A 113533-nucleotide genomic window follows, 5' to 3' on the forward strand; every position below is an offset into this window, starting at 1 on the left:
CCAGCCCCAACCCGCCCGACCGCTTCAGTGTTGTTGGATGGCGGTAGCCAGTTCTGTGCGCACGGCCGCGAACACGGCCGCAGGATCTGGGGCACGCGATATCGGGCGGCCGATGACCACGTGCGTCGCGCCAGCCCCGATGGCCTGCGAGGGCGTCGCAGCCCGCGCGTGGTCATTCTTTTCATCGCCTGGGAGCTGCGTGCCTGGCGTCACGATCAGGGCATCGGGCGGCAGGATCTCGCGAAGCAGCCTCACCTCCAATGGCGACGAAACAACGCCATGGCAACCGGCCGCGGCTGCCAGACGGCCCAGCCGCGCGACCTGCTCTGGAACCGTCGAGGTGACGCCCACCTCTTCCAGGTCCTGGTCGCTCATGCTGGTGATGACCGTGAGCGCAAGCACCTTCAATTGAGGGAATTGGCTCGCGGCCTCGACGGCCGAGCGAAGCACGGCGGAACCGCCTGAGGCGTGCACCGTCACCATCGACGCACCCAGATGTCCGGCTGCGGTGACCGCGCCCGCCACCGAGCTGGGAATTTCCAGCAGCTTGAGATCCAGGAAAACGCTCTTCCCTGCCTCTGCGAGCTCGCGGACGACCGAAGGTCCTGCCGCTGTCAGCAGCTGCAGGCCGACCTTGTAGTGCGTGGTCGCTGCGCCCAGTTGCTTCACGAGGTCCGCCGCCAATGCGGCGGCTGGGAAGTCGAGCGACACGATGATGCGGCTGTCCGTACTCATTGATTTGTCCTCCATGCCGACGCCCCGCGCTCGGAGGAAACTCAGGCTTCCGAACGCTCCACGACCACCTCGCTGATCTGCACCATGGGTTGAATGTCCGTGTAATTGGCGATGTCGCCCCGGATCTCCTCCTGGTGCTGGGCAGAGGCTGCCCGGTAAGCGTCAACGGAAGTGCAGACGAAGTCGCACTTGGCGATGTACGCAGGGTCGGTGCCCACACCACGCCCCGAGATGCCCTTGTCCACCATGTAGTACAGGCACGCTGCGCCGAGCAGTCGTTTCATCATGGGCATGTGCCTCTCGCGGTAGTACGCGTGATCGAACCGCGCGCCTGCGGCGTAGGGGTACATGACACTGACCTTGATCATCGAGATTTCTCCTGGGGTTGCACGCTGGTTGATCGCCTCAAGCGGGGAATCGCGCGCCCGACGCTTCCAAGGGCAGGCGCAGGCCGTTCGTGAGGTAGCTGACGGTGCGATAGAAGCCGGCCAGCATCAGCAGTTCGATGATGGCTTCTTCGCTGAAGTACGTTCGCAACGCGTCCCACAGGCCATCGTCGATGTCGGCGTGCGCGTGCAAGGAGTCGCACAGGCGCAGAAGCACCTGGTCCTCGGCCGACCAGCAGGCGTCGTTCGCCGAAGCCGTGACACTCGCCTGAACCTGCTCTGGCGTCAGGCCAGCGAGCTTTGAGAAGACCGTGACGTGGATGCCCCATTCGTATTCGGATTTGCACAATGCCGTCGTGCGGTGAATCACGATCTCGCGCTGTCGGATGCTCAGGTGGCCTTTGTCCAGCAACCCGCCGGCAAAGAACTTCTGAAACAGACGCGGGTCGCGTGCCAAGGTCGTGAACAGCCGCAAGGGAGGCTGTCCCTTCATCACCCCGTCGAGTGACCTGGAAATGTCTTCACCGAATGGTGGCGTTGCTGGCTCGATGCGTGCGGGCATGCAGACTCCTGATTCAAGGGCCACGCCATCGTAGGTCCGTTGCTGTATAAAGTAAAGCATGACGACACCTCGCATCGGCCACCCAGTTCGCGGTTCCACCACTGGCCGCCCCCTCATGGTCGCGCTGGACCTGCTGGGCCGGCGCACGGCGCTGCGCGTGCTCTGGGAACTTCGGGAGGGCTCGCTGACCTTCAGGGCCCTGCAGGAAGCGTGCGAGACGAACACCCGATTGCTCAACACGCGGCTCACCGAACTGAGGGAAGTCGATCTGGTCGAACATGCCGAAGGTGGCTATCGACTGACGGACGAAGGGCGGCGGCTTTCGAAGGCGCTGAAGCCGTTGTCAGCCTGGGCGGACCAGTGGGGGCGCGGAAAGCGATGAGAAGCGGGGCATCCGCGGCGAATGGCTCCGCCTATGATCAGAAACGTTTTTGTGGAGAAGCCCGTGACCGGCATGTTCGCGCTGCCCAGCCTGTCTCGCAGGTCGTGCGGGACACATCGCGTCAGTGCCTTGGAAAACCTATGAGAAAAATCTTTCCTCTCTGCGCCCTCGTGTTGCTGTCCGCCCTCTCGGGTCAGGCCCTCGCAGGTGCCAATACGGCGCGACTGAACTGCACGGGCAGTCACGCGGGGCAGGCACTCACCTTGGTGGGTGATGTTCCCGCCTCCATCGTGGAGGTCGATCTGAAGCTCTCCTACGGCGGGCAAACCATGCGCCTGGTTTCACCCCAGGCGGAAACCTCCGAGTCCACGGATTTCCGCCATGGCGTCTTCAGGCTGGAAGCTGCGCTGTCCGGTTCGAACAAGCTCCAGCTTCAAGCCAAGCCCAAGAGCATCAAGTACAAAGGCAGCATGGGTGCCGGCAAACTCAACGCCAGCTTTGGCGCCATCCTCAAGAATGCGCCTGAGCCCTTTCAATCCGCGCTGAAAGGGGCCGAGCTCACTTGCATCTATGCATACGAAGTTTGAGCGTGGGCCCACAAATCGTTCAAGCAGGCAAACAGCCGCCGCGCGTTCAACCGCGAGCGCCTCGGCGAACTGCGATGCCTGCGATGGAATGGCCCCCATCTGCGGCCACGACCCGAGGCTGAACCCTTGTTTCTCGCTCGCCCGATGAAGCGGCTGCGTCTCTTTGCCGCCCTGCTGTGGCTCGGCATCGCCCTCGGTCCGGCCCGCGCAGCGCCACCGACCTACCAGGCGCTGTACGCCAACCCGGAACGCGCGTTGCCGATGCAGCCGACCTGGCAACTGCAGCCAGTGGATGCACAGGCGCCACCGTGGGAAGACATCTTCACCTTCACCATCGGCATCGCCCCCAACCTGATCGAACGGGCGCGTTGGCTGAGCCTGAATCCGGGCAAGCACAGCGAGCGCGCCCCCGCGTTGTTCGACGCCCTCGACGGGCGCGTGCTTTTCCTTTCACCGACGGCGCGCAGCTTCTGCGACGGACGCTGGCAGGTCGTGCGGCAGGAATACATCTCCGTCAATCCCGCACTGCAGCCGCTGCACCGGGTGTGGCTGGTGGAGCGAAAGCCCGGCGGCGGGCTGCGCACCACCACGGCCAACGGGCGCATCGATGCGCAAGGCCAGTGGGCCGTTCCGCCCGTGAGTTGCGATGGCAAGGACACGATCTCCGCCGACTCCCCCGCCGCCCTCTCGTACCTGATGCCCGATGGATCCAGGCCCGTGCCCTCCGAGCTGCAGGTGGACACGGTGTTCGCACAGCCCGGCTTGCGCGATGCACGGGGACAGTGGCGCCCCCCCGCCCCGCCGCGGGACATCACCACTGCACGGTGGATGGACTACAAGCGGCAGATGGTGACGCCTGGCTCCACCGGCTCGGGCCTGATCGACGCGCGCGGACGCATGGTGATTCCGTTCATCTTCGGCGAGCGGCCCGATGCCACAGCCCAGCGGCGCATCCAGCTGTGCACCGCCACCGGGCTGGATCTGCAGCGCAACGCCGGCACGCCGCAGGTGTGTCGCTGGCAACGACTGCATGGCAGCAGCAATGCCGGCGCCGCGCTGCGGCCGGTCAAGGACGCGGCCACCGGCCGATGGGGCTACCAGAACGCGCAGGGCCAATGGGCGATCGCGCCGCAGTTCGAATCGGCGCGCCGGTTCCGTCATGGCTACGCCGTCGTCTCGGGTGCGTTCCCAGAGGACTGGCGGCCGCCCGGGTGGCAGGACGAACGGCCGATCATCCGGCAGTTCCACCGCGTGGGCCGCCATTGGGTGGTCGACGCCCTGGTGCGCAACGCATCCACGGGCGGCGCGTGGGAATTACGCTATGGCCTGATGAACGATGCAGGGCAATGGCTTGCCGCCGTGCCGCAGCCCGCGCTGCACGTCACCGTGCTGGTTCCGCCCGGTGGCCGCAGCGGCCACTATGCCGAGATGCTGGCCAGCCACTTGCCCACCCTGCTGGGACGCAGCGTGCAGGTCGATCACGTGCCGACAGCCACCGAGGCCGACTATCGCCGGCTGATGACGGAGGGCGGCAACGAGAAGGTCCTGCTCGCGGCGTTGCGGCTGCCGCGCGGAGGCATCGAGGGCGTGCACCAGGCCGCTCCGATCGATGCGCTGATGCATTCCCTTCGCCCCGTCACGCTGCTGGCATCGGAGCCTCTGGTGCTGGCCATCGACAGCACGAAGGCCGACACGCTGGGCATCCGCAGCACGGACGACCTGCTGGCCTACGCACGGGCCCATCCGGGCAGCCTGCGCATCGGCACGGGCGACGACGGCTGGACGGGCCACCTCGCCTTCGGCCAGTTCCGCGCAGCGAGCGGCGTCGACGTGCAGCGTGTGGTCTTCAAGGGCATGTACCCCGACTCGGACGTCATTACCAAGGAGCATGCGGTGGACCTGCTGTTCGCGCCCGTGAACGGCGTGGCGGTCGCCGTGCGGCGCGGCCAGTTGCGTGTGCTGGGCACCACCGCCGACCCGGCGCACCCGCAAAGCTTCGAGGGCGTGCCGTGGCCGACGCTGGGCTCGAGCGCGCCCTTGAGCGGCTACACGACCTACGACCACTTCAGCCTCTGGGCACCCGCGAATTCGGAGGCCGCGTCCAATCGCACCTTGCAGGAGGCCGTGGCCCAAGTGCTTGCCACGCCCGAGGTGCGCAAGCAGCTGCAGGACCTTCGCGTGGTCGGCGGCGGCGGTTCGCCAGAAAGCCTGCTGGCGCTGGAAGACGAAGAGCGCGAACGCTGGATGCGTGCGCTTTCATCACCGGCGCGTTGAGGGCGTTGAGGGCGCTGTCCCGCACCATCACTCGAACCGTATCTCGGCCACGGTCGGCGCATTCGGCTCCCTGGTCCTGGCATTCGCAATGGCACCGTCTTTCTCGTTCCTGAACCAGTAGCGGCACCCGGTTCGAGAAATCATCGTCACGCACATCGAGCCGTCGGCGTTGAGAACCCATTTGCCCGACGCCTTGCCGGGCCCGCTCTGGTTGACGAAGTCGACGCGGCCATCCGTATAGAACTGCCAGCGCGAGACCATGCCGGTCGACAGATTGCTCGAGACGATGGGTTTGCCGATCAAGGTGCTCTCGACCTCGGCTTTGCTCAGGAACACGCGGCCATGGATGGGTGCGGGCTCCTCGGAGATGGCCGGCACGACGGCGATGCACAGCAGCGCGCGGATGGCGTAACGGGTGAACATGACATGCCCCTCTGACGTCGCGCAGTCGGCATGCGTTCAGCCGAGCGCGTGCGTCCAAGCGCCTGGTTGGCCTGTCGGTAACGCCCGAGGGCGTTACATGGCATTAACTAAAAAGCGCTACTTTTCTGCGCGCCAGATCCAGCCGGCGTACGCGAACGAGGCCTGCTTCTTCCTGCGCGCCACGGCCACGCCGGGAGGCGGTGGCCCGAGGTCGAGACGAGGAAGGCGGCGTTCTTTTTCTGCGACAACACGGCTTGTGCTCCGATGGCCCCTCGGCAAGGTGGCCGAAGGGCGTTGTGGGTGGCCTACGCAAACTCCGTGGCAACGGCGCCGGCGACGGCGGAAGAGCACTGTGAAGGCAACTGTGCAGTGGCTTGTATGGCACTGTGTCGTGCGTACGGTGCCTGTAAACGGCCTGTCGATTTCGCGGGCCCGTTTCGCCTGCCTGCTGTCGCGGATCACAGGTGCTGCCTGCGTGCGAAGCGCGCCGGCCCCTGCACCGTCCAGCCACCGCCGGCCGGATCGAGGTCGCGAAGGCATTGCGTGAGCCCGTTGTCCAGATCGAGGGTGACGCCGATCCGCCAATGCCCGGTGGCGCCGCGCTCCACCTGCAGCACGGCGAAGCCGTTGCCGGTGCCCACGGCCGCCGTGACCATCGTGGCGCCGAAGGCACCCGGCACGGCGCCGAGCTCGACCTGGCCGTCGAGCCAGAACGCGTCGGGCCGCGCATTGACGAAGGTCCAGGGTGCATACAGGCCCGAGGACACGACCGAGATCACCTCCACCGGCCCGCCCGCCGCCTGCAGCCAGAGGCTCGACACGCTCGACATGTGGCGGTCGCCCGACAGCACCACCACGTGGCGCGCGGTGGTGTCGCGCAGCAGTTCGAGCAGCGCGCGCTGCGAGGCCGGGTAGCCGCTCCAGTCGTCCATCCCCAGGCGTTGCGCCGGGTCGCCGAAGACCGCCGCGCGCGGCATCGGGAACAGCGCCACCGGCGACACGATGAACTTGGGCAGTTCGGCGGGCGCAGCCTCGAGCCACTTCTTCAGGTCGCCCATGTCGGCCCCGGCACGGATCGCCGCCTGGTCCAGTGGCGTGGCTTGCGCGTCCCTGCGCAGCGCCCGCCGCTGCCGCGTGCTGCGCGTGTCGAGCATGTAGAACGGAAAACCGGCCGGCGCGATGCGGTAGTCGAAGGGACGCGGGTCGCGCTGCGGGCCGATGCCCCGCACCAGCTTGTGCTGCTGCGCGACGTAGCCGTCGAGCGCGGCGCGCACGGCCGGCGTTCCACAGGGGTCGGGGCCCGGCTCCCAGTCGTCCATCACCTCATGGTCGTCGAGCAGCGGACAGGTCGGCAGCGAGGCCATCACCTGGCGCAGCGCCTCCAGCCTGAAGGTGAGCGCATAGGCCTGGCCGACGTCGTCGCCGCCGGCCGGCACGAAGAGCCCTGCGGTCTGGTCGACATACACCTGGTCGCCGGCCAGCACCAGCAGCTGCGGCTTGTGCGGCGGCGCGAGCACCTCGAGCCGCTGCGCGAGCCGCCGGTACGACGCCTGCGCGGGCACTCGGTCGACCAGGCCCGGCACGTACTGGCAACTGGCGAGCACGAAGCACAGCGAGGCCTGCGCGGGCTCGCCCTCGCGCTGCACGGCGCCCATCCATGCGGGGTCGAGGCGCACCACGGCGCGCTCGCGCTGCGCGTCGGTGGCGGCGTCCAGTGTCTTCATCACCTGGTTGCGGATGGGCTCGATAGGTTCGTCCTGCGGCTGCGCGAACAGCCCGGCCGACAGCCTCCGGCCCAGCACCTCGAGGGGGCCGCGCGCCATGGGCAGGTCGTCGTGCGCTGTCAGCACCGCGAAGCCCTGGTAGTCGGCAAGCCGATCGTCGAACAGGTCGATCTCCACCGCCTCCTGCAGGAGCTTGTCGCGCGTGGTCTCCAGGCCCACCATCCATGCGAAGTCGAAGCGCCAGCGCCCGTCGCGGCGCCACGCGGGCACGAAGACCACGGCGCGCGCCGACACATGCGCGGGCGGCGGACGCAGCGCCAGCCGGCAATGCAGCCGGCCCGCGTTGTCCGCCGACCGGCTCGCAAGGCCGAGCCACGGGCCGGTCCACGGCAGGCTGGCCCGCCAGTCGGGCGGCACCGGATGGCCGCGGCCGGGCTTGTGGTCGAAGGCTTCGAGGAAGCGCACGATGTGCGGGAACACGTCGATGCAGGCCTTCTCGCCGATCAGCGTGTCCTGGTGCCCGTAGTCGCCGAGCACCAGCAGCTGGTGCGGGGTACCTTCGCCGAGGAACAGGTCGCTCCCGGAAGGCTTCGAAGCGTCCGACGGCTCCGGCAGCTGCGGAGGTTCCCGCGGCAGGCCTTCGTCCTTGCCGAACACGCGCTTGAGCAGCCAGAAGCTCTCGTAGGAGCCGCGCCAGTCGAACACTGCGTTGCGCTGCCCGTGCAGCATGAACACCGGAAAGCCGAAGCGCTGGCCGACCTGCTCGAAGCCGACCGAGTGGCCCTGTCCGCCGGCATCGGTCAGCACCTCTTCGCGGGCGTAGTTGCCGACCTGGGCGAGGCCGCGCACCTTCACGAAGCCGTAGATCGAATCGAGCGCATCGAGCGTGTCCTTGCCGATGTTGTGCAGCCGCATGGTCTGGCCGAAGATGGCGTCGGCCCGGTGCCGCACGGCCGCGAAGCCCGGCGCCTCGCGCAGACGCTGCGCCTCCCCGTCGTCGTCGGGGTAGGGAAAGGTCGCCAGCAGGCCGTCGACAAGCAGGCGCTTCATGCGCGTGAGCGTGGGTCGCGTGTCGAACTCGTCGATGCCGATGAACTGCTGCAGGTAGCCCGCCACATAGCCCCGGAAGCGGTTGAAGGCCGTGGCGCGCAGCAGCGGCCCCACCTGCGACAGCACCACCGCGCCGATGGAGGCATGCAGCCCCGGCAGGCGCAGCACCGCCACGCTGAACATGGCGGCGCCGATGCAATGGGCCACCACGTCGATCTGGATGGGCGCCGCTTCGTCGGGCGTTGCATGCGCCGCCTGCACGGTGCGCAGGGCGTCCGGAATGTCGGTCTCGGCCACCTCGTCGAACGACCAATAGCGCCGAGGCCGGTTCGGAAAGCCGATGCTGGTGCGCAGGTCGAGCACCCAGACCTCGCGCCCGGCCGCGAGCAGGCTGTACACCAGGTTGCCGGGAATGCTCTTGTGCGCGAAGGTGGAACCGCTCGCGCCGTAGCCGTGGACCAACATCACGGGCCGCGTGCCCGCGCGGCGCACCGGCGGGTGGTAACGCGACAACAGCCGCGGCGGCGCGCTGCCCGGGCCCGCTGCGGTGACGAGCTCGACCGGCTCGGGCCGCACGCCGTACACCTCGCCGGGCAGGCGCTCCCAGTCGTGCTGCGGCGAGTCGGGCGGCGGCACGAAGTTCAGCAGATGAACCTGCAGCACGATGCGCAGCACCCACAGCGCCAGCTCGGCCAGGTCGGCCAGCTGGTTGGGCATGTCCTGCTGGTGCTCGATGCGCAGCAGGGGTTGCAACGTCTCGACGAAGTACGAAGGGTCCAGCACCAGCCGGCCCAGCGACTTCGGCGCATCGGGGCCGAGCTGATGCAGGTCGCCCTCGCTCAGCTGCCGCCACGGGTTGCCGCCTTCGACGAACGCGATGCGCTTGGTGAGCCGCAGCCGGTCGCCCTCCTTCAGTGGCGCGCCGTGCGCGATGCGCGCCACCGTCCAGTCGTATTCGATGAGGCGCACCTGCCCCAGGTGCGAGCACAGCGCCAGCAGGTCGGCCATGGCGGGGCCTTCAAAAACGGCATCGTCCTCATCGATGGCGCCGCCGGCCGATGCGGCGCGCGCGTCCAGCAGGCTTTGCACCAGCGCCAGCAGCTTCTTGCGTGCCAACCCGTGGCTGCGCAGGATGCGTTCGATGCTGTCGCTCTTCTCGCGCACGAGCATCGATGCGGTGCCGGTGCAATGCGCGACGGGCGCGCGGTCGCCCTTGCCGAAGCGCAGGGTCACCACCGGCTGGGACAGCACGCGCGGCGTCACGCGCAGGGACGGCACGTCGAACGGCTCGAATTCCACTTCGGCGCTCAACGCGAAGGCCTGGCCGTCGATGTGCACGCGGCCCGTCATGCGCTCGCGCAGCGAGACGCGCGTGGGCGCGGGCGCATGGGGACGGGTCAGGTCGCGGCGCAACGGGCGCTGCGACGGCGGCGGCTGCGGCGAACCGGCCAGCGCCAAGCCCCAGTCCTCGGCCAGCACGGGCACCGCGCGCTCGGCCAGCGCGGCGATGGTGAGCGAGGGGTTGATGCCGAGCGACACCGGCACGATCGAGCCATCAAGCACCGCCAGGCCCGGCAGCAGCGACGGCACAGCAGAAGCACCCGCAGCGCCGTCGTAGACGCGGCCCCAGCTGTCGACCACGCCGCGCTCGCACCCGTCGGCCATGCGGCAACCGCCCAGCGGGTGCACGGTCAGCACCGAGCCCACGCCCTCCAGCTGGCCGACCAGGTCGGCGAGGCTGCCGAACGGCGGTATCGGTTTCCACAGCGGGTTGGCCAGCACGCGCCCGCCGAGTCCGCCCGCGCCATCGTGGGCCGCATGCAGTGCGCGCATCTGCGCCTCGAACACGGGCAGTGCGGCCACCTTCGGCCACGCCACACGCACCTGCGCGTCGGCCAGCACGGCGCCCTCGCCGCCATGACCGACGAAGCCGATCTGGCCGGCCGCCCCGTCGTCGCCCATCATTCCGTAGACCGGCGTGCGGCGCAGCATGTCGTCGTCCACGGCCAGCGGATCGCCCCCTTCGTCCGGCGCGTGCAGGTCGAGGTCCATGTGCGCGAGCGCCTGCAGCGCGTCGGTGGTGGTCACCACTTCGGCCAGCAGGCGGCGCAGCGGCGCGGGAATGGCGAACTCCTCGATCACCAGCGGGCGCTCGCCCGGCGTCGCGCAGGTGCGCAGCAACCCGGTGATGGTCGGCCCGATGCTGCGCTGTGCCGGCGCCTCGCCTTCGGGCGCGCTGGACAGCGCTTCGTCGTTCTGCGCCGCCGCCACCGCGATCATGTCGCCGTTGGCCGAGAAGCCGCGGCCCACCGCCAGCGAGACGGGCAGGCCTGCGCCCCTGGAACGCAGCAGCAGCTCGGTGGAGCCCAGCGTGCCGGCGGCCACCACCACCCGCCGCGCGCGCACCACGTAGGGCCGGGCGTTGTCGGTGCGCGCCTTGCGCCGGTCGGTGAAGAAGAACTCGACGGCATAGCCGCCGCCTCCCGGCAGGGCCGCGATGCGGTGCGCGGTGCCGCCGGTGAACAGGCGCGCGCCCCGTGCATGGGCCAGCGCCAGGTAGTTGGTGTCCAGCGATTTCTTGGCGCGGTGGTTGCAGCCGCTCACGCAGTCGCCGCAGCGCAGGCAGCGGTGCATCGCCACCTGGGCCGGCGTGCGCGTGCCGTCGGCGAAGGCGATGGCGACATGGGCCTTGCCGCTCGCCGCATGCAGCCGCGCGCCGGCCTTCAGCAGGGAGTCGAGCTTCGACACGCTCTCGGGGATCTGCTCCAGCGCCAGCATGGCCTCTGCCTTGCCGTAGCCCTGCGCGAGCGCGGCAAGGTCCAGGCCCACGGGCCAGGCGCCGCCCTCAAAGGCATCGGGCGTGGCGCGCTCCATCACCGCCGCATTGATGAGCGACCCACCGCCCAGCCCGTTGCCGAGCAGCGCGTTCACTTCGCCGCCCAGGCGCAGATCGAACAGCCCCGAGGCGTTGCCGCGCGCGGGCCGGCCGTCCTGCATGCTGAAGCGCACGTGCCCCGGCAGCTCGGCGAAGGTGGCCGGAAATTCGCCCGGCAGGTATTCGCTGCCGCGCTCCAGCACGTAGACCTTGATCGGCACGGCGCCCGGTGCGATGCCGGGCGCCGCGTCCAGCGACAGCGCGCCCGCCAGCCGTGCCGCCGCCACCGCGCCGCCGTAGCCGCTGCCGATGACCAGCACATCGCAGTGCAGCGCGTCGGGCGGCGCCGCGGCGATCTCGCGCACCAGCACCTCGGCGCCCTGCGAGAGCAGGCGGTCGCCGGGGACATCGTCATCGTCGCGGCCACCGTCGTTCATGTTCGGCTCCTCGCGGAAGGGATCGCGGATTCAGGAATGCTCGATGGCCGCGGCCAGCGCGCGGCCGAGCGTCTGGTCGTCGACAGGTTTGCGCAGCAGCGGCAGCGCCTGCCGCCGCGCCGCCTCGACCACCGCCGGGTCGGTGTCGGCCGTGACCATGACGATGGGCAGCGCCGGCTGTGCGCCGCGCTGCGCGCGCAGGCGCCCGGCGGCATCGAAACCCGAGACGCCGCCGCCGAGCCGGCAGTCGAGCACCACCGCATCGGGCGCGTCGACCTGCGCCAGCGCCTCGTCGAGCGTGGCGGCGGACAGCACGCGGCAGCCCATCGCGCCCAGCGCGTTGAGGTAGGCGCCGCGCACCATCGGGTCGTCCTCCAGCACCAGCACGCAGCGCCCGGCCAGGCTCCACGGCGCGTCGGCGCCGTCACCCTCGCAGCCGTCGGCACCGACAGGCGCGGCGCGCGGCAGCCGCAGGCGAAAGCAGGCGCCCGCGCCGAGGCGGGACTCGAGCTCGACCGGCACGCCCAGCAGCTCGGCCATCCGCCGCACGATGCCCAGGCCCAGGCCATGCCCCGCGGCAGGCGCGGTGCCGGAGCCCGTTGCCTGGAGTTGCACCAGGTCCTCGAACACGAGCCGGTGGTTCTCGGGGGCGATGCCGGGGCCGCTGTCCTGCACGGTCAGCTCGACCCCGGCATCCGATGCATCCAATGGGTCCTGCGTGCGGACCCGCACCTCGACCTGCCCGCCCGCGGGCGAGAACTTGATCGCGTTGTCCACGAGGTTGGCCAGCATGCGGCGCAGCAGGTCGGGGTCGGTGCGCACCGCCAGGCCGGGCGGACAGTCGGTGTGCAGACCGACCCGGCGCGCCGCCGCCGCGGCGCCGAAGCTGGCCATCACGGCGGTCAGCAGCCGGTCGATCTGCACGCGCTGCGGCTGGGCCACCACCACGCCGGCATCGAGTTTCGAGACGTCGAGCAACGCATCGAGCATGGCGCGCAGCTGCTCCAGGCTGCTGTCGACCACCTCGACGATCGCGCGCGCATCGGGCGCCATCGCCACGTGGCGCAGCGCCCCCACGTTGAGCGCCATCGCCTGCAGCGGCTGGCGCAGGTCGTGGCTGGCGCCGGCCAGGAAGCGGCTCTTGTCGTTGTTGGCGCGCACCGCCTGGTCGCGCGCGATGGCCAGCTGCGCGCGCTCGAACTCCAGCGAGGTGGCCAGCGCCTGGTTCTCGGCGCGGATGCCGAACGACTCCTCGAAGGTCTGCAGGTTGCGCCGGGCAAAACGCGTCTGCACGCCGAAGAACATCAGCACCAGCGCGGCCACGCCCCCGCCGAGCCAGCCGCCGGCCACCAGCCACATGGCGGCCGTGGGCACGAAGAGCAGCCCTGCGTAGGCCAGGAAGGCGGGCATCACGGTCGCGCTGGTCGACACGGCGCCCGCGCCCCAGGACACCAGGATCATCGTGAGGACCGCGTCCAGCGTCGGGTCGAGCCGGGCCATGAACAGCGCCGCGGAGCCGTTGCAGGCGCCGATCAGCACGTTCCAGTGCACGGTGGCGCGCAGCCGCGCGGCGATGGGGCGGGCGCGGTCGGCGGCCATGCGCGCGAGCGCGGCGGCGCGCCACTCGCGGCTGGCGATCACCGCCGCGAACCAGCCGAGCACCCAGGGCGTCGGCACGTCGCGCCAGACGATGGCCGCGACGACGACGGCGGTGAGCAGGATCTGCCAGCGCAACCCCACGGCCTGCTCGGCGACGACCTGCAGGCGCCGTTCGTCCAGATCGTCCAGCGCGGCCGGCATGCTCACGCAGCCTCGAGCGCCCATGCCGCCTGCGCGTCGAAGACGCGGCACATGGCATCGGTGCGGTTGCGCGCGCCGAGCGCCCGGTAGACCATCGACAGGTGCACCTTCACGGTGCCCTCGGCAATCAGCAGCTGGCGCGCGATCAGCTTGACCGGCATGCCCCGCATCGCCAGCGCCAGCACCTCGCGCTGGCGCGGCGACAGCTCGACGCGCAGGAAGCCCGCGAGGTCTTCGCGCGACAGCTCGTCGGGGTCGCGCGCGCGGGTCACGTCGTCGGCCAGCACGAACTCGGCCGGCAGGTAGATCTTGTGGCGCAGCACCACGCGCAGGGCGGCCTCCATGTCCTCGAGCCGGTACGACTTGGGAATGAAGCCGGCCGCGCCGGCCTCGATGACCTCGCGCACGCGCTGCGGCGAACTTTCCGCCGACTGCATGCACACGGGCGTGGCCTCGAAATGCGCCTTCACGGCCTTGAGCGCCGCCAACCCGGACAGCTGGGGCAGGTGGTAGTCGAGCAGCAGCAGATCGATGCCGGTGGGGTCACGCTGGCAGGCCTGCTCGGCGTCCCGCACTGCGTCGAAATGGAAGGGACGGCCGGGTTCGATCTCGGCGGCCATGCGCTCCAGCAGCAGGCGCGTGCCGTTCCAGACGATCTCGTGGTCATCGACCAGCAGAACCTTCATACAGGCCTCTCGTCTACGGTGACCCTCCCCGTCCTGAATGCAGATTAGCGCAAAGCCCCCCAAGAAGCGAGCGTGCGCACCTACACCAAAGGCCTAGTCGGACGGCCACGTCGGGGACTAGGCGCTGCGCGCAATGGTTGCGGCGGGCGCCGCGCGGAAAACTGGCTGCATCGATCGCCACTTCGCATCCGATGCACCGAGGTCCGCCATGAACACCCCCCCATCTCTTGCCGCGCTGCGTGCCGCATGGGAGCCCCTTGCGTGCCGCTTGTGCATCCTGGCGCTGCAGCATGTGGCGCTCGCCCGCTGGCTGTGCGCCGCAGCCATGCTCGCCGTCTCGCTGCTCGCTGGCTGCGCTGCATTGCCCAACGAGGTACCCCGTGTCGCGTCGCACGCGCGCACCGACCTCGGGGACAGCCCCCTGGCACGCATCGCCGCCGCGTCGCTGCCGGCTGCGGACAGCGCGATGTCCGCGATGTCCGATGCATCCGGCGTGCGCCTGCTACCGGGCGGCGACCAGGCCTTCGACGCACGCATCGCACTCGCGCAGGCCGCACAACACACCGTCGACGCGCAGTACTACGTGGTGGCCCCAGACAGCGCGGGGCGGCAGTTCCTGCGCGAGCTGCGCGACGCAGCGCAGCGCGGCGTGCGCGTGCGCCTGCTGGTCGACGACCTGTACGCGGGCGGAGACGACGAGATGCTGGCCGGGCTGGCCGCGCACGCCAACGTCGAGGTGCGCGTCTTCAACCCGCTGCCGGTGCGCAGCGGTGGCCTGCGCACGCGCGTGCTGCTGTCGCTGCACGAGATCGGTCGCGTGAACCGGCGCATGCACAACAAGCTCTTCATTGCCGACAACAGCTTCGCCATCACCGGCGGACGCAACATCGCCGACGAGTACTTCGGACGCAGCAAGCCGGCGAACTTCATCGACATGGACGCACTGGTGGCCGGGCCGGCGGTGCGCGCGCTGTCGGCGAGCTTCGACGCCTTCTGGAACGGACCGTTGTCGTACCCCTTCGAGGCCATTGCGGCCAGCGGCTCCCCGGCACCGGCTCCTGCGCGCGAACGCTTCGCTGCGCTGGTGCGCGACCTCGGGCGCGTCATGCCGCCTGCCGACGAACCCGATGCACTGGGACGTGGCCCCGTCGGCGCGCAGCTGGCGCAGGGGCGCGTCGCGCTGGTGCCTGCGCAGGTGCGCGTGGTCGCGGACGCGGCGGTGCCAGGCCGCTTCGCTGCTGATGCCGGCGGCAACGTCGAAGAAGCCGCAGCGCCCCAAGGCCGCGAGGGCGCGGTCATGGCCGCGAACCTCGACCTCTTCCGGACCGCGCGCTCGGAGGTGCTCGTCGTCTCGCCCTACTTCGTGCCCATGCCCCGCATGATCGGGGCGCTGAGCCATGCGAGCCGCGAGGGCGCGCGCGTGTCGCTGATGACCAATTCGCTCGCCACCACCGACGAACCGCTCGTGCACTACGGCTACGCGCGCTACCGCAGCGCCCTCTTGCAGATGGGCGCCATCCTGTATGAGCTGATGCCGGCCAGCGAAGCGCATCCCGCCTGGAGCGACACCGAAAGCGGCCGCGGCTCGCTCGGGCGCCTGCACGCCAAGCTGGCGGTGGTCGACCGGCGATGGTTCTACGTGGGGTCGATGAACATGGACCGGCGCTCGGCGCACTGCAACACCGAACTGGGCCTGATCGTCGACAGCCCCGCGCTTGCAGGCGAGCTGGCGGACCTGATCCAGCGCGTGCGCATGCCCGCGAGCTTCACCGTGAGCGAGGTACCTCTGCGAGGCGGCTTGCAATGGAGCTTCCTGCGCGACGGACGTCGCTGGGTGCTTCACCGGGAGCCCGAATCGAACTGGGCCCAACGACTGCGCTGGTCCGTGCTGTCGCTGGTGGTGGACGAAGATTTTCTGTAACCCGGCTTACGCAAACTGCCACATGACGCTCTTCGAAAGAGCGGCGCTTTCGTGCAAGAAATAGATCACTGCACGCGTGGCCCGGGACTACCATTCCATCGTTCACGTGCGGTTCGGCACGAGACTGCCGCGGACTGTTTGCTCACTCGTGCCGCAAGGAGAGTCGCGATGGCAAGTCCGATGAACGTCAACAAGCTTCAGACGAAATCCCATGACGAACCGGATGAGGTTCGGGAGCCCGAGAAGACCCGGGTCGAAGTGGTCCGCCTCGAGGGCTACACGCTCGGACGCTTCAAGTTCGAGCCCGGATGGCGCTGGTCGAAGTGCATCAAGCCGGTCGTGGGCACGGACAGTTGCCAGGTGGCTCACGTCGGGTACGCGGTCTCCGGCCGGATCACCGTGCAAATGAACGACGGCTCGCAGACCATCATCGAGGAAGGCATGTCGTACACCATTCCGCCGGGTCACGACGCATGGGTCGAAGGCAACACTCCGTTCGTCGGCCTGGAGATGATGAGCGCAGAGGAATACGCAAAGTCCAAAAGCTGACCCGAGGTGAGAGGCCTTGGGAAGGGACTTCTTCGGGATGGTCGAACGGGGCGTGACACTCGCGACCGTCCGGCTCACGCGCCCGGGTCTACGGATTGCGTGGGCGGCGAGCCGGGCGCCGAGGACGTTTCAGCCCTTTCGCATGGTGATCGCATGAAAAGGGCAAGTCACTGCGCAATCGCTGCAGCCCGTGCACCGATCCGCGTCTTGAAGCGTCGACAACTTCTTCCATTGCTCGACTTCGAGACTGAGAAGGTGAAGGTCGCACGCGGCGACGCACCAGCCGCAGCCCGTGCAACGCGCGGCGTCGACAACGGGCAGCCAACCGGGTCGGTGCGGGCGGCGAGGCTGATGTACGTCCATCTATGGTTTCAACGAGCCGTATCGGCCCGGAAGGTAGCATGCTGCTGGCTCCAGTCGGCCAACAGCGGACCTTCGCCAACGCCCTCCACTAACGCCGCGGCCCCCCAACTACAGTGAGCTTGATTCTGATCTTGCGCGTCAAAGATGTACTTTCTTTCTGTCTTCCAAGACAAACGCGAAATTGTTGCGAGGCGCCCGTTTGCGGACTTTGCCGATGCGGTTGCTGCTTGTGGCGACTACTACGAACCGAGGACGTTGGGAGCGGTGCTTGAATTCAATGTTCAGGTGACCGGCAAAATATTTCGCCGTGCTACCGCTCAACTCGCGCGGCCCGAGGATGTTCCTTTTGAGTACGCCGACTCGCCCCTTGCGTGGAGAGCAGCGAAGCAATCGAACGCCTTCAGATTCGACCATTCCTATCACTTTCTTGTTGAAGGTGAAGCTGGCATTGAGCAGACCGAGCAGTGGCAGCGTGACGATGAGGCGGATGCCGAGTAGCAGCAGGTGACGCCCGCATCTGGCAAGCGGCTGCAACCAGCTTCAGTCGGCCAAGACCGGACGCTCGCTGGTGGCGCTCAATTCGCCCGATAGCAGACTTAGCGGGATCTAGTGTCGTGGACGAGTACGGCGAAAGAACAGATAAGGAGAGACATGTTCCTTAGAGCATTCATGGCGGCTTGCGGTGCGCTGTTGTTAGTTGCGTGCTCCAGTCCCAACGGCGGGAGACAAAGCTGCGAGTTGAGTGCACCACCAAGCAACGCTCAAGTCCAAGAAACTCATGGCACAACCCTCCTGATATATCCAAGCACGGTTCCGCCTCAGTACTCTGGATGTAGGAGCGTTTGGTTTTCTAATGGTCAGCTATTCGCTCGCGTTCGAGTGGAAGATGGGGACGTGAGGTCCGTCTATATCCAAGCGCCTGAAAAAACTCCGGTTGTGTGCGAGTTCGAGATATCGGGGCAACTGAAACTCGGAGACGCCCGCAGGTGCCTTCCTCAGGAAAGATGGCTGTTGAACTGAAATGTCTACGACGCGGGGCGGTGTCATGTCCGTGAGATGACGTGTTTCAACGTACGCCTCGGCATGACCGGCTACAGTCGGCCACAACCGGACTTTCAATTCCGCAGTCCATTTCTTGAAGCTAAGGCGAGTGCACATGGCGCATTCGAGAATTGCTCTCTTCGCATTCACAAGAGGTTAACCAATGAACCGGAGTATTTGCAGCGCAGTGACAGTGCTCGTCTTGGCATTGCATACCAACGTCTTTGCGCAAGCGTCGGTGAAAGTTGTCGAGGCGGCTCGACTCCAAGCGGCTCCTGTCCCAGTGGTGGTAGACCTCACGGAGCAAATCTCTTGGGTCAGAAAGGCTGAGTCCTGGATGCAGCGAGACGTTGAGCAAGGATTGCTCCCAGGCAAGTACGGCTTGCAGCTGAGGGACGCGGATGGCGTCTACCACCTTGGACCAGAACTAGCTGTGTATGTGGTGGAGCGAAACTCGGTCGCAGTGTTTCGTGGCGGCGTGTTTATTCCTATCTCCCAGGCGGCCTCACCGCGCCTATTTGCGGTGGAGGAGGGCAATCCTCGAAGGGGGAAAACTCTGGCTGAGGCGATGAGCTCACAGCCTCCAGGGGGAACTATCCTCCCTCTCGGGCTTGCCTTGATAGAAGCTTGGGCGGTAGCGTCAAACCGAGGAAATTTGGTGCTACTTCAGGAAATACAGGACGATGTTGTCGCGGCAAAGGTACGGGCCATCTTCAACCCCTAGAAAATGTCTGGTAAATGCTCCAGCGGCCGCATCTTGTTGGGCAACCACTAGCAAGAATCGGCCAAGAGCGGTCGGTGGTTATGACGAGCCTCTCACTCTCCAAGGGTTGCTTCGCCGGAAGCAAGCTTTACCTTGCAAGACAGGTCAGAAAATTATGAGCAGCCAGCCGGATTTCTATGAGAGCACCAAGGAGATGGTTCAGCTGAGACTGGGGCGTGTGCTAACCCCAGAAGAGGGACGCTCAATCGTGTCTTTTTCGATGCTGACTGAGCATCAGCTGAGAGAAATCAGGACGATAGGCGAAGCCTCCACTGTGGATGCAGCCGATTTTGTACTCTTCCTTTGCACGCCGGAGCTTCGGCAGGACGCGTTTGGATTTGCAAAAATTTTTCTCGAGAGTCGAGTAGACGTCCAATCCGTCATACGCCATTTTGAAGAGCGACGCGCTCGGAGAACACAGAGGGCTTAGGCTGTGTCACAAAAAATCCACTTCACCGAACGTCTGGTTTGTGGGTTTGCGTACTTCTGCTATGGGCCCACAAGAGACACTCCAGCATCTCCAAAGCAGGCACTCATCAGCGCGGTTCAAGCCCGCTAATTGACAGCGTCATGAGTCGATCGCATCAAGACTTGATTGCTGCGCCTCGACTGCTCAGAGACTCGCGTCTGTGAGTGTGTTCGCTTCACGATGACGTGCGATCTCACGGACATCGGCCCACCATTTTGACCATCGCTGCGCCACCTTGTCCGCAGTGAAGCGCTCCGCGGACGTCAAAGCGCCGAAGCGAAGGTCATAGGCTTTCTCGGGGTCCTCCAGCAGCGCGACGATCGCATCGGCCATCGCGTCGACGTGCCCGGGGGGAATCAGGATGCCGGCATTCCTGCCTTCCAGCAAATCCTTCGGGCCGTACTTCACGGAAAAGGCGACCAACGGACGTGCGTGGGCCAGGCATTCCAACCCGAACAGCGAGAACCCCTCCTCGTTGGACGCCATCACGCCGAGACTCGACTCCTTGAAGAGGGTTGCAACATCATTGGCATAGCCGTGGATGTGGATGCTCCCCGCCAGACCCGAAGCGTCGACGCGGGCCTGGAGCGTCGCTTGCAACGGGCCCACGCCGTGGGTGTGCAACTGTGCGTCCGGAACCCTTTTGAGGACGCGCTCGAACACCTGAAAAAGCAGTTCATGCTGCTTCTCCGGCGTGTAGCGCGCCAGATAGATCACCCGCTTCTCCTGCAAGGAAGCAGATTCCACGATCTCGGGCACACCAGGCAACGCGTGCGGAATCACGTTCAGCTTCGTCGCCGGCATACCGGACTCGAGCAAGTCCCGATGTTGCTCCTCCGTGGCAACGATCAGGCTGTCGCAGGAGTCCGCATCTTCGAACAGATGCCGATAGCTGGTTTTCAGTTGCCCATTGGGAAGCCGATGGGTGCTGTGCAAGAAGGCACTGACAGTGTGGTGAAACCGGCGGCTCGCCGTACTTTGCCGGAGCTTGCGATACATCTTGTTCTTGTCCACGAGGAAGTGCCAGGTGACGTCTTCCTCCAGATTGGCGGCCATCATCGCGCAGACAAAATCGCTCTCGGTCGCGTGGGTGACCGCAGTGCCCTGCGCATCGCGCAACTCGATGGCCTGAAGATCCGCGCCGCTTCGGCCCGACTTGAACGTCTTTCGCATCAAGATCTGACCGTTCGCCAGCCCGAACTCTTCACACCCGACCTGTGTCGGATCCCAGGCTGCGGGGTGGCTGATCTTTCGCAGCGAAGGCTTGGCAGCGCTGGCAGAAGATGAACTGCCTGGTGAACGTGATGGCCGTGATGAAGCGAGCGGGGTCAGCAAGCCCTGAGAGCTCATGTCCACCAGCCATTCGTAGACATTGAGCACCTTCGTTTCCGAAGGCAGCATCCCCTTGTCCTTCAAGCTCGCTTCGTTCTCACGCAGGCGAGGAGAGAAATTGCTGGTCAGTATCCACGGCGTGATGCCGAGCTGGCCGTGGAAGAGATGGGCGCGGCGGATGCCTGCGACCTCAATGCCGTTGCCGATCTGACGCAAGTTTTCCTGCAGGAACAACACGCGCTCTGTCGGGGAGGACTTCTGACTTCCTGCAGCCCCCTCTGCAGGGGGCGTCGATGTCTTGAGTGTGGGCCGGACCTGCTGGAACAGATCGCCCCCTTGAGTTTTTCCTTGCTTGCCTGTGGATGCAGTTGGAGCGACCGAAATATCGACATATTTCATCTCTGCAGCGCTTTCTTCTTCGTTGGCAAGGCGCTGAAGATAGCTGACCAGAACCTGACTTACAACAGAATTAGGAATCGGCCATGGCTTTGGGTAATGACAAAGTACTGAATTTGAAGCCGGCCGATCTGGCATTTCCACGCAGAGTTCTGCTGCCAGTGCGCCCATGAACGGCTGCGACTGCATGCCGCATTCAACTTTGAAAACGCAAGCGGATGCTGGCTGGCGAGTGGAGCGACACGCGTCCAGCCGAACTTGATGACGCCCGACTCGCAGGGAATCTCGACGATGTTGAAGTCAGCGTCGATGGCCATCTTCAAGCGCTCCGCACCGCGCCCTCTCACTCGCCTGAAACAACTCCCCCGCCTTGCGCGCCAATTCCGCCGCAAGCCAAAGCAGGTTGTCCAGTTGCCGGGGGCCTTCGCCGCTGCACCAGTCGATGTCTTCCCCGTGGCAGACCCACAGCAGGGCTTCGAGTTGGGCGAGTGTGTTTTCGAGGAGGTTCGCCGGGTCTTCGTGAGTGATTCCGGCGGGAGGTACCGGCGTGCGAGGCCGGGCTATAGTCTTGGTAGCCATTTTTGTGCGTTCCTTCCAAGGTGATTGCACGTCTTTGGTTAGACGGTCGGGGTGCTCGTAACACCCCGGCCGTCGCCTTTTGATACCTCGCATTTGCATCGCTGCTTTCGCACCGACAACCTGCCGCGAGGCAAGCAGCCTTTCAACATTTCAACGGCTGTGTATGTAGCGCCTTCCGAGTCCCCTTGTTGGGGTTTTGAGTGACAGGGGCAGCTACTTTAGAGAAGAGCGCAGCGCAGTGGCGCTTTCGTGCGGCACGAAGTCCCGACGAGCGCCAACAAATGCAGCTTCCGCAATGCGCCGCACGCGGGCCTTACGAGCGCCGTGCCAATCCGCAGCAGCGCTGAACACGCTCACGTCGATGGGGTGCCTTGCGCAGCGAAATCAAGGAGGAGGCCGCAGGCCGGGGGACATTCGCGGAGCAAGGTGCCCCATCGGCGGGAGCGTCGCCCCGAATGACGCTCAGGGCATCCCTCGCGCCAACAGATGGTCCACCAACCGACGCTGCGGAAAACTCAACGCCTCCTGCCGCGTACACAGGTACATCCGTCGTGACGCCCACGCATCGGTGAGGTTGATGAAGCGCAGCTTCATCTCCTTGCGGTAGGTCACCGCCGCCCCCTCGGGCAGGATGCCCACGCCCATTCCCGCTTCGATCATCCGGCACACGGCCTCGAAGCTCTTCACGCGCACACGCAGGCGCAGCACCTTGCGCGCGCTCATCGCGGCGTCTTCCATGGTGCGGGAGATGGCCGAGTCGTCTTCGAGCCCCACGAAATCGAAGTCGAGCAGTTCTTCGAACGACACCTCGCGCCCGCGCCACGGATGCTTCTGGCGCACGATGGCCACGAGCCGGTCGGTGCGGTACGGAATGAAGTGCAGCGCCGGGTCGACCGCCTCGCTGGTGATCACGCCCACGTCGGCCTGGCGGTCGCGAATCGCCTGCACGATGTACACGCTGCGGTGCTCTTCCACGCTCACGCGGATCTCGGGGTAGCGCAGCCGAAAGCTCGCCACGTCGTCGGGCAGGAACTGGCCCATCGCCGACGCGTTGGCATGCAGCCGCACGCGGCCGGTGGCGCCCTGCGCGTAGTCCGACAGGTCGGCGCGCATGCGGTCCACGTCGCGCAGGATCTGGCGCGCATGCATGGCCAGCGACTCGCCCGCGCCCGTGGGCGTCACGCCCTTCGAGGTGCGGTTGAGCAGCCCCACGCCGAGCTGGCTCTCGAGGATGGCCAGGCGCCGGCTCGCGGCCGACAGCACCATGTGGCTCTCGGCGGCCGCCTTGGACAGGCTGCCGTGCTCAATGGCGCGCAGGAACAGCGCCAGCGAATCCAGGTCGGGTCTCATCGGGTCCTCGGTCGATCGGGCGGACATTGTCGGGCCTGCGCGGTTGCGAACGCATGGCCGAAGGCCTTTCGGCGAATCGACGGCGGCGGCGATGGTTCTTCCGGAATGCGGGTTTCCCCGTCGAAACGAAGAAGCACTTTCGGGCCGGGGTGCGAAAGAATCGTCGCTGTCTCGGCGGCAACCCCGGCGAGGCGTTTCGCGGGCCGGCCCTCTACCGGGGCCACGCCCGCATTCCACGAGTCCTACCCGGAGTCTTTTCTCTCATGGCAACCCACGAACTCGCCAGCGTTGCGCTGGACGACAAATACACGGCCACCGAAGGCCGGATCTACCTGAGCGGCATCCAGGCGCTGGTGCGCCTCATGCTCGTGCAGAAATGGCGCGACCAGCAGGCCGGCCTGAACACCGCGGGCTTTGTCTCGGGCTACCGCGGCTCGCCGCTCGGCGGTCTGGACGAAGCGCTGTGGAAAGCCCAGCCGCAGCTCGAAGCCAACGCCGTCAAGTTCTTGCCCGGCGTGAACGAGGAGCTGGCCGCCACCGCCGTGTGGGGCACGCAGCAGGTGCACCTGACCGGCGAGAGCGCGGTCGATGGCGTGTTCGCCATGTGGTACGGCAAGGCGCCCGGCGTGGACCGCTGCGGCGACGTGTTCAAGCACATGAGCCACGCGGGCACCTCGCCCAAGGGCGGCATCCTGCTGGTGGCGGGCGACGACCACGGCGCGTCGTCGTCCACCCTGCCCAACCAGAGCGACCACCTGTTCGCCGCCTCGATGATCCCCATGCTCTACCCGCAGAGCGTGGAGGAGTACATCGAGCTGGGCCTGCACGGCTTTGCGATGTCGCGCTTTGCCGGTCTGCCGGTGGGCTTCAAGGCGCTGGCGGACACGGTGGAATCGTCGGGCTCCATTGCCGCCGGCGCACTCGACGTGCACACGCGCCTGCCGAAGGACTTCGTGTTCCCGCCCGGCGGCGTGCATGCGCGGCTGTCGACCGACACGCTCGGCGTGCAGGCGCGCAAGCAGGAGGCGCTGATGCAGGACTACAAGATCTACGCCGCCATCGCCTACGCGCGCGAGAACCGCCTGAACCGCGTGACCATCGATTCGCCGCAGGCGCGGCTGGGCATCGTGGCCTCGGGCAAGTCGTACCGCGACGTGCTCGAAGCGCTCGAAGAACTCGGCATCGACGCCGACGAGGCCGCGCGCATCGGCATCCGGCTGTTCAAGGTGTCGATGCCCTGGCCGCTGGAGCCCGACTCGATCCGCGAGTTTGCCGACGGGCTCGAAGAAATCCTGGTGGTCGAAGAGAAGCGCCAGATCGTCGAGTACCAACTCAAGGAGCACCTGTACAACTGGCGCGAGAACGTGCGCCCACGCGTGATCGGCAAGTTCGACGAACAGGGCGAATGGGGCGCGCACCCGCGCGGCCAGTGGCTGCTGCCGGCCACGGCCGACTTCTCGGTGGCGCAGATCGCGCGCGTCATCGCCGGGCGCGTGGCGCGCTTTCACACCAGCGACCGCATCCGCATGCGGCTGGCGATCCTCGACGCGAAGGACGTGGTGCTCGGCAAGGCCGTGGCCACGCCCTCGCGACCGGCCTGGTACTGCGCGGGCTGCCCGCACAACACCTCGACCAAGGTGCCCGAAGGCAGCCTGGCGCTCGCGGGCATCGGCTGTCACGTGATGGCCACCGCCATCTACCCCGAGCACAACCGCACCACCACGCACATGGGCGGCGAAGGCGCGCCGTGGCTCGGGCAGGCGTGGTTCTCCAAGCGCAAGCACGTGTTCGCGAACCTCGGCGACGGCACCTACTACCACTCGGGTTCGCTGGCGATTCGCGCGGCCGTGGCGGCGGGCGTGAACATCACCTACAAGATCCTCTACAACGACGCGGTCGCGATGACGGGCGGGCAGCCGGTCGACGGGCCGATCACCGTGCCGCGCATCGCGCACCAGGTGGCGGCCGAAGGCGTGAAGCGCATTGCGCTGGTGGCCGAAGACCCGACGCGCTGGGCCGATCGCAGCCTGCTGCCGCCGGACCGCGACGGCTTGTTTTCGCTGAGCGTGCACCACCGCGACGACATGGACGCGGTGCAGCGCGAGCTGCGCGGCTTCGAGGGCGTGTCGGTGCTGATCTACGACCAGGTGTGCGCGGCCGAGAAGCGCCGCCGCCGCAAGAAGGGCGAGTTCCCGCCCGCCGCGCGGCGCGTGTTCATCAACGACGCGGTGTGCGAAGGCTGCGGCGACTGCGGCGAGCAGTCGAACTGCACCGCCCTGCTACCGAAGCAAACCGACCTGGGACTGAAGCGCAGCGTGGACCAGAGCGCGTGCAACGCCGACGAGTCGTGCATCAAGGGCTTCTGCCCGAGCTTCGTGACGGTCGAGGGCGTGAAGCCGCGCAAGCACGCCCCCGTGGCCGTGAAGGCCGCCGAGGAACCCGCCCTGCCCGCACCGGCGCCGCTCGCGCTCGAAGGCATGCACAACATCCTCATCACCGGCATCGGCGGCACGGGCGTGATCACCATCGGCGCGCTGATCGGCATGGCGGCGCACCTCGAGGGCAAGGGCGTGAGCGTGCTCGACATGACGGGCATGTCACAGAAGAACGGCTCGGTCACGTCGCACGTGCGCATCGCGCGCGACGCGGCGCAGCTGAAGGCGCAGCGCATTCCCACCGGCGAGGCCGACCTGATCCTGGGCTGCGACATGCTCACGGCCGGCGCGCCCGACGCCATCGCGCGCATGCGGCCGGGCCGCACCTACGCGCTGGTCAACACCTTCGAACAACCGACGGGGCACTTCGCGCAGCAGCCCGACTGGGAGTTTCCAGCGACGCAGGTGCGTGCGCTCATCGAGGAATCGGTGGAAGGCCGCGCCGACTTCATCGACGCCACGCAGCTGGCCACGCGCCTCATGGGCGACGCCATTGCCGCCAACCTGTTCCTGCTGGGCTTCGCGTTCCAGAAGGGGTTCGTGCCGCTGTCGGCGCAGGCACTCGACAAGGCCATCGAGATCAACGGCGTGGCCGTGAAGGCCAACCAGGCCGCGTTCCGCTGGGGCCGCAAGGCGGCGCTCGACCTCGCAGCCGTCACGCGCCAGGCTGCGCCGGCGCAGGTGGTGTCGCTGCAAAAGCCCCAGAGCTTCGAGGCGCTGGTGGCCGACCGCACCGCGTTCCTCACGGCGTACCAGAACGCCGCCTACGCACGCAGCTACGCGGACCTCGTCGAACGCGTGCGCGACGCCGAACAGCGCACGCGCGGCAGCACGGTGCTCGCCAAGGCCGTGGCCTCGGGCCTCTTCAAGCTCATGGTCTACAAGGACGAGTACGAGGTGGCCCGGCTGTATGCCGACCCGCGCTTCATGGAGAAGCTCGGCGAGCAGTTCGAAGGCAAGCCGGTGCTGCGCTTTCACCTGGCACCGCCGGTGCTGGGCCGGCGCGATGCCGAAGGCCGCGCGGTCAAGACCAGCTTCGGCCCGTGGATGCTCGGCGCCTTCCGCGTGCTCGCCAAGCTGCGTGGCCTGCGCGGCACGGCGCTCGATCCGTTCGGCCGCACCGCCGAGCGCCGCATGGAGCGCCAGCTCGTCGCCGACTACCGCGCGATGGTCGAAGACCTGCTCGCGCGCTTCGAGCGCATCGACTTCGACACCGCCCTGTCGCTGGCGCGCCTGCCGGAGCAGATCCGCGGCTTCGGGCACGTGAAGGAAGAAAGCATCGTGTCGGCACGCGTGCGGTGGGAAATGCTGCGCGGGCAGCTCGACAGCGCAGCACCTGCGCGGGCGGTTCGACCGGAGCCTGTGGCCGCTTAGTCGATGGAGCGGCCGGCGCGGCCCGCTACAGCAGGCCTCTGGCAGAGGCCTTCAGCGTGGCGGCCGCGCGGGTCGAGCAACCGAGCTTGCGAAACACACGTTCGACGTGCGTGCGCACCGTGCTCGCGCTGATGTTCAACGTGCGCGCGACCTGCTTCGTGTTGTCGCCCTGGCTGATGCAGCGCAGGACGTCCAGCTCGCGCTGGGACAGCGAAGCATCGTCCTGCGCAGGCACCACGGGCTTCGCAGGCGTGCCCGAGAGCGTGCAGGCAAGCAGTGCGCCGACGACCTCCGCGTCGAAGCGACCGGCCTCGGCGTCCGCCTGCATGCGATCGCGCGCCTGCGCGTCGGTCAGTTCGGGTCGCCACGGGCGGCGGGTGCGGTGCGACACCCACTGCTCGGCCGCCGCGACGACCTGCCCTTCGAGCGGCATCGACGCGCCGGAGCGGCCACGGAAGTAGCCGGAGCCATCGCGCCGCTCGAAGGCGAACGAGGCGATCTCTGCTTCTGCCGCGAGACCGTCGATCTGCCCCGCTGCGCGGGACGTCCAGTACGGCACGAGCCGCAGGCGCTCCATCGACGCGGCCGGCAGCGGCTCGGGCGCATTCCAGATGGCGTTGGGCACCGCGGCCCGCCCGATGCCGTGGATCAGGCCGGCCCGGTGGATGCGATGGCACATCGCTTCGCTCATGCCCAGCTGGGCGCCGCAATCGCGCGCCAGGCGGGCCACGCGCCGCGAGTAGCCCGTCATCCACGGCAGCTTGAGGTCGCTCACGTCGCCGACGAGTTCCAGCCCGACGCGCCGGCGCATCGACACCGGCGGATCGGCGGCGTCGGTCCACGGCGCGGGCGACGCATCCAGCCGCGTCATCCACGCCACAGCGTGCGGTGCGCAGGCGTCGACCAGGAAGCCGGGGTAGAGGCTGTCGGCGCGCCCCCGCGCGAGCGTGAGGGCTTCGTCGAGCCCGTAGAGGCGGCTGAAGATTTCGAGATCGCTCGCCAGGGCCACGACGTAGGTGGCCAGCGGCACGCCCTCGCCCTGCAGCAGGCCGGGGACGCCGCTGCCGTCGTAGGCCTCGAAGACGGCGCGCAGCGCGGCTTCGGCCTCGGGCCCCAGGCCGAGCATGTTCGCGATGTCGCCGGCAATCTCGCAATGGATCTGGGCCATTGCCACGACGGCCCCGGGAATGGACGCCTGGTGGGGCTGGCGCAGGCGCGGTTGCGCGGAGGCCAGAAGGGCTCGCCGGCCCAGCACGTCGTCTTCCAGGAAGTCCGCGAACTCCTGCGCGTTCGCCGTGCAGCCCGACCAGCGCAGCAGCGCCACGTGTTGCGCGACCTCGGCCTGCGCCGCGTTGCAGCCGGCCTGTGTCGCGATCATGCCGGCCAGCCAGGCGGTGCGCAGCGAATGGTCGATGGACTGACCCATGCTCAGGTCGCCGATGAAGGCGAGCGCGCGGGCCGCGTCGAAAGCGGTGAGGGTGGTGTCTTCGGGCATGGGATCGCGGGGGCGAGCGCACAGCATCGCACAGCCGCCGGTTCGGCGCGTGTCGGTCATTCGACCGATACCGTGGTCCGGGGGAACGCAGAAGAATCGTTGCACCCGCCTCGTGCGAGGCGCGCCCCCTCCTCTTACCCACACCCTTTCATGCCCGACATCATCCACCCCCCTCTGCAGCCGGCCGCCTGGCTGCGCAAGCTCTACCTCATCCGCGCGGCCTTTTCCTTCGTGTGGGTCGCGCTGGCCTTCAGCGTCGCCAGGCAGTCGCCGGTGCTGACGGCGATCCTGCTGGTCGTCTATCCGGCGTGGGACGCGCTGGCGAACCTGGTGGACGCCCGGATGACGGGCGGCCCCCGGGCCAACCCGAGCCAGATGCTGAACACCTGGATCAGCGCGCTGGTCACCGCGGCCGTGGTGGCCTCGCTGGTGCTCGGGCTCCAGATCGGCCTGGCCATCTTCGGCGTCTGGGCCATCGTGTCGGGCCTGCTGCAGCTGGCGACGGCCGTTCGCCGTCGAAAGAGCCATCGGGGGCAGTGGGTGATGATGCTGAGCGGCGCGCAGTCCGCGCTGGCCGGCGGCCTCTTCGTCGCACGGCAAGGCACCGACGCCCCGGTCCTGCAGACGCTCGCAGGCTATGCGACGGTGGGCGCCGTGTACTTCCTGATCTCCGGACTCGTGATCCTGCTTCGCAAGCCGCAGGAGCGGCCCGTGAACCCGCTCACCGCCGCGCCTACAGCATCTTCCACTTCTGGCGGTCGATGACGCGGCGGCGCGTGTCCATGTTCAGCTGCGACAGCTCGATCTTCACCTGGTCCTTCGTGATGTCGACCAGCCCCCAGTTGCGCTGCAGCGCACCGACGGTGACGGCCGTGCGCAGCGCGGCGCCGGAGGACGTGGCTTCGAACAGGCTCCAGGGGCCCGCCGGCCACGGCACGGCGAAGCGGTTCTCGTGCACGTCGCCGCTGAGGATGAGGATGCGGCGCTTCTCCGCGAGCTTGAGGATCGCGGCGTGCTCGGCCGCGCAATCCATCCAGGTCTCGCCGTGGCGGGCTTCGAAGGTGAGGCCGCTGGCGATCAGGTGCACGGTCTTCTCGTCCGAGTCTTCGATGGCCTTCTTCAGTTTCTTCATCTGCGCGCTGCCGAGCACCGCCGTCGCGCCGCCCTTGGTCTTGTAGCTGCGGCCGTCGGTGAGGTGCAGCATCACCGGACCATCCGCATCGCCGACATTGCTCAGCATGAGGGGCCGGTAGCCGGGTTCGGCAACGCCCGAGGCCCAGGGATCGCCGGCCTTGGGAAAGGTCTTCGGATCGTGTGAATCCAGCGCCTTGCGGTATTCCTGGAACGCCGCGCGGGTCGGGTCCAGCAAATGCCGGTAAGACGGCTGTCCCTCGATCTGCGCACCGCAAGCGCCGTTCCACAGAAAGTCGTGGTCGTCCCAGATCGGATGGATCTGCAGGTCGGTCTTGCGCACCAGCTTGGCGAACTCCTTCTGGTTCAGCTGGTCGCGCAGCCGGCCGAAGGCGTGGATCGCGAAGTCGTTGGCGCCCATGGCCTTGATGGCGCCCATGCTGGAGCCGTCCGCGTCGTAGTAGGCCGAGTCGCCCAGCAGCACCAGGTGCGTGGCGCCGGACGCGCCCACCTGGGTCCAGACAGGTTGTTCCTTGAAGGTCTGGGCGCTGAAGCAGGAAGTAAAGGCGATCTTCATCGGGAGGCTCCTCGTTGTGGGTGCGCGGATGCTAGGAGCCGCCCCGAAACGTCGCCTCCCCCATCCATGGGAGGCACATGCCGCGGGCCGCAAGGGCTCAGCGCCCCTCGTCTTCCCAGTCGACCCACTCCACCGGATGGGTCTTGAGGTACCCGCTGACGGCGGCACCGACGGTCGGAAAGAACGCGGCTTCGCCCAGCCGCGCGAAGAGCCCGAAGCGCTTCAGCTTGTCCTTGACGGGGTCCTTCATCTCGGCAAAGCACAGCTGGATGCCGGCGTCGCGCAAGCTGTCGACCAGCTCGGCCAGCATGTCGGCGGAAGTCACGTCCACGCTGGTGACGGGCTCCGCCGCGACGACCAGCCAGCGCACCGGCGCGGGCGACGACGCGATGGCGTCGCCCACCCGGTCGCGGAACAGCTCGGCATTGGCGAAGAACAGCGGCGCATCCCAGCGAAACAAAACCAGGCCCGGAATGAGGCGCGCATCGGGATAGCGCGTGATGTCGTGGTAGCCCTTGACGCCGTCGGCGCGGCCCAGCACCGCGGAATAGGGGCGCCAGGCATCCCACAGGAATTCGATGACCGCGATCACGATGGCCAGGCCGATGCCTTCGACGGCGCCCAGCACGACCACGCCGACCGTGCAGGCGATCGACAGCCAGAACTCCCAGCGCTGGATGCGGTAGATCCGCCGCAGGTCGGCAATCTCGATCAGGCCGATGGCCGATGCGATCACGACCGCGGCCAGTGCGCTGGTGGGCAGGTTCTTCAGCAGGTCCGGCGCCGCCACCAGCAACAGGGCAACGGCCAGCGCGCCGACGACGCCGGTCAGCTGGGTCCTGGCGCCCGCGGCCTCGGCCACCGGGGTGCGCGACGAACTGCTGCTGACGGCAAAGCCCTGGAAAAATCCGGCCGCCAGGTTGGCGGCGCCCAGCGCCACCATCTCCTGGTTCGGGTCGACGTGCGTGCGGGTGCGCGCCGCATAGACACGGGAGAGCACGCTGGTGTCGGCGAACGAGACGAGCGCGACGGCGCAGCCGCCGATCAGCACGGGGCCGATGTCGGCGGCCGTGACCCACGGAATGCCGAACGCCGGCAGGCCTTGCGGGAGGGCGCCGAGCACCGGCACCCCCTCGCGTGTCGCCAGCCCCAGCACGCCGACGGCCACGGTCGCGCCCACTACGGCGATCAGGATGCCCGGCACACGCCGGCGGCCCTTGAGCAGCAGGATGACCGCCAGGGTGCCCGCGCCGACCATGAGCGTGGTCGCGTGGGTCTTGCCCTCCATCACCGACACGGCGATGGCCTTCAGGGTCGCCAGCGGCGCGTCGCCCTCGACCGAAAAACCCAGGAGCCTGGGCAGCTGGCTGATCAGCACGGTCAACGCGATGCCGTTCATGTAGCCGTAGCGGATCGGCTTGGAAAGCAGCTCGGTGACGAAGCCCAGGCGCGCAACGCCCGCGAGGATGCACACCGCGCCCGACACGATCGCCATCAGGCCCGCCAGGGCGATGGCGCGCTGCGGGTCGCCGCCCGACAGCGGAAGGACGACGGCCAGGATGAGGGCCGCCAGCGAGGAGTCCGGGCCCAGCACCAGGATCCGGCTGGGGCCGAACACGGCGTACGCGAGCAACGCCACGATGGTCGCGTAGAGGCCGTGGATGCCGGGGACGCCCGACGCCTGCGCGTAGGCGATGCCGACGGGCACCAGCATCGTGGTCAGCACCAGCCCGGCCACGATGTCGTGCCGCAGCCAGGCCAGTTCGTACCCGCGCAGCGTGCGCAGTCCCGGCAGCCAGCGGCGCCACCCGGCCGCATCGGCGGCCTTCGCCCGCGGCGCACTGCGGCCGGGTTCGGAAAGAGGAGGTGGAGGTTCCAGGTCGTTCATGCGCCGCGGGCCACAGGGTGGACGGACAGTGCAGAGGCGCGCCGGGAAAGGCAAGGGGGAAGACACGGGTGCCGGCATGGGCCGCGCGACCCTCCCCGCCCCTGCGCCCCGGGTGCCTGCGAAACACGCGCTTGACCGGCTGCGCCCGCGCCCGAAATTCGCTAGGCTGTGGTGGCGCGCGATGCCATCGAGCGCGGAGACAACGCGATGAGCCAAGGCACATCTCTTCGTCTGCATGTACCGGAGCCCACCGGGCGGCCGGGGCACGAGACCGATTTCTCCTACCTGCATCTGTCGCGTGCCGGCGAGGTGCGAAAACCGCCGGTCGACGCATCGCCGGCCGACACCAGCGACCTGGCCTACACGCTGGTGCGCGTGCTCGACGACGACGGCCGCGCCGTCGGCCCGTGGGCGCCGCCGGCCGACCCCGAACTGCTGCGCCGCGGCCTGCGCGCGATGATGAAGACACGCGCCTTCGACGCCCGCATGCTGATCGCGCAGCGGCAGAAGAAGATCTCCTTCTACATGCAGTGCCTGGGCGAGGAGGCCATCGCCACCGGCCACGCGCTGGTGCTGCAGCAGGGCGACATGTGCTTTCCCACCTACCGCCAGCAGGGCCTGCTGCTGGCGCGCGACGACGTGACGCTGCTCGAGCTGACCTGCGAGCTGATGTCCAACGAGCGCGACCCGCTCAAGGGGCGGCAGCTGCCGGTGTGCTATTCGATGAAGCGGGCCGGCTTCTTCTCGATCTCGGGCAACCTGGCCACGCAGTTCATCCAGGCGGTGGGCTGGGGCATGGCCTCGGCGATCAAGGGCGACACGCGCATCGCCTCGGGCTGGATCGGCGACGGCGCCACCGCCGAGTCCGACTTCCACACGGCGCTGACCTTCGCGCACGTCTACCGCGCGCCGGTGATCCTCAACGTGGTCAACAACCAGTGGGCGATCTCGACCTTCCAGGCCATCGCCGGCGGCGAGGCCACCACCTTCGCGGCGCGCGGCGTGGGCTGCGGCATCGCCTCGCTGCGCGTCGACGGCAACGACTTCCTGGCGGTGCTGGCGGCCTCGCGCTGGGCGGCCGAGCGCGCCCGCAGCAACCTGGGGCCGACGCTGATCGAGTGGGTCACCTACCGCGCCGGCGCGCATTCGACCTCGGACGACCCGTCGCGCTACCGGCCGGCCGACGACTGGGCGCATTTCCCGCTGGGCGATCCGGTCGCGCGCCTGGCGCAGCACCTGACGGCCATCGGCGCCTGGTCGCAGCAGGAGCACGCGCAGACGCAGGCCGACATGCAGGCGCAGGTGAACACCGCGGTGAAGGAGGCCGAGCGCTTCGGTTCCATGGCCGACGGCCATGTCGCGGGCGACGCCGCCCTGTTCGAGGACGTCTACAAGGACATGCCCGAGCACCTGAAGCGCCAGCGCGAACAGCTGGCGTCCGAGGGGTGACGGCCATGGCCTCGATGACCATGATCCAGGCCCTGCGCTCCGCCATGGACGTGATGCTGGAGCGCGACGACAACGTGATCGTCTACGGCCAGGACGTGGGCTACTTCGGCGGCGTGTTCCGCTGCACCGAAGGCCTGCAGGCCAAGTACGGCCGCTCGCGCGTGTTCGATGCGCCGATCAACGAGGGCGGCATCGTCGGCTCGGCCATCGGCATGGGCGCGTACGGCCTGCGTCCGGTGGTGGAGGTGCAGTTCGCCGACTACGTCTATCCGGCCTACGACCAGATCGTGTCCGAGGCGGCGCGCCTGCGCTACCGCTCGGCGGGCGACTTCACCGCGCCGATCACCATCCGCATGCCCTGCGGCGGCGGCATCTACGGCGGCCAGACGCACAGCCAGAGCCCGGAGGCGCTGTTCACGCACGTGTGCGGGCTGCGCACGGTGATGCCCTCCAATCCGCGCGATGCCAAGGGCCTCCTGATCGCCTCGATCGAGAACGACGACCCGGTCATCTTCCTGGAGCCCAAGCGGCTGTACAACGGCCCCTTCGACGGCCACCACGACCGGCCGCTGGTGCCCTGGTCGGCGCATCCGCTGGGCGAGGTGCCCGAGGGCTACTACACGGTGCCGCTGGAGTCGGCGACGGTGTTCCGCCCCGGCGCCGACCTGACGGTGATCAGCTACGGCACCATGGTCTTCGTCTGCGAAGCGGCCGCGCGCGAGACCGGCATCGACGCCGAGATCATCGACCTGCGCAGCCTGTGGCCGCTGGACCTGCAGACGCTGGTCGCCTCGGTGAAGAAGACCGGCCGCTGCGTGATCGTGCACGAGGCCACGCGCACCAGCGGCTTCGGCGCCGAGCTGACGGCGCTGGTGCAGGAGCATTGCTTCCACCACCTGGAAGCGCCGATCGGGCGCGTGGCCGGCTGGGACACGCCCTACCCGCATGCGCAGGAGTGGGCCTACTTCCCGGGCCCCGCGCGCGTCGGTGCGGCCTTGCGCCGCGCCATGGAGAACTGAATGGGCACGCTCACGATCAAGGTGCCGGACCTGGGCGAAGGCATTGCCGAGGTGGAGCTGGTGGCGTGGCGCGTACAGCCCGGCGACACGGTGGCCGAAGACCAGGTGCTGGCCGACGTGATGACCGACAAGGCCACCGTCGAGATTCCCTCGCCGGTCGCGGGCCGGGTGCTCGCGCTCGGCGGCGAGGTGGGGCAGCAGATCGCGGTGGGCGCGGAGTTGATCCGGATCGATGTGGCCGGCGGCGGTGAGGCACGGGAGGAGGCGCCGGTCGTATCGGCGGCGGCGCCTGCACCGGCACCAGTCGAACGCGCACGCCCCTCGGGCGGCAAGCCGCTCGCCGCGCCCGCGGTGCGCCATCGGGCGGCGGTCCTCGGCATCGATCTGCGGCAGGTGCCGGGCAGCAGCGCGGACGGCCGCATCCTGCACGAGGACCTCGACGCCTGGCTGCTGCGCCGGCCCGGTCCGCCGGCGCCGGATGTCGCGCGCTACGCCGAACGCCACGACGAGGAGGCCGTGCCCGTGACCGGCGTGCGCCGCCGCATCGCGCAGCGCATGCAGGACGCGATGCGCCGCATTCCGCACTTCACCTACGTCGAGGAGGTCGACGTGACCGAGCTGGAGCTGCTGCGCGCCCGCATCAACGAACGCTGGGGCGGCGAGCGGGCGCACCTGACGCTGCTGCCGCTGCTGGTGCGCGCGGTGGTGCTGGCCGTGCCGCGCTTCCCGCAGATCAACGCCCGCTTCGACGACGAGGCGGGCGTGCTCACGCGCCACGGCGCGGTGCACGTCGGCATCGCCACCCAGACGGCGGCCGGCCTCATGGTGCCGGTGCTGCGCCATGCGGAAGCGCGCGACCTCTGGTCGAGCGCGACCGAGATCGCCCGCCTGGCCGATGCCGCGCGCGCCGGCCGGGCCACGCGCGACGAGCTGAGCGGCTCGACCCTCACCGTCACCAGCCTGGGCGCACTGGGCGGCATTGCTTCCACGCCGATCATCAACGCGCCCGAGGTGGCGATCGTCGGCGTCAACCGCATCGTGCAGCGCCCGGTGATGCTGGGCGGCGCGGTGGTCGCGCGCCGCATGATGAACCTGTCCTCCTCCTTCGACCACCGCGTGGTCGACGGCCAGCTGGCGGCCGAATTCGTGCAGGCCGTGCGGGCTTCGCTCGAGTGCCCGGCGCTGCTTTTCATCGAGTAGCCGCCCCGCACAAGCCTCACCGCCCCGGCGCGCGGCGGGGGTACCCCGTCGACCGGAACGCCCCGGGAATACCCTCTGAACCCCCTGCAATCTTCTTGCCTACAGTTCTTGTATGCAAGAAAAAGCGATCCTTGCATGCAAAACCTCGACACGACAACGACAGGAGATTTCCATGCCTCGCTTTGCCAAATCGCTCTTCGGACAGGTGGTCATCGCACTGGTGATCGGCGTGCTCGTCGGCCTCTTTGCGCCCGAGTTCGCCGCCAAGCTCAAGCCGCTGGGTGACGGCTTCATCAAGCTGATCAAGATGATCATTCCCGTGCTGGTGTTCTGCGTGGTGGTGCATGGCATCGCCGGCGCGGGCGACCTCAAGCGCGTGGGCCGGGTCGGCGTGAAGGCGCTGATCTACTTCGAGGTGCTGACCACCATCGCGCTGGCGATGGGCCTGGTGCTGGCCTTCGTGTTCGAGCCGGGCGTGGGCATGAACGTCGACCCCAAGGCGCTGGACGCCAGCGCCATGAGCGCCTACGCCTCCAACGCCGACAAGCTCACCAGCGGCGGCACGGTCGAGTTCCTGATGAAGCTCATTCCCACCACGGTGGTGGCCGCCTTCGCCACCGGCGACGTGCTGCAGGTGCTGCTGTTCGCGGTGCTGTTCGGCTGCGCGCTGTCGCTGCTGGGCGATCGCGGCGCGCCGGTGGCGGCGGTGGTGGACGCGCTCTCGCTGGTGCTGTTCAAGATCATGGGGATCATCATCAAGCTGGCGCCGCTGGGCGTGCTGGGTGCCATTGCCTTCACGGTGGGCAAGTACGGCATCGGCTCGCTCAAGCAGCTGGGCATGCTGGTCGCCCTCTTCTACGGCGCGGTGCTGGTCTTCGTGTTCGTGGTGCTGGGGCTGGTGATGCGCATGTCGGGCTTCAGCCTCTGGAAGCTGCTGCGCTACCTGCGCGAAGAGCTGGCCATCGTGTTCGCCACCACCTCGTCGGACAGCGTGCTGCCGCAGATCATGGCCAAGCTGCGCCGCATGGGCATCCGCGATTCGACGGTGGGCCTGGTGATTCCCACGGGCTACTCGTTCAACCTCGACGCGTTCTCGATCTACATCACGCTGGCGGCGGTGTTCATTGCGCAGGCCACCAACACGCCGATCTCGATGGCCGACCTGCTGACCATCCTGGCGATCGCGCTGGTCACCTCCAAGGGCGCGCACGGCGTGCCGGGCTCGGCGATCGTGGTGCTGGCCGCCACGCTGCATGCGATTCCGGCGATTCCCGCCATCGGCCTGGTGCTGGTGCTGTCGGTCGACTGGTTCATGGGCATCGCCCGCGCGCTGGGCAACCTGATCGGCAACTGCGTGGCCACCGTCGCGATCGCCGCGTGGGAAGGCGACATCGACCGCGAACGTGCCCATGCCGTGCTCGACGGCACCTATTCGCCCGACGACGAGCCGCTGGCCGAGGCGCCCGTGGTAAACACCGGCACCGCCGCTTCCACCGCCCACTGAAAAAATGCCCGCCGACGTCAGCCCCACCGCCATCGCCGAACGCGTCGTCGAGGCCATCCTCGCGCAGAAGCTCGCGCCCGGCGACCGGCTCGGCGAGCAGGCGCTGGCCGAGAACTTCTCGGTCAGCCGCACCATGGTGCGCGAGGCGCTGATGCAGCTGCAGGCGCGCGGTTTCGTCGAGGTGCAGTCGCGCCGCGGCTGGTACGTGGTGGAGCCCTCGGCCGAGGAAGCGCGCGACGCTTTTTCGGCACGCCGCATCGTCGAGGCCGGCATCCTGGCCGCCAGCGAAGGCCGGCCGCTGGGCCAGGTGATCCGCAAGCTGCGCGACCACATCGCCGACGAGCAGCGCGCCATCGAAGGCGCCGACGCCGCCACGCGCGCCTTCCTGCTGGCGGACTTCCATGTCTGCCTGGCCGAGCAGATGGGCCACCAGCTGCTGGTCGACGTGCTGCGCGACCTCACGGCCCGCACCACGCTGGCGGCCACGCTCTACCAGTCGAAGCACGAGGCCGGACAGTCGTGCGCGGAGCACGGCGCCATCGTCGCGGCGCTCGAGGCAGGCAACATCGAGCAGGCGCGCCAGCTCATGCTCGACCACATCGGCAATGTCGAACGGGCGCTGGAGGTCGACGCCACCGCCGAGCCCGATGCGCCGAGCCGGCTGCGCGCCACGCTGGCGCCGGTGGCGCTGCCGCGTGCGGCCAGGCGTTGAAGCTGTGCCGTGTCGTGCATTTGTGCCGCCGCCAGCTATCAATTGAATAGCTGACACCCGCCGCCGGCCCTGCGCCTGCGGCGTTTTTCCTTGGCAACCCTGCTGCGCCGCACAAGGGCGCGCCGGCTGACACGGCGGCGGGTTCCGGCTCGGCTACAGTCCGAGACACTTATGAACTCTCCCCAACTCCAGCGCGGCGTCTTCCTCGCCCTGCTTGCCGCCGTCACCGTCGCCTTTCTGTGGGTGCTGATGCCGTTCTTCGGCGCGGTGCTCTGGGGGGTGGCGCTGGCGATTCTGTTCACGCCGCTGTTCAAGTGGCTGCTCAAGAAGATGCCGGGCCGGCGCAACGTGGCCGCGATGTCCACGCTGGCGATCTGCCTGTTCATCGTGATCCTGCCGCTGGCGATGGTGGGCGTGTCGCTGGTGCAGGAGATCGCGCTGATCACGCAGAGCATCCGCTCGGGCCAGATCAACTTCGCGGCCTACTTCCAGCAGATCCTGGACGCCACGCCGCAGTGGCTGCTGAACATCGTGGAGCGTTTCAACCTGGGCGACATGGCGGCCTGGCAGGCGCGCGTCTCGGCCATCGCGGGCCAGGCCAGCCAGCTCATCGCCAGCCAGGCGCTGGCCATCGGGCAGAACACCTTCGACTTCGTGGTGAGCTTCTTCGTGATGCTGTACCTGCTGTACTTCCTGGTGCGCGACGGCACGTCGCTCTCGAAGACCATGCGCGACGCGCTGCCGCTGGCCAAGCCGCACACGCACTACCTGCTGAACAAGTTCACCACCGTGATCCGCGCCACCGTGAAGGGCAACGTGGCCGTGGCCATCGCGCAGGGCACCATCGGCGGGCTGGCCTTCTGGTTCCTGGGCGTGCAGGGCGCGCTGCTGTGGGCGGTGCTGATGGCCTTCCTGTCGCTGCTGCCGGCCGTGGGCGCGGCGCTGATCTGGGGCCCCGTGGCTATCTACTACCTGGCCACCGGGCACTTCTGGCAGGGCGGCGTGCTGATCTTCATCGGCGTGTTCGTCATCGGCCTGGTCGACAACATCCTGCGCCCCGTGCTGGTGGGCAAGGACACGCAGATGCCCGACTACATCGTGCTGATGTCGACCATCGGCGGCATGGCGATCTTCGGCATCAACGGCTTCGTGATCGGGCCGGTGATCGCGGCGCTGTTCATGGCGGCCTGGAGCCTCTTTGCCGACTCGGGCCATGTGGGCACGGGGCACGCGACCGAAGAAGCCGCAGAAGCCCCGAAGAACGGGCAGGACAAGGCCTGACACGGCGCCGGGCCTCCGGCGTTCGCTCCTTCTGCGTGCATTTCGCGCGCGCATTCACGCATTCCGTCGCATGACGCTGGGCACCGCCCGGCGACTGCGGGATCGTCGGGCCCTCCACCCATCACGAGGCCTGCCATGCACCTTCCCGCTTTCCTCTCCCGCCCCGCCGCGCGCGGCCTGATCGCCGCTGCCGCGCTCGCCCCGCTCGGCGCCCTCGCCGCCGACCTGAACCTGCGCATCGCCGATGGCCCGGCCGCCGGCGCCACGCTCTACGTCGCGCTGTACAACGACGCCGCCAGCTACGCCGAGAGCAAGGCCCTCGCCTCGCAGACCGCGCCTCTGCGCGAAGGCAAGGCCCGCTTCGTCTTCACCGACCTGGCACCGGGCCGCTACGCGCTGCGCGTGTTCGCCGACGAGAACGGCAACGGCAAGCTGGACACCAACCTGGTGGGCATGCCGATCGAACGCTACGGCTTCTCGAACGACGCCAAGGGCAACCGCGGCGCGCCCGACTTCGAGGCCGCGGCGCTGCGCATCGACGCCGACGCGCAGGCCGTCATCCACCTGCGCTGAGGAGACACGGCCATGGAACGACGCGAACTCCTGCGCCTGCTGGCCACGGCCGGCGCCCTGCCCCTGCTCGCCCCGCTGGCGCGTGCCGCCGGCACCACCGACGACTGGCAAGCCCAGTTCGAGGCCGCCGACGCGCCCTGGAAGATCGGCTTCGCCACGCCGCCTGGCGACCTGCCCCTGACCCGCGCCACCGTGCGCGGGCGCTTTCCCGACGCCGTCGCCGGCACGCTGTTTCGCATCGGCCCGGCCGGCCACGACCTGGGCGGTGAGCGCTACCACCACTGGTTCGACGGCGACGGCATGGTGCATCGCTTCGTCATCGAAGGCGCCGACGTGCGCCACCAGGGCCGCTACGTCGCCACGCCCAAGCGCGTGGCCGAGGTGAAGGCCGGCCGCCACCTCACCGAAGCCTTCGGCACCATGCCGCCGGGCGTGGAGCCGCCCACCTCGGCCGACGCCATCAACGTCGCCAACACCAGCGTGCTACCGATGCAGGGCGAGGTGCTGGCGCTGTGGGAAGGCGGCTCGGCCACGCGCATCGATGCACGCACCCTCGACACGTTGGGCGTGAAGACCTGGCGCGCCGACCTCGCGGGCATGCCCTTCTCGGCCCACCCCAAGGTCGACCCGGACGGCACCGTGTGGAACTTCGGCGTGAGTTCCGGCCAGAGCCTGCTCGCGCTGTACGAGATCGCGCCCGGCGGCGCGCTGCGCCGCGCGGCCGTGGTGCCGGTGCCCGAGCTGCCGATGGTCCACGACTTCGCCGTGACCGCGCGGCACCTGGTGTTCCTGATGCCGCCGCTGGTGTACGACAGCAAGCGCAAGGAGGCCGGCGCGAGCTTTCTCGACGCCCATGTCTGGCGGCCCGAACTCGGCATGCGCGCGCTGGTGGTCGACAAGCAGAACTGGGAGAAGCGCCAGCTGCTGGAGCTGCCGGCCGGCTTCCTGTTCCACGTCGGCAATGCGTGGGAGGAAGACACGCCGCGCGGTGCGCGCATCCACATCGACTACGTGCGCACGCAGAACGCCGAGTCGGTGTTCACCAGCAACCGCGAGGTGATGCGCGCGCGCCGCGTGCGGCGCAACGAGCCGCGCCTGACCGTTGCCACGCTCGACCTGGGAACGGGCAAGGCCACGCAGCGGGAACTGCCGCTGGAAGCCGAGTTCCCCCGCATCGACCCGCGCCGCGTCGGCCTGCGCCATCGCCAGGTGGTGCACGCCACGCAGACGCGCGCCGACGTGCCCGGCTTCGGCGCCGTCGCGCGCACCGACATCGAGAGCGGACGCAGCCAGCGCTTCAGCTACGGCGCGCAGGCCATCGTGGAAGAGCACGTCTTCGTGCCCGACGGCGCCAAGGCCGGCTGGGTGCTGGGCACGGCGCTGGACTTCGGCCGGCAGCGCACGGTGCTGTCGTGCTTCGCCGCCGACCACCTGGCCGCCGGGCCGGTGGCGCAGGCGACGCTGCCTTACGCGCTGCCGCTGGGGTTGCACGGCGCCTTCGTGAAGGCCTGAGCGCTGCGGCCACGCGCACGCGGGGCCAGCAGCGGTCTCCTGCTCAGGCGGCCTTCGCGATCGGGATCGTCAGGCCCCGGTGCACCTCCGCCTCACCGTGCCTGGCGAGCAGCTGCATCAGGTGCTTGCGGATCAGCATGCCCGGCCGGTCGGACTCCATCGAGTACTCCACGCCGCGCCGGCGCGTGTCGACCAGCGCATCGGGGTCGGTCGATTCGAGGATGTCCTTGTCCTCGCGCGTGATCTCCTCGTCGAAGTCGATCAGCATCTGCGCCGCGCAGTCGGCCTCGGTGTCGTTGCGGAACAGCCACTGGCACAGCTGCATGCGCCCGTCGTCGATGGGCGTGAAGCAGTTGATGATGATGTGGCGGATGCCGCTCGGGTACTCGATGTCGAGGCGGCGCGCGAACGGCAGGAAGTAGGCGTTGCGCATGTGGCGCGTGGTGATCGCATCGGTCACGCCGCTGATGGCGTGGAACTTCACCGGGTTGGTCGCTTCGATCACCGTCTCGGCGTAGAAGCCCGCTTCGTTTTCCACCAACTCGTACTTGCTCGGCTTCGGGCTTGCGGCCACGCCGAAGGTGGCGCGGTGCACGAAGCTGAAGTGCGAGTTGTCGAACGAATTTTCGAGCGCGCGCATCGGGCTGGTCTGCCACTCTTCGTAGAACTGGAAGATGGTGCGGTAGCCCGGGTCGTCGAACTCGGGAATGGCCGGGATGTCGGCAATGGGTTCTTCCAGCGCCACCCAGGCGTAGCCGTAGCGCGCGGTGCAGGGGTAGGCCGTGGTCTTGTACTCGGGCGAAATCTTGCGGTCGGGCTCGTACTGCGGGATGCGCACCACCTGGCCGCTGCGGTCGTAGGTCCAGCCGTGGTAGCCGCACTGGATCGCGCCCTGCCCGCAGGCCTTGCCTTCGCCGTCCACGCACCAGCCCTTCGAAAGCTTCGCGGTGCGGTGGCAGCAGCGGTCGCGCAGGGCAGCCGGCTGACCGTCGGCGTCGAGAAACAGAACGATGTCTTCGCCCAGCAGCCGGAAGGGCTTGGGGCCGTGGGCCAGTTCGGTGAGCGGCATGACGGCATGCCAGAACTTGCGGAAGACGGGTTGTCGGGTGACGAGCATGGGCGAACTCCTTCGTTGTTGCGTGGGGGAACGAACGTGAAAGAGCAATTTCCTGCTTCGTCGGCATGCCTGATGAAAGGCATGCGCGAGGCTGAACGCTTCTACTCTGCGCCGATCGACTTGCAATTAGCGCGCCCGGATTGTGGCGCGCCCTTGTCGCGCGTCCAACCCCCACGCTGCCATGCCCGAGCGCCGCACCCTGGCATGCCTCATGCAAGACAGCGAGCAAGAGTAGAAGCGTTCAGCAGCGCACGCACCATCCCCGTGCGCCCGCCCGGAAATTGCTCTTGAGGCGCCTCCCGCCCGCGGTGGGAGGCATCCGTCAAGACCACCGACTCCGAGGCCCCACCATGCAACGCCGATCCTTTCTTGCCGCCGCTGCCGCCACCCTCGCCGCCCCTGCCGTGTTCGCGCAGGGCGGCAAGCTCACACCGCTCAAGTTCACGCTCGACTTCCGCATCAACGGCCAGACCGCGCCCTTCTTCCTGGCGCAGGCCAGGGGCTACTACCGCGACGAGGGGCTGGACGTGACGATCGACACCGGCGCCGGCTCGGTCGCGTCGATCACGCGCATCGCCAGCGGCGTCTACCAGCTGGGCCTGGGCGACATCAGCTCGCTGGTCGAGTTCAACGCACAGAACCCGGGCACGCCGGTGGTGCAGGCCGTGTACCAGTACTACAACCGTGCACCGTTCGTGATCATCGGGCGCAAGGACCGCGGCGTGACGACCGACTTCAAGAGCCTCACCGGCAAGAAGGTGGCGGCCGCCGCCGTCGAGTCCACGCGCCGCGCCTGGCCGATGGTGGCGCGCAAACAGGGCATGCGCGGCGACGCCTTCCAGTGGCAGACCACCGACTTCAGCGCGCGCGACAACGTGATGGTGCGCGGCGACGTCGATGCCGCCACCTACTTCCACGACTCGGCCGTCTCGCTCTTCGCGCGCATGAAGGCCGACGAGCTCTCGGTGCTCAAGTACGCGGACGCGGGCGTCAACCTGTACGGCAACGCGATCCTGGCGAGCAGCAACCTCATCGCGCAGAACCCGAAGGTGGTGGCGGCTTTCTTGCGCGCGACCAACCGCGCCATCGTCGAGACCTTTGCCAACCCCGTGCCGAGCATCGCGGCCATGCGCCAGCGCGAACCGATCCTGGACGAGAAGGTCGAACTCGAACGCTGGGGCCTCACGGCGCAGTACGTGGGCGCGGCGGACACGCGCGGCCACGGGCTGGGCGACATCCGCAAGCTCACGCTCGAACAACAGGTCGACGAGGTGGCCGACACCTTCGGCCTGAAGACGCGGCCCTCGGCCGATGCCCTCTTCAACAGCTCGATGCTGCCTGCGCGCAGCGAGCGCCTTCTTCCCGCACCCAAGGCATGACCCCTCCTGAAAACCCCACTCCTTCCCTCCCCGAAGAAACCACGCTCGACGAGCGCGACGGCCGCTACCTGCGCAAGGCCATCGTGTGGTCGCACGCCGCGCGCCGACGCGGCAACCGGCCCTTCGGCTCGGTCATCGTCTCGGCCGCCGGCGAAGTGCTGGCCGAGGCCGCGAACAGCAACGCAGAAACCGGTGACTGCACCGCGCACGCCGAGGTGAACGCACTGCGCGCACTGGCCGGCCGTGGCCTCACGCGCGAGGAGCTGGCGGGCGCCACGCTCTATGCCTCAGGCGAACCGTGCGTGATGTGCGCGGGCGCGATCTTCTGGTCGAACATCGGCCGCGTGGTGTTCGGCATCGACGCGCAGCGGCTGCGTGTGTTCCGCGGCGAGCGGCAGGACCAGCGCGACGCGGAACTGTCGTGCCGCGACGTGTTCCGCGCTTCGCCGCATGCCATCGAGTGCATCGGGCCGGCGCTCATCGATGAAGCTGCGGCGGCCCACGACGGCGCCTGGAAGACCTGAGCCGGCGCACTAGACTCCTCGCATGCCCTGGCACGCCCGTCTCCACCTCGCCTACCAAAAAGAAGCCGACCGCAGCGTCGCCCGTTTCCGCCACGACGGCCCGCTGCGCATCCTGCAGAGCCTCTACCCCGAGGGCGATGCGGTGTGCCACAACGTGCTGGTGCATCCGCCGGGCGGCCTCGTGGGCGGCGACACGCTCGACATCGACATCGAAGCCGCCGATGGCAGCCACGGCCTGATCACCACGCCCGGCGCCTCGCGCTTCTACCGCTCCGAAGGCGAGACCGCGCTGCAACGCACGCGCATCCGCCTCGCACAGGGCGCGCGGCTCGAATGGCTGCCGCTCGAAGCCATCTGCTACAGCGGCTGCCAGGCGGAGAACCGGCTCACCCTCGAGGTCGCACCGGGCGCCGAGATGATCGGCTGGGACGTGTGCGCACTCGGCCTGCCGAACGCCCACCAGCCCTTCGAACGCGGCACCTACTTGCAGCACATCGAAGCGCCCGGCGTGTGGCTGGAGCGCGGGCGCATCGATGCGAGCGACCACCGCCTGCTGCAAAGCCCGCTGGGCCTGGGCGGCCACCGCTGCCTCGCTTCGCTGTTCGTCGTGGCGGGCTCGCCGATGGCCAAGGCACGGCGCGAGGCCCTGCTGGCGCAGGCGCGCACGCTGCTTGAGGCACACGAACTGCACGAGAGCGCGGGCGCGACCAGCCCGCATGCGGAGGTGGTGGTGCTGCGCGTGCTCGCGCCGGTGGTCGAACCTGCGATGCAGCTGCTGCGGCAGGTCTGGCAGGCGTGGCGCGGCGAGCTGTGGCAACTGCCGGCGGCCACGCCGCGCATCTGGGCGACCTGAGGAGCAGGCGGCAATCGCCGCTACTTTCGTGTTGTCAGGCGGTAGGTGCCGTTGAACGGGTATGGGGACGAACTGCCCTGCCCCACCGCCTGCACGTCGACCGTCAGCGTGTGGCCCGAGAAAACAAGCGCGCCCGTGAGGCGCGGCCTGCGCTCCTTCTCGTAGTGCTCCCGCAGTCGGAGGTCGACAGGGTGCGTGGAAGGCGCCTTCTTCTCGGCCGCCTTGTCGAATTCGCTCACCTCGTACACCGAGGCGTCGGCTGCGTCGACGCGCCCCTCGATCGACGGCACCCGGATGCGGGATTCGAGTTCGTAGCTGCGGTGGAAGATCAGTGACACAGGGTCATGCACCATCAAGCCCCGGGTGGCGTAGAGCGTGACCTCGTAGCCGTCGGCGGTCCGGGTGACGGTCGCGTCGGGCTTGTTTCCCGTTGCCGTGCACCCGGCGAGCGCGAGCGCCAGCACGAACGCGAACAGGAGCCAGGACACGGTGCGCTTGCATCGGTTCGCAGAAGAAGGAGTGGGCATGCAACGGCGCGCTCGTGAAGGAGCGCCGAGTATGGCCGCACCGCACCCGCCATCAACCGCAGGCGATCTTTCCGGACGGCGCGCTGCGCAGCCTGTTGAGAAACGCCAGCTGCACCCTGGCCGTTTCGCTGCCCTGCCCGGCGGCGCGCAGCATCCACGTGCGCGCCTCGCAGCGGTCGGCCTTCACGGCCGATCCGTACAGCGTGGGCCCCGTCAGCAGCACCATGCCCAGCATCTCCTGCGCCTCGGGATGGCCTTCGGTGGCGGCCTGGCGCAGCTGCTCGAGCATCGTGCGGTAGTCGCGTGCGGCCTGCGCTTCGAGGGCGAGCTGGTAGCGCTGCTCGGTCTGCAGGTCGGTGTTCACATCGAAGGGCTTCGCCGCGGCGATGGCGGCAACGAGGCACAGCGCGCCTGACAGGACAATGCGCCAGCGCAGCGACCAACTGGCGATCTGGTTGAGTTCGGATGACATCGGTTTTTCTCCACGAATTGCGTGGCACCGATGGTCCCGCGAAGGCGCGCGCAGGAGAAACTGGAATTCACGCAGGACGCCTCAGGCGGCGCCTGAGCCCTGCGCGAAATTCGTTCAGAACATCGCCAGCACGGCGGCGTTCACCGCATAGCCGCCGGCCGCCAGGAACACGAACAGCAGCGCCCCCAGCTTGAGCGGTTGCGCCCCCGCCTTGCGCAGGCTCGCGGCGCTGGTGCGCAGGCCCATCGCGGCCATGGCGGTGGCCAGCAGCAGCGTGTCGAACTGCACGAGCGCGGCGACGAGTGCACGGGGTAGCACGTCGAGCGAATGCACGGCGCTCACAGCGATGAACAGCACCGCGAACCATGGCACGCGCACCTGGCGCCAGCACGCGCCCGGGCTCGCCGCGCCCGGCGTCGACGCCGCCACGCGGAACGACAGGCCCATGAGGAACGGCGCCAGCATCATCACGCGCAGCATCTTCTCGACCACGGCCGCGTTCGCCGCGCCCGGGCTGACGGCCTCGCCGACCGCAACCACCTGCGCCACCTCGTGGATGGTGGAGCCCGCGAAGAGGCCGAAGGCATGCTCCGTGAGCCCGAGGTACGGATAGAGCAGCGGGTACGCCACCATCGACAGCGTGCCGAACACGACCACCGTGGCAACGGCGATCGACACCTTGTGCTCTTCGCCGCGCACCACGGGCTGCGTGGCCATCACGGCGGCGGCGCCGCAGATGGCGCTGCCTGCGCCGATGAGCGCGGCGGTCTCGCGGTCGAGCCCCAGCCAGCGCGTGCCGATGCGCACGGCGAGGCCGAAGGTCAGCGCCACCATCGCCATCGCGATCAGCACGCCGGGCCAGCCGACGGCGCCGATGTCGCTCAGCGAGATGCGAAAGCCGTAGAGCACGATGCCCGCGCGCAGCAAGGCGCTGCGCGCGAAGTCCACGCCGGCGCCGGTGCGCTGCGACACCGCGGGGAACACCGTGTTGCCCGCCACCATGCCCAGCGCGATGGCCAGCGTGAGCGCGCTCAGGCCCAGGTGCACCATCGGCGGCCATTCAGCCAGCAGCGCGGCGGCGGCCGCCAGCAGTGCGGACAGCAACACGCCGGGGCCGCAGCGGCGAACGAAGGAGAAACCGGGCAAGGAGGCGGCAAGGGAGGACATGGACCCGAGCTTAGGAATCGACACCTCATGAGTCAAAGACATAAACTTCACCGATGCATGAAGTTAAGTTATGAGCCTGAACCTGCACCTGGTGCGCCTGTTCGTCGCCGTGGCCGAGGCGGGCAGCTTCTCGCGCGCGGCCGAGGGCCTGTGGATCAGCCAGCCGGCGGTGTCCAAGGGCATCCGCGAACTGGAGCACCAGCTCGACCTGACGCTCATCGAGCGCGGCGCGGGCAAGGGCTTTCGGCTCACCGAGGCGGGCGCGTCGCTGCTCACGCATGCGCGCGGCATCTTCGCGATGGAGCGCGCGGCGCTGGACGACGTGCGTGCGCGCGTCGGCGTGCAGCGCGGCAGCCTCACGCTGGGCGCCAGCACGACGGTGGCGAGCTACTGGCTGCCGCCGCAGATCGCGGCCTTCTGCGCCGCCTACCCGGCGGTGGTGCCGCGCGTCACGGTCGGCAACACGCAGTGGGTGTGCGAGCAACTGCTCGAATGCCGCATCGACCTTGCGCTGGTCGAGGGCCGCGTGGACGAGGAGCGCGTCGAGGTGCGCGAGTGGACCACCGACCCGCTCGCCATCGTCGCGCCGCCCGATGCCGCCCTGCCCCGGCGCGGCGTGACGGCCGCGCTGCTGGGCCGGCAGCACTGGATCCTGCGCGAGCCGGGCTCGGGCACGCGCCAGGCCACCGAGGCGCTGTGCGCGGCGCACGGCATCGACGCGCCGCCGTGGATGGAAATGGCGAGCAACGAAGCCATTGCGCGCACCGTGGCCAGCGGGGTCGGCATCTCGATACTGCCGCGCGTGGTGGTGGCCGACATGCTCGCGCTGGGCACGCTGCGCGAGCTGAAGCTGCCGGGCGCGGTGCTGTCGCGGCCGCTGTACCGGCTGGCGCTGAAGAACCGGCCGCTCTCGCCGGCGGCGCTGCGGATGGCGCAGATCCTCGACGCCTCGTGACATGAAAAAAGGGCGCACCGTGTGCGCCCTTTCTCGTTGTTGTCAGCCGGCTGCGGCTAGCAGCAGCGGCCCTTGCCCGCGCCGTAGCGCGCCTCGAGCCGCTCGCGGAAGAATTCCTCGTAGCTCATCGGCGCCCGGTCGGGGTGGGTGGCCGCCATGTGCGTCAGGTAGACGTCGTAGTCGGGCAGCCCGACCATGAGCCGCAGCGACTGCTTGATCGAGCGGGCGATGTAGCGCCCGGCTTCCGGCATGGCGAGGCCCATGGCGTGCTTCCGCTCGGTCAGTGGGCGGCGGACGAGGCCGCGCCCATCGCCTCGAACGGCGTCTCCTGCGTGGTCGGCCGGTTGGCGGCGCGGGCTGCCAGGCAGGCCTTGATGCTGTAGACCAGCACGCTCAGCACCACGAAGATGAACAGCGCGCACAGCGCCGCGTCGAGCCGGTCGTTGAAGACGATGCGCGACATGGCTTCGGGCGTCTTGGCCGGCGCGATCAGCACGCCGTTGGCCAGGCCGTCGGCGTACTTGGCCGCGTGCGACAGGAAGCCGATCTTCGGATCGCTCGAGAAGATCTTCTGCCAGCCCGCCGTCAGCGTGCAGGCCAGCAGCCACACGGCCGGCGCCGCCGCCACCCAGGCGTAGCGCTCGCGCTTCATGCGGAACAGCACGACCACGCCCAGCATCAGCGCCACCGCGGCCAGCATCTGGTTGGAGATGCCGAACAGCGGCCACAGCGTGTTGATGCCGCCCAGCGGATCGACCACGCCCTGGTACAGGAAGTAGCCCCAGGCCGCCACGCACAGCGCGGTGGCGATCAGGTTGGCCGGCAGCGAGTCGGTGCGCTTGAGCGCGGGCACGAAGCTGCCCAGCAGGTCCTGCAGCATGAAGCGGCCGGCGCGCGTGCCGGCGTCCACCGCCGTGAGGATGAAGAGCGCCTCGAACAGGATCGCGAAGTGGTACCAGAAGGCCATCATGGCCTGCCCGCCGATTACCTGGTGAAGGATGTGGGCCATGCCCACGGCCAGCGTCGGCGCGCCGCCGGTGCGCCCGAGGATGGTGGTCTCGCCCACGTCCTTGGCCGTCTGCAGCAGCATCTCGGGCGTGACGACGAAGCCCCAGCCCGAAATGGTGGCGGCGGCCTGTTGCACCGTGGTGCCGACCAGCGCGCCCGGGCTGTTCATCGCGAAGTAGATGCCCGGCTCGATGCACGAGGCCGCCACCAGCGCCATCACGGCGACGAACGATTCGGCCAGCATGCCGCCGTAGCCGATGAAGCGCGCGTGGCGCTCGTTGTCGAGCATCTTGGGCGTGGTGCCCGAAGAGATCAGCGCGTGGAAGCCCGAGACGGCGCCGCAGGCGATGGTGATGAACAGGAACGGGAACAGGCTGCCCGACCACACCGGGCCGTTGCCTTGCGCGAACTGCGTGATCGCGGGCATCTGCAGCGTGGGCATCACGACCACGATGCCAATCGCCAGCGCGATGATGGTGCCGATCTTCAGGAAGGTCGACAGGTAGTCGCGCGGCGCCAGCAGCAGCCACACCGGCAGGCTGGCGGCGACGAAGCCGTAGCCCACGAGCATCCAGGTGAGCGCCTTGCCGTCGAAGGTGAAGGCCGGGCCCCACACCGGGTGCTGGCTGACCCACTGTCCGCCGAAGATGGCCGCCATGAGCAGCACGAAGCCGATCACCGACACCTCGCCGATGCGGCCCGGGCGGATGTAGCGCAGGTACACGCCCATGAACAGCGCCACCGGAATCGTCGCGGCCACCGTGAAGCTGCCCCACGGCGATTCGGCCAGCGCCTTCACCACGATCAGGGCCAACACCGCCAGGATGATGATCATGATCATGAAGGTGCCGAACAGCGCGATCATGCCGGGCACCACGCCCATCTCCTGCTTGACCAGGTCGCCCAGCGAGCGGCCGTCGCGGCGCGTGGAGATGAACAGGATGATGAAGTCCTGCACCGCCCCCGCGAACACCACACCCGCCAGCACCCACAGCAAACCGGGCAGGTAGCCCATCTGCGCGGCGAGCACCGGCCCCACCAGCGGGCCGGCGCCCGCAATGGCCGCAAAGTGGTGGCCGAACAGCACGTTCTTGTCGGTCGGCACGTAGTCCAGGCCGTCGTTGTGGCGGTGCGCGGGCGTCTTGCGGTTGGCGTCCAGCCCCAGCACCTTGTCGGCGATGAACAGGCTGTAGTAGCGGTAGGCGATCAGGTAGGTGCAGAGCGCGGCGGTCACGACCCACAGGGCGTTGATGCTCTCTCCCCGGCTCAGGGCGACGGTGCCCAGCGCAAAAGCGCCGAGCACGGCCACGGCCAGCCACACCAGATGGCGGCGAATGTTGGGCATGCGGATGTCTCCTCGATATGAACCGGGCGAGTGTTCCCCGCCCGCCGCCGGGCCGCATCCGTCGGACCGCGCGGGCTGGCCGGGTGGAATTGCCTAATGGATAACCCCTATCCGCGCCCAAATCGCCTCCGCCCGACAGCCGCCGGAAGCGCCGCAAATCCGTTGCGCTCACATTAGATGTGATAAATTCACATTCACTAACAATGTGAAACATCTCTGACGAGTCCACGATGACCCAGCATTCGCAGGCACGCGCCCCCCGCGGCTTCACATTGATCGAGGTCATGATCACGGTGGCCATCGTGGCCATCCTGGCGTCGATCGCGCTGCCCAGCTACCGGCAGTACATCGTGCGATCGAAGCGCTCGGCGGCCCAGGCGCAGATGATGGACATCGCCAACCGGCAGCAGCAGTTCCTCATTGCCAACCGCGGCTACGCCGACAAGACGGCACTGACCGCCAGCGGCTACAGCCTGCCCGCCGAAGTCAGCAGCAACTACAGCTACGACGTCGCGCTGCAGGAATCCGGCCCGCCCACCTTCACGATCACCTTCACCGCGATCGGCAGCCAGCAAAGCGACGGCAACCTCGGGCTCACCAGCGAAGGCGTGAAGACGCCGTCCAACAAATGGTGAGCCCCGCCCTGCGGCGCCAGCGCGGCGCCACGCTGATCGAAGTGCTGGTCACCCTGCTCGTGCTGGCCTTCGGCCTGTTCGGCCTCGTGGGGCTGCAGGCCCGGCTGCAGGCCTCCGAGATGGAGTCGTACCAGCGCTCGCAGGCGCTGATCCTGCTCAACGACATGGCCAACCGCATCGCCATCAACCGCCGCGTGGCGGCCAGCTACGCCACCAGCGCACCGCTGGGTGGCACAGATGCCTGCCCCACCGGCACCGGCACGCGCCAGCAGATCGACGCCAAGGAGTGGTGCAACGCGCTGCAGGGCGCCGCCGAGTTCTCGGGCAACGACAAGTTGGGCACCGTCATCGGCGGGCGCGGCTGCGTGGAAGACATGGGCAACAACGAGTACCTCGTGACGGTCGCCTGGCAGGGCCTGGGCCCGATCTCGGCGCCGCCGGCCGGCGTGGCCTGCGGCAAGGACCTCTACGACGGCGGCACCGGCTCCAAGTGCATCAACGACCTGTGCCGCCGCACCGTGACCACGCTCGTGCGCATCGGATCGCTCTCATGAACCCGCGCCCCACCGCACGCCGCGCCCAGCGCGGGCTGACGCTGATCGAGCTGATGGTGGCCATCACCATCATGCTCATCGTGATGGCCGCGCTGCTCACGCTGTTCCTCAACGTGAGCGGCTCCCAGCGCGAGATGGAACGCGTCAACCGCCAGATCGAAACCGGGCGCCTGAGCATCTTCGTGCTCGAGAACGAGATCTCGCACGCGGGCTTCTGGGAAAACTACATGCCCGAGTTCGACGACCTCACGGTCAGCGCCGCGCCCACGCACGTGCCCACCGGCAACGTGCCCGACCCGTGCCTGGCCTACTCGGCGGCGAACTGGACCGAGGACTACAAGCGCCAGCTGCTCGACCTGCCCGTGCAGGTCTACAGCAGCGTGCCGGCCACCTGCACCGACCTGCTGACGCACCACAAGACCGGCACCGACATCCTCGTGGTGCGCCATGCCGAAACCTGCCTGCCCGGCACGCCCCATTGCGACGCCGACGTGGCCGGCGCGATGTACTTCCAGTCGTCGCTGTGCGGTACGCAAAAGCCCTCGTCGTTCGACCTCTCGACCGGCGCGTTCGACCAGATGTTCCTCAAGGACTGCACCACCCCTTCACCCAAGCGCAAGCTGGTGGCCGACATCTACTACGTGCGCGACTACGCCGAGGCCGAAAACGACGGAATTCCCACGCTGGCACGCTCGCGCTTCGACCTGGTGGGCGGCACGCTCGCGCAGCAACCGCCCACGGCGCTGATCGAAGGCGTCGAGGGCTTTCGCGTCGAGCTCGGCCTGGACACGCTGAGCAAGACCGGCGCCGCCGTCAACTACGCCCAGGCCATCGCCTGGGCCGACCCGGCGAACAAGTCCACCCCGTCCAACCGCGGCGACGGCAGCCCCGACGGCGCCTTCGTGCACTGCGGCGCGACCTGCACCGCCGACCAGCTGGTCAACGCGGTGGCCGTGAAGCTGTATGTGCTCGCGCGCGCCACCGCCATCTCGCCGGGCCACACCGACACGCGCAGGTACCAGATGGGTGCCGTGGCGCTCGGGCCGTTCAACGACCACTACAAGCGGCACGCGTTCGCGACCACCGTGCGCCTGACCAACGTCACCGGCCGGAGGGAAACGCCATGAAGCCACGCGTGCACGCCGGCCGCTCCACCCAGACCCAGCGCGGCGCCGCGCTGATCATCGGGATGATCATGCTGCTGCTGATCACGCTCGTGGTCACCGCCGCCTTCAACCTCAGCGGCGCCAACCTCAAGGCCGTGGGCAACCTGCAGACCCGCAACGAAGCCGTGGCCGCCGCCAACCGCGCGATCGAGGAAGTGGCCGCCAGCCTGCTGGTGCCCGGCAGCGACGGCACCCCGTCGCTCGCGCCGCCGCAGGGCACCGTGAGCATGGTCGACATCAACAACGACGGCCTGGACGACTACACGGTCACCGTCGCCCCGCCCGTGTGCGTGCGCGCCACCAAGGCGGTCGACAGCGGCGGCGGCGGCAGCACGGGCCCGGGCGGCATCACGGGCGGCGCGTCCAGCAGCGGCTCGGGGCTCGCGGCCCTGCCCGACCAGTACAACACCGTGTGGGACATCAGCACCACCGTGACCGACACCACCCCCGGCGCCACCGGCACCACCACCTCCGTGCGCCAGGGCGTGCGGGCGCTGCTCAACAAGGCGCAGTTCGAAGCGCTGTGCGCGCCGCCGCCGGTCGCGCCAGCCGAACCCGCGCCAGCCGCCTCTTGAACCACGACGATGAACGGGTCCCCGCCATGACAAGGAAACTACTCACCACGCTGTGGGCCGCCGTGCTGCTTGCATTGCCGATGCAGGCGGCGCAGGCGGAGGACATCGATCTCTTCGTGGGCTACAACCCCAGCGCCACCCAGGCCCCGAACGTGCTGTTCGTACTGGACAACACGGCCAACTGGAACCAGCCCTTCACCGACGAGCTCAACGCGCTCGCCAGCGCCTTCGAAAGCCTGCAGGCCGACAAGTTCAAGGTCGGCCTGATGATGTTCACCGAGACCGGCCAGGGCAATTCGAACAGCGACGGCGGCTACGTGCGCGCCGCGGTGCGCACGCTCGACAGCGGCACCAAGCTCAAGTACGGCGCCATGATCCGCAGCCTCGACAAGCTCGGCGACAAGTCCAACGGCGGCAAGGCCGGCAAGACCATGGCCGAGGTCTACCGCTACCTGGCCAGCGCCGCGCCCATCGCCGGCAACGGCAAGGTCAAGACCGACTACACCGGCAACGTGAGCGGCACCTCGGCATCGAAGGCCATCTACGCGCTGACGCGCAACGCGCTGGCCAGCGTCAACGCCAGCACCTACGTCGGCCCGAGCACCGAGAACTGCATCGGCACCTTCGTCATCTACATCAGCAACGGCGCGGCGCAGGACAACACGAACGACAGCAAGCTCTCCACCGACGCCTTGCGCGCCGCCGGCGGCGACACGACGCAGATCACGCTCACCACCAGCGGCTCGCAGGACAGCACGGCCGACGAATGGGCGCGCTTCCTGCAGACCAGCATGGGCGTCAAGGTCTACACCATCGAGGCCGCCAAGGCCACGCAGGGCCAGGGCCCGGGCTGGAGCGCGCTGCTGCTGAGCATGGCCAAGCAGAGCAACGGCGAGTACTACGACATCTCGGACAAGCCCCAGCTCGGCGCCGCGCTCGGCGAGGCGCTGGACGACATCTTCAGCAAGATCCAGTCGGTCAACAGCGTGTTCTCCTCGGTGAGCCTGCCCGTGAGCGTGAACACCCAGGGCACCTACCTGAACCAGGTGTTCGTGGGCATGTTCCGTCCCGACGAGAACGCCTTTCCGCGCTGGAACGGCAACCTCAAGCAGTACAAGCTCGGGCTGGACAGCAGCAGCCAGCTGATCCTGCAGGACGCCGACGACAAGAACGCGGTGAACAACCAGACCGGCTTCATCGCGCCCTGCGCGCGCAGCTTCTGGACACCCGCCGCCAGCGACAGCGACGCCTACTGGAGCTTCCGGCCGGCCGGCGACTGCATCAAGAAAGAAGCCGCGGACAGCCCCGACGGCAACGTGGTCGAGAAAGGCGCACAGGGCCGCATGCTGCGCGGCATCGTGCCGGCCGTGCGCAACATGAAGACCTGCGCGGCGGGAAGCTGCACCGCGCTCACCGCCTTCGACGACGCCAACACGGCCATCACCACCACCGCACTCGGCGTTACCGCAACCGCCGAGCGCACCCAGCTCATCAACTGGGCGCGAGGCCTGGACAACCAGGGCGACGAACGGCCCAACGCCCAGGGCAACCCGGTGCCCTCGAGCGCCATGCGTCCCTCGGTGCACGGCGACGTGGTGCACTCGCGCCCGGTGGCCATCAACTACGGCACCGACGCCTCGCCCCAGGTCGTGGTGTTCTACGGCGGCAACGACGGCGTGCTGCGCGCCATCAACGGCAACCGCAACACGGCCATCGACGGGGCCGCCGCAGGCTCCGAGCTGTGGTCGTTCATGCCGCCCGAGTTCTACGGCAGCCTCAAGCGGCTGTACAACAACACCACGCGCATCAACTTCCCCGGCCTGCCCGTCAGCCTGGGCACGGTGGCGCCCAAGCCCTACGGCATGGACGGCGCGGTCGCGGCCTACCGCCAGGGCAACACCGCCTGGCTCTACGCCAGCATGCGCCGCGGCGGCCGGCTGGTCTACGCCTTCGACGTCTCGTCGCCCGCCGCACCCACGCTGAAGTGGCGCAAGGGCTGCCCCAACCAGAACGACGACACCGGCTGCGACACCGGCTTCGAAGGCATCGGCCAGACCTGGTCGGCGCCGAAGGTGCTGCGCGCCACCGGCTACGGCAGCGGCAGCAGCCCGCTGTTGGTCTTCGGCGGCGGCTACGACAAGTGCGAAGACGTCGACACCAACAGCGCCGCCCAGGCCTGCGGCGCCGGCGTGAAGGGCAACCGGATCTACGTGCTCGACGCCAACACCGGCGCGCAGCTCAAGGTGTTCACCACCGCCCGCCCCGTGGTCGGCGAAGTGACGGTGGTCACCGACACCCTGGGCATCGCCACCATCGCCTACGCAGCCGACCTGGGCGGCAACGTCTACCGCATCGCCATCGGCAGCGCGGCCCCGTCCGCCTGGGCCATGACCCAGATCGCCTCGCTCGGCTGCGACACGGTGACCACCTGCACGCCCAACCGCAAGTTCATGTTCGGCCCCGACGTGGTCGCGGACAACGGCGCCTACGTCGTGCTGCTGGGCTCGGGCGACCGCGAGAAGCCGCTGCGCCACTACAACGTCGCGCTCGGCGTGGCCAACCGCTTCTACATGCTGGTCGACAAGCCCACCGACGCCACCTGGCTGACCAGCGAGGCCGACCGCTGCGGCACCGGCAACGAGGTGCTGTGCCATACCTCGCTGCAGGCCATCACCGACGCGAGCACGCCGAGTTCGTCCGACCTCGCCACCAAGAAGGGCTGGTACCTCGGGCTCGCAGCAGGCGAGCAGGTCGTGACCGGCTCGGTGACCGCCTACGGCGTCACCACCTTCAACACCCACACGCCCACCAACCCCAACACGCAGTCGTGCCGGGCCGACCTGGGCACCGCGCGGGTCTACAACGTGTCGTACGTCAACGCGGCCGCCCAGGGCACCAACGGGCGCTTCCAGAACGTGGTGGGCGGCGGCCTCGCGCCCACGCCGGTCGTGGGCCGCGTGCAGCTGGACGGCGATGGCGGCATGCGCGACGTGGTCATCGGCGCCAACCCCGACTCCTTCCTCAGCCCCAAGGGCACCGCGCCCAAGGCCGCCTTCAAGCAGCCCAAGGGCCGGGTCTACTGGTTCATCCAGAAGTAAAGCCGTGCACCCGCGCATGCGCCACCACCACCCTAGGCAGGCCCGCCCCCGGCCGCGCGGCTTCACGCTCATCGAGCTGATGGTCACGCTGGCCGTGCTGGTGGTGCTGATCGCCATTGCCGTGCCCTCGTTCGACGGCATCCGGCTGTCCACCCGCCTGAGCAGCTACAGCACCGCGCTGGTCGCGGGCAGCCAGCTGGCGCGCAGCGAGGCCATCAAGCGCAACGCCCCCGTCACCCTGTGCGCCTCGGCCAACGGCACCAGCTGCAGCACCAACGGGCAGTGGGAAGCCGGCTGGATCGTGCGCAGCGACACGCAGGTGCTGCGCGTCGAGCCCGCGGCCGCCAGCGGCTACCGGCTGCGCGAGGCCGGCGGCGCCAGCGCCGTCGTGTTCCAGGCCACCGGCCTGGGCGCCGGCCAGAGCCGCATCACCATCTGCCGCGCCACCCCGAGCGCCGACCAGTCGCGCGCCGTGAGCATCAGCGCCACGGGACGCACCACCGTCACCCGGGCGAGCGGCGGCACCTGCGCCGCGACCTGACCCGGCCGGCCGAGGGGGGTCCGCCGGACGAACGACAATAGGGCCCTGTGGCAAGCCCGGGCGCCGGTCCCGCCTCTCTTGCCTTGACGACCTTCACCAGGAACAACGCTCCCGCATTCATGGAACACCGGCTGGACTGGGCCCTTGCCGCCTGCGCTCGCATCCTCAGGCCCGTGGTCCGGCTGGCGCTGGGCATGGGCGTCAAGCACCCGCACCTCGAAGCCCTGCTGCGCGACCTGCTCATCGAGGAAGCCCAGCGCACCTGGCGCGCCCAGGGCGTGACCAAACCCAACCTCAGCCAGATTTCGGTCACCACCGGGCTGAACCGCAAGGTCGTCACCGCCAAGGTCCGCGCCACCGTCGACCCCCTGCCCCACACCGAGCTGTCAGCGGCTGCCAAGACTTTTACGTTGTGGTTACAGATGACCACCGACGACGACACCCTGCGCCGCCTGCCCGTCGTCACCGAGAGTGACGGGCCCTCGTTCGAGCGCGTGGCCCGCCTGGCCAGCCGGGGCAACGTGCACCACCGCACCATCCTCGACGAGCTGGTGCGCCTGCAGATGGTGGCCGAGAGCGACGGCAGCGCCGAACTCACGGCCGACGGCTTCGTGCCGGTGGAAGACCTGCAGTCGATGCTCGCCTTCCTGGGCGACAACGGCCGCGACCACCTGCTGGCCGCCGTCTCCAACACCCTGGGCGAACAGCCCCGCATGCTCGAGCGCGCCGTGTACGCGCGCGGGCTCACGCTGGCCGACTGCACGGCCATCGAACGCCTCGTGCGCGAACGCTGGGCCGGCCTGCACCACGAGCTGGCCCGCGAGATGACCGAAGCCGTCGACCGCGTGCCCCCCGAGGCCACCGCGAAGGCACGCATCCGCGTCGGCATCTACACGTATTACGAAGACGAAGAAGGCGCGCCCGCCCCCGGAGCGCCCCAGCACAACGAGTCCCCCCGATGAAAACGCCTCCCCTCTCCTTGCGACTCGTGCGCGGCCTGCTGATGGCCGGCGCCATGGCCCTGCTTCTGTCCTGCGGGGGAGGCGGCGGTGGCGGGGGAGGCGGCGGCACGCCGGGCTTCGGCACCGCCGGCACCACGGCCACCGGCAACGGCGGTGGGGGCGGCGACGGCGGCTCCGGCAGCGGCTCGGGCAGCGGCAGCACCGGAAGCACCGATGGCGGCGGCGACAGCACCGCCAGCAACACCAACGGCGACGGCTCGGGCGTGGGCTCCGGCGGCACCGGCGTGACCGCCGACGCCGCCGGCATCGGCGCGGCCGACGGCCTGGGAAGCGTGATCCTCAACGGCCTGCGCTACAACACCGACAGCGCCACCTTCAGCCTCGAGGACACCACCGAGCTGCAGATCGGCATGAGCGCGCGCATTGCCGGCAAGGTCGACGCCGACTTCAACAACGGCATCGCCGCCACGGTCGTCTCGGCCGCCGAGTTGCGCGGCGCCGTGTCGGCCATCGACCTGAAGGACGGCAGCTTCACTGTGATGGGCGCCCGCGTGACCACCGACAACGCCACCGTCTGGGGCGACGCCAAGGGCGCCACCGACCTCGTCGACACCGCCGTGGTGCAGGTGTGGGGCCTGCCCGCCGCGCCGGGCATCCTGCGCGCCACGCGCGTCCAGGTGGCGCCCGCCACCACCGCCCCGCTGGTGACCGGCACCGTGCAGAACCTCGACCGCGGCGGCCAGCAGTTCACGCTCGGCCTGCTGACCGTCGACTTCGCCAGCGCAGCCTTCGGCCCCGGCATCGACGCCGCCAGCCTGGCCAACGGCGCCATCGTCCGCGTGCGCGGCACGGCGGCGCCGGCCGCCGGCCGCTTCACCGCCACCCAGGTGCAGGGCTGGTACGCCATTCCCTCGGCCGACGGCATCGCGCTGCAGCTGGCCGGCGTGGTCACCGACTTCGCCGCGCTGGGCGACTTCCGCGTGCTGGGCAACAAGATCGACGCGCGCAACGCCCAGATCACCGGCGGGCCCAGCGGCTCCATCGGCAACGGCGTGAAGGTCGAGGTCGACGGTTTCCTCTCGGGCCAGGTGCTCGTGGTCAAGAAACTGCGCATCCGCCACGTGCCCGGCACCGGCGGGCCGGTGTCGTTCACCGTCATCGGCGCCATCGGCGGTTACGTGTCGGCCGCCGACTTCACCGTGCGCGGCCAGCGTGTGGATGCCAGCGGCTCCGGTACCATCTTCGAAAACGGCACCGCCGCAGACCTGGGCAACGGCAAGCGCGTGACCGTCGTCGGCGACCGCGTGGTCGACGGCGTGCTCATCGCCCAGAGCGTGAGCTTCACGCAGCCCTGAGGTCCGGGCCCCGGCGGTCCGGCCGCGCAGTGCGTGCACCCAGGGTGCATGCACCGCGCACCCCACAGGCCACGCCACCCATGGCGCGACCGGATCGATCGGAGCCATGGACACCCACACCACCTCTGCGCCCGCTCCTGCCACGTCGCCCCGCTGCTGCATTGCCGGCGGCGGCCCGGCCGGCATGGTGCTGGGCCTGCTGCTTGCGCGCGCGGGCGTGCCCGTCGTCGTGCTCGAGAAACATCTCGACTTCCTGCGCGACTTCCGGGGCGACACCGTGCACCCCTCGACCCTCGAAGTGCTGCACGAACTCGGCCTGCTCGACGCCTTCCTGCAGCGCCCGCACAACCGCATCGAAGAGCTGCGCGGCACCTACGAGGGCCGCGGCGTGACCATTGCCGACTTCAGGCGGCTGCCCACGCACGCCCGTTTCCTGGTGCTCATGCCGCAGTGGGAGTTCCTGGACTTCATGTGCGACGAGGCGCGGCGCTACCCCGGCTTCGAGCTGTGGACCGACGCCGAGGCCATCGGTCTGCTGCAGGACAAGGGCCGCGTCAACGGCGTGAAAGTGCGCGTCGGCGCCCGTAGCCCCGACAGCGGCGGCCCGAAGGACATCGAGCTGCACGCCTCCCTCATCGTGGCCGCCGACGGCCGCCACTCCACCCTGCGCGACGCGGCGGCGCTGCCGCACATCAGCTACGGCGCGCCCATCGACGTGCTGTGGATGCGCCTTCCCAAGCTCCCTGGCGACCCCGAGGCCACCGGCGGCCACATCGCCGCGGGCCACCTCCTGGTGACGCTCAACCGCGGCGACTACTGGCAATGCGCCTTCGTCATCCGCAAGGGCGGCAGCGCCGAACTGCAGTCGCGCGGCATTGCCGCCTTCCATGCCGAGATCGCGCGCATCGCGCCCTTCTTCGCCACGCGCCTGCCCGAGGCCCTGCCCGACTGGGAGGCCGTGAAGCTGCTCGAGGTGAGCGTCGACCGGCTCGAATCGTGGTCGTGCCCCGGCCTGCTGTGCATCGGCGACGCCGCGCACGCCATGTCGCCCGTGGGCGGTGTCGGCATCAACCTCGCCGTGCAGGACGCCGTGGCCGCCGCCAACCTGCTGGCCGCGTCGCTGGCCGGCAGCGCCACCGACAAGGAAATCGACAACCTGCTGCCCCAGCTGCAGCGCCGCCGCGAATGGCCCGTGCGCGTCACGCAGGCCGCGCAACGCCTCGTGCAGGACCGCGTGCTGATGCCCGTGCTCAGCCGCAAGGCGGCTGCATCGACCGCGCCCCGCCCCATGCCCTGGGCCCTGCGCCTGCTGGGGCGCTGGCCGTGGCTGCGCACCCTGCCCGCGCGCGCCGTGGGCATCGGCGTGCGGGCCGAGCACGTGCAATCGCCGCGCGCGTAACGCGCGAATCGGGTTCGCCGGATCAGCCGGGCCGGCGCGCCTGCGTCGGCTGGCGCGACCAGTACACGCCGTCGAGCCGATCGAGCCGCACCTCGCCGCCCGTGGACGGCGCATGAACGAAGCGCCCGTCGCCCACATAGATGCCCGCATGCGTGGGCGACGCCGAGCCGAACAGCACAAGGTCGCCCGAGCGAAGCTCCGACATCGGCACCGGCCGGCCGAAGCCCGCCATGCGCGACACCGTGCGCGGCGGCACCTGCCCCACGCTGTGGCGGTACACGTAGCCGATGAGCCCGCTGCAATCGAACCCGCCCTCGGGCGAGTTGCCGCCATAGCGGTACGGCGTGCCGACCAGCCCCAGCGCATGGATCGTGATGCTGTTCGACTGCTCCGACGTCAACGGCGGGATGTTGCTGCTGGGCACCGAACCACCGGGCGCGCGCGCAGGCGGCGGGCTCGCGCAGCCGACGGCCAGGAGGCAGGCGGTGACGGCGGGGATCAGTCGGAACAGGAGCCGCTGCTGCAGCAGCGACAGTGATGCGGGGGAATGAGGAGGCGTCGGCAATGGTGTGTCGAGCATGGGCGCAGGCCGGTCTTGTGGACGTGGCCCGACTCTAGCGCGAGTGAGCCGGATCGCAATGCAGAGCCCCTTGGCGGGCGACAACGCCCTCGCCCTTCCTCGTCATCAGCTGAAGCCGAAGACCAGCAGCAGGTTGTTCGCCGGCATCGCGTGCCGCTCGCGCAATGCGAGGCCGACGCGGCGCGCCTCTGCCACCACGTCGTCGAGCCGGCGAATGCCCCATGCGGGATTGCGCGCGCGCAGGTCTTCGTCGAACGCCAGATTGCTCGGCGCCGTGGGGCCGTGCTGTGCTTCGTCTTCGAAGTAAGGCCCGTAGGTGATCAGCACGCCGGTGCCGGCACGCAGATGCCGCGCGGCACCGGCCATCAGCGCGGCGCAGGTGGGCCAGGGTGCGATGTGCAGCATGTTGGCGCAGTAGATGGCGTCGAACTTCTCTTCCTCTTCTTTGCCTTCTTGAGCGAATGCAGGGCCTTGCGAGGGCCACTGCGGCGCCATCACGTCGAGCAGCAGCGGCGGGCGCAGATTGGGCTGCGCGGCTTGCTCGACGCGACTGGCGATCGCGGGGAGCGAGCGGGCGTCTGCGTCGGTGGGCTGCCAGGTCCATGAAGGCATGGCGGCGGCGAACCAGGCGGCGTGCTGGCCGGTGCCGGAGGCGATTTCCAATGCGGTGCCGCGCTCACCGAGGATGCGGGTCAGGGCATCGAGGATGGGTTGTTTGTTGCGGTCGGCGGCTGGACTGAAGGGAAGGTCGGGCATCAAGAGGAACTTGAGGTTAGGTTTGCAGAGTATCAAAGCAAAATCGTTCGGCTTCGGTCCCACAATGTCGACAATGCAGTGGAAGCAGCCATACATGAAGCAAGACAGAATGACCGCAATCGCTGCAAAGTAGACAACTTCGCCCCGGTAGAGCGATCTGGAATTCGGGTCATCACCGTCCGGCGGCCAAGACTTCAACATCCCCACCACACAGCCTTGCCGAAATCAGCTCTCTAGAGCACAGTCAACCCATAGCACCCCTTGACCGGCAAGCGTCCAAAGCGGTACTTCCGCAGCGATTCGGACCGCGTCAGATGCGCCACGGTGCTATTGGGCACGACAAATTCACGGTCCCGCCACGCAGGCAGCAGCCACGCTAAGGCCTGCTAGTGACAACTCAAGTAACACGGACTGCCAGAATCCAGATCAAACATGCGAAACCCACCCGAGCGCTACCTTCAAACCCTGCGGGATCATTTCACGCTGGCTCCCGATTGGTTCGACACGACGTCGAAATCGGAGAGACATGACCGCCCCAGCGCGACCGGCGCCGCGCTGACGACCTATCTGAATGGGCATGAGACAGCGTTCCAGCGCTGGTTTCACTTCAAGGAGGCGTTCTCACCGGAATTCATCACCGCAGCCATCGGGTCGCTCGGGTACCGCCCTCAACACGTGATCGATCCATTTGGAGGGTCGGGCACCAGCGCTATCACATCGCAGCTGCTCTCAATCGATGCAACTACAGTGGAGGTCAGTCCATTCTTGGCTGATGTCATCAAGGCCAAGGTGAGCCCACTGACCGCAGAGAAGCTGCGCTCGGCCGCGGCTGATTTTCAGGCGCAGTTGCACGACACTCCCGCAGACTTGAGCTGTCTGGCTCACCTGCCCGCGACATTCATCGAATCAAACGAAAAGGATCGCTGGATCTTCCCGCGTGGCGTGGCGGGGCGCCTAGCGCAATACCTCACCTGCATCGAGTCCATCCAGGACATCGACGTACAACGCTTCTTCCGCGTGGTACTCGGCGCCGTGCTGGTGGACTGCAGCAACGTCTATGTGAACGGCAAAGGCCGCCGCTACCGCGGTGCGTGGAGGCTCAATCAGCCCACGGTCGAAAAGCTTGATGAGTACTTCGCCCGCCAATTCAACACATCATTCGAAGATGTCCTGCGTTTTGAGGGCCGTCCTCGATCGCGAGTCACGGTGATCAACGGCGACTCGCGAAGCGCGCTGCAGCAGGTCCAGGAGCCCGCCGACCTGATCGTCTTCTCGCCACCGTATCCAAATTCTTTCGACTACACCGACATCTATAACGTGGAGCTTTGGGTGCTGGGGTACTTCGGCTGCGCTGCTGACAATACCCGGCTGCGTAACGAGACCTTGCGTTCCCATGTGCAGATCAGGCGTGGCTATGAAGGCCCCGTCGGCACATCCGACACACTGGCGCGCACAGTAAAGGCGCTGGACGAAAAGCGGCACTCGCTGTGGGACAACGACATTCCGGAAATGGTCGGCGCGTACTTCCGAGATCTGGAACTGGTGCTTGAGCAATCCAAGCGCCTGCTGGCAAGCAATGGTCGCGTCATGATGGTGGTCGGTGATTCCCGTTACGCCAACGTCCGCATCGAGGTTGCCACAGTACTGGCCGAGCTTGCCCGAAGCATGGGCTTCGGGCGCGTGACCACCAAGGAGGTCCGCCAGATGCGCGCTAGCGCGCAGCAGGGCGGCAACTACCAGCTTGCCGAAAGCATCGTCGAGCTCAGCTTATAGCCCTCATCGTCAAGGCTTGTTTGACGGAAGCGCTCCTGGCAGCGCTGGAGGCGTCGTTGGCGGTGCGGCCGAGCCAGGCAGCGCGGCGACCTTCCTTTTGCCTCTTGCCGCGGTAACCGAGGTTGTGGCCGGCGGGAGTAGCGGGAAGCGGTCCTTCCGGTGCTCTTCGTGCGAGGCCGTGATCCAGTACCTGCGCCCCATGACATTGAGCTGGATGGTGGCGTCCTGCACGGCTTGCTCGAGCTCCGGGCGATTGCCGGCGCAGAAATCGTAGACACACAGGAACGCCCCATCGAGCTTCTCGTGGTCGCGATATGCCTTCGTCTGCTGGACTCCCGAAACAGCCCAAGTAACGTTTGCGGCCAGTCCGATTTTGCTGAGCGTCGTGGTGCCGGGCTCAGGCGTATGACAGTCGCGCGTCACCTTCAGCTCGAACACCGCGCTACTGTCCGAACTGCGATCCGGCGTCAATATCAGGTCTGCACGTCCATTGCCGATATTGACTTCCTGCTTTACTTTGGCGCGGTCGGCGTACGCGCCCAACAGGTACAACCACAGATCGTGTTGCACGATCGCCTCGGGCGGACTAACCGTGATGCGCTGTTTCGCGTCCTTCCACCAGGTCAAGGTCTGACGCGCCACCTTCTCATAGAACTCAGTGAGCTTTTCATCGAGCGTCTGAAGGTTCAGGATCATCGGCGCATCGTCCAGTGGCTTCTGAAACGGCTGCGCGCCCGCATCCAACCCTTGCATCCAAATCCACAGCTCCGTCGTGCTCATCAATGCGATCGTGAGGCAGTTGCCCAAGCCAGCCTGCGCGATAGTCTGTTCTACGTCATTGACGTCCAAGACCTGCTGCGGCCTTGTGAACGCGCCCGCATTCAAAGCGCCGACACCGAACGTTCCGGATAGCGCATCGGCGACACGGGATCCCAGCATGGGGCGACGCACCCAGCCAAGCTCCTTGCCGACCTTTGCCCAGTCAGGTACATAGACCAGCACGACCGGGTTCGCGAGCGCCTCACCTTTAGTCCGAAGCAACCGCGCGTGATCTGCGAGCCTGCGTGTCCAGGCATCCAGGAACGATTCCTTCGTGCCCACATCAGCGACGGACACAACGGCCGCACCGTTGCTAACGACAGCCGCAACGGCCTGCAGGTTCGCGCCGCCCAAGCCGGGGAGAGTGGTGGTGCTTGCGTTCATGCTGGGGCCAATGCCTTATCCAAGTAGTCACAATACAGCCTCACACCGTCTCGCTGGGCGTCTGGACGCAAAGCGCTAAGCTTTTCGATGAGCAGGCGTGCTAGGCCCATGTTCTTGTTGTCTGAGCTCCACTCGGAGAAGTCCACCACCTCACCATCGAGAACGAGGGCATCGCCGTAATTCGCATCGATCGCGCCGATGTCAGCGCGCTCATATAGAAATCGGCCAAAGCAGGCGCAGACAAGTTCGCGAAGCAGCTGAGCGGTTCTTTGCGCTTCCAACGAGTGAATGACGATGGCCTGGCTGATCTGCGCACCACGCTCGCCCAGTGCATAGTGCGCGGCGAGGTGCCCTTTCACACCGAATTCCACATGTTCGATTGTGAGCACGCCAGCAAAGGCCATACGGTCGACCTCACGCTGAACATCAGGGAAAAACGGATATGCCCCGCGCTTCAGCACCCGACCGCGAACCCGTGTGACACCGTAAAGGTCAGCCAATGTATTGGCCAAGTACAAGATGACATGCAACTGCGCCGTACTCACAGGCGCGAGTCCCATGCGTTGGGACTCAGAGATGCACAGCACCACCCACGCCTTCCACATGCCGGCGCTTTCCAGGCTCATCGACTTCTCGTCGGACTCGCCCGGCCTGAGCCCGTCCTGACTCATGGTGCCCTCGCGCCGTCACGACGTTCAGGATAGATCGCCAGATCTCGCTCCTCTTCGTAGGCGACACGAAATCGATCTAACGCGCGAGTGGGCGCAGCAATCCTGATCAAGTCCAGAACGTGGGATTCCCGTGCTTCAGGCGGGATCGTCTCCGGCATTTCGCTCATCTGCTCGTCGACCACCTGACCGTAGAACCGCTGGTCCGGGTAGGCGCCGAAGAGCGCCGGGATCATTTCCTCACGGTTGACGTTGGACGACGCGATCAGCCGCGTGCCGTGCGCTGGCCCAGCCCTAGTGGCAAATCGGCGCAGCAGGTCAGCCGCGCGTGGCACGAAGACCGAATCAAGGCTCGCCTCTGGCGTCTCCAGAATCAGCATGGTCGGAGCTCCCGGCGCAGCCAGTGCAAGCAACGCCATCCTGAAGGCCAGATCGATGAACTCTTTCTGCGACTCCGATACCGACTGCCCAGCCTCGCGCACGGTCGCACCATTGCGATGAACACCTGATGTGAGCGCAGGGATGAAATGAGGAAACGGGAACTGCTCAGTATTGGCCCGCTGCCCCAATTGCCGATAGCGGGGCGAGTACTTGATCTCGCATTGCTCGGCCAGGAATCCACTGATGTATCTCGCGAAGGTCTGCTCGATTTCCGCGGAGACTGCTTGAACTTCTTGGTGAATGATTTCAGCCAGCTCTCCGAACTGCCTGGCCAACTCGACTCGCTCGACGTCCAGTTGATTGAGCACTGCTTCGAAGCTCAGCATTTGCTTTTGGAGTTCGTCCCGCTGAGCCATCACCGCCGGCACGCTCTGGCCAAGCTTCTTGAGTTGCCGCTCCAGTTCGACGATGGCGCCGGTGACCGAGACGAGCTCCGCAGAGGTCGTCGAGTAATCCTCCTCAGCCGACTGAAGCGGCACCGCCATAGATACGAGATTGGCTTCGGCTTCAGCAATCTCCCGTCGCTGCGCTTCGATGTCTTCGCCGGTAAAAGGATCTGTTGCCGGGCTGTGAGCGTTCTCCAGCGGGCTGTCGCAGACCGGGCAAGTGTTCATCATGAGCTTGGCGGCCACGCGCTGAGTCGCCTCCTTGCCCTTATTGCCGCAGACAAGGCATCCCACACCTGCCTCGAAATGCGCCAAGAGATATCGAGCCGGACCGTCCAACGATGGGAAGAACGATTCGTAGAACGAGTTGAGTTGGACGGCCAACGATGCCCGCTTTTCGTGGATCTCCTGGCGGCGGTTCTCAATCTGCTCGCGGAGGCCATCGCGAGTCCCACTCAGCTCGCTCTTGCGAGCAGCCAGATCCTTCAGCTGACTGCGTCGCTCGTCGAGTGTCTTGACCAGCATTTCGATCTGACCGCCCTCAATCGTGCTGTTTTGCTTTTCGAGCTTGCGCTTGCGTCCGTGCACCACCGCGTGCATGTTCCGGTACTCGCTGTCCTTGCTCAGAAGGTCATTGAAGAGCTCGACGTAGCGCGTGCGCTCACCCATAGCCCCGAAGAGAATGCCCAGTATGTCGCCCTGCGCGGCCGGGTCCCAGACCAAGCTGCGGCGATCTTCCAGATAGAAAATGACGTAGCGCAGTAGAAACACGAAATCATCGAACGACGACAGTCCAGCGGCGGCCTGCACCGTGTCTCGGTAGGCCACTTCCAGTTCGGCGGCTCGCGCGTGCGGGACTTGCTGCTGGTCCACCCACAGCTCCGTGACATCCAGGTTAGCCAGCGACCGCGTGACTTCGAGATGCCGCTCGCCGAGCTTGAACCAGATCGTCACCTTCGCGTTCACCGCGTCATCGGGAACCCTCTTGCGAAACCAGTTCCGCTCCACAGGAATTAGGCGGCGCTTCTTGTCGCCCAGGGCGTCGTCGCCGGGCACGTCCGAGGCGCCGGACAGCGAGCGGAGCAGGATGTTGAGCAACGTCGTCTTGCCGAGACCGTTGATGCCAACGATGACGTTGACGCCGTCGACGAAATGATGGTCGAGGCCTGGCTTGTCGGCCGTGCCGACGTAGAGGCCATACTCGGTAACGCGTACGCGCTCCAAGACCGGGAAGTTAGCCATGCACGCCTCTCAGGGACAAACAGTGGACCGCAGGTGGTCGGCTGCCGATCAAGATCGAGTGCCGGCCAGGATTCGAAGCGCGCACGAAGCATCGCCGAGACGAGAGGCTTGGATGAAACAACGAAGCGTGTACACCTGAAATCTCGTAGCCGGATTCTTGATTGCATCGGTCCGCTTAGTTGTTAATGTACCGGACACTTGTTAGGTTAAAGATTTTGGTTTTCCCGGTATTCATATCCGTCGTGATGACCTGCGCTACGCGCACGAGGGCCAACCCCTCACCCTCCCCCACTCTCCTGAAACAACGCCGCCGCATCCCGCGCCAAATCCGAAGCGATCCACAGCAAGTTGTCCCGATGCCCTGCCCCTGCATCTTCAAACCACCCATCGCCGGCGCCGTGGCAGCACCACAGCAGTGAGTTCAGTTGTTCCAGCTTGCATTCCAGCAGGTCTGCTGCGCTGGGGGTGGTCGCGTGGGGAGGGGTCAACCCGATAGGCCGGGCCATAATTCGTTTAGCCATTTGTTGTGCTCTCTTTCAAGGTTATGCACGTCACTTGGTTAGACGGTCATGGTGTTCGCGCACCGTGGCCGTCGCCTTTTGTGCCTCACGTTCGCATCGATCGATCTGCATCGATGGCCCGCCGTGAGGCGAAGCGGTTCATTCATTCACTCAATCAGTCAGTGGTCCGTGGTGTGGTGTGTGCTGCCCTCCTCGCCCACATGGCGGGTCGTTTCATCACGGGGCATTCACTGTAGAGAAGTCCTGCCCGGCACAGAGAGATATTTCGCCGAGGAATGCGCGGTTCGCGCAAGTAATCGCGCTGCGGCAGCGGCGATTCACAAAGCCCTGACAGTCAGGCCCTGAAAGCAAGGCCCGAGCCCCGCATCGGCAGCAGTGCCTCAGCCCTGCCCGCCGAACTCTCGCGCGTGCTCCACCGCGTACTTGATGAGCTCCGCCTGCCCTTCGATGCCCAGGCGCCGCTTGATGCTCTGGCGGTGCGCCTCCACGGTGCGCACGCTCAGGCCGAGGTCGCGCGCGATCTGCTTGCTCGATTCGCCGCGGCCGAGCGCGCTCAAGATCTCGCTCTCGCGCGGCGTGAGCAGCGGGCGCGGGGTCTGGTTGCGAAAGAGTTTCTTCGACACGGCCGGGCTCAGGAAGGTGCCGCCTGCCGACACGGCCTCGATGGCGGCCACGATCTCCGCGGCCGGCGCGTCTTTCAGCACGTAGCCACGCGCGCCGACCTGCAGGGCCTTCTGCACGTACTCGGGGTTGTCGTACATGCTGAGCATCACGATGTGCGGCGCGGGTTGATGCTGCTGTTGCTGCAGCAGCAGCAGCGCCGCCAGCTCGATGCCGTTCATGTCCTTCATGCCCACGTCCATGAGCACGAGGTGCGGCTGCGCGGGGCCGATGAGTGCCAGCGCCTCGGCCGCGCTGCCGGCCTCGCCAACGATCTCCAGGCCGGGCATGGCGCCCAGGCGCGCGCGCAGGCCGTCGCGCACCAGCGGGTGGTCGTCGACCAGGAACAGGCGCACGACAACGGGAGCAGCAGCAGCGGCGGAGTCTTCTTTCATGGCCGCTATTCTGGCTTTGCGCGCCGCACGGGCACTTCGGCCACGATGGACGTGTGGCCCCGGCCCGAGCGCATGCGCAGCCGGCCTTCGATGGACTCCATGCGCTCGCGCATGTTGCGCAGGCCGATGCCGCGCTGCGGATCGAGCTGCATGGCCTCGACGTTGAAGCCGACGCCGTCGTCGCTGATCTCCAGGCGCACGGACTCTTCGTCGAAGCCCAGTGCGATGTGCACCTGTTGCGCGCGGGCGTGTTTGCGCACATTGGTCAACGCTTCCTGCGTGACGCGAAAGAGCGCGGTCTTGGCTTCTTGCGACAGCTCGAAGGGTTCGCCCTCGACCATGATGGATGCGTCCACGCCGCCTTCTTCACCGAACTCGGCGCCCAGGCGCTCCAGCGCGGCGGGCAGGCCCAGGGTGTCGAGCAGCGCGGGGCGCAGCCGGTGCGAGATGCGGCGCACCTCGGTGAGCGAATCGTTCAGCCGCTGCAGCGCCTTGCCGAGCGCGGGCGGCGGCGACTGGTGCGCGCGGTCGAGCTGCTCCACCGCCGATTCGATGAGCAGCTTGGCCGACACCAGCGTCTGGCTGGTGCCGTCGTGCAGTTCGCGCGCGAGGTGGCCGCGCTCTTCTTCCTGCGACTGCACCACGCGGCGCGCGAGCAGGCGCAGCTTGGCTTCGGCCGTGCGGTGCTCGCTGAGGTTGAGCAGCAGCCCGGCCGCGCTGACCACGCCCAGGCACAGCGCGGCGATGCCGGCGATCCACAGCAGCGTGGCGGTGACGTTGGCGTTCATCTGCCGGTCGAGGGTGTCCATGGTCGACTGGATGTCGTCCAGGTACAGGCCGGTGCCGACCATCCAGCTCCAGCGCGGCAGCGCCGTGACGTAGCCGAGCTTGGGCGCCATCTGCGCGCTGGAGGGCTTGCGCCATTCGTACTCGACGTAGGCGCCGCCCTTGTCGCGCGCGCCCTTGATCAGCTCCTGGATGGTGAAGCGGCCGTGCGAATCGCGCAGGTTCCACAGGTTCTGCCCCACCAGCTCGGGCTGGCGCGAATGCATGAGCGAGTTGCCGTCCATGTCGTAGACGAAGAAGTAGCCGTCGTCGCCGTAGTTGAGCGTGGCCAGGCGGCGCAGCGCCTCGGTGCGCGTGGCCTCGTCGTCCAGGCCCGACTCGTACAGCGGCAGCAGGTTGCTCACGGCCAGGTCGACGTAGCTGCGCAGCTCGCTGCGGCGCTGGGCCATGTAGCTGCGCTCGATGAGCGCCCGCTCGCGCTGGGCCAGGTCGTGCTCCTGGTGACGCACGGCCAGGGCCACGAGCACCAGCGCGACCAGCAGGGGCGCAACGGCCAGCGCGACGATCTTGGTGCGGAGGTTCATCGGGGAGGGAGACTACCACCGGGGCGGTGCAGGGCTTCCGGCTTGCCGACCGTGGAGGAATCCCATTCGGGTAACGATCGATACGAGTGTGTCTTGACGGGGCGGATTACAAAGCCGGACCTGCACTACATACAAAGGGAGGACTGCATGGACAACACCGCACGTCGTCTGGCTTCGGGGCCTGCGAACAAGAGGCACCCGACGCCCCGGCCGAGGACAGGCTTTGACAGCTGGGCCGAGGGCGTCGACAAGGCCGACGACCAATGGAACGCCTATGACTGCGAGATCCGCTCGGCGGTCAACGAATACAACATGCACCTGTCGCGCACACCGGGCTATGTCCCGCTGGACTGGCAGGTGGTCAAGGCCATGCTGTGGGTGGAAACCGGCGCCAAGGCGCCCTCTTGGAAGTCGAGGCCCATGCAGATCGGCAATGCCTCGGATGCCGGACTGATGGCGCTGCTCGGGGACCGCGAAGGCGGCGACCTGGTCGTTCCGCCCTCTCTTCGAGTCAGCCTGTCTGCCAGTTCGGTCAGGGCCGAGCCCGCATCGAACATTCGCGCAGGCATCGGCTATCTCTTGATGCGCATGGCAACGTTCGAGTTCAGGAACATCTTGAGCACGGACGGCAAGCTCCATGAGGTCACGGTGAAGGACGGCGACAGTCTTGAAAGAATCGCCAAGGAGCAAGGGAGCACGCCGGAGGTCATGAAGAAGCTCAACCCGTCTGCGCACCTGCTCAAGGCGGGTCAGGTGCTGAAGTACCAGAAGGCGGCGGTCAGGAAGGTCATCGCGGGATGGATGCCGCTCACCTCAGCAAGCATTGCCACCCGCTACAACGTCGGCGATTCAGACTACGCCCGGAAGATGGACCATGCACTGCGCGCAGTGCGCAAGGCACAGGAGGCGGTATGCAGATGAGCCGGACGTTCGCGCTGATGGCTCTTGCCTTGGCCGGTCCATGCACCGCCCTTGCAGACGCACCGTTCACAGGCAAGTTCAGCGGAACAGGCCGCGCATGCTCGGGCGGACTGTATGTGCGAACCAAGACCATCGAATGGAACTCGAGCTTCAGCATCTGCAAGCCCTCACGCTATGAGGTTCTTGACAACGAGTTGAACAAGAAAGAAGGTGAGCGGATCGCCTTTCGCCTCCAGTCTCCCAGCCGCCAATGCCTGTACCCGGTAATCGAGGTGCAACGGCTCAGCACCTACAGCTGGGGCGTGCAGGGCTATCAGTCGATGGAGTCGTACCGCAACCGTGCTCTGCCCGGCTGGGCCAATTCGCCGCTTGAAGAGCGGCTGATCCTGTCGTGTCCCATGACGCGCCTGGAGTGAGTGCGGAGGTTCGTCGGGGAGGAGAGGCTGACGCTGGTGGGTTCAGCGCCGAGCCGCAAACATGCGTCGAGGCAAGATTGCAGAATCAGCGGGTGGACTGCTGCAGCAAGCCACGCTGACGCAAGACACTCAGAAGCTCTCGTTGATCGGAGCTTCCATCGAGCAACAGATCCAGGTTCTGCCCTACCTTCGATCGGATGGAAAGAAAATCGAACTCGTAGCCGATGCCGCTGACTTGGCGGTGACTGACCCGGGCCCTCTGCAAATCGATGTGCCACGCCCCGTCGATGCTGCGCAGCCGCGTGTTGTCGAATTCAAAGGCTCGCACCCGTGAATGCGAAAAGAGGCTGATCCTTGAAAAAGGGATACCCCACACCAGCCAGGCGACCAAGGGAACGAGCACGCAGAGTACAACCATGGCCTTGAAGAACCCGGCATTGGATGCGTTCAGGAGAATCATCAAACCCGTGGTGCCAGCGAGCGCGTATCCAGCCCATATCCAGGCGAGAAAACACGGCCAGCAGAACACGATGGCACGGGTTTGCAGGGCTCCTGCGCGCGCTGTTCTGGAACTGCTCCTCAGTTCGAGATAGTGATTGATGACCGGCGCCAATGCATCGACTTCCGTCGTCAACAGCAGCTTGCGAAATGGACGCGTGTGAACGATCAAATAGTTGTCGCTGTCGGGCACCCCCTCGATGGAAAGCACGTCGATCCAATCCACGTGACCGAGCCCTTGCACCGACAGGCCGTTTTCTCCGATATCGACCTGCGTCGTTGCATTGAATGGGTCCGGTCGACCCTTGGTCGATGGAAGCCAATTTTCTTCGATCCAGATCCAGGCGGTCACAACGCCGACCAGGCCAGCGAGCCACAGTACAAAGAGCGCAACCGCTGCGATCATGGTCAGCAAGATGTACCAACCGGTGGCATCCATGTCGATAAGCCAAACAGCCGCACCCATGAGCAGCATGGAATACGCCAGGCAGAGAAAGATGATCACCCCGATGCCGGTTGCATCCATTTGGGTCACCTGGATGCGACGTGAAAAGACCGGCGAACTCATTGCGCACCGCCGGAATTTCGACGCCGATGCGCTATTCGTGTTGGCGATTCACGCACGCCAACTGCAAGCCCGAAATGAAGACAACTTCGCTCGCTCATATTTCCCCCTGCTGATTTTTTGTTTTCTTGCGATCCGCGAAGGAGTGACCTGCGCGAAAAGACGAGCAAATATAGCAAGCCGCTTTTCGCCGCGGAGGGCGCCCGGCACGCGCCGCGATGCGCAAGGTATTGAACTCGTGCGCTGACCGACGTCGTGCAGCGGCTCATGGCGCCGTGCACGGGGTGGAGCTACCGCCGCTGACGACTCTTCTTATCGGCTGGCTGGCATGACCGCGGGCCAGCAACAGATCTCTGCGGCGCAGCAGAGGATGGGGAGTCGTCCGCCTTCAGTGCAGGCTCGTCGGCCGCCCCGAAGCCACCCACGCATCCAGCCCCCCCGTCAGCGGCAGCGCCCGCCGCGCCCCGCGCGCCAGCAGCACGCGCGCAGCCTGCGCGGCCGAGACTTCGTTGGGGCAGTTGCAGTACAGCACCACGTCGCGGTCGGGGTCGATGGTGAGGTCCAGGTTGCGCTGCTGCAGCGCCTTGAGGGTGTACGACAGCGCGCCCGGAATGCGGCGCGGGTCGACCTGCACGCCGGCTTCGCCGCGAACGTCGATCACCAGAGGTGGCACGTCGCCGCTCATCAGGTCGAACAGTTCGTCGACGCTGATGCGCGGCATGCCGGTGAGCCGCGCGAAGGCGCGGCGGCGCCAGTAGCGCACGGCGAGCATCACGAGCAGGACCACGCCGAGCGCGGCGGTGGCGATGCCGCCGGCCTGCGCCAGCACGGCGAGCACCTGCTGGATCTGGTCGCGAAAGAGCCAGCCCAGGCCGAGGAACAGGCCCGTCCAGACCAGCGCGGCCACGATGTCGAAACCGACAAAGCGCCGCACCGACATGCCCAATGCGCCGGCCATGGGCGGCGCCACCACGGACACGCCGGGCACGAACTTGGCGGCCACGAGCGACATGCCGCCCCAGTCGGAAATGAGCGATTCGCCGCGTCGCACGCAGGAGTCCTGCGACAGCGAGATGCGGCACAGCAGCCGCATGAAGCGGTAGCCGAAGCGGCGCCCGGCATAGAACCACGCGCCGTCGCCCAGCAGGTTGGCGATCACGGCGGCCAGCACCACGCCGACCACCGACACGTCGCCCGCCGCCAGCAGCGCGCCGGTGACGACCAACACGGCCGCGGCCGGCACGGGCAGGCCCAGGCGTGCGGCGAAGCTGGCGGCAAACACCACCAGGATCGCGTTCTGCACCAGCAGCGACATCAGCTGCGCCATGCGGGCCGCCGTTCGGTCGTTGCCGGGGGCCGCAGGGCGGCGCGCCGGGAGGAGGTGTGGGATGTGGTCATGCCGGGCGCGATTCTCCCGCATGGCCCAAGCACGTACTGCGCGCAGGCCATCCGGGCGCCCGCACGCCCGTTCGCTCAGCGGGGCGCGTCGCCCTTGCGGTACTCGGCGGTGAGCGCGTCGAGCTTCTGCTTGAGCGCCGGGTCGAGCACGTAGCTGGCGGCGGCCACGGTGGCGTCGAGCTGCTCGGGGCGGCTGGCGCCCAGCAGCGGCGCGGTGATCAACGGGTTGGCCATGACCCACGCCACGGCCAGCGTGGCCAGCGGCACGCCGGCTTCGTCGGCCAGCGCGTGCAGCTGGGTCACGGTGTCGAAGCTGCGGTCGTTCCAGTAGCGGTCCTGGTACATGCCGCCGGCGGTGCCGAGGGTGAAGCGGGTGTTTTCCTCGGGCTTGGCGCCGGGCTTGTACTTGCCGGTGAGCAGGCCGCCGGCCAGCGGGTTGTAGGGAATCACGCCCAGGCCCTCTTCGGCCGCGAGCGGCAGCAGCTCGCGCTCGATCTCGCGGAACAGCAGGCTGTAGCGCGGCTGCACCGACACGAAGCGCGTGAAGCGGTGCAGCTCGGCCTTGCCCAGCGCGCGGGCCAGGCGGTAGGCCAGGAAGTTCGACACGCCGATGTAGCGCGCGCGGCCCGACTTGACGATGACGTCGAGCGCCTCGAGGCTTTCTTCGAGCGGGGTCTCGCGATCGTCCATGTGCAGCTGGTACAGGTCGACGTGGTCGGTCTTCAGGCGCTTGAGCGACAGGTCGATGGCGTCGAGCAGGTGCTTGCGCGAGGCGCCCTGGTCCCAGGGGTTGGGGCCGACCTTGTTGACGGCCTTGGTGGCGACCACGAAGCGGCGGCGGCCGGCGGGGCCCTGCTTGTCGAGCCAGTTGCCGATGATCTCTTCGGTGCGGCCGGTGGTCTCGATGGTGCCGCCCAGCGGGTACACGTCGGCGGTGTCGAGGAAGTTGATGCCGGCGTCGGCGGCCTTGTCCAGGATCTGGTGCGACACGGCCTCGTCGGTCTGCAGGCCGAAGGTCATGGTGCCCAGGGCCAAGCGGGACACGGTGAGGCCGGTACGGCCCAGGCGGGTGGTGGGGATGCTCATGCAGGCTCGCTCCGAGAAGGTGAGAGAGGGAGGGAAAGAGGCGGCGGCCATCATAGGCACGGCCGCGCATTCCTGCAGGCGCTGGAGATTCAGGTGGATTCGAGGTGCACGCCGGGCGCGCCGCGTTCGACCGAGAAGCGGGCCATGGCCGCGACGGCGGAGTCCGCGCTCTTCTCGTCGTCGACCGCGCGGAACTCGACGGCGCAGCCGCGCGCGTCGAGCGTCATGAGGCCGTAGCCGCGCTTGTCGGCGCGGCCGTAGCGCAGGTGTTCGTTCTTCGCGCGCATGTGGGCCACGCTGGCGGCGCTGGGCCCTTCGGAGGTGATGGCGCCGCCGACGAACTCGGTCGCGACGACGGGCCCCTGCGGCTCGCGGCGCAGGTCGGCGGCCCAGAAAGCGTGCACGTCGCCGCCGAGCACCAGCGCATCGCCGCCGCGCGACGGGTTGGCGGCCAGCGCGTCGAGCAGGCGCGTGCGCGCGGCGGCGTAGCCGTCCCAGCCGTCCATCCAGTAGCCGTGGCCGGGGCCGCGCTGGCGGTCGGCTTCGGCGAGCAAGGTGGGTTGGGCGATGACGGTCCAGCGCGCCGGCGGCGTGGCGAGTTCGTTGGCGAGCCAGGCCTCCTGCTGCATGCCGAGCAGGCTGCGCTCCGGGGCCAGCCGGTCGGCGCAGTCGACCAGCGGCTTGGTGCTGCGGCCCGGGAGGCAGGCGTGGTGCGAGCGGTACTGACGGCCGTCGAGCAGCATCACGTCGAGCATGCGGCCGAAGCGATGCCGGCCGTAGATGGTCGCGCCTGCGCCGCGCGGGCGCATGGAGGCGGGCACGGGCATGTGCTCGTACCAGGCCTGGTAGGCGGCGGCGCGGATCGCCAGGAACTGCGCCGGGTCGGGCGTGCGCGGCGAGACGTCGTCGGTGTAGTCGTTGGCGACCTCGTGGTCGTCCCAGGTCACGAGCCACGGAAAGGCGGCGTGCGCGGCCTGCAGGTGCGGGTCGGTCTTGTAGAGCGCGTAGCGGTTGCGAAAGCCGGCCAGGTCGGTGGGAATGCCGCCTTCGTGCCGACGCACGTTGTGCGAGCCACGCGAGCTTTCGTAGATGTAGTCGCCCAGGTGCACGACGAAGTCGAGCGGCTGCGCGGCCATGTCGCGGTAGGCGGCGTAGTAGCCCTCCTCGTACTGCTGGCACGAGGCGAAGGCGAAGCGCAGTGGCTGCACGGTGGCGTCATCGTCGGCCGGCGCGGTGCGCGTGCGGCCGACGGGGCTGCGCACGCCGGCGGCGGTGAAGCGGTACCAGTAGGGGCGGCCCGGGCGCAGGCCCTGTACCTCGACGTGCACCGAGTACGCGAGGTCGGCCTCGGCGCTGGCGATGCCCTTGGTCACGATGCGACGAAAGCGCTCGTCCTCGGCCACCTCCCACTGCACCGCCACGGGCGCACCGCCCATGCCGCCGCCCTGCAGCGGCTCAGGCGCGAGCCGCGTCCACAGCACCATGCCGTCAGGCCGCGGCGCGCCCGAGGCGACGCCCAGCGTGAACGGGTCGCGCGCCACCGCGGTCTGGGCGCGCAGGTGCAGGAAGGGATGGCCGAGCGCGGCGGCGGCGAGGCCGGTGTGCAGCAGGCGTCGGCGGGTGAAAAACGGAGTGGTCATCGGGCGTCCTTCTTGGCGCGTCGCTCGGCGATCTCGAGGTCGATCGATGCTTGCAGCTGCGCTTGCCGTTCGGGGTTCTTCGGGCGGGTGTCGAAGCTCCTCGTGCGTATGCCTTCGACCGACTGTGAGGAAACACGGCGAGACTTTCCCCACCAGATCGCTGCAGCGCCGCCGAGCAGGAACAGCGCGACCATGAATTCCGCGGCGACCCGGTTCAGGTCGCTCTTGAGGATCGGCTGCGCTGCGTTGTCTGTCCGGTCCCGCGGAGGCAGCAGGACTGCGAGCTTCTTGCCCACGGGGCGCGCGCTGAACTTGCCGCCACGGCCGGCCCGCAGAACGGCTTTTCGGCCATCGGGCCAGACGTAGTCGACCCGCACCTCGTCGCCGTTGACGCCGGTGACGACACCCTCGACTTCGTCATAGGAAAGAAGAACCAGCGCCGCGTCATACGCCGACAGCAGCGCGACACACAGCATGGCGACGCCCATCGCAGCAACACAAGTCGCCACCAACAATCGAAAGATATGCATGGACTCCAGCCATCAGGAACGTGCCTGATTCTGGCGCCCTTCTCTTACAGCACCGCCACTGCAGAACGGCGTCTCAGCCCGCCGACCCTTCGCAAGCCACAGCCACCGGCCGCCGCGCATCCGCACGCGCGCTCGCGACCGCCCAGGCAAAGATGCCCACGCCCGCCAGTGCCAGCAGCGCGCCGACCCAGCCGGTCGAGGTCCAGCCCAGGCCGGCCGCAATGGCGACGCCACCGAGCCAGGCGCCGAGGGCGTTGGCCATGTTGAAGGCCGAGTGGTTGAGCGCGGCGGCGAGCGTTTGGGCGTCGCCGGCCACGTCCATCAGGCGGATCTGCAGGGCCGGACCGATGGCGACGGTGGTGCCGATCAGGAACACGGTGAAAGCCGCCGTCACGACGTGGTGCGCCGCGAAGGTGAAGCTGGCGAGCACCAGCGCCGCGTAGACGAGCACGCCGCCGATGGTGCGCATGAGCGACTTGTCGGCCAGCCGCGAACCCACGAGGTTGCCGGTGACCATGCCCAGGCCGAACAGCGCGAGCACGAAGGGCACGCCGCCCAGCGGCAGGCCGGCCACCTCGATCAGCGTGGGCTTGATGTAGCTGAACACGGCGAACATGCCGCCGAAGCCGATGGCGCCGATGCCGAGCGTGAACCACACCTGCTTGCGCTTGAGCGCGCCGAGTTCGCGCCAGGGGCTGGCGCCGGCGGCGGGTGCGATGTCGGGCACGTCGCGGCGCAGCAGCGCCACGGCGACGAGCGCGATGACGCCCACGAACACGAAGGCCGCGCGCCAGCCGAACAGCTGGCCCAGCCACGCCGCAATGGGCACGCCGACCAGCGTGGCGCCGGTGAGCCCCAGCATCACGAGGCCGACGGCGCGTGCGCGCCGCCCCGGTGGCGCGAGCGTGGCGGCCACGAGCGCGGCCACGCCGAAGTAGGTGCCGTGCGGCAGGCCGGTGGCAAAACGCAGCAGGTTGAGCGACAGGTAGCCGGGCGCCATCGCGCTGGCGAAGTTGCCGGCCGCGAACACGGCCATCAGCGCGATCAGCAGTGCGCGTCGGCCCCAGCCGGCGGCCAGCACCGCGAGCACGGGCGCGCCGATGACCACGCCCAGCGCGTAGGCGCTGATGACGTGGCCGGCCTGCGGGATGGTGACGGCGATGTCCTTCGCGACCTCGGGCAGCAGGCCCATGATGACGAACTCGCCGGTGCCGATGGCAAAGCCGCCGACGCCGAGCGCGAGCACCGCGCGCAGGAATTGGGCGGACGAGACGGACGGTGCAATGGCGATGGTTTCCGCGCCTTCGCGGGCGGACGGTGAGGCGTTCAAGGCCGGGCTCCTGGGGGGTGCCCGGCGGACGCGGGCAAGGCCCGATTCTAGGGTAAACCCTTAAATTGTGAAGATCCTCTCGTGCGCCGCGTCAGTACCGTCTTGCAATTCAGATCGCAACCAGCTGCCGCACGCCCTGCGCTTCCATGTCCTTGCCCAGGCCGCGCGCAATGACTTCGCCGCGCTCCATCACGAGGTAGTCGTCGGCCAGCTCCTGCGCGAAGTCGTAGTACTGCTCGCACAGCACGATGGCCATGTCGCCGCGGTCGGCGAGCATGCGGATGACGCGGCCGATGTCCTTGATGATGCTGGGCTGGATGCCTTCGGTGGGCTCGTCGAGGATCAGCAGCTTGGGCTTGGGCGCGAGGGCGCGGGCGATCGCCAGCTGCTGCTGCTGCCCGCCGGAGAGGTCGCCGCCTCTTCTGTTGATCATCTGCTTGAGCACGGGGAACAGCTCGAACAGCTCCGCAGGAATCGGCGTGCCGCCGCTCTTGTAGGCCAGGCCCATGCGCAGGTTCTCTTCCACCGTGAGCCGCGCGAAGATCTCGCGGCCCTGTGGCACGAAGCCGATGCCGGCCCTGGCCCTGTCGTACGGCGTGGCCTTGTGGATCGGCTTGCCTTCGAGTTCGATGCTGCCGCTCTTGATGGGCACCAGGCCCATGAGCGACTTCAGCAGCGTGGTCTTGCCGACACCGTTGCGGCCGAGCAGGACCGTGACCTTGCCGAGCGTGGCTTCGAAGCTCACGTCTCTGAGGATGTGGGAGCCGCCGTAGTACTGGTGGATGTTCTTGACTGTCAGCATGGTGGATGCCTTCCTTGGTCTTTATCGGGGGCGCCCGGTGTGCGGCACGGCGCGGTCGGCCCCACTGTGCCGGCCCTTCGGGCTGCCCTGCGGTGCTCGCGTTTCGCGGGGCCTCGCAGAACTCGCTGCGCTCAGACAGCTGCGAGCCCTGATCCGCGAATCGCTGCGCTCCTCGGCGGCACAGAGGGGCCGCCCACGCCGCACCGCACACCGGGCGCTGGTCGTGGCGTTGATGCCGGCGGCTTTGGCCGCGGCGACAAGTTCACCGGCCAAGGTAGACCTCGATCACGCGCTCGTCGGCCTGCACTTCGTCGAGCGTGCCTTGCGCGAGCACGGAGCCATCGCACAGCACGGTCACGATCTCGGAGATGGTGCGGATGAAGCTCATGTCGTGCTCCACCACCATCAGCGAATGCTTGCCCTTGAGCGTGAGGAACAGCTCGGCGGTGCGCGCGGTTTCCTCGTCGGTCATGCCGGCCACGGGCTCGTCGAGCAGGAGCAGCTTCGGGTCCTGCATGAGCAGCATGCCGATCTCGAGCCACTGCTTCTGGCCGTGGCTCAGGTTGCCGGCCAGGCGCGACACGCTGTCGGCCAGGTGAATGGTTTCCAGCACTTCGGCCAGGCGGTCGCTTTGCGCCGAGTCGAGCCTGAACAGCATCGAGGCGCGCACGCACTTGTCGGTCTTGAGCGCGAGCTCGAGGTTCTCGAACACGGTGAGGTGCTCGAACACCGTCGGCTTCTGGAACTTGCGGCCGATGCCCAGCTGGGCAATGTCGGCCTCGCGATGGCGCAGCAGGTCGATGGTGCTGCCGAAGAACACGGTGCCCGAATCGGGGCGCGTCTTGCCGGTGATGATGTCCATCATCGTGGTCTTGCCCGCGCCGTTGGGGCCGATGATGCAGCGCAGCTCGCCCGGCGCAATGTCCAGCGAGAGCTTGTTGATGGCCTTGAAGCCGTCGAAGCTCACGCTCACGTCTTCGAGGTACAGGATGCGGCCGTGGGTGATGTCGACTTCGCCCGGCGTGGCGATGCGGCTGAAGCCTGCGGTGCGGCCACCCGATTCGGTCTGGCCCGTAGCCGCGTGCAGGCCGGCTGCGCGTGCGGCGCGCTCGGCACCGGCTTCCATCAGGTCGGGCGTCATGCGCGGGCTCCCTTCGCGTCCACGGGCAGCGAGACCAGGGCCTCGGGTTCGACGCCCTTCTCCGCAGCGATGGCGCGTCGTGCTTCTTGCACAGGCTCGGCCGCTGGCGTCTTCTCCTTCGACAGCCACTTCTTCACCAACCCCACGATGCCGTTCGGCAGGAACAGCGTGACAGCAATGAACAAGGCGCCCAGGAAGTACAGCCAGTACTCGGGGTAGGCCACGGTGAGCCAGCTCTTGGCGCCGTTGACGATGAAGGCGCCGATGATCGGACCGATCAGCGTGGCGCGCCCACCCACCGCGGCCCACACCGCGATCTCGATGGAGTTGGCCGCGCTCATCTCGCCCGGGTTGATGATGCCGACCTGCGGCACGTACAGCGCGCCGGCCACGCCGCACATCACGGCGGAGATGACCCAGATCGTGAGCTTGTACGGCAGCGGGTTGTAGCCCGAGAACATCACGCGCGTCTCGGCATCGCGGATGGCCTGCAGCACGCGGCCGAACTTGCTGCCGATGAGCCACTTGGCGAACAGGAAGAAGCCCAGCAACGTGAGGCCCGTGAGCGCGAAGAGCGTCATGCGCATCTCCTGCGTGGCGATCGGGATGTTCAGGATGCGCTTGAAGTCGGTGAAGCCGTTGTTGCCGCCGAAGCCGGTCTCGTTGCGGAAGAACAGCAGCATGGCGGCGAAGGTCATGGCCTGCGTGATGATCGAGAAGTACACGCCCTTGATGCGCGAACGGAAGGCGAAGAAGCCGAACACGAAGGCGATGAGGCCGGGCACCGCCACGATCAGCAGCAGCGTCATGCCGAAGCTGCCGCTGAAGGTCCAGTGCCAGGGCAGTTCCTTCCAGTCGAGGAACACCATGAAGTCGGGCAGGTCGCTCTTGTAGTTGCCGTCGCGGCCGATCTGGCGCATGAGGTACATGCCCATCATGTAGCCGCCCAGCGCGAAGAAGAGGCCGTGGCCGAGCGACAGGATGCCGGTGTAGCCCCAGATCAGGTCCATGGCCAGCGCGCAGATGGCGTAGCACATGATCTTGCCGACCAGCGCCACGGCGTAGTCGCTCATGTGCAGCGGGCTGTCGGCCGGCACCCACATGTTGAGCACGGGCGCCACGGCGCACACGACGATGAGCGCGACGAAGAAGGCCGTCCAGCCTTTGCCGCTCAGCAGCGGCCCCTTGGTTGGCAATGTGACCTTGCTCATGCCTCTGCGCTCCGGCCCTTCATCGCGAAGATGCCTTGCGGGCGCTTCTGGATGAAGATGATGATGAAAACGAGCACCGCGATCTTCGCGAGCACCGCGCCCGCCCAGCCTTCGATGAACTTGTTGAGAATGCCCAGCCCCAGCGCCGCATACACGGTGCCCGCGAGCTGGCCGACGCCGCCCATCACGACCACCATGAAGCTGTCGACGATGTAGCTCTGGCCCAGATCAGGGCCGACGTTGCCGATCTGGCTCAGCGCGCAGCCCGCCAGGCCCGCGATGCCCGAGCCGAGCGCGAAGGCGTAGGTGTCGATGCGTGCGGTGTTCACGCCCATGCACGAGGCGATCGGGCGGTTCTGCGTGACGCCGCGCACGAACAGACCCAGGCGCGTCTTGCCGATGAGCCAGCCCATCGCGAGCAGCACGAGCGCCGCGAAGACGATGATGCAGATGCGGTTCCACGGCAGCGTGACGTTGCTCAGCATGGTGAAGCCGCCGCTCATCCAGCCGGGGTTTTCCACGCCGACGTTCTGCGCGCCGAAGAGCGAGCGCACCAGCTGCTGCAGCATCAGGCTGATGCCCCAGGTGGCGAGCAGCGTCTCGAGCGGACGGCCGTACAGGAAGCGGATCACGCCGCGTTCGAGCACCGCGCCCACGAGCGCCGAGGCGAGGAAGGACACGGGAATGGCGGCCACCAGGTACCAGCCGAACGCCGCCTCGGGCATGTACTTCTGGAAGATGCCCTGCATCACGTAGGTGGCGTAGGCACCGATCATCATCAGCTCGCCGTGCGCCATGTTGATGACGCCCATGAGGCCGTAGGTGATGGCCAGGCCGAGCGCGGCGAGCAGCAGCACCGAGCCCAGGCTGATGCCGCTGAAAACGGCGTTGATGCGGTCGCCCCAGACCAGCGCGCCGTCGATGTTGGCGATCGATGCGGTGATGGCCGCCTTCACGTCGGCTTCGGTCTCGTCGGCCAGGCGCTGGTTGAGCAACAGCTTGGTGTCGGGGCTGCGGTTGTTGCCCAGCTCCTTGGCCGCGGCCAGGCGCCTGGCCTTGTCGGCGCTCGTGAGCATGCTGGCGGCGCGCACGAGTTCGAGCTGCGCCTTGATCTTCGGGTTGGTCTCGGCGGCCAATGCCTTCTCGACCATCGGAATGCGCGACTCGTCGGGCTCCTTGAAGAGCGCCTGTGCGGCTTCGGCGCGCACCGCGTCGTCGGTGCTCGTGAGCTTGAGCGCAGCCTGCGCGGCATCGAGCGCGCCGCGCATGAGGTTGTTGTTGACGACGTCTTCGGCAGTGTCGGGCACCTTCAGCTCGGCGCCCGTCACGGGGTCGAAACCCTTGTCGTCCTTCATCACGAAGACCTTGTCTTCGGTGTACTTCACGGCGTCGTCGGCCATGACCTGGATGAAGGCGGCGGTCTTGTCGTCGGCGGTGAGGACGGCCTTGTTGAGTGCGGCGATGCGGGCTTCGGATTCGCCGGAGGCGATGGCCTTGGCTTCGTCGGCGGTCAGCGCATGGACGGGCGCTGCTGCCAGCAGCAACAGCGCCGTCGTGCAGGAACAAATTGAGCGCAGTAATGGATGCACAGCGTTTCTCTCATTCGGGAACACCGAGGAACCGGCTTTGCCGGCCCTCAGGTGTTGCCCCCGGTCGGGGGAAGGCGAAGCGACACGAAGTGCGCACAGCCTGGGAGCGAGCCCCAGTTACATCGACTTGCCAGCGGGGTAATCCGGCTTCTTGTCGTTGCCTTCGATGTACGGGCTCCACGGCTTGGCCTTGACCGGGCCCGGCGTCTTCCACACCACGCTGAACTGGCCGTCGGCCTTGATCTCGCCGATGAACACGCTCTTGTGCAGGTGATGGTTCTTCTCGTCCATCTTCGACACGATGCCCGACGGCGCGGTGAAGGTCTGGCCGGCCATCGCCGCGATCACCTTGTCGGTGTCGGTCGACTTGGCCTTCTCGACCGCCTGCTTCCACATGTGGATGCCGATCCAGGTGGCTTCCATCGGGTCGTTGGTGAGCGGCTTGTCCTTGTGGCCGGCGATGTTCTTGGCCTTGGCGTAGTCGCTCCACTGTTTGATGAACGCCGTGTTGGTCGGGTTCTTGATCGACATGAAGTAGTTCCATGCCGCCAGGTGGCCCACGAGCGGCTTGGTGTCCACGCCGCGCAGCTCTTCCTCTCCCACCGAGAAAGCGACGACCGGCACGTCCTTGGCCTTCAGGCCTGCGTTGCCCAGTTCCTTGTAGAAGGGCACGTTGGAGTCGCCGTTGATGGTCGACACCACCGCCGTCTTGCCGCCGGCCGAGAACTTCTTGATGTCGGCGACGATGGTCTGGTAGTCGCTGTGGCCGAAGGGGGTGTACTTCTCGTCGATGTCCTTGTCGGCCACGCCCTTGCTCTTGAGGTAGGCGCGCAGGATCTTGTTGGTGGTGCGCGGGTACACGTAGTCGGTGCCCAGCAGCACCCAGCGCTTGGCGCCGCCGCCTTCCTTGCTCATCAGGTAGTCGACGGCCGGAATGGCTTGCTGGTTGGGCGCGGCGCCCGTGTAGAACACGTTCTTCGAGAGCTCTTCGCCTTCGTACTGCACGGGGTAGAACAAGAGGCCGTTCATTTCCTCGACCACCGGCAGCACCGACTTGCGCGACACCGAGGTCCAGCAGCCGAAGATCACCGAGACCTTGTCCTGGCCGAGCAGCTGCTTGGTCTTTTCAGCGAACAGCGGCCAGTTGGAGGCCGGGTCGACCACCACGGGCTCCAGCTGCTTGCCCAGCACGCCGCCCTTCTTGTTGATGTCGTCGATGGCCATCAGCACCGTGTCCTTCAACACGGTTTCCGAGATGGCCATCGTGCCCGACAGCGAGTGCAGCACGCCGACCTTGATGGTGTCGGCAGCAAATGCGGGCGCAGCAGAAATGCTGGCCAGCGCGACGGCGGCGGTGAGCGCCTTGAGGGTGAAACGACGTTGCATGTGGACTCCTGCTCCGGGTGGGTTGAACCTTGTCGACAGCGCGGGGCTGGCGATGGAGAGGAGTCTGCGGAACGCACCACAAAGGGGAAATACGCCGGGTGGCGTACACGGAGGTACTCAGGCGGGTGGCGGGGCCGGGTACTTCACGGCGTTGGCGAGCATCTTGTGCTTCGCCGCCTCGACCGGATCGATGCCGAGCTTGTCGGCCAGCTGCAGCAGATAGAGCAGAACGTCCGCAATCTCGGTGCCGATCTCGGCGCGCTGGTCCGCGGGCAACGCCCGGCTTTGCGCTTCGGTGAGCCACTGGAAATGCTCGAGCAGCTCGGCAGCCTCGACCGACAACGCGGCGGCGAGGTTCTTCGGGGAGTGAAATTGCTCCCAGTCGCGGGCTTGCGCGAAGTCGCGCAAGGCCTGGGTCAGTGCTTGAAGTTCGGTGGCCATGTCAATCCTGCGGGGGTCTTCCGCGAGTTTGGCATGGCCGCCCGGCTACGCCATGCGACTTCCCCGCCCATGCAGCACCGCCACCAGCAGCGCCGACACCATCAGATAGACCAGCGCCACGCCGAACGCGGCCGTGTAGTCCGCCTCGTGCCCCAACTGCCCATAGAACAAGATCCCGACCAACGCCACCCCCAGCGCATTGCCCGCCTGCTGCACCATCGACAGCACGCCCGAGGCCACGCCCGCGTGCTGCGGCGGCAGGCCGGCCAGCACGGTGGACACCAGGGGCGCCATCACCATGCCGAGCCCCGCGCCCTGCACGAACAGCAGCGGCACCATCCACGCCACGACATGCGTGTGCCCCGGCCAGCCGGCCACGTTGGCGCACTGCAGCGCATGCCCCGCCGCGAGCACGAGGGCGCCGAGCGCGATCGGTGGCGTGCCGCCGAAGCGGCGGGCGATGCGTGCGCCGGCCATCGAGGTCGCGAAGAAGCCGACGGCCAGCGCCGTGAAGACGATGCCCGAGTGAAGCGCGCCCAGCCCCATCCCCTGCTGCAGGTACAGCGCGAGCACGAAGTAGAACGAGGCGTTGCCGGCATAGAAGGCCAGCGTGGTGAACAGCCCGGTCACGAAGCGGCGGTTGGCGAGCAGCACCGGCGCCACCAGCGGCGCACCGCCGCGTGCCGCAAGGCGGCGCTGCTGCGCGGCGAAGAGGCCCCACAGCGGCACCGCGGCGGCCAGGCACAGCCAGCTCCACAACGGCCAGCCCTGCTGGCGCCCTTCGACCAGCGGCAGCACCACGGCCACCGAGCCGGCCGCGACCAGCGCCATGCCGGCAAGGTCGAGCCGGCTGTCGCCCCGGCCCTGCGCCAGCGGCGGCACCACGCGCGGCGCGAGCACAAGCGCCAGCAGGCCGATGGGCACGTTGATGAGAAAGCAGCTGCGCCAGCCGAGCCCCGCAAGGTCGGCATGGATCAGCGCGCCGCCCACCAGCTGCCCCAGCGTGGCCGCCAGGCCCAGCGTGAGGCCGTAGGCCGCGAAGGCGCGCGTCCGGTCTTCGCCCGCGTAGGCCAGGCCGATCATCGCGAGCACCTGCGGCTGCAGCAGCGCGCCGGCCAGGCCCTGCAGCAGGCGCGCGGCCACGAGCAGCCCGGCGTTCGGCGCCACGCCGCAAGCGGCCGAGGCGAGCGTGAACAGCAGCAGCCCGAGCATGAACATGCGGCGCCGGCCGAACAGGTCGCCCAGCCGCCCGCCCGTGACCAGCCCCGCGGCGGTGGCCAGGCCGTAGCCCGCCACCACCAGCTGCAGCGTGCCCGCGCTGGCCTGCAGGTCGTGCTGCATGGACGGCAGCGCGACATTGACGATGAAGAAATCGAGCACCACCAGGAAGGTGCCGCTGAGCATGACCCACAGGCCCAGCGGACCCGGTGCGGCGGACGTGATCGATGGGGCAGAAGAAACGGCAGGATTCGACGAGGTCATGACCCCCACTGTCGGCACCGGCCGGCATCGCGGCAATGACCTGCGAGGTCATGCGCGCAGGGCGCGGGCGTTCAGCGCTTGTCGAACTGCGCGGACGCAAAGGCCCAGGTCATGCGCGTGGCGTCGGGCCCGAGCGGGTCGCTGAACAGCTGCCCCCGCGACCCGCCGCTCCACGAGTGGCCGAGCCCCGCGATCTCGCACAGCGTGACCAGGGTGCGGCCCTGGCGCTTGAAGTCGGTCACGCGCATGGCACGGCGCTGGCCGCGTTGCAGGTCACGCGCCATGCCCGCGTGCGCGCCCACGGCGGTGGCCCAGACGGCCGCGCTGCTCATGGCGTTGCTCGGCGCCACCACGGCGTCGGCGTCGCCGTGCAGCACCAGCATCGGCGGCAGCGTCGTGAAGACGGCCGCCGCGCCCATGGCCTTGCCGACCGCGGTGACGGGCATCGGCGGCACGTGCTGTCCGCGCATGGCGCCGAGCGCGGTGGCCGATGACTTCGCGGCGCCGGGCGCCACGCCCGAGTGCATGACCACGGCGCGAAAGCGGTTCGGGTAGCGCGTGGCCAGCAGCGCCGCCATGCTCGCGCCCGCCGACAGGCCGGCCACGGCCACACGGTCGCGGTCGACGGGGTACAGCATGCAGGCCTGGTCGACGGCGGCCATCAGCGTGGCGGCCTCGGCGTCGGCCTTGCCGGAGCGGCGCTCGTACCAGTTCCAGCAACCCGGCGGATGGGCGATGCGGTCCTGCTCGGGGTAGAGCACGAGAAAGCGCTGGCGCACGGCGAGCGCGTTCATGCGCGTGCTGGCCGCGAAGTCGCGACCGGTCTGGCCGCAGCCGTGCAGCATGACCATGAGCGGGAGTTTCTCGCCGGGCTGCAGCACCAGGTCGGCCGGACGGAACAGGTGATAGCCGCGCGCCCCGCCCGCACCCATCGCCATGCCGCTGATCCAGTCGCCCTTGCCGGGCGGCGGCTTGAGCCGCTTGGCGGTCGCGCGTTGCACCTGGCCGGCCACGCGCTTGCCGTTGCTCAGCGTGAGCTTGGTGAGCGCCTTCAGGTTGCGCTCATAGGCGCGGGCAAAGAAAGAAGCGGTGGAGCGACGGGCCATGGCGCAGTGTGCAGGCAAAGCGCCGGGCGGCCAAACGGCCGCGAAGCCTTCAGTAGATTTCCGGCACGATCATGCTGACAGGGACGGGTTGGCGCAGGTAGTCGTCATGCCGCTCGCGCGCCGGCAACTCGACCGGCGCGTGCGCCACTTCCTGGTAGGGCAGCTGGCCCAGCAGGTGGCTGATGCAGTTCAGGCGCGCCTTCTTCTTGTCGACGGCCTGCACCACCCACCACGGCGCCTCGGGGATATGGGTGCGCTCCAGCATGATCTCCTTGGCCTTGGTGTACTCCTCCCAGCGGCGGCGGCTCTCGAGGTCCATGGGGCTGAGCTTCCACTGCTTGAGCGGGTCGTGGATGCGGCCCAGGAAGCGCATGTGCTGCTCGTCGTCGGTGATGGAGAACCAGTACTTGATGACCTTGATGCCCGAGCGCACGAGCATCTTCTCGAATTCGGGCACGGTGCGGAAGAACTCCTCGTACTCGTCGTCGCTGCAAAAGCCCATCACGCGCTCGACGCCGGCGCGGTTGTACCAGCTGCGGTCGAACAGCACCATCTCGCCAGCGGCCGGCAGGTGCGCCACGTAGCGCTGGAAGTACCACTGCGTGCGTTCGCGGTCGTTGGGCGCGGGCAGCGCGGCCACGCGCGCCACGCGCGGGTTCAAGCGCTGGGTGATGCGCTTGATGACACCGCCCTTGCCCGCCGCGTCGCGGCCTTCGAAAAGAATGACCACCTTCTGCTTGCTGTGCTGCACCCAGTCCTGCAGCTTGACCAGCTCGCCCTGCAGGCGAAAGAGTTCCTTGAAGTAGGCCTGGCGCGCCGCCTTGTCGGACACGGAAGACGCGGCCGCGGCGGGGTCGAGCCCGTCGAGGTTGCGGTCTTCGATCTCCAGTTCGAGCTCTTCGTCGTAGCTGTCGATCAGGTCGCGGGCGATGCGTTGCATCAGGTCTTCGTGGTCGGGAAGTGCGCTCGTCAGCATGATGAAAAGGGGCAAGAGTGGCGGGTAGACAAAAAGCATGCTGCACCCGCCGCATGACGACGGCGTGACGGTTTTGCGGCTGTTTTCTGTAAGCCGACACGCCGTTGTCACATGGCACGAACACCATCCGGGGCACGCTGGCAGCCCGCCAAACGGGCGTCTGCCTGTTCACACGTCTTTTCTGACCACGCACCTTGTCGGTATTTCATGACCTCGCCGCGCAGTCCTATGGCGGCGACGAAGCCGGGCTGATCTGCGGCTACCTGTTCGACGCCGCGGCGCCGGAGCCCGCGCGGGCCATCGATTCGGCGCAGGCCGCCGCGTGGCTGGCGGATGCCGGCCAGCTCGGCGACAGCAACGCCTACGTGTGGCTGCACTTCAACCTGAGCCACGCCCATGCGGAGCGCTGGCTGGTGCGCCACGCGGCTCTGTCGGACACCTTCTACGAGACACTGCACGAAGGCCTGCCCTCCACGCGCATCGAGCGCGCGGACGACTCGCTGATCGCGGTCATCAACGACGTGCACTTCGAGTTCAGCTTCGAGCCCTCGGACATCTCGACGCTGTGGATCAGTGTCGGCCCGCGCCTGGTGGTCACGGCGCGCACCAAGCCGCTGCGCTCGGTCGACGCGCTGCGCACGGCCGTGAAGGCGGGCGAGGCGCCGCGCTCGAGCACCGAGCTGCTCGAGCACCTGCTGCGCGCGCAGGCCGACGTGCTGGTGAAGATCGTGCGCGGCGTCACCTCGCGCATCGACCGCATCGAGGACGAGCTGCTGGCCGGGCGCCTGGACCACAAGCGCGCACGGCTGGGCGTGCTGCGCCGGCTGCTGGTGCGGCTGCAGCGGCTGCTGGCGCCCGAGCCGGCCGCGCTGTTCCGCCTGCTGCAGGGCCCGCCGGCCTGGATGGCCGAGCCCGACGTGCAGGAGCTGCGCGGCTCGACCGAGGAGTTCTCGGTGGTGCTGCGCGACATGCAGGCGCTGCAGGAGCGCATCAAGCTGCTGCAGGAAGAAATCGCCGCCAACGTCAACGAGGACAACAACCGCAGCCTGTTCGTGCTGACGGTGGTCACGGTGCTGGCGCTGCCGATCAACATCCTGGCCGGCCTGTTCGGCATGAACGTGGGCGGCATTCCGCTGGCGGAGCACAGGCACGGGTTCTGGATCGTGGTGGCGATCGTCGCCACCTTCACCGCCGTGGCCGCCTGGACGGCGTTTCGCAAGAAGCGCTGAGGCGCGGTCGCACTCAATCCGGCGGCAGCGGCGCGGCGGCCGCGTCCTGCATGCATTGCAGGAAGACGCGCGTGGGCGTGTTCATCGCCTCGCTGCGCAGGCGGAAGGCGCACATGGGGCCGCGCAGCAGTTCGCCCGGCATGGCGATGCGGCGCACGAGCCCGCGCCGCTCGAAGTCTTCGGCGTAGTGGTTGGCGGTGGCCCACAGCAGGCCCGAGCTGCGCACGAGGTGCAGCGCGAGCGGGGCCGAGTCGGCCTGGATGTCGGCCGGATGCGGCCCGCCCGGACGGCGGTGCACCGACAGCATGCGGTCCAGCTTGGGCCGCAGCGGCGTGCGGTGCGGCGGCAGCACCCAGCGCTCGTTGGCGGCCTCGGCCCAGGTCGGCGCTCGCTTGAGCGCCAGCCGGTGCCGCGGCGCCGCCACGATGCTGCTGAACTCCTCGTACAGCGGCGTGACCTCGACGCGGTTGAGGTCGACCGTCCACTCCGCGTGCGCGAGCATGAGGTCGATGCGCCCGTCCTGCAGCGCGCCGTGCAGGTCCTCGATCTCCAGCGTCTGCACCATCGGGCGCACGTGGGGCAGCATCTGCGAGGCCTGCAGCAGCGCGGCCGCGAGCCGCTGCGCCGAAAACACGGGCAGCACGCCCAGGCGCAGCTCGCCGCTCACGCCCACGCGCAGGTCGCGCAGCGACTCCTCGGCCAGCATCAGCTCGCCCAGCACGCGGTCGGCGTGCCGGACCATGCTCAGCCCCGCCGCCGTGGGCGCGATGCGCTTGGTGGTGCGCTCGAACAGGCGCACCTGCAGCGTGGCCTCGAGCTGGGCCAGCGTGCGCGACAGCGCGGGCTGGGTGGTGTTGAGCAGCTCGGCCGACTTGCTCAGGCTGAGCGTGCGGCCCAGCTGGCTGAGCAGCCGCAGCTGGCGCAGCGTGAGGTTTCGTTCCAGGAAGGAGGCCATGGCCATTTATATCGGCAACGGTATGAGTACGCTCGGATTTCTCATTTGTCGCCCTCGCCCGGCCTGCCCAGAATCCGCCCACCGCCCTGGCACCCCGGAGACCCGCGATGACCGAACCGACGAAGCGATCCCTTTGCGCCGCCCTCATGGCCGCCGCCCTGCTGGCCGGGCTGCTGCCCGCCGGCGCCGCGGCCCAGGCGTACCCGTCCAGGCCCGTGCGCCTGATCGTGCCGTGGGCGCCCGGCACGCCGGCGGACGTGGCGGGCCGCGTGGTGGCCGAGCGCATGGCGGGCGCGCTGGGCCAGACCGTGTTCGTCGAGAACCGGCCGGGCGCGGCCGGCACCGTGGGCTTGGGCGAGGTGCTGCGCCAGCCGGCCGACGGCTACACGGTCTACATGCTGTCGTCGGCCTCGCTGGTGGCGCCGCTGCTGTTCCCCAGCCAGTCGCTGGACCTGCTCAAGAGCCTGGAGCCGGTCGGCATGACGGCCTGGAGCTACAACGTGCTGGTGGCACCCGCCGGCTCGGCGCTGGGCTCGCCGCGCGAACTGGAGGCCGCGGCCAAGGCCCGGCCGGGCACGCTGAGCTTCGGCTCCGGCGGCAACGGCACGCCGGCGCACCTGGCCGGCGCGCTGTTCGCCCAGCAGACCGGCAGCCAGCTCACGCACGTGCCGTACAACCAGTTCCCGATGGCGGTGGGCGACCTGCTGGCCGGGCGCCTGGACACCATGTTCCTGACCGCGTCAGCCGCATTGCCGCAGATCCAGGCCGGCAAGCTGCGCGCGCTCGCGGTGACCGGTGCGCAACGCCTGCCGGCCCTGCCCGCCGTGCCCACGATGATCGAACAGGGCTACGCGGGCTTCGAGCTGCGCTCCTTCGACGGCATGACGGTGCGCAGCGGCACGCCGCGCGAGATCGTCGAGCGGCTCGGCGACGCGCTCGCCAAGGCGCTGGCCGCCCCCGAGGTGCGCGAACGCCTGGCCACGCTGGCGCTCGAGCCGGAGCCGATGACGCCGGCGCGCTTTCGCACCGTGCTGGCGGCCGAGTCGGACAAGTGGCTGCGCCTGGGCCGCAACGCCGGCATCAAGGCCGACTGAGCGCGCGATGCAGGCAGACATCGTGATCGTCGGGGGCGGCTCGGCAGGCTGCGTGCTGGCCGCCCGCCTGAGCGAAGACCCCGCGCTGCAGGTGGTGCTGGTCGAGGCGGGACAGCCCTCGCACAACCCGTGGCTGCGCATTCCCATCGGCTACTTCAAGACGGTGGGCCACCCCCGGCACGACTGGCGCTTCGAGACCGACCCCGAGCCGGACATGGCGCAGCGCCGCCTGCCCTGGCCGCGCGGGCGGGGGCCGGGCGGCTCCAGCCTCATCAACGGCATGCTGTACCTGCGCGGCCACCGCGCCGACTACGACCAGTGGGCCGCCCTGGGCAACCCGGGCTGGGACTGGGACAGCGTGCGCCCGTACTTCGACCGCTCGCAGCCCGCGGCCGACGGCCCGCTGTGGGTGTCCGAGCTGCCGCGCGATGCCCTGTCCGATGCCTTCATCGCCGCGGCGGCGCATGCCGGCATCGCGCCCACGGCCGACTTCAACGGCGGCGACAACAGCGGCGCCGGCTACTTCCGGATGACGACGCGCCACGGCCGGCGCATGGACACCGGACGGGCCTTCCTGGCGCCGGCGCGGGGCCGACCCAACCTGCGCGTGCTGTCGGGCGCGCAGGCGACCCGCGTGTGCTTCGAGGGGCGGCGCGCCGTCGGCGTCGAGTGCGTGCGCGACGGCAAGGCCGAACGCGTCTCGGCGCGGCACGAGGTGATCCTGAGCGCCGGCGCCATCCAGTCGCCGCAGCTGCTGCAGCTCTCGGGCGTGGGGCCGGCCGGGCTGCTGGGCCGCCTGGGCCTGCCGGTGGTGGCGCCGCTCGAGGGAGTGGGGCGCAACCTGCAGGACCACCTGCAGGTGCGGCCCAGCTACCGCTGCCAGGGCATCGAGACGCTCAACGACATCGCCCACAGCCGCTGGCGCAGCGCGCGCGAGTTCATGCGCTACCTGCTGACGCGCGGCGGCGCGCTGAACGGCGGCGTCTACCGCGCCGGCGCCTTCTTTCCGGCGGGCGACGATGCCGCCGGGTGGCCCGATGCCCAGATCCACTTCGGGCTGGTGAGCTTCGAGCGGCCGCACCAGCCGCCGCACCCCTTCCCGGGCGTGACGCTGTCGGCCTGCCTGCTGCGCCCGCACAGCCGCGGCGAGATCATGCTGCGCTCGGCCGATCCGCTGGCGGCGCCGTCGATCCAGCCACGCTACCTGTCGCACGAAGCCGACCGGGTGCTGGCCGTGCGGCTGGTGCGCAAGATGCGCGAGATCGCCGCCGCGCCGCCGCTGGCGCGTTACCTGGCGCAGGAGCACGAGCCCGGCCCCGCGCTGGCCAGCGACGCGCAGCTGCTGGACTGGGTGCGCCGCCGCGGCGGCAGCATCTTCCATCCGGTGGGCACCTGCGCCATGGGCCCCGCCGACGATGCCAACGCGGTGGTGGATGCCCGCCTGCGGGTCCATGGGCTGCAGGGGCTGCGCGTGGTGGACGGCTCGGTGATGCCGCGGCTGGTGTCGGGCAACACGAACGCGCCGATCATCATGATCGCCGAGCGCGCCGCCGACCTCGTCAGGCACGACCTGCGCGCCTGAGCGGCCACAGGACGGCATGCGCCAAGCCGCTTGGGCGATGAGGTTAATGCTATTTATCTAGTAGCACCGCGAAGCATCCACACGCCGGTGTCGGCGGACGAGAGCGCCTAGAATCGGGCGGTGCCTTCTACTCTCAATGCCGACCTTCACTGCCACTCCGTGGTCTCCGACGGCACATTGACGCCCGAAGCGCTGGCCGCCCGCGCCGCCGCCAACGGGGTCGAGCTCTGGGCCCTCACCGACCACGACGAGGTCGGCGGCCAGCACCGCGCCGCCGCGGCCGCGCGCGAAAACGGCATGCGCTACCTCACGGGCACCGAGATCTCGGTGACCTTCGCGAACGAAACCGTGCACATCGTCGGCCTGGGCTTCGACCCCGACGACGCCGCCATGTCGCAGGGCCTGTACGACACGCGCGGTGGTCGCGGCAAGCGCGCGCAGGAAATGTCCGAGGGGCTGGCCAAGGTCGGCATCCATGGCGCCTACGAAGGCGCGCTCAAGTTCGTCGGCAACCCCGAACTCATTTCGCGCACGCACTTCGCGCGCTTCCTGGTCGAGCAGGGCCACTGCCGCGACACCCCCGAGGTGTTCCGCAAGTTCCTCACCGAAGGCAAACCGGGCTACGTGCCGCACCGCTGGGCCTCGCTGAAGGACGCCGTGCACTGGATCACCGCCGCCAAGGGCATGGCCGTGATCGCGCACCCGGGCCGCTACAAGTTCACGGCCAACGAGGAGTACGCGCTGTTCCTCGAATTCAAGGCGCACGGCGGCCAGGCGATCGAGGTCGTCACGGGCAGCCACACGCCGGCCGAGTTCGTCGAGTACGCCGACAAGGCGCTCGAGTTCGATTTCGCCGCCTCGCGCGGCAGCGATTTCCACAGCCCCGACGAGAGCCACTGCGATCTCGGCAAGCTGCCACCGTTGCCCGGCAGCCTCACGCCGGTGTGGGAACTGCTCGGCCACCGCATCCAGCAGTGAGCCAGAGCCCCGGGCCCGGCATCGACAGCGCGGCCACCGCCGCGCTGGCCCAGGCACGCGCCGCAGCGCAAACCCGCCGCCGCACCGAATCCGAACGCATCCTCGCGGGCATCGGGCTGGTCATCCTGGCGGTGGCCTGCTTCGCCACGCTGGACACCGCCACCAAGTACTCGACGCTCGCCGTGCCCGTGCTCATGGGCGTGTGGTTCCGCTACGCCTTCCAGGCCGTGGCCACCACGCTGGTGCTGCTGCCGCTGCGCGGCACGGCCCTGCTGCGCACGCAGCACCCGCGCTACCAGGCGCTGCGCGGGGCGCTGCTGCTGGGCTCGAGCCTCTTTGCCTTCCTGAGCCTGCGCTACATGCCGCTGGCCGAGTTCACGTCGATCGTGCTGATCGCGCCGCTGGTGATCACGCTGCTGGCGGCCACCACGCTCAAGGAGCAGGTGTCGCCGCTGCGCTGGACGTTGGTGGCCGGCGGCTTCATCGGCACGCTGGTCATCCTGCGTCCGGGCGGCGGCAGCTTCAGCTGGGCCGTGCTGCTGCCGCTGGGGCTGGTGCTGACCAACGCCTGGTTCCAGGTGCTCACGAGCAAGCTCGCGCAGACCGAGAACCCGCTGACCATGCACTTCTACACCGGCTGGGTCGGCACGCTGCTGGCCTCGGTGGCCGTGCCCTTCGCCTGGACCGCCCTGCCCTCGTGGGAATGGTGGGCGCTGCTGTGCCTCATGGGCTTCATGGGCACGGTGGGCCACTTCATGCTGATCCTGGCCTACCAGCGCGCGCCGGCGTCCACCCTCACCCCGTACCTGTACGCGCAGATCGCCTTCGCGATGCTGGGCGGCTGGCTCATCTTTTCCCACGTGCCCGACCGCTTCTCGCTGATCGGCATGGCGATGATCGCCGTGTGCGGCGCCGCCGGCGCGTGGCTCACCGTGCGCGAGCGGCGCGTGCCGATCGAACCGGCGGAATCCTGATCAGGAGCAATTCACCATGGCCCAGTACTTCGAAGTCCACCCCGAGAACCCCCAGCAGCGCCTGCTGAAGCAGGCCGTGGCGCTGCTCGCGCGCGGCGAGGTCGTGGCGGTGCCCACCGACTCCAGCTACGCGCTGGCCTGCCACCTGGACGACAAGGACGCGGTCGACCAGCTGCGCCGCATCCGCCAGGTCGACGACAAGCACCACCTCACGCTGCTGTGCCGCGACCTGAGCGAGCTGGCCAACTACGCGCGTGTCGACAACAAGCAGTACCGCCTGCTCAAGGCCGCCACGCCCGGGCCCTACACCTTCCTGCTCGAAGCCACCAAGGAAGTGCCGCGCCGCGTGAGCCATCCGCAGCGCAAGACCATCGGCCTGCGCGTGCCCGACCACAAGGTGCTGCTGGAGCTGCTGGAACTGCACGGCGCGCCGCTGCTGGCCACCACCCTCATCGCCCCCGGCGAGACCGAGGCGCTGAACGACGCGCAGGAAATCCGCGAGCGCTTCGAGAAGCAGATCGGCGCCGTCATCGACGCCGGCGCCTGCCCGTCGCAGCCGACCACCGTGGTCGACCTCACACCCATGGGCGCGGGCGACGACCCGGTCGTGGTGCGCCAGGGCCGCGGTGCGCTCGCGGTGCTTGGCCTCTGACGAACGGCTCGGCCGCCTCTTTCCTCTCTGACACAATCGCGCAGTGGATATTTCCAATCTGATACAGACGGTTCTGATTTACGCACTGCCGGTGATCTTCGCGATCACCGTGCACGAAGCGGCGCATGGCTACGTGGCACGCCACTTCGGGGACAACACCGCCGCCATGATGGGCCGCGTGACGCTCAATCCCATGAAGCACATCGACCCCATCGGGACCATCCTGATGCCCCTGATGCTGTACTTCGCGACCTCGGGCGCCTTCCTGTTCGGCTATGCCAAGCCGGTGCCGGTCAACTTCAACCGCCTGCGCCATCCCAAGCGCGACATGGTGTGGGTCGCGCTCGCGGGCCCGGCCTCCAACTTCATCCAGGCCATCCTGTGGGCCGTGCTGCTCATCGTGATCGTCGCGGCCGGCGTCAGTGAAACCTTTTTCATCAAGATGTGCCAGGGCGGCGTGCTGGTCAACCTCGTGATGTGGGCCTTCAACCTGTTCCCGCTGCCCCCGCTCGACGGCGGTCGCGTGCTGGCCGGCCTGCTGCCCAGCGGCCCGGCGCAGAATTTCCTGGCGCGCATCGAGCCCTACGGCTTCTTCATCGTGATGGCGCTGGTGCTCGCCGGCATCGTCAGCAACTACTGGCTGCGCCCGCTGATGGATGCCGGCTACTTCGTGGTCAACCTGCTCATCACGCCGCTCAAGGCAATGCTGCTCTAAGTCTTCTCTTTCGTCCCATGGCTTCGTCTTCTCCAGCTCCCCTGCGCGTCCTGACCGGCATCACGCCGTCGGGCACGCCCCACCTCGGCAACTACGTCGGCTCCATCCGCCACTCGGTGCGCCAGAGCGTCGCGGCCGGCGTCGAGAGCTACTTCTTCCTGGCCGACTACCACGCGCTCATCAAGGTGCAGGAGCCGGCGCTCATCCAACGCTCCACGCTCGAGATCGCCGCCAGCTGGCTGGCCTGTGGCCTCGACCCCGAACGCGTCACCTTCTATCGCCAGTCGGACATCGCCGAGATCACCGAGCTCACCTGGTTCCTGACCTGCGTCACCGGCAAGGGCGTGCTCAACCGCGCCCACGCCTACAAGGCCCAGCTCGACAAGAACATCGCCAAGGGCGAAGAGCCCGACGCCGACGTGACGGCGGGCCTGTTCATGTACCCCGTGCTGATGGGCGCCGACATCCTGATGTTCAACGCCCACAAGGTGCCCGTGGGCCGCGACCAGGTGCAGCACATCGAGATGGCGCGCGACATGGCGCAGCGCTTCAACCACCAGTACGGCGAGCACTTCACGCTGCCCGACGCCGAGATCGACGATGCGGTCGCCACCTTGCCCGGCCTCGATGGCCGCAAGATGAGCAAGAGCTACAACAACACGATCCCGCTGTTCGCGCCGCGCGCGCAGCTGCAAAAGCAGATCGCCAGCATCGTCACCGACTCGCGCGCGCCCGGCGAGCCCAAGGACACCGAGGGCTCGGCCCTGTTCCAGATCTACCAGGCCTTCGCCAGCGCCGAGGAAACCGAAGCGCTGCGCAAGGCGTACGCCGACGGCATCGCCTGGGGCGACGCCAAGCAGGTGCTGTTCGAGCGCATCGACCGCGAAGTGGCGCCGCTGCGCGCGCGCTACGAGGCGCTCATGAACGACCCGGCCGAGATCGAGCGCATCCTGCTGCTGGGCGCCGAGAAGGCGCGCAAGCTGTCGCGCCCCTTCATGACCTCGCTGCGCCATGCGGTCGGCCTGCGCAACCTCGCGGCGGGCCGCGATGGCGCCGGTGCCAAGGCCGCCAAGGTGGCGAAGCCCAGCTTCAAGCAATACCGCGAGAAGGCCGACGGCCTGTTCTATTTCAAGCTGCTCGATGCGCGCGGCGAAACCCTTTTGCAAAGCCGTGGATTCGCGTCGCCGCAGGAAGCGGGCCGTACCATCGCCGACTTGCAGGCGCAACGCGGCGCGGCGCTCACGGCATTGGCCGCGCAGCTCGAACCGGTCGACGCGCAACAGGCTCGCGCCGCCACCGAGGCGCTGGAGGCACTGGCGGAGGCAACGTCCACCACCCAGGGACATTGATCCGGCAACAACCCGCGGGCCATCCGCCGGCGGGTGTGACAAGAGAGAAGACGGTGCGATCACAAAGGAAGAAAACATGAGCATTTATGTCATCGACGACCACCCCCTGATGCGCGACGCGATCGTGATGGTCCTGCGTCGCCTGCGCCCCGCCGAGAACATCGTCGAGCTCGAGCGGCTCGACAAGCTCGCCAGTTCGGTCCAGCAGCGTGGCGCGCCCACTCTCTTCTGCCTGGACCTGAAGCTGCCGGACACCAATGGCGTCTCGGGCGTGATCGCGGTCAAGCAGGTCTATCCGAACGTGCCGATCGCCGTGTATTCGGCAGCCCCGGCTGCCGACATGGAAGACGCCTGCATCGAGGCTGGCGCTGATACCTACATCGAGAAGTCGGCCAGCTCCAACGAGCTGGCAGCCGCCCTGCGCGGCCTGCTGATGGCCGGATCGGAAGACGACACCGAGGAGATGCCGGCCGCCAACAGCGGCAAGCTCTCCAAGCGCCAGACCCAGCTGATCGCCATGCTCGACAAGGGCATGAGCAACCGCGACATCGCGACCGACCTGGAGATCAGCGAACACACGGTGAAGGTGCATCTGTGGCGCCTGTTCCGCCGTCTGGGCGTGAAGAGCCGTACGCAGGCCCTGCACTATGCACGGACGAATGGATTGTTGTCTGGCTGAGCCTGAAAAGCTGGCTTGACTTGATCAGGAACCGCGCCTCGTGCGCGGTTTTTTCATGGGCGGCGCGCGCGCCGCTCAGCCGCCCGACGCACTCACCCGTGCCTGCGCCACCGCCTCATCGGCATCGTGCAGCGCCACGCGGAACACGCTGCCGCTGCCCAGGCGCGAGCGCACGCTGACCGGGTGGCCCAGCACGTGCGACAGCCGCGCCACGATGGCCAGGCCGAGACCGAAGCCGTCGGAGGTGCCGGCGTGGTCGGCGACCTTGTAGAACTCCAGGAACACGTCGCGCAGGTGCTCGGGCGCGATGCCGATGCCGGTGTCCCAGACCTCCACGCGCATGCCCTCGCGGGTCTGGCGCGCGGCCAGCAGCACGCCGCCTTCGGTCGTGTACTTGATGGCATTGGCGAGCAGGTTGCCGATCATGCGGCGCACGCGGATCGGGTCGGTGAGGAACGAGCCCTCGGTCACGTGCACCCGGAAGTCCAGGCCCCGGCTCTCGGCCACGGGGCGGTACTGCAGCTCCAGGTCGTGCAGCAGCTCGGCCACGTCGACGCGCTCGATGTGCAGGCGCACCTGGCCCGCGTCGATGCGCGCCAGGTCGAACATGGAGTCGAACAGCGCGTTCACCGCGTGGGTGGCGCGCACGATCTTCGGGGCCAGTTCGAGCACCAGCTCGGGCTCGTTGCGCAGCCAGTCGGCGTACAGCGACAGCGCCAGCACGGGCTGACGCATGTCGTGCGCGGCGCTGGCCAGGAAGCGGTTCTTCATGGCCACGGCCGACACCGCCGCCTGCCGCTGCTGCGTGAGCGACTTGATCAGGATGTGGTTGTGGAACAGCAGCTCCAGGCTGTTGCGCGCGGTCTCATGGATGTTGCGGCCGGCGCGCAGCAGCAGGAACCAGTGCAACGCCGGCAGCAGCGGCATGAGGTAGCCGTACTGGAAATGCGGGTGCTGCATGGTGACGGCCACGAGGCGCACCAGCACCGCGCCGAGCATGGTGATGAACAGCGTGTTGACGTAGCGCTTGAGCAGCGGCGGGTGCAGCGCCAGCCCGTTGAGCGGGAAGGTGCCCACGCCGGCCACGATGAGCCAGCTCATGAACTGGTTGACCTGCGGCGTGCGCTCGAAGAACAGCAGCACCGAGCAGCCCCAGACCACCGCGCTGGTGCTCCACACGAAGCCGTAGCGGTCGGTGAACTGCTGCTGCGCGACCGCGCTGCGCCCGGCATAGCGCACGGCGTACACGCGTGCGCCCCAGGCCCGGCAGGCGGTGGCGATGATGCCGGCGGCCAGCCAGGTCAGCAGCTCCCAGCGGGGCACGTGGCCCCAGCTCAGGCCGACCATGGCGGGCATGAGCGCCGCCGAGACGAGGTAGGAGCCGCGCGCCGAGCGCATCAGGCTGCGGATGAGTTCCCCGCGCACCCACGACTCGGCCTCGTCGGCCGACGCCGGAGCGGGTGTCACGCTTGCGATCGACGCATTCGCCATGGATGCATGACCGTGGTGGATTCGGCCAAACCAGAGAAAGATGGAGACAGGCGCCTGCGCAGGCGCCGGAAGTTCGCGATCTTAACGGCCTGTCGGCCATCGTTTCGGGAAGTAACCGCAGAAAATCCGCCCGCCCCGCGCAGCGGTCCGCCGCGACGCCCCGTTTACCATGCGGGCTGCCGACACACACCGCACGCCATGCTGAACAACATCACCCCTTTCCTCGTCCACTGGGCCATCACCGGCATCTCGCTGTGGGTCGCCAGCCACCTCTTCAAGGGACTCAAGTTCGACAGCACCTCGGCGCTGATCGTGTCGGCGCTGCTGCTCGGCCTGGCCAACGCCATCGTCAAGCCGCTGCTGATCTTCCTGACGCTGCCGCTGACGCTGCTGACCTTCGGCCTGTTCCTGCTGGTCATCAACGCGCTGATGATCCTGCTGGTGGCGGCGCTGGTGAAGGGCTTCAAGGTCTCGGGCTTCTGGACCGCGCTGTTCGCGAGCATCTTCGTCTCGCTGCTGAGCATCGTCATCGGCTCGTTCGTGACGGGCGGCGACCCGGCCGAGCAGATCCAGATGCCGCAGGGTGGCAACTGGCTCTGAGCGAGCCCCCGCCTTTCTCGCGGGCCCCACCCGTGCGCGCGAAATGCTCCGCGCCCTTCGAAATCAGTTGGACGACCGGTGCGGCTTCGCGGGAAACCCGTGCGCCCGCGATGCCCAGGCAATCAGAAGGCCGGGGAGCAACAGCGCCAGCAGTGCCCATGGAAAAGCGCCGACGCTCGATGTCTCCAGCAACACGCCACCGACGATGCCGCCGCCCGCAATGGCGATGTTCCACACCGTGACGAGGATGGATTGCGCCACGTCCGCGCCGGGGCCGGCTGCTTCGGCCGACGCGGTCTGCAGCAAGGCCCCGGAGCCGCCGAAGGTCAGCCCCCACGCGGCCACCGCGACATAGACCACCACCGGCTGCGTGCCGGCGACGCCCAGGGCCAGCGACGCCAGCGCAAAGCCCGCGAGGGCGAGCAGCACCAGCGAGCGCAGCATGCGGTCGATGAGCAGCCCGCTGATCCAGATGCCCGCCAGCGACGCCACGCCGAAGACCAGCAGCACCGCATCGACCCGATCGGACAGGCCCGCCGGCGCCAGGAACGGCATCACGTAGGTGTAGAGAATGCTGTGCGCCAGCACCCACAGCGCAAGCACGGCCAGCACCGGTCGCACGCCGGGCGTGACGAAGATCCGGCGCACCGGCGCGCGCTTTTCGGCCGACTGCCCCGGATAGTCGGGCACCTGCAGGAAGACCCAGGCCATCACCGCCAGCGTGAGCAGCGACATGCCACCGAACGCGGTGCGCCAGCCCAGCGTGGCGCCCATCAACGTCCCCAGCGGGACGCCCAGCGACAACGCCAGCGGTGCCCCCAGCCCGGCCACTGCCAGCGCGCGCCCCTTGAGGTGCTCGGGCACCATGCGCCGCGCATAGCCCGCCAGCATCCCCCAGATCAAGCCGCCCGCCATGCCGGCCATGAAACGCGCAACCAGCGCGACTGCATAGCTCGACGTCAGCGCCGTGAGCGTGTTGAAGGCCAGCACGGCAACCAGCGCCGCGATCAGCAACGGCCGGCGCCGCCAGCCCAGCGTCGCCGCCGTCAGCGGGATGGCCGCAACCAGCGAGCCGATGGCATAGAGGGTCACGAACTGGCCCGCGAGCGCTTCCGACACGCCCAGGTCCTGGCTGATGCGCAAGAGCATGCCGGCCGGCATCGTTTCCGTCAGCAGTGCCAGGAAGCCGGTCATCGACAAGGCCAGCAAGGCGGCCACGGGCAGTCGTTCAGCGCGCTCGCCCCCGGTGGCGGTTGTGGTGGTCATTCAGTTGTTTTCCATCGTCTGTGCCCGCGTTGGCCGGGTGGCCCGCGTTGGCGTTCACCGCAGTGTGGGCGGGAATGCATCAATGAAAAATGGGCTAAAGTTTCAAATACATGTGACTCTCCAGTCATCAATCAAAGTCGCTCCATGGAAAACCTGGGTTCGCTGAACGTCTTCGTTCGCGCCGGCGAAACGCGCAGCTTCACGGCCGCGGGGCAGCAGTTGGGCATCTCGGCCTCGGCCGTCAGCAAGGCCATCGTGCGGCTCGAAGAACGGCTGGGCGTGCGGCTGTTCCATCGCTCCACGCGCACCGTCCACCTGACGCCGGAAGGCGCGCTGTTCCTGGAGCGCTGCCGGCGCATCCTTTGCGAGGTGGAATCGGCCGAAGCGGAGCTGCTGCAGACACAGAGCGCGCCGCGCGGCAAGCTGCGCATCAGCCTGCCGTCGGTGGGCACGCTGTTCATGCCCAAGCTGGCGGCGTTCAAGCGGCTCTACCCCGACATCGAACTGGACATCGACTACGCCGACCGGCTGGTGGACGTCATCGAGGAAGGCTTCGACGCGGTCATCCGCACCGGCGAGCCCAGCGATTCACGGTTGATGGCGCGCCGCATCGGCTCGTGCCGCAAGGTGATCGTCGGTGCGCCGGCCTACTTTCGCCGGGCCGGCGTGCCGCGCGAACCGCAAGACCTGGCAAGCCACGCCTGCCTGCTCTACCGCTTTCCCAGCACCGGCAAGCTGGACGTGTGGCCGCTGGGCCTTGCGGCCGGCGCGCCCGCCATCGACCTGCCGGCCAGCATGGTGACCAACACGCTCGATCCGCAAGTCTGCTTTGCCGAGCAGGGGCTGGGCATTGCCTGCGTGCCGGAGATCGCCGTGCGCCAGCAATTGGAACAGGGCCGCCTGGTCACGGTGCTGGACGACCACAACCGCGAACACATGATCTTCCACGTGCTGTGGCCGTCGAGCCGGCAGCTGTCGCCCAGGATCCGTGTGTTCGTGGACTTCATCGCGCAGCACCTGTTTCCGCTTTCGGATGCGCTGGAGCAGCCGATTCGCTCAGGTCAGCGCTGCGCGCCCGCCATGTAGTCCACCGTCAGCTGCGTCAGCGTGCGCACGCCCACCAGCAGGCTGGCCTCGTCGACGAAGAAGCGCGGCGAGTGGTTGGGCTCGGCCTTGTTCGCGTCGCGGCCGGGCGGCGTGGCGCCGATCATCACGAACAGGCCGGGCGCCTTCTGCGCGAAGAACGAGAAGTCTTCGCCGCCCGTGCCCTTGGGGATCACGATCGGCGTGGCGCCGGGCACGCGCTGCAGGCTGGGCACCATCTTCGCGGTCAGGGCCGGGTCGTTCACGGTGGGGGCGTAGCCGTCGGCCTCGACGCGGACCTCGGCCGTGCCGCCGCCGCTTTGCGCGATGTGCGAGGCGGTCTCGCCCATGCGCTTGATGATGAACTGGCGCATCTCGTCGTCGTAGGTGCGCAGCGTGCCGCTCATCTCCACGCTGTCGGGAATGATGTTGTAGCGCGTGCCTGCGTTGAAGGTTCCCACGCTGAGCACCGAGGGCTCCTTGGTCACGTTGACCTGGCGGCTCGCGATGGTCTGGAAGCCCAGCACGATCTGCGAGCCCAGCACGATCGGATCGACCCCGCTCCAGGGCTGCGAGCCGTGCGTCTGGCGGCCCTTCACGCTGACCTTGAAGGTGTCCGAGCTCGCGGTGATGGGGCCGCTCTTGTAGCCGATCTGCCCGGTGTTCAGCGCCGAGACCAGGTGCAGGCCGAACACCGCGTCGGGCTTGGGCGCGTCGAAGGCGCCTTCGGCCAGCATGCGGCGCGCGCCGCCGATCTCGGCGTTGGGCAGCTTCTCTTCGGCCGGCTGGAAGATCAGCTTCACGGTGCCGGGCAGCTGCGCCTTCATCGAGGCCAGCACCTCGGCCACGCCCATGAGGATCGCCACGTGGCCGTCGTGCCCGCAGGCGTGCATGACGTCGACCGTGGCAAAGCCCCACTGGGCACGCGCCTTGGAGGCGAAGGGCACGTCGACCTGTTCCTTCACGGGCAGCGCGTCCATGTCGGCGCGCAGCGCCACCACCGGGCCGGGCTTGCCGCCGCGCAGCGTGGCGACCACGCCGGTCACGGCCACGCCTTCACGCACCTCGTAGCCCAGCGCCTTCAGGTGGGCCGCGACCAGCGCGGCGGTGCGCTTTTCCTGGTTGCCCAGCTCGGGGTGCTGGTGGATGTCGCGGCGCCAGTCGATCACCTTCTGCTCGATGGCCTTGGAGCGCTCGGCGATCAGCGGGTACAGCGGCACGGCGGCGGCCGGCGCGGGCGATGTGGCAACAGCAGGCGCCTCCTGCGCCGAAGCGCACAGGGACGAGACGGCAAGGACGATGGGCAGGCACAGGCGCGCGGCCGGACGGAATCGGTGGGACATGGTGATGTGTTGTCAGAAAAGCAAGAAAGGGAAGGACCCGCCGGGCGGGAGCCCTTCGTCCGCACGGCCCCGTCGGGCCGGCAGCCGATGCGCCCTTGTCTGCCGCCCGACCCCGTGAGCGTAGGAAGGCCACCGATTGGCGTCCAATCGCTTTTGCATCGACTGATAATGATTGCCTATCGATGGCTGCCGACACACCTACGCCCTCCTCCGTGCTGCACGAGCGGCTGCTCGCGCGCCTGCGCCTGCGCCACCTGAAGCTCATCGACGCGCTGGCCGCGCACTCGCACCTGCGCCGCGCGGCCGAGGCGATCCACATCAGCCAGCCGGCGGCCACGCAGATGCTGCAGGAGGTCGAGGGCCTGCTCGACACCCCGCTGTTCGAGCGCCACGCGCGCGGCATGCGCATCACCGAGGCCGGGCGCCTGCTGGCGCTGCACGCGCGCATGGTGATCGACGCCATGCAGGTGGCCAGCGACGGCCTCGCGGCGCTGGCCGCGCAGGAGACCCGCGCGCTGCGCATCGGCGCCATCGAGGCGGCCATCGCCAGCGTGCTGCAGCCCGCGCTGAACCTGCTGCATGCCCAACACCCCAAGCTGCGCCTGTTCATCGAGGAAGGCAACATCGAGCGGCTCACGATCGGCCTGCGCGCGGGCGCCTTCGACGCCGTGCTGCTGCGCCAGCCGGCGCGCGTGCCCGACGCCCACCGCTTCGTGCCGCTGCGCAGCGACGAGGTGGTGGTCATCGCCGGCATCGGCCACCCGGCTGTGCAGCGCAAGCGCCTGCGGCTGCGCGACCTCGCCGATTCGCGCTGGGTGCTGCCGCCCGCGCACTTCGCGGTGCGCCAGGTGATGGAAGCGGCCTGGGCCGCCGAGCGGATCGTGCCGCGCCCGCATGCCATCCAGGTGCTCACGCCGCAGCTGGTGCGCGCCCTGCTCTCGCAGTCCGACGTGGTGGTGCCGGTGCCGCGCACGGTGCTCGACCAGCTCGACCGCGTGGCCGTGGCCGAGCTGCCGCTGCGCATGAACGCGCCCATCGCGCCGCTGGGCATCCTCTACCGCAGCGACAACGAGGTCGGGCCGCTGCAGCTGCTGGTCGATTTCCTGGTCGCGCAGGCGAAGAAGAAGCCATAGAGAGCGCTTCAGGCGGGTTTTTCATGCGGGCAATGCCCCGCTTCACACCCGCTTAACTGTGGGGCCGCACACTCGACGCCACCCGCCAGTCCCCTCGGGACATGGCACGGTTTCCGCTCTGTAAAGTTCGCCGCCCCCGCGCCGCGGCATTGAACTCGACGGCGCGAGCCCGCTCCATCTTTGGCTTTCGTTACTTCTGCCTGTCCATGCCCGTCCACTTTGCCTCCCGCTCCGCCCCGCTCCTCACGGCCCTGTGCATCGCCGCCGCCCTCGCGGGGTGCTCGCGCACCAATGTGGAGGCCCCCGGCGCGGCCAAGGCGGCCAACGCCCCCGCGAAAGAAGTCGGCATCGTCACACTCAAGTCCGAGGTGCTGGCCCTGAGCACCGAGCTGCCCGGGCGCACCGCGGCCCCGGTGATCGCCGAGATCCGCCCGCAGGTCGGCGGCATCCTCAAGGAGCGGCTCTTCACCGAAGGCTCGCAGGTCAAGGCCGGCCAGGTGCTCTACCAGCTCGACCCCGCCTCGCTGCAGGCCGCCCATGCCAGCGCGCAGGCCAGCGTGCGCAAGGCCGAGTCGGCCCTGACCACGGCCCGCACCGTGGCCAAGCGCAATGCCGAGCTGGTGAGGATCGACGCCATCAGCCGCCAGGTGTTCGACGAGACCCAGGCCGCCGAGCAGCAGGCCGAGGCCGACCTCGGCGTGGCCCGCGCCGCCGAACAGACCGCGCGCATCCAGCTGGGCTACACGCGCATCACCTCGCCCATCACCGGCTGGGCCGAGCTGTCCACCGTCACGCCGGGCGCGCTGGTCACAGCCAACCAGGCGGCGGCCATGACCACCGTGCAGCAGCTCGACCCGATCCACGTGCACGTCACGCAGTCCAGCAGCGAGCTGCTGCGCCTGAAGCGCGAGCTGGCCAGCGGCCGGCTGCAGCGCGCCAGCGAGGCCGAGGCGCGCATCCAGCTGCTGCTGGAAGACGGCAGCCCCTACCCGCACGCCGGGCGCCTCACCTTCAGCGGCGTGACGGTCGATGCCGGCACCGGCAGCGTCACGCTGCGCGCCGTGGTACCCAACCCCGACAAGCTGCTGATGCCCGGCATGTACGTGCGCGCCGTGCTGCAGGAAGGCGTGAACGACGCCGCGCTGCTGGTGCCGCAGCAGGCCGTCACGCGCGCGCCCGACGGCAGCGCCTCCACGCTGGTGATCGACGCAGAAGACAAGGTCCAGAAGCGGCCCATCCGCATCGGCCGTGCCATCGGCACGCGCTGGCAGGTGATCGACGGCCTGGCCGCGGGCGACCGCGTGCTCATGGAAGGCTCGCAGCGCGTGAAGGTGGGCGACAAGGTGCGCACGGTCGACCTGGGCGCCAGGCCGGCGGGTGCCGCCGTGGCAAGCGCCACACCCGACGCCGCTTCCGCCACCGTCGCGCGCTGAGGCCCCGCCATGGCCCAGTTCTTCATCGACCGCCCCATCTTCGCGTGGGTGCTTTCCATCGTCGTCATGCTCGCCGGGCTGATGGCCATCCGCACGCTGCCGCTGGAGCAGTACCCCGACATCGCGCCGCCGCGCGTGTCCATCAACGCCACCTACACAGGCGCCTCGGCCAAGACGGTGGAAGACTCCGTCACCCAGGTCATCGAACAGCAGATGAAGGGGCTGGACAACCTGCTGTACATGCAGTCGACCAGCAACTCGTCGGGCGTGGCGCGCCTGTCGCTCACCTTCAACGCGGGCACCAACATCGACGTGGCCCAGATGCAAGTGCAGAACAAGCTGCAGCAGGCCATGTCGCGCCTGCCGCAGCAGGTGCAAAGCCGCGGCGTCACCGTCACCAAGGGCGGCAACGACTTCCTGCTGATCGTCTCGATGTTCTCCGGCGACGGCAGCGCCTCGGCGGTGGACGTCGGCGACTACATCAGCAGCAACCTGGTCGACGTCATCAGCCGCGTCGACGGCGTGGGCGAGGTGCAGACGCTGGGCACCGGCTACGCCATGCGCCTGTGGCTGGACCCCGACAAGCTGCGCAAGTACGCGCTCATGCCCTCCGACGTGGGCAGCGCCATCACCGCACAGAACGCGCAGGTCTCGGCCGGCCAGCTCGGCGCGCTGCCGGCCGGCGCGCAGCAGCAGCTCAACGCCACCATCACGGCGCGCAGCAAGCTGAAGACGGTCGAGGAGTTCGAGAACGTGGTGCTGCGCGCCACGCCCGACGGCGCCGTGGTGCGCCTGCGCGACGTGGCGCGTGTCGAGCTGGGCGCCGAGAACCTCACGGTGCGTTCGGTGCTGGGCGGACGCCCGGGCGCCGGCATGGGCATCGTGCTGGCCGACGGCGCCAACGCGGTGCAGGTGGCCGAGGCCGTGAAGGCCAAGGTGGCCGAACTGCAGCCGCTCTTTCCCAACCAGATGCAGACCTTCGTGAGCTACGACACCACGCCCTTCGTGAGCGCGTCGATCGACGAGGTGGTGAAGGCGCTGGCCGAGGCCATGGTGCTGGTCGTGCTGGTGATGTACATCTTTTTGCAGAACTTCCGCGCCACGCTGATCCCGGCCATTGCCGTGCCGGTGGTGCTGCTGGGCACCTTCGGCGTGCTCTCCGTGGCGGGCTACTCGATCAACACGCTCACCATGTTCGGCATGGTGCTGGCCATCGGCCTCCTGGTGGACGACGCCATCGTCGTGGTGGAGAACGTCGAGCGCGTGATGCACGAAGAGGGCCTGTCGCCCAAGGAGGCCACGCGCAAGTCGATGGCCGAGATCACGCCCGCGCTCGTGGGCATCGCGCTGGTGCTGTCGGCCGTGTTCATCCCGATGGCCTTCTTCGGCGGCTCGACCGGCGTGATCTACCGCCAGTTCTCGATCACCATCGTCTCGGCCATGGCGCTGTCGGTGTTCGTGGCGCTCACGCTCACGCCGGCGCTGTGCGCCACGCTGCTCAAGCCCGTGGCCAAGGGCGGCCACGCGGCCCCTCGCAAGGGCGTGCTGGGCGCGGTCGACCGTTTCTTCGCGGGCTTCAACCGCCGCTTCGACCAGGGCGCCGACCGCTACCAGGGCATCGTCGGCGGCATCGTGCGGCGCGGCAAGCGCAGCCTGGTGGTGTACCTGCTCATCGCCGCCGTGATGGCGCTGCTGTTCATGCGCCTGCCCACCTCCTTCCTGCCCGATGAAGACCAGGCCTTCCTGCAGGTGCAGGTGACGCTGCCGCCGGGCGCGTCCGACGCGCGCCTGCAGCCGGTGGTCACGCAGATGCAGGACTACTTCACGAAGCAACCCGAGGTGGTGAGCGTGAACGTGATCACCGGGCAGAACGGCGACCAGAGTTCGGCGCGCGCCTTCGTGAAGCTGAAAGACTGGGCCGAGCGCGAAGGCGCCGGCCAGTCGGCCGCCGAACTCGCGCGACGCGCCAACAAGGAGCTCTCGACCATCCGCGACGCGCGCATCTTCGTGCTGCTGCCGCCGGCGGTGCGCGGGCTCGGCGCCAACGCGGGCTTCAACTTCCACCTGAAGGACATCAACGGGCTGGGCCACGACGCACTCGTGAAGGCGCGCGACCAGCTCATCGACCTGCTCTCCAAGCGCCCCGAGGTGGCGAACGTGCGCAGCAACAACCTGGACGACACGCCGCAGTTCGCGGTGGACATCGACGACGCGCGCGCCGGCGCGGCCAGCCTGGCCACGTCCGACATCGACAGCACCCTGTCGAGCGCGATGGGCGGCACCTACATCAACGACTTCCTGGACAACGGTCGCGTCAAGCGCGTGTACATGCAGGGCGACACGGCCTTTCGCATGCTGCCCACCGACATCGACCGCTGGAGCGTGCGCAACAGCCTGGGCCAGATGGTGCCGTTCCCGGCCTTCTCGAGCTCGCGCTGGACGTATGGCTCGCCACAGCTGCAGCGCTACAACGGCAGCCCCAGCTACGAGTTCGTCGGCGATGCCGCACCGGGCGTGAGCTCGGGCGACGCCATGGCCGCCGTCGACGAAGTCATGAAGCAGATGCCCGCCGGCATCGGCTACGAATGGACCGGCGCTTCGTTCCAGGAACGCCTGTCAGGCGCGCAGGCGCCGGTGCTGTATGCCATCTCGATCCTGTTCGTGTTCCTGTGCCTTGCGGCCCTGTACGAGAGCTGGTCGGTGCCGTTCTCGGTGATCCTGGTGGTGCCGCTGGGCATCGTGGGCGCGCTGCTGTTCACCAGCCTGCGCGGCCTGAGCAACGACGTGTACTTCCAGGTCGGCCTGCTGACCACGGTGGGCCTATCGTCGAAGAACGCGATCCTGATCGTGGAGTTCGCCAAGCAGCTGCAGGAGCAGGGCAAGGGCGTGATCGAGGCAACACTGGAGGCCGTGCGGCTGCGGCTGCGGCCCATCCTCATGACCTCGCTGGCCTTCGGCTTCGGCGTGCTGCCGCTGGCCATCGGCACCGGCGCGGGCGCGGGCGGCCGCCAATCGATCGGCACCGCGGTGCTGGGCGGCATGGTGGTCGGCACGGCGCTGGGCATCTTCTTCGTGCCGCTGTTCTTCGCGATGATCCGCGGCTGGCTGGAAGGCCGCCGCAAGCCGGCCGACACACCGCCGGATGCCTTGCCTGCGGAACAGGGAGCTCAATGATGAAGCGCACCACCCTGCCCCGCCTTCCCCTGCGCGCACTGGCCTGCGCCGCCCTGGCCTCGGCCGTGCTCGCCGGCTGCGTCAACCTCGCGCCCGCGTACGAAACGCCAGCCTCGCCGGTGCCAGCGGCCCTGCCCTCGGCCGGCGTCACCACGACCACACCCCTGGACATCGGCTGGCGCGACTTCTTCGTCGACAAGCAGCTGCAGGGCGTGATCGAACTCGCGCTCGCCAACAACCGCGACCTGCGCGTGGCGGCGCTCAACATCGAGCGTGCGCGCGCCCAGTACGGCATTGCGCGGGCCGACCTGTTCCCCACCGTCAACGCAGGCGCGGCCGGCACGCGCTCGCGCACGCCGGGCAGCCTGTCGACCAGCGGCGAGTCGCGCATCGCCTCACAGTACAGCGCCAACCTCGGCATGACGGCCTACGAGCTCGACCTGTTCGGGCGCGTGCGCAACCTCGGCGAGTCGGCGCTGCAGGGCTACTTCCAGACCGAGGAGACGCAGCGCAGCACGCAGATCAGCCTCGTGGCCTCCGTCGCCACGGCGTGGCTGCAACTGGCCGCCGACGAGCAGCGCCTGCAGCTCGCGCGCGGCACGCTCGAGAGCCAGCGCAAGTCCTTCGAGCTGGTGCAGCGCAGCCATGCGCTCGGCGCGCAGTCGGGCCTGGCGCTGGCGCAGGCGCAGAGCACCGTCGATGCCGCGCGCGCCGACGCCGCGGCCTTCGACAGCCAGGTAGAGCAGGACCGCAATGCGCTCGCGCTGCTGGTCGGCGCCACGCCCCCGCCCGAACTGCTGCCGAGCGCCGCCACGACCGCCGACGTGGCGCAGCTGCTCGTGCCCCCGGCCGGCCTGTCGTCCAACGTGCTGCAGCAGCGGCCCGACGTGCGCGCCGCCGAGCACGCGCTGCGCGCGAGCAATGCCGACATCGGCGCGGCGCGCGCAGCCTTCTTCCCGCGCATCGCGCTCACTGCCTCGGCCGGCACCGCGAGCAGCACGCTCTCGGGCCTGTTCACCAGCGGCAGCAAGGCCTGGAGCTTCGCGCCGTCAATCAGCGTGCCGATCTTCGACGGCGGCGCCAACCGCGCCAACCTGCAGGTGGCGCAGGCGCAGCAGAAGATCCAGATCGCCACCTACGAGAAGGCCGTGCAGACCGCCTTCCGCGAAGTGGCCGACGCCCTGGCCGAACGCCGCACGCTGGCCGAGCGCCTCGACGCACAGCGCTCGCTGCGCGCCGCCACCGCGCGCAGCTTCGAGCTCTCGCAGTCGCTCTTCAAGAGCGGTGCCGCCAACTACCTCGACGTGCTGGACGCGCAGCGCAGCGACTATGCGGCGCAGCAGACGCTGATCGGCTTGCAACTCACGGAGCAGACGAACCGGCTGGCGATCTACAAGGCGCTGGGGGGTGGGTGGAGCGAGGCGTCCGGCGCACAACAACCCGCGCAAGGCGACTGACGCACCACCGCCCTACGCCCCGGCCACCGCATACGGCGTGAACCTGCTTTCGTTCTCGTTCACATCCAGCGGCCGCCCGATGAACGGGAACGCCCGCTGCGGGCAGGCCACGCGCTCGCACACCTTGCAGCCCATGCCGATGGGCGTGGGCACGTCGGGGTCCTTCAGGTCCAGGCCCTTGGCGTAGACCAGGCGCGGGGCGTGGCGGATGTCGCAGCCCAGGCCGATCGAGAAGGTCTTGCTCGGTGAGCCGAAGCCGCGCTGGCCGTGCGACACGGTGCGCGCGATCCACAGGTAGGCGCGGCCGTCGGGCATGCGCGCCAGTTGCGGCAGCACGCGCCCGGGCTGCGCGAAGGCCTCGTACACGTTCCACAGCGGGCAGGTGCCGCCGGTCTTGGAGAAGTGGAAGTGCGTGGCCGACTGTCGCTTGGAGATGTTGCCGGCCCGGTCCACGCGGATGAAGAAGAAGGGCACGCCCGACGCGCCCGGTCGCTGCAGGCTGCTCAGGCGGTGGCACACGGTTTCGAAGCCCACGCCGAACTGGCGCGCGAGCAGATCGATGTCGTAGCGCAGCGCCTCGGCCGCCTGCAGGAACGGGCCGTAGGGCAGCAGCACGGCGGCCGCGAAGTAGTTGGCCAGCCCGATGCGCGCGAGCGCGTGGGCCGGGGCGTCGCCGAAATCGGCCTGCACGACCAGCGACTCGATGAGTGCGGCCTGCTCCAGCAGCGCGAGCTGCGTGGCCAGCTGGAAGGCCTGCTGGCCCGGCTCCAGGCCGGCCGACAGGCGCAGCACGCGGCGGGCCGGGTCGTAGCGGCGCTGGCTGTCGAGCGCGCCCTCCCCTTCGTCGCCCGGCACCACGCGCACGCCGTGGGCCGAAAGAAGCCGCTGCTGGAGCCATTCGGCGAGCGGTCCGCCCTGCGCGCGAGCTTCGGCGGCGAGCGCTTCGGCGGCGGTGTCGAGCGGGTCGAAATGGTTCTGGTGGGCAAAGAAGAAATCGCGCACCACCTCGAAGGGCATGGGCCGGCTGCGCGAGATGTCGCCGCGCCCGTCGCCCAGCTCGGCGGCCATGAGCTCCAGCCGCTCCTGCGCTTCCTGGTGGCGGCGGTGCAAGGCGAGCAGCGCGCGCGCCACGGCCGGCATCTGCGACGCCACCTCGCGCAGCTCGGGCAGCGCCACGGCCTCGCCGCCGGGGTTGTCCGCCAGCGCCTCGCGCATGCGGGCCACGAGCCGCGCCTCTTCGTCTTCGGAGAACTGCTGCACGTCGACGCCAAGCGTTTTGCTGATGCGCAGCAGCACGGCCACGGTGAGCGGGCGCTGGTTCTGCTCGATCTGGTTCAGGTAGCTCGGCGACAGGCCCAGCATCTGGG

At 68.3% G+C, this 113533-nt stretch carries 95 protein-coding genes (1 of these 95 cut by a window edge); 48 read left to right on the plus strand and 47 right to left on the minus strand.

Features of this window, described 5'->3' with window-relative positions; genetic code table 11:
• Positions 1-24: 24 nt before the first annotated feature.
• The 3 genes from pyrF to AC1RAA_RS12545 are packed head-to-tail and all read right to left on the minus strand — an operon-like array spanning position 25 to position 1683.
• Entirely contained in the window at positions 25-735 is a 711-nt protein-coding gene (pyrF, locus tag AC1RAA_RS12535) for an orotidine-5'-phosphate decarboxylase (RefSeq protein ID WP_492729016.1), read from the minus strand.
• 41 nt (positions 736-776) lie between these two features.
• Positions 777-1103 (minus strand): EthD family reductase, encoded by a 327-nt coding sequence (locus AC1RAA_RS12540; RefSeq protein ID WP_492729014.1) that lies wholly within the window; start codon positions 1101-1103, stop codon positions 777-779.
• 37 nt (positions 1104-1140) lie between these two features.
• Complete coding sequence (locus AC1RAA_RS12545; RefSeq protein WP_172438230.1) at positions 1141-1683, minus strand: carboxymuconolactone decarboxylase family protein; 543 nt, start codon at positions 1681-1683, stop codon at positions 1141-1143.
• A 115-nt stretch (positions 1684-1798) separates the two neighbouring features.
• Between AC1RAA_RS12545 and AC1RAA_RS12550 the strand changes: the two genes are divergently transcribed.
• The 3 genes from AC1RAA_RS12550 to AC1RAA_RS12560 all read left to right on the plus strand — a co-directional run bounded on the left by AC1RAA_RS12550 (position 1799) and on the right by AC1RAA_RS12560 (position 4926).
• Positions 1799-2065, plus strand: coding sequence for a winged helix-turn-helix transcriptional regulator (locus AC1RAA_RS12550; RefSeq protein WP_216360029.1), 267 nt, complete (start codon positions 1799-1801; stop codon positions 2063-2065).
• A 140-nt stretch (positions 2066-2205) separates the two neighbouring features.
• Positions 2206-2652 (plus strand): hypothetical protein, encoded by a 447-nt coding sequence (locus AC1RAA_RS12555; protein WP_062479342.1) that lies wholly within the window; start codon positions 2206-2208, stop codon positions 2650-2652.
• A 144-nt stretch (positions 2653-2796) separates the two neighbouring features.
• Positions 2797-4926, plus strand: a complete 2130-nt coding sequence (locus AC1RAA_RS12560; RefSeq protein ID WP_492740574.1) for a tripartite tricarboxylate transporter substrate-binding protein — start codon at positions 2797-2799, stop codon at positions 4924-4926.
• 27 nt (positions 4927-4953) lie between these two features.
• Here the strand turns inward: AC1RAA_RS12560 and AC1RAA_RS12565 are convergent, their stop codons facing one another.
• The 4 genes from AC1RAA_RS12565 to AC1RAA_RS12580 all read right to left on the minus strand — a co-directional run bounded on the left by AC1RAA_RS12565 (position 4954) and on the right by AC1RAA_RS12580 (position 13921).
• Positions 4954-5349: a hypothetical protein gene (locus AC1RAA_RS12565; protein WP_062479336.1), complete on the minus strand. Its 396-nt coding sequence runs from the start codon at positions 5347-5349 to the stop codon at positions 4954-4956.
• 458 nt (positions 5350-5807) lie between these two features.
• A complete protein-coding gene (locus AC1RAA_RS12570; RefSeq protein WP_492729008.1) occupies positions 5808-11435 on the minus strand; it encodes an alkaline phosphatase D family protein in 5628 nt (1875 codons plus the stop codon).
• Between the two features lie 30 nt (positions 11436-11465).
• Positions 11466-13235: a hybrid sensor histidine kinase/response regulator gene (locus AC1RAA_RS12575; protein ID WP_492729832.1), complete on the minus strand. Its 1770-nt coding sequence runs from the start codon at positions 13233-13235 to the stop codon at positions 11466-11468.
• 2 nt (positions 13236-13237) lie between these two features.
• Positions 13238-13921, minus strand: coding sequence for a response regulator (locus AC1RAA_RS12580; protein WP_492729006.1), 684 nt, complete (start codon positions 13919-13921; stop codon positions 13238-13240).
• Positions 13922-14129: 208 nt separating this feature from the next.
• Between AC1RAA_RS12580 and AC1RAA_RS12585 the strand changes: the two genes are divergently transcribed.
• Positions 14130-15842, plus strand: a complete 1713-nt coding sequence (locus tag AC1RAA_RS12585; protein WP_492729004.1) for a phospholipase D-like domain-containing protein — start codon at positions 14130-14132, stop codon at positions 15840-15842.
• 168 nt (positions 15843-16010) lie between these two features.
• Positions 16011-16391: a cupin domain-containing protein gene (locus AC1RAA_RS12590; protein ID WP_492729002.1), complete on the plus strand. Its 381-nt coding sequence runs from the start codon at positions 16011-16013 to the stop codon at positions 16389-16391.
• A 129-nt stretch (positions 16392-16520) separates the two neighbouring features.
• On the opposite strand, the gene AC1RAA_RS12595 is transcribed toward AC1RAA_RS12590, so the two are convergent.
• The gene (locus AC1RAA_RS12595) at positions 16521-16754 is read right to left on the minus strand and encodes an ATP-binding protein (protein ID WP_082818010.1); all 234 of its coding nucleotides are present in this window, start codon (positions 16752-16754) and stop codon (positions 16521-16523) included.
• A gap of 144 nt (positions 16755-16898) precedes the next feature.
• Between AC1RAA_RS12595 and AC1RAA_RS12600 the strand changes: the two genes are divergently transcribed.
• Positions 16899-17252, plus strand: a complete 354-nt coding sequence (locus tag AC1RAA_RS12600) for a hypothetical protein (RefSeq protein WP_492728999.1) — start codon at positions 16899-16901, stop codon at positions 17250-17252.
• A 1919-nt stretch (positions 17253-19171) separates the two neighbouring features.
• Here the strand turns inward: AC1RAA_RS12600 and AC1RAA_RS12605 are convergent.
• The 3 genes from AC1RAA_RS12605 to AC1RAA_RS12615 form a co-directional block, all read right to left on the minus strand.
• Positions 19172-20944, minus strand: coding sequence for a glycosyltransferase (locus AC1RAA_RS12605; RefSeq protein ID WP_492728997.1), 1773 nt, complete (start codon positions 20942-20944; stop codon positions 19172-19174).
• 111 nt (positions 20945-21055) lie between these two features.
• Positions 21056-21334 carry a hypothetical protein gene (locus AC1RAA_RS12610; protein WP_492728995.1) on the minus strand — a complete coding sequence of 93 codons (279 nt, stop codon included), beginning with the start codon at positions 21332-21334 and terminating at the stop codon, positions 21056-21058.
• A gap of 462 nt (positions 21335-21796) precedes the next feature.
• Positions 21797-22684, minus strand: a complete 888-nt coding sequence (locus tag AC1RAA_RS12615) for a LysR family transcriptional regulator (RefSeq protein ID WP_062472076.1) — start codon at positions 22682-22684, stop codon at positions 21797-21799.
• 263 nt (positions 22685-22947) lie between these two features.
• On the opposite strand from AC1RAA_RS12615, the gene AC1RAA_RS12620 reads away from it, so the two are divergent.
• Positions 22948-26493, plus strand: a complete 3546-nt coding sequence (locus AC1RAA_RS12620; protein WP_492728992.1) for an indolepyruvate ferredoxin oxidoreductase family protein — start codon at positions 22948-22950, stop codon at positions 26491-26493.
• A gap of 25 nt (positions 26494-26518) precedes the next feature.
• Here AC1RAA_RS12620 and AC1RAA_RS12625 read toward each other — a convergent pair whose 3' ends face one another.
• The gene (locus AC1RAA_RS12625) at positions 26519-27988 is read right to left on the minus strand and encodes an HD domain-containing phosphohydrolase (protein ID WP_492728990.1); all 1470 of its coding nucleotides are present in this window, start codon (positions 27986-27988) and stop codon (positions 26519-26521) included.
• A gap of 150 nt (positions 27989-28138) precedes the next feature.
• On the opposite strand from AC1RAA_RS12625, the gene AC1RAA_RS12630 reads away from it, so the two are divergent.
• Positions 28139-28753: a DUF308 domain-containing protein gene (locus AC1RAA_RS12630; protein WP_492728988.1), complete on the plus strand. Its 615-nt coding sequence runs from the start codon at positions 28139-28141 to the stop codon at positions 28751-28753.
• Here the strand turns inward: AC1RAA_RS12630 and AC1RAA_RS12635 are convergent.
• Positions 28722-29696, minus strand: coding sequence for a metallophosphoesterase family protein (locus tag AC1RAA_RS12635; RefSeq protein WP_492728986.1), 975 nt, complete (start codon positions 29694-29696; stop codon positions 28722-28724). The genes AC1RAA_RS12630 and AC1RAA_RS12635 overlap by 32 nt on opposite strands.
• Positions 29697-29793: 97 nt before the next feature.
• Entirely contained in the window at positions 29794-31584 is a 1791-nt protein-coding gene (locus tag AC1RAA_RS12640; RefSeq protein WP_492728984.1) for a SulP family inorganic anion transporter, read from the minus strand.
• A gap of 207 nt (positions 31585-31791) precedes the next feature.
• On the opposite strand from AC1RAA_RS12640, the gene AC1RAA_RS12645 reads away from it, so the two are divergent.
• From AC1RAA_RS12645 to AC1RAA_RS12680, 8 genes are all read left to right on the plus strand, one after another.
• On the plus strand, positions 31792-33033 hold the full coding sequence (locus AC1RAA_RS12645) for a 3-methyl-2-oxobutanoate dehydrogenase (2-methylpropanoyl-transferring) subunit alpha (protein WP_095946923.1): 1242 nt from the start codon (positions 31792-31794) through the stop codon (positions 33031-33033).
• A gap of 5 nt (positions 33034-33038) precedes the next feature.
• Complete coding sequence (locus AC1RAA_RS12650) at positions 33039-34052, plus strand: alpha-ketoacid dehydrogenase subunit beta (protein ID WP_062472230.1); 1014 nt, start codon at positions 33039-33041, stop codon at positions 34050-34052.
• Positions 34053-35252, plus strand: coding sequence for a dihydrolipoamide acetyltransferase family protein (locus AC1RAA_RS12655; protein ID WP_492728980.1), 1200 nt, complete (start codon positions 34053-34055; stop codon positions 35250-35252). It abuts the gene before it with no gap.
• Between the two features lie 172 nt (positions 35253-35424).
• On the plus strand, positions 35425-36756 hold the full coding sequence (locus AC1RAA_RS12660) for a C4-dicarboxylate transporter DctA (protein ID WP_062472092.1): 1332 nt from the start codon (positions 35425-35427) through the stop codon (positions 36754-36756).
• A gap of 4 nt (positions 36757-36760) precedes the next feature.
• Entirely contained in the window at positions 36761-37468 is a 708-nt protein-coding gene (locus AC1RAA_RS12665) for a GntR family transcriptional regulator (RefSeq protein ID WP_062472095.1), read from the plus strand.
• A 171-nt stretch (positions 37469-37639) separates the two neighbouring features.
• Positions 37640-38749, plus strand: a complete 1110-nt coding sequence (locus AC1RAA_RS12670; protein WP_492728978.1) for an AI-2E family transporter — start codon at positions 37640-37642, stop codon at positions 38747-38749.
• A gap of 135 nt (positions 38750-38884) precedes the next feature.
• Positions 38885-39322, plus strand: a complete 438-nt coding sequence (locus AC1RAA_RS12675; RefSeq protein WP_159278020.1) for a DUF2141 domain-containing protein — start codon at positions 38885-38887, stop codon at positions 39320-39322.
• A 12-nt stretch (positions 39323-39334) separates the two neighbouring features.
• Entirely contained in the window at positions 39335-40834 is a 1500-nt protein-coding gene (locus tag AC1RAA_RS12680) for a carotenoid oxygenase family protein (RefSeq protein WP_492728976.1), read from the plus strand.
• Between the two features lie 43 nt (positions 40835-40877).
• On the opposite strand, the gene AC1RAA_RS12685 is transcribed toward AC1RAA_RS12680, so the two are convergent.
• The gene (locus AC1RAA_RS12685) at positions 40878-41951 is read right to left on the minus strand and encodes an aromatic ring-hydroxylating dioxygenase subunit alpha (protein WP_492728974.1); all 1074 of its coding nucleotides are present in this window, start codon (positions 41949-41951) and stop codon (positions 40878-40880) included.
• A gap of 350 nt (positions 41952-42301) precedes the next feature.
• Between AC1RAA_RS12685 and AC1RAA_RS12690 the strand changes: the two genes are divergently transcribed.
• From AC1RAA_RS12690 to AC1RAA_RS12700, 3 genes are read left to right on the plus strand one after another with little or no spacing between them, the layout of a single operon-like run.
• The gene (locus AC1RAA_RS12690; protein WP_492728972.1) at positions 42302-43330 is read left to right on the plus strand and encodes an ABC transporter substrate-binding protein; all 1029 of its coding nucleotides are present in this window, start codon (positions 42302-42304) and stop codon (positions 43328-43330) included.
• Positions 43327-43854, plus strand: a complete 528-nt coding sequence (locus tag AC1RAA_RS12695) for a nucleoside deaminase (RefSeq protein WP_095744142.1) — start codon at positions 43327-43329, stop codon at positions 43852-43854. The genes AC1RAA_RS12690 and AC1RAA_RS12695 overlap by 4 nt, the downstream gene beginning before the upstream one ends.
• Positions 43855-43876: 22 nt before the next feature.
• The gene (locus tag AC1RAA_RS12700) at positions 43877-44707 is read left to right on the plus strand and encodes an urease accessory protein UreD (RefSeq protein ID WP_492728970.1); all 831 of its coding nucleotides are present in this window, start codon (positions 43877-43879) and stop codon (positions 44705-44707) included.
• 20 nt (positions 44708-44727) lie between these two features.
• Here AC1RAA_RS12700 and AC1RAA_RS12705 read toward each other — a convergent pair whose 3' ends face one another.
• The 3 genes from AC1RAA_RS12705 to AC1RAA_RS12715 all read right to left on the minus strand — a co-directional run bounded on the left by AC1RAA_RS12705 (position 44728) and on the right by AC1RAA_RS12715 (position 46873).
• A complete protein-coding gene (locus AC1RAA_RS12705) occupies positions 44728-45195 on the minus strand; it encodes a hypothetical protein (protein WP_492728968.1) in 468 nt (155 codons plus the stop codon).
• A gap of 91 nt (positions 45196-45286) precedes the next feature.
• Positions 45287-45706 (minus strand): sel1 repeat family protein, encoded by a 420-nt coding sequence (locus AC1RAA_RS12710; RefSeq protein WP_492728966.1) that lies wholly within the window; start codon positions 45704-45706, stop codon positions 45287-45289.
• A gap of 114 nt (positions 45707-45820) precedes the next feature.
• The gene (locus tag AC1RAA_RS12715; protein ID WP_492728964.1) at positions 45821-46873 is read right to left on the minus strand and encodes a YeiH family protein; all 1053 of its coding nucleotides are present in this window, start codon (positions 46871-46873) and stop codon (positions 45821-45823) included.
• Positions 46874-46943: 70 nt separating this feature from the next.
• Here AC1RAA_RS12715 and AC1RAA_RS12720 point away from each other — a divergent pair, with 70 nt between their 5' ends.
• Positions 46944-47828, plus strand: a complete 885-nt coding sequence (locus AC1RAA_RS12720) for a LysR substrate-binding domain-containing protein (RefSeq protein ID WP_492728962.1) — start codon at positions 46944-46946, stop codon at positions 47826-47828.
• Between the two features lie 56 nt (positions 47829-47884).
• Here the strand turns inward: AC1RAA_RS12720 and AC1RAA_RS12725 are convergent, their stop codons facing one another.
• Positions 47885-48091 (minus strand): YbdD/YjiX family protein, encoded by a 207-nt coding sequence (locus AC1RAA_RS12725; protein WP_062472123.1) that lies wholly within the window; start codon positions 48089-48091, stop codon positions 47885-47887.
• Positions 48092-48108: 17 nt separating this feature from the next.
• A complete protein-coding gene (locus AC1RAA_RS12730) occupies positions 48109-50181 on the minus strand; it encodes a carbon starvation CstA family protein (RefSeq protein WP_095744137.1) in 2073 nt (690 codons plus the stop codon).
• Positions 50182-50411: 230 nt separating this feature from the next.
• On the opposite strand from AC1RAA_RS12730, the gene AC1RAA_RS12735 reads away from it, so the two are divergent.
• The 9 genes from AC1RAA_RS12735 (at position 50412) to AC1RAA_RS12775 (ending at position 60466) form a co-directional block, all read left to right on the plus strand.
• Positions 50412-50816 (plus strand): type IV pilin protein, encoded by a 405-nt coding sequence (locus AC1RAA_RS12735; protein ID WP_070061626.1) that lies wholly within the window; start codon positions 50412-50414, stop codon positions 50814-50816.
• Positions 50810-51370: a type IV pilus modification protein PilV gene (gene pilV, locus AC1RAA_RS12740; RefSeq protein WP_354343249.1), complete on the plus strand. Its 561-nt coding sequence runs from the start codon at positions 50810-50812 to the stop codon at positions 51368-51370. The genes AC1RAA_RS12735 and pilV overlap by 7 nt, the downstream gene beginning before the upstream one ends.
• Positions 51367-52497 carry a PilW family protein gene (locus AC1RAA_RS12745; protein WP_492728959.1) on the plus strand — a complete coding sequence of 377 codons (1131 nt, stop codon included), beginning with the start codon at positions 51367-51369 and terminating at the stop codon, positions 52495-52497. The genes pilV and AC1RAA_RS12745 overlap by 4 nt, the downstream gene beginning before the upstream one ends.
• Complete coding sequence (locus tag AC1RAA_RS12750; protein ID WP_492728957.1) at positions 52494-53111, plus strand: pilus assembly PilX family protein; 618 nt, start codon at positions 52494-52496, stop codon at positions 53109-53111. Before AC1RAA_RS12745 ends, AC1RAA_RS12750 begins: the two co-directional genes overlap by 4 nt.
• 26 nt (positions 53112-53137) lie before the next feature.
• The gene (locus tag AC1RAA_RS12755; protein WP_492728955.1) at positions 53138-56209 is read left to right on the plus strand and encodes a pilus assembly protein; all 3072 of its coding nucleotides are present in this window, start codon (positions 53138-53140) and stop codon (positions 56207-56209) included.
• Between the two features lie 4 nt (positions 56210-56213).
• Positions 56214-56750: a GspH/FimT family pseudopilin gene (locus AC1RAA_RS12760; protein ID WP_492728953.1), complete on the plus strand. Its 537-nt coding sequence runs from the start codon at positions 56214-56216 to the stop codon at positions 56748-56750.
• A gap of 119 nt (positions 56751-56869) precedes the next feature.
• On the plus strand, positions 56870-57712 hold the full coding sequence (locus AC1RAA_RS12765; RefSeq protein ID WP_492728951.1) for a DUF6502 family protein: 843 nt from the start codon (positions 56870-56872) through the stop codon (positions 57710-57712).
• Positions 57709-59067, plus strand: coding sequence for a DUF5666 domain-containing protein (locus AC1RAA_RS12770; protein ID WP_492728949.1), 1359 nt, complete (start codon positions 57709-57711; stop codon positions 59065-59067). The genes AC1RAA_RS12765 and AC1RAA_RS12770 overlap by 4 nt, the downstream gene beginning before the upstream one ends.
• A 106-nt stretch (positions 59068-59173) precedes the next feature.
• Positions 59174-60466 carry an FAD-dependent oxidoreductase gene (locus tag AC1RAA_RS12775; RefSeq protein WP_492728947.1) on the plus strand — a complete coding sequence of 431 codons (1293 nt, stop codon included), beginning with the start codon at positions 59174-59176 and terminating at the stop codon, positions 60464-60466.
• Positions 60467-60488: 22 nt separating this feature from the next.
• Here the strand turns inward: AC1RAA_RS12775 and AC1RAA_RS12780 are convergent, their stop codons facing one another.
• Together AC1RAA_RS12780 and AC1RAA_RS12785 are read right to left on the minus strand one after the other, a co-directional pair.
• On the minus strand, positions 60489-61046 hold the full coding sequence (locus AC1RAA_RS12780; RefSeq protein WP_095744131.1) for a C40 family peptidase: 558 nt from the start codon (positions 61044-61046) through the stop codon (positions 60489-60491).
• 105 nt (positions 61047-61151) lie between these two features.
• A complete protein-coding gene (locus tag AC1RAA_RS12785) occupies positions 61152-61802 on the minus strand; it encodes a DUF938 domain-containing protein (RefSeq protein ID WP_492729830.1) in 651 nt (216 codons plus the stop codon).
• Positions 61803-62234: 432 nt separating this feature from the next.
• Here AC1RAA_RS12785 and AC1RAA_RS12790 point away from each other — a divergent pair, with 432 nt between their 5' ends.
• Positions 62235-63575 (plus strand): SAM-dependent methyltransferase, encoded by a 1341-nt coding sequence (locus tag AC1RAA_RS12790; protein WP_492728945.1) that lies wholly within the window; start codon positions 62235-62237, stop codon positions 63573-63575.
• Between the two features lie 9 nt (positions 63576-63584).
• Here AC1RAA_RS12790 and AC1RAA_RS12795 read toward each other — a convergent pair whose 3' ends face one another.
• The 5 genes from AC1RAA_RS12795 to AC1RAA_RS12815 form a co-directional block, all read right to left on the minus strand.
• The gene (locus AC1RAA_RS12795) at positions 63585-64778 is read right to left on the minus strand and encodes a hypothetical protein (RefSeq protein WP_492728943.1); all 1194 of its coding nucleotides are present in this window, start codon (positions 64776-64778) and stop codon (positions 63585-63587) included.
• On the minus strand, positions 64775-65449 hold the full coding sequence (locus AC1RAA_RS12800) for a hypothetical protein (RefSeq protein ID WP_492728941.1): 675 nt from the start codon (positions 65447-65449) through the stop codon (positions 64775-64777). Before AC1RAA_RS12800 ends, AC1RAA_RS12795 begins: the two co-directional genes overlap by 4 nt.
• The gene (locus tag AC1RAA_RS12805) at positions 65446-67515 is read right to left on the minus strand and encodes a hypothetical protein (protein ID WP_492728939.1); all 2070 of its coding nucleotides are present in this window, start codon (positions 67513-67515) and stop codon (positions 65446-65448) included. The genes AC1RAA_RS12800 and AC1RAA_RS12805 overlap by 4 nt, the downstream gene beginning before the upstream one ends.
• A 901-nt stretch (positions 67516-68416) precedes the next feature.
• A complete protein-coding gene (locus AC1RAA_RS12810; protein ID WP_492728937.1) occupies positions 68417-69091 on the minus strand; it encodes a response regulator transcription factor in 675 nt (224 codons plus the stop codon).
• 5 nt (positions 69092-69096) lie between these two features.
• Complete coding sequence (locus tag AC1RAA_RS12815; RefSeq protein WP_492728935.1) at positions 69097-70461, minus strand: cache domain-containing protein; 1365 nt, start codon at positions 70459-70461, stop codon at positions 69097-69099.
• A 147-nt stretch (positions 70462-70608) separates the two neighbouring features.
• Between AC1RAA_RS12815 and AC1RAA_RS12820 the strand changes: the two genes are divergently transcribed.
• Together AC1RAA_RS12820 and AC1RAA_RS12825 are read left to right on the plus strand one after the other, a co-directional pair.
• Complete coding sequence (locus AC1RAA_RS12820) at positions 70609-71382, plus strand: LysM peptidoglycan-binding domain-containing protein (RefSeq protein ID WP_492728933.1); 774 nt, start codon at positions 70609-70611, stop codon at positions 71380-71382.
• Complete coding sequence (locus tag AC1RAA_RS12825) at positions 71379-71798, plus strand: hypothetical protein (RefSeq protein WP_492728932.1); 420 nt, start codon at positions 71379-71381, stop codon at positions 71796-71798. Before AC1RAA_RS12820 ends, AC1RAA_RS12825 begins: the two co-directional genes overlap by 4 nt.
• An 85-nt stretch (positions 71799-71883) precedes the next feature.
• On the opposite strand, the gene AC1RAA_RS12830 is transcribed toward AC1RAA_RS12825, so the two are convergent.
• A complete protein-coding gene (locus AC1RAA_RS12830; RefSeq protein WP_492728930.1) occupies positions 71884-72822 on the minus strand; it encodes a hypothetical protein in 939 nt (312 codons plus the stop codon).
• On the opposite strand from AC1RAA_RS12830, the gene AC1RAA_RS12835 reads away from it, so the two are divergent.
• Positions 72794-73108, plus strand: a complete 315-nt coding sequence (locus tag AC1RAA_RS12835) for a hypothetical protein (RefSeq protein WP_492728928.1) — start codon at positions 72794-72796, stop codon at positions 73106-73108. The two genes, AC1RAA_RS12830 and AC1RAA_RS12835, sit on opposite strands and share 29 nt — an antisense overlap.
• 141 nt (positions 73109-73249) lie before the next feature.
• Here AC1RAA_RS12835 and AC1RAA_RS12840 read toward each other — a convergent pair whose 3' ends face one another.
• The 14 genes from AC1RAA_RS12840 to ppk2 all read right to left on the minus strand — a co-directional run bounded on the left by AC1RAA_RS12840 (position 73250) and on the right by ppk2 (position 88979).
• Positions 73250-74188: a VTT domain-containing protein gene (locus AC1RAA_RS12840; protein ID WP_070061610.1), complete on the minus strand. Its 939-nt coding sequence runs from the start codon at positions 74186-74188 to the stop codon at positions 73250-73252.
• 146 nt (positions 74189-74334) lie between these two features.
• Positions 74335-75345 carry an aldo/keto reductase gene (locus tag AC1RAA_RS12845; RefSeq protein ID WP_095946666.1) on the minus strand — a complete coding sequence of 337 codons (1011 nt, stop codon included), beginning with the start codon at positions 75343-75345 and terminating at the stop codon, positions 74335-74337.
• Between the two features lie 89 nt (positions 75346-75434).
• A complete protein-coding gene (locus tag AC1RAA_RS12850) occupies positions 75435-76985 on the minus strand; it encodes an alkaline phosphatase D family protein (protein ID WP_492728926.1) in 1551 nt (516 codons plus the stop codon).
• A complete protein-coding gene (locus tag AC1RAA_RS12855; RefSeq protein ID WP_492728924.1) occupies positions 76982-77515 on the minus strand; it encodes a DUF3592 domain-containing protein in 534 nt (177 codons plus the stop codon). Before AC1RAA_RS12855 ends, AC1RAA_RS12850 begins: the two co-directional genes overlap by 4 nt.
• A gap of 73 nt (positions 77516-77588) precedes the next feature.
• Positions 77589-78845: an MFS transporter gene (locus tag AC1RAA_RS12860; protein WP_492728922.1), complete on the minus strand. Its 1257-nt coding sequence runs from the start codon at positions 78843-78845 to the stop codon at positions 77589-77591.
• A gap of 109 nt (positions 78846-78954) precedes the next feature.
• Positions 78955-79647 carry an urea ABC transporter ATP-binding subunit UrtE gene (gene urtE, locus AC1RAA_RS12865; RefSeq protein WP_062472198.1) on the minus strand — a complete coding sequence of 231 codons (693 nt, stop codon included), beginning with the start codon at positions 79645-79647 and terminating at the stop codon, positions 78955-78957.
• Positions 79648-79909: 262 nt separating this feature from the next.
• Positions 79910-80788: an urea ABC transporter ATP-binding protein UrtD gene (gene urtD, locus AC1RAA_RS12870; protein ID WP_492728920.1), complete on the minus strand. Its 879-nt coding sequence runs from the start codon at positions 80786-80788 to the stop codon at positions 79910-79912.
• The gene (urtC, locus tag AC1RAA_RS12875) at positions 80785-81999 is read right to left on the minus strand and encodes an urea ABC transporter permease subunit UrtC (protein ID WP_492728919.1); all 1215 of its coding nucleotides are present in this window, start codon (positions 81997-81999) and stop codon (positions 80785-80787) included. Before urtC ends, urtD begins: the two co-directional genes overlap by 4 nt.
• Positions 81996-83543 (minus strand): urea ABC transporter permease subunit UrtB, encoded by a 1548-nt coding sequence (gene urtB / locus AC1RAA_RS12880; protein ID WP_492729828.1) that lies wholly within the window; start codon positions 83541-83543, stop codon positions 81996-81998. Before urtB ends, urtC begins: the two co-directional genes overlap by 4 nt.
• Before the next feature lie 162 nt (positions 83544-83705).
• The gene (gene urtA / locus AC1RAA_RS12885; RefSeq protein ID WP_013543023.1) at positions 83706-84974 is read right to left on the minus strand and encodes an urea ABC transporter substrate-binding protein; all 1269 of its coding nucleotides are present in this window, start codon (positions 84972-84974) and stop codon (positions 83706-83708) included.
• 117 nt (positions 84975-85091) lie between these two features.
• Positions 85092-85415: a nucleotide pyrophosphohydrolase gene (locus AC1RAA_RS12890; RefSeq protein WP_062472214.1), complete on the minus strand. Its 324-nt coding sequence runs from the start codon at positions 85413-85415 to the stop codon at positions 85092-85094.
• A 45-nt stretch (positions 85416-85460) separates the two neighbouring features.
• Positions 85461-86897: an MFS transporter gene (locus AC1RAA_RS12895; RefSeq protein ID WP_492728917.1), complete on the minus strand. Its 1437-nt coding sequence runs from the start codon at positions 86895-86897 to the stop codon at positions 85461-85463.
• 71 nt (positions 86898-86968) lie between these two features.
• Positions 86969-88003 (minus strand): extracellular catalytic domain type 1 short-chain-length polyhydroxyalkanoate depolymerase, encoded by a 1035-nt coding sequence (locus AC1RAA_RS12900; protein WP_492728916.1) that lies wholly within the window; start codon positions 88001-88003, stop codon positions 86969-86971.
• 49 nt (positions 88004-88052) lie between these two features.
• Positions 88053-88979, minus strand: a complete 927-nt coding sequence (gene ppk2 / locus AC1RAA_RS12905; protein WP_492728915.1) for a polyphosphate kinase 2 — start codon at positions 88977-88979, stop codon at positions 88053-88055.
• 194 nt (positions 88980-89173) lie between these two features.
• On the opposite strand from ppk2, the gene AC1RAA_RS12910 reads away from it, so the two are divergent.
• Entirely contained in the window at positions 89174-90208 is a 1035-nt protein-coding gene (locus AC1RAA_RS12910) for a transporter (RefSeq protein WP_070061594.1), read from the plus strand.
• A gap of 13 nt (positions 90209-90221) precedes the next feature.
• On the opposite strand, the gene AC1RAA_RS12915 is transcribed toward AC1RAA_RS12910, so the two are convergent.
• Entirely contained in the window at positions 90222-91163 is a 942-nt protein-coding gene (locus AC1RAA_RS12915; RefSeq protein WP_492728912.1) for a LysR family transcriptional regulator, read from the minus strand.
• A gap of 107 nt (positions 91164-91270) precedes the next feature.
• Between AC1RAA_RS12915 and AC1RAA_RS12920 the strand changes: the two genes are divergently transcribed.
• The 8 genes from AC1RAA_RS12920 to AC1RAA_RS12955 all read left to right on the plus strand — a co-directional run bounded on the left by AC1RAA_RS12920 (position 91271) and on the right by AC1RAA_RS12955 (position 99186).
• On the plus strand, positions 91271-92257 hold the full coding sequence (locus AC1RAA_RS12920; protein ID WP_492728910.1) for a Bug family tripartite tricarboxylate transporter substrate binding protein: 987 nt from the start codon (positions 91271-91273) through the stop codon (positions 92255-92257).
• A gap of 7 nt (positions 92258-92264) precedes the next feature.
• On the plus strand, positions 92265-93839 hold the full coding sequence (locus AC1RAA_RS12925; RefSeq protein WP_492728908.1) for a GMC family oxidoreductase: 1575 nt from the start codon (positions 92265-92267) through the stop codon (positions 93837-93839).
• 120 nt (positions 93840-93959) lie between these two features.
• Positions 93960-94817 carry a 3',5'-nucleoside bisphosphate phosphatase gene (locus tag AC1RAA_RS12930; protein ID WP_070061590.1) on the plus strand — a complete coding sequence of 286 codons (858 nt, stop codon included), beginning with the start codon at positions 93960-93962 and terminating at the stop codon, positions 94815-94817.
• Positions 94814-95791, plus strand: a complete 978-nt coding sequence (locus AC1RAA_RS12935; protein WP_492728906.1) for a DMT family transporter — start codon at positions 94814-94816, stop codon at positions 95789-95791. The genes AC1RAA_RS12930 and AC1RAA_RS12935 overlap by 4 nt, the downstream gene beginning before the upstream one ends.
• Before the next feature lie 16 nt (positions 95792-95807).
• Positions 95808-96443 carry an L-threonylcarbamoyladenylate synthase gene (locus AC1RAA_RS12940; RefSeq protein WP_062482128.1) on the plus strand — a complete coding sequence of 212 codons (636 nt, stop codon included), beginning with the start codon at positions 95808-95810 and terminating at the stop codon, positions 96441-96443.
• Between the two features lie 43 nt (positions 96444-96486).
• Positions 96487-97158, plus strand: coding sequence for a site-2 protease family protein (locus AC1RAA_RS12945; protein ID WP_062482125.1), 672 nt, complete (start codon positions 96487-96489; stop codon positions 97156-97158).
• 17 nt (positions 97159-97175) lie between these two features.
• Positions 97176-98507, plus strand: a complete 1332-nt coding sequence (locus tag AC1RAA_RS12950; protein ID WP_095744105.1) for a tryptophan--tRNA ligase — start codon at positions 97176-97178, stop codon at positions 98505-98507.
• 76 nt (positions 98508-98583) lie between these two features.
• Positions 98584-99186 (plus strand): LuxR C-terminal-related transcriptional regulator, encoded by a 603-nt coding sequence (locus AC1RAA_RS12955; RefSeq protein ID WP_056578680.1) that lies wholly within the window; start codon positions 98584-98586, stop codon positions 99184-99186.
• Positions 99187-99261: 75 nt separating this feature from the next.
• Here the strand turns inward: AC1RAA_RS12955 and shkS are convergent, their stop codons facing one another.
• A complete protein-coding gene (gene shkS / locus AC1RAA_RS12960) occupies positions 99262-100677 on the minus strand; it encodes a surface-behavior sensor histidine kinase ShkS (RefSeq protein ID WP_070061585.1) in 1416 nt (471 codons plus the stop codon).
• A 198-nt stretch (positions 100678-100875) separates the two neighbouring features.
• On the opposite strand from shkS, the gene AC1RAA_RS12965 reads away from it, so the two are divergent.
• On the plus strand, positions 100876-101277 hold the full coding sequence (locus AC1RAA_RS12965) for a phage holin family protein (protein ID WP_062482043.1): 402 nt from the start codon (positions 100876-100878) through the stop codon (positions 101275-101277).
• Positions 101278-101340: 63 nt separating this feature from the next.
• Here AC1RAA_RS12965 and AC1RAA_RS12970 read toward each other — a convergent pair whose 3' ends face one another.
• On the minus strand, positions 101341-102543 hold the full coding sequence (locus AC1RAA_RS12970) for an MFS transporter (protein ID WP_492728904.1): 1203 nt from the start codon (positions 102541-102543) through the stop codon (positions 101341-101343).
• 144 nt (positions 102544-102687) lie between these two features.
• Here AC1RAA_RS12970 and AC1RAA_RS12975 point away from each other — a divergent pair, with 144 nt between their 5' ends.
• Positions 102688-103629 (plus strand): LysR family transcriptional regulator, encoded by a 942-nt coding sequence (locus AC1RAA_RS12975; protein ID WP_095946654.1) that lies wholly within the window; start codon positions 102688-102690, stop codon positions 103627-103629.
• On the opposite strand, the gene AC1RAA_RS12980 is transcribed toward AC1RAA_RS12975, so the two are convergent.
• Positions 103605-104969: an amidohydrolase gene (locus AC1RAA_RS12980; protein WP_369631790.1), complete on the minus strand. Its 1365-nt coding sequence runs from the start codon at positions 104967-104969 to the stop codon at positions 103605-103607. The two genes, AC1RAA_RS12975 and AC1RAA_RS12980, sit on opposite strands and share 25 nt — an antisense overlap.
• Positions 104970-105151: 182 nt before the next feature.
• Between AC1RAA_RS12980 and AC1RAA_RS12985 the strand changes: the two genes are divergently transcribed.
• From AC1RAA_RS12985 to AC1RAA_RS13000, 4 genes are all read left to right on the plus strand, one after another.
• Positions 105152-106102 (plus strand): LysR substrate-binding domain-containing protein, encoded by a 951-nt coding sequence (locus AC1RAA_RS12985; protein ID WP_492728901.1) that lies wholly within the window; start codon positions 105152-105154, stop codon positions 106100-106102.
• A gap of 206 nt (positions 106103-106308) precedes the next feature.
• On the plus strand, positions 106309-107535 hold the full coding sequence (locus tag AC1RAA_RS12990) for an efflux RND transporter periplasmic adaptor subunit (RefSeq protein WP_492728899.1): 1227 nt from the start codon (positions 106309-106311) through the stop codon (positions 107533-107535).
• A gap of 9 nt (positions 107536-107544) precedes the next feature.
• Positions 107545-110709 (plus strand): efflux RND transporter permease subunit, encoded by a 3165-nt coding sequence (locus AC1RAA_RS12995; RefSeq protein ID WP_159278060.1) that lies wholly within the window; start codon positions 107545-107547, stop codon positions 110707-110709.
• The gene (locus AC1RAA_RS13000) at positions 110709-112166 is read left to right on the plus strand and encodes an efflux transporter outer membrane subunit (protein WP_492728896.1); all 1458 of its coding nucleotides are present in this window, start codon (positions 110709-110711) and stop codon (positions 112164-112166) included. The genes AC1RAA_RS12995 and AC1RAA_RS13000 overlap by 1 nt, the downstream gene beginning before the upstream one ends.
• A 12-nt stretch (positions 112167-112178) precedes the next feature.
• Here the strand turns inward: AC1RAA_RS13000 and AC1RAA_RS13005 are convergent, their stop codons facing one another.
• Positions 112179-113533 carry the 3' portion of a short-chain fatty acyl-CoA regulator family protein gene (locus tag AC1RAA_RS13005; RefSeq protein WP_492728894.1) on the minus strand. 73 nt of this gene lie beyond the right edge of the window, so only the last 1355 of its 1428 coding nucleotides appear in the window; the start codon falls outside the window, past its right edge; the stop codon is at positions 112179-112181.

The sequence above is a fragment of the Variovorax sp. GW823-FHT04F07 genome (genome assembly GCF_058795995.1).

Bases quoted from the DNA above. Each gene is read 5' to 3' on its own strand.
- pyrF (WP_492729016.1), bottom strand. From the start codon at position 735: ATGAGTACGGACAGCCGCATCATCGTGTCGCTCGACTTCCCAGCCGCC.
- AC1RAA_RS12540 (WP_492729014.1), bottom strand. From the start codon at position 1,103: ATGATCAAGGTCAGTGTCATGTACCCCTACGCCGCAGGCGCGCGGTTC.
- AC1RAA_RS12545 (WP_172438230.1), bottom strand. From the start codon at position 1,683: ATGCCCGCACGCATCGAGCCAGCAACGCCACCATTCGGTGAAGACATT.
- AC1RAA_RS12550 (WP_216360029.1), top strand. From the start codon at position 1,799: ATGGTCGCGCTGGACCTGCTGGGCCGGCGCACGGCGCTGCGCGTGCTC.
- AC1RAA_RS12555 (WP_062479342.1), top strand. From the start codon at position 2,206: ATGAGAAAAATCTTTCCTCTCTGCGCCCTCGTGTTGCTGTCCGCCCTC.
- AC1RAA_RS12560 (WP_492740574.1), top strand. From the start codon at position 2,797: ATGAAGCGGCTGCGTCTCTTTGCCGCCCTGCTGTGGCTCGGCATCGCC.
- AC1RAA_RS12565 (WP_062479336.1), bottom strand. From the start codon at position 5,349: ATGTTCACCCGTTACGCCATCCGCGCGCTGCTGTGCATCGCCGTCGTG.
- AC1RAA_RS12570 (WP_492729008.1), bottom strand. From the start codon at position 11,435: ATGAACGACGGTGGCCGCGACGATGACGATGTCCCCGGCGACCGCCTG.
- AC1RAA_RS12575 (WP_492729832.1), bottom strand. From the start codon at position 13,235: ATGCCGGCCGCGCTGGACGATCTGGACGAACGGCGCCTGCAGGTCGTC.
- AC1RAA_RS12580 (WP_492729006.1), bottom strand. From the start codon at position 13,921: ATGAAGGTTCTGCTGGTCGATGACCACGAGATCGTCTGGAACGGCACG.
- AC1RAA_RS12585 (WP_492729004.1), top strand. From the start codon at position 14,130: ATGAACACCCCCCCATCTCTTGCCGCGCTGCGTGCCGCATGGGAGCCC.
- AC1RAA_RS12590 (WP_492729002.1), top strand. From the start codon at position 16,011: ATGGCAAGTCCGATGAACGTCAACAAGCTTCAGACGAAATCCCATGAC.
- AC1RAA_RS12595 (WP_082818010.1), bottom strand. From the start codon at position 16,754: ATGGACGTACATCAGCCTCGCCGCCCGCACCGACCCGGTTGGCTGCCC.
- AC1RAA_RS12600 (WP_492728999.1), top strand. From the start codon at position 16,899: ATGTACTTTCTTTCTGTCTTCCAAGACAAACGCGAAATTGTTGCGAGG.
- AC1RAA_RS12605 (WP_492728997.1), bottom strand. From the start codon at position 20,944: ATGCAGTCGCAGCCGTTCATGGGCGCACTGGCAGCAGAACTCTGCGTG.
- AC1RAA_RS12610 (WP_492728995.1), bottom strand. From the start codon at position 21,334: ATGGCTACCAAGACTATAGCCCGGCCTCGCACGCCGGTACCTCCCGCC.
- AC1RAA_RS12615 (WP_062472076.1), bottom strand. From the start codon at position 22,684: ATGAGACCCGACCTGGATTCGCTGGCGCTGTTCCTGCGCGCCATTGAG.
- AC1RAA_RS12620 (WP_492728992.1), top strand. From the start codon at position 22,948: ATGGCAACCCACGAACTCGCCAGCGTTGCGCTGGACGACAAATACACG.
- AC1RAA_RS12625 (WP_492728990.1), bottom strand. From the start codon at position 27,988: ATGCCCGAAGACACCACCCTCACCGCTTTCGACGCGGCCCGCGCGCTC.
- AC1RAA_RS12630 (WP_492728988.1), top strand. From the start codon at position 28,139: ATGCCCGACATCATCCACCCCCCTCTGCAGCCGGCCGCCTGGCTGCGC.
- AC1RAA_RS12635 (WP_492728986.1), bottom strand. From the start codon at position 29,696: ATGAAGATCGCCTTTACTTCCTGCTTCAGCGCCCAGACCTTCAAGGAA.
- AC1RAA_RS12640 (WP_492728984.1), bottom strand. From the start codon at position 31,584: ATGAACGACCTGGAACCTCCACCTCCTCTTTCCGAACCCGGCCGCAGT.
- AC1RAA_RS12645 (WP_095946923.1), top strand. From the start codon at position 31,792: ATGAGCCAAGGCACATCTCTTCGTCTGCATGTACCGGAGCCCACCGGG.
- AC1RAA_RS12650 (WP_062472230.1), top strand. From the start codon at position 33,039: ATGGCCTCGATGACCATGATCCAGGCCCTGCGCTCCGCCATGGACGTG.
- AC1RAA_RS12655 (WP_492728980.1), top strand. From the start codon at position 34,053: ATGGGCACGCTCACGATCAAGGTGCCGGACCTGGGCGAAGGCATTGCC.
- AC1RAA_RS12660 (WP_062472092.1), top strand. From the start codon at position 35,425: ATGCCTCGCTTTGCCAAATCGCTCTTCGGACAGGTGGTCATCGCACTG.
- AC1RAA_RS12665 (WP_062472095.1), top strand. From the start codon at position 36,761: ATGCCCGCCGACGTCAGCCCCACCGCCATCGCCGAACGCGTCGTCGAG.
- AC1RAA_RS12670 (WP_492728978.1), top strand. From the start codon at position 37,640: ATGAACTCTCCCCAACTCCAGCGCGGCGTCTTCCTCGCCCTGCTTGCC.
- AC1RAA_RS12675 (WP_159278020.1), top strand. From the start codon at position 38,885: ATGCACCTTCCCGCTTTCCTCTCCCGCCCCGCCGCGCGCGGCCTGATC.
- AC1RAA_RS12680 (WP_492728976.1), top strand. From the start codon at position 39,335: ATGGAACGACGCGAACTCCTGCGCCTGCTGGCCACGGCCGGCGCCCTG.
- AC1RAA_RS12685 (WP_492728974.1), bottom strand. From the start codon at position 41,951: ATGCTCGTCACCCGACAACCCGTCTTCCGCAAGTTCTGGCATGCCGTC.
- AC1RAA_RS12690 (WP_492728972.1), top strand. From the start codon at position 42,302: ATGCAACGCCGATCCTTTCTTGCCGCCGCTGCCGCCACCCTCGCCGCC.
- AC1RAA_RS12695 (WP_095744142.1), top strand. From the start codon at position 43,327: ATGACCCCTCCTGAAAACCCCACTCCTTCCCTCCCCGAAGAAACCACG.
- AC1RAA_RS12700 (WP_492728970.1), top strand. From the start codon at position 43,877: ATGCCCTGGCACGCCCGTCTCCACCTCGCCTACCAAAAAGAAGCCGAC.
- AC1RAA_RS12710 (WP_492728966.1), bottom strand. From the start codon at position 45,706: ATGTCATCCGAACTCAACCAGATCGCCAGTTGGTCGCTGCGCTGGCGC.
- AC1RAA_RS12715 (WP_492728964.1), bottom strand. From the start codon at position 46,873: ATGTCCTCCCTTGCCGCCTCCTTGCCCGGTTTCTCCTTCGTTCGCCGC.
- AC1RAA_RS12720 (WP_492728962.1), top strand. From the start codon at position 46,944: ATGAGCCTGAACCTGCACCTGGTGCGCCTGTTCGTCGCCGTGGCCGAG.
- AC1RAA_RS12725 (WP_062472123.1), bottom strand. From the start codon at position 48,091: ATGGGCCTCGCCATGCCGGAAGCCGGGCGCTACATCGCCCGCTCGATC.
- AC1RAA_RS12730 (WP_095744137.1), bottom strand. From the start codon at position 50,181: ATGCCCAACATTCGCCGCCATCTGGTGTGGCTGGCCGTGGCCGTGCTC.
- AC1RAA_RS12735 (WP_070061626.1), top strand. From the start codon at position 50,412: ATGACCCAGCATTCGCAGGCACGCGCCCCCCGCGGCTTCACATTGATC.
- pilV (WP_354343249.1), top strand. From the start codon at position 50,810: ATGGTGAGCCCCGCCCTGCGGCGCCAGCGCGGCGCCACGCTGATCGAA.
- AC1RAA_RS12745 (WP_492728959.1), top strand. From the start codon at position 51,367: ATGAACCCGCGCCCCACCGCACGCCGCGCCCAGCGCGGGCTGACGCTG.
- AC1RAA_RS12750 (WP_492728957.1), top strand. From the start codon at position 52,494: ATGAAGCCACGCGTGCACGCCGGCCGCTCCACCCAGACCCAGCGCGGC.
- AC1RAA_RS12755 (WP_492728955.1), top strand. From the start codon at position 53,138: ATGACAAGGAAACTACTCACCACGCTGTGGGCCGCCGTGCTGCTTGCA.
- AC1RAA_RS12765 (WP_492728951.1), top strand. From the start codon at position 56,870: ATGGAACACCGGCTGGACTGGGCCCTTGCCGCCTGCGCTCGCATCCTC.
- AC1RAA_RS12770 (WP_492728949.1), top strand. From the start codon at position 57,709: ATGAAAACGCCTCCCCTCTCCTTGCGACTCGTGCGCGGCCTGCTGATG.
- AC1RAA_RS12775 (WP_492728947.1), top strand. From the start codon at position 59,174: ATGGACACCCACACCACCTCTGCGCCCGCTCCTGCCACGTCGCCCCGC.
- AC1RAA_RS12780 (WP_095744131.1), bottom strand. From the start codon at position 61,046: ATGCTCGACACACCATTGCCGACGCCTCCTCATTCCCCCGCATCACTG.
- AC1RAA_RS12785 (WP_492729830.1), bottom strand. From the start codon at position 61,802: ATGCCCGACCTTCCCTTCAGTCCAGCCGCCGACCGCAACAAACAACCC.
- AC1RAA_RS12790 (WP_492728945.1), top strand. From the start codon at position 62,235: ATGCGAAACCCACCCGAGCGCTACCTTCAAACCCTGCGGGATCATTTC.
- AC1RAA_RS12795 (WP_492728943.1), bottom strand. From the start codon at position 64,778: ATGAACGCAAGCACCACCACTCTCCCCGGCTTGGGCGGCGCGAACCTG.
- AC1RAA_RS12800 (WP_492728941.1), bottom strand. From the start codon at position 65,449: ATGAGTCAGGACGGGCTCAGGCCGGGCGAGTCCGACGAGAAGTCGATG.
- AC1RAA_RS12805 (WP_492728939.1), bottom strand. From the start codon at position 67,515: ATGGCTAACTTCCCGGTCTTGGAGCGCGTACGCGTTACCGAGTATGGC.
- AC1RAA_RS12810 (WP_492728937.1), bottom strand. From the start codon at position 69,091: ATGAAAGAAGACTCCGCCGCTGCTGCTGCTCCCGTTGTCGTGCGCCTG.
- AC1RAA_RS12815 (WP_492728935.1), bottom strand. From the start codon at position 70,461: ATGAACCTCCGCACCAAGATCGTCGCGCTGGCCGTTGCGCCCCTGCTG.
- AC1RAA_RS12820 (WP_492728933.1), top strand. From the start codon at position 70,609: ATGGACAACACCGCACGTCGTCTGGCTTCGGGGCCTGCGAACAAGAGG.
- AC1RAA_RS12825 (WP_492728932.1), top strand. From the start codon at position 71,379: ATGAGCCGGACGTTCGCGCTGATGGCTCTTGCCTTGGCCGGTCCATGC.
- AC1RAA_RS12835 (WP_492728928.1), top strand. From the start codon at position 72,794: ATGATCACCCCGATGCCGGTTGCATCCATTTGGGTCACCTGGATGCGA.
- AC1RAA_RS12830 (WP_492728930.1), bottom strand. From the start codon at position 72,822: ATGGATGCAACCGGCATCGGGGTGATCATCTTTCTCTGCCTGGCGTAT.
- AC1RAA_RS12840 (WP_070061610.1), bottom strand. From the start codon at position 74,188: ATGGCGCAGCTGATGTCGCTGCTGGTGCAGAACGCGATCCTGGTGGTG.
- AC1RAA_RS12845 (WP_095946666.1), bottom strand. From the start codon at position 75,345: ATGAGCATCCCCACCACCCGCCTGGGCCGTACCGGCCTCACCGTGTCC.
- AC1RAA_RS12850 (WP_492728926.1), bottom strand. From the start codon at position 76,985: ATGACCACTCCGTTTTTCACCCGCCGACGCCTGCTGCACACCGGCCTC.
- AC1RAA_RS12855 (WP_492728924.1), bottom strand. From the start codon at position 77,515: ATGCATATCTTTCGATTGTTGGTGGCGACTTGTGTTGCTGCGATGGGC.
- urtE (WP_062472198.1), bottom strand. From the start codon at position 79,647: ATGCTGACAGTCAAGAACATCCACCAGTACTACGGCGGCTCCCACATC.
- urtD (WP_492728920.1), bottom strand. From the start codon at position 80,788: ATGACGCCCGACCTGATGGAAGCCGGTGCCGAGCGCGCCGCACGCGCA.
- urtC (WP_492728919.1), bottom strand. From the start codon at position 81,999: ATGAGCAAGGTCACATTGCCAACCAAGGGGCCGCTGCTGAGCGGCAAA.
- urtA (WP_013543023.1), bottom strand. From the start codon at position 84,974: ATGCAACGTCGTTTCACCCTCAAGGCGCTCACCGCCGCCGTCGCGCTG.
- AC1RAA_RS12890 (WP_062472214.1), bottom strand. From the start codon at position 85,415: ATGGCCACCGAACTTCAAGCACTGACCCAGGCCTTGCGCGACTTCGCG.
- AC1RAA_RS12895 (WP_492728917.1), bottom strand. From the start codon at position 86,897: ATGACCTCGTCGAATCCTGCCGTTTCTTCTGCCCCATCGATCACGTCC.
- AC1RAA_RS12900 (WP_492728916.1), bottom strand. From the start codon at position 88,003: ATGGCCCGTCGCTCCACCGCTTCTTTCTTTGCCCGCGCCTATGAGCGC.
- ppk2 (WP_492728915.1), bottom strand. From the start codon at position 88,979: ATGCTGACGAGCGCACTTCCCGACCACGAAGACCTGATGCAACGCATC.
- AC1RAA_RS12915 (WP_492728912.1), bottom strand. From the start codon at position 91,163: ATGGCCTCCTTCCTGGAACGAAACCTCACGCTGCGCCAGCTGCGGCTG.
- AC1RAA_RS12920 (WP_492728910.1), top strand. From the start codon at position 91,271: ATGACCGAACCGACGAAGCGATCCCTTTGCGCCGCCCTCATGGCCGCC.
- AC1RAA_RS12925 (WP_492728908.1), top strand. From the start codon at position 92,265: ATGCAGGCAGACATCGTGATCGTCGGGGGCGGCTCGGCAGGCTGCGTG.
- AC1RAA_RS12940 (WP_062482128.1), top strand. From the start codon at position 95,808: ATGGCCCAGTACTTCGAAGTCCACCCCGAGAACCCCCAGCAGCGCCTG.
- AC1RAA_RS12950 (WP_095744105.1), top strand. From the start codon at position 97,176: ATGGCTTCGTCTTCTCCAGCTCCCCTGCGCGTCCTGACCGGCATCACG.
- AC1RAA_RS12955 (WP_056578680.1), top strand. From the start codon at position 98,584: ATGAGCATTTATGTCATCGACGACCACCCCCTGATGCGCGACGCGATC.
- shkS (WP_070061585.1), bottom strand. From the start codon at position 100,677: ATGGCGAATGCGTCGATCGCAAGCGTGACACCCGCTCCGGCGTCGGCC.
- AC1RAA_RS12965 (WP_062482043.1), top strand. From the start codon at position 100,876: ATGCTGAACAACATCACCCCTTTCCTCGTCCACTGGGCCATCACCGGC.
- AC1RAA_RS12970 (WP_492728904.1), bottom strand. From the start codon at position 102,543: ATGACCACCACAACCGCCACCGGGGGCGAGCGCGCTGAACGACTGCCC.
- AC1RAA_RS12975 (WP_095946654.1), top strand. From the start codon at position 102,688: ATGGAAAACCTGGGTTCGCTGAACGTCTTCGTTCGCGCCGGCGAAACG.
- AC1RAA_RS12980 (WP_369631790.1), bottom strand. From the start codon at position 104,969: ATGTCCCACCGATTCCGTCCGGCCGCGCGCCTGTGCCTGCCCATCGTC.
- AC1RAA_RS12985 (WP_492728901.1), top strand. From the start codon at position 105,152: ATGGCTGCCGACACACCTACGCCCTCCTCCGTGCTGCACGAGCGGCTG.
- AC1RAA_RS12990 (WP_492728899.1), top strand. From the start codon at position 106,309: ATGCCCGTCCACTTTGCCTCCCGCTCCGCCCCGCTCCTCACGGCCCTG.
- AC1RAA_RS12995 (WP_159278060.1), top strand. From the start codon at position 107,545: ATGGCCCAGTTCTTCATCGACCGCCCCATCTTCGCGTGGGTGCTTTCC.
- AC1RAA_RS13000 (WP_492728896.1), top strand. From the start codon at position 110,709: ATGAAGCGCACCACCCTGCCCCGCCTTCCCCTGCGCGCACTGGCCTGC.